The sequence below is a fragment of the Phytoactinopolyspora alkaliphila genome (genome assembly GCF_010550695.1).
Taxonomy (GTDB): Bacteria; Actinomycetota; Actinomycetes; order Jiangellales; family Jiangellaceae; genus Phytoactinopolyspora; species Phytoactinopolyspora alkaliphila.
In genome coordinates, this window is the sequence record NZ_JAAGOB010000014.1 from 1 (window position 1) to 115,343 (window position 115,343).

Annotated in this window: 100 protein-coding genes and 6 pseudogenes; 48 read left to right on the forward strand and 58 right to left on the reverse strand. The window is 65.6% G+C overall.

All coding sequences use genetic code 11. The features are described from left to right. From G1H11_RS25340 to G1H11_RS21060, 3 genes are all read left to right on the forward strand, one after another. Window positions 1–182 (forward strand): hypothetical protein (locus G1H11_RS25340; protein WP_216844000.1); only part of this gene is annotated, 182 nt, incomplete at its 5' end. 256 nt (window positions 183–438) lie between these two features. Continuing rightward, on the forward strand, window positions 439–2,004 hold the full coding sequence (locus G1H11_RS21055) for a hypothetical protein (RefSeq protein ID WP_163820586.1): 1,566 nt from the start codon (window positions 439–441) through the stop codon (window positions 2,002–2,004). Further along, complete coding sequence (locus G1H11_RS21060; protein ID WP_163820587.1) at window positions 2,001–2,639, forward strand: TetR/AcrR family transcriptional regulator; 639 nt, start codon at window positions 2,001–2,003, stop codon at window positions 2,637–2,639. The genes G1H11_RS21055 and G1H11_RS21060 overlap by 4 nt, the downstream gene beginning before the upstream one ends. A 149-nt stretch (window positions 2,640–2,788) precedes the next feature. Here the strand turns inward: G1H11_RS21060 and G1H11_RS21065 are convergent, their stop codons facing one another. After that, window positions 2,789–3,379, reverse strand: coding sequence for a dienelactone hydrolase family protein (locus G1H11_RS21065; RefSeq protein ID WP_163820588.1), 591 nt, complete (start codon window positions 3,377–3,379; stop codon window positions 2,789–2,791). 341 nt (window positions 3,380–3,720) lie between these two features. On the opposite strand from G1H11_RS21065, the pseudogene G1H11_RS21070 reads away from it, so the two are divergent. Next, a pseudogene (locus G1H11_RS21070) lies at window positions 3,721–4,137 on the forward strand (nucleotidyltransferase domain-containing protein); the annotation flags it as partial. Window positions 4,138–4,296: 159 nt separating this feature from the next. Here the strand turns inward: G1H11_RS21070 and G1H11_RS21075 are convergent. Further along, window positions 4,297–5,316, reverse strand: coding sequence for a substrate-binding domain-containing protein (locus G1H11_RS21075; RefSeq protein WP_163820590.1), 1,020 nt, complete (start codon window positions 5,314–5,316; stop codon window positions 4,297–4,299). Window positions 5,317–5,472: 156 nt separating this feature from the next. Between G1H11_RS21075 and G1H11_RS21080 the strand changes: the two genes are divergently transcribed. From G1H11_RS21080 to G1H11_RS21100, 5 genes are all read left to right on the forward strand, one after another. Further along, window positions 5,473–6,831, forward strand: coding sequence for an extracellular solute-binding protein (locus tag G1H11_RS21080; protein WP_163820591.1), 1,359 nt, complete (start codon window positions 5,473–5,475; stop codon window positions 6,829–6,831). Window positions 6,832–6,916: 85 nt separating this feature from the next. Beyond that, window positions 6,917–7,762 (forward strand): carbohydrate ABC transporter permease, encoded by an 846-nt coding sequence (locus G1H11_RS21085; RefSeq protein ID WP_163820592.1) that lies wholly within the window; start codon window positions 6,917–6,919, stop codon window positions 7,760–7,762. Then, window positions 7,755–8,591, forward strand: a complete 837-nt coding sequence (locus G1H11_RS21090; RefSeq protein ID WP_163820593.1) for a carbohydrate ABC transporter permease — start codon at window positions 7,755–7,757, stop codon at window positions 8,589–8,591. The genes G1H11_RS21085 and G1H11_RS21090 overlap by 8 nt, the downstream gene beginning before the upstream one ends. Next, window positions 8,588–10,207: an arylsulfatase gene (locus tag G1H11_RS21095; protein ID WP_163820594.1), complete on the forward strand. Its 1,620-nt coding sequence runs from the start codon at window positions 8,588–8,590 to the stop codon at window positions 10,205–10,207. Before G1H11_RS21090 ends, G1H11_RS21095 begins: the two co-directional genes overlap by 4 nt. A 105-nt stretch (window positions 10,208–10,312) precedes the next feature. Next, a complete protein-coding gene (locus G1H11_RS21100) occupies window positions 10,313–10,606 on the forward strand; it encodes a GYD domain-containing protein (RefSeq protein ID WP_163820595.1) in 294 nt (97 codons plus the stop codon). Between the two features lie 4 nt (window positions 10,607–10,610). On the opposite strand, the gene G1H11_RS21105 is transcribed toward G1H11_RS21100, so the two are convergent. The 9 genes and pseudogenes from G1H11_RS21105 to G1H11_RS21145 form a co-directional block, all read right to left on the reverse strand. Then, entirely contained in the window at window positions 10,611–11,015 is a 405-nt protein-coding gene (locus tag G1H11_RS21105; RefSeq protein WP_163820596.1) for a YybH family protein, read from the reverse strand. Between the two features lie 259 nt (window positions 11,016–11,274). Continuing rightward, a complete protein-coding gene (locus tag G1H11_RS21110; protein ID WP_343074896.1) occupies window positions 11,275–11,664 on the reverse strand; it encodes a TetR/AcrR family transcriptional regulator C-terminal domain-containing protein in 390 nt (129 codons plus the stop codon). Beyond that, window positions 11,621–12,038: pseudogene (locus G1H11_RS27245) on the reverse strand (carbohydrate ABC transporter permease); the annotation flags it as partial. The pseudogene G1H11_RS27245 and the gene G1H11_RS21110, both read right to left, overlap by 44 nt. 306 nt (window positions 12,039–12,344) lie before the next feature. Continuing rightward, entirely contained in the window at window positions 12,345–12,695 is a 351-nt protein-coding gene (locus G1H11_RS21120; protein WP_163820598.1) for a HepT-like ribonuclease domain-containing protein, read from the reverse strand. Continuing rightward, window positions 12,692–13,213, reverse strand: coding sequence for a helix-turn-helix domain-containing protein (locus G1H11_RS21125; RefSeq protein WP_174257864.1), 522 nt, complete (start codon window positions 13,211–13,213; stop codon window positions 12,692–12,694). The genes G1H11_RS21120 and G1H11_RS21125 overlap by 4 nt, the downstream gene beginning before the upstream one ends. Window positions 13,214–13,632: 419 nt before the next feature. Further along, a complete protein-coding gene (locus G1H11_RS21130; protein ID WP_163820599.1) occupies window positions 13,633–13,992 on the reverse strand; it encodes a VOC family protein in 360 nt (119 codons plus the stop codon). 90 nt (window positions 13,993–14,082) lie between these two features. Continuing rightward, window positions 14,083–14,349: a helix-turn-helix domain-containing protein gene (locus tag G1H11_RS21135; RefSeq protein WP_163820600.1), complete on the reverse strand. Its 267-nt coding sequence runs from the start codon at window positions 14,347–14,349 to the stop codon at window positions 14,083–14,085. Continuing rightward, on the reverse strand, window positions 14,349–14,846 hold the full coding sequence (locus G1H11_RS21140) for a DUF2975 domain-containing protein (protein ID WP_163820601.1): 498 nt from the start codon (window positions 14,844–14,846) through the stop codon (window positions 14,349–14,351). The genes G1H11_RS21135 and G1H11_RS21140 overlap by 1 nt, the downstream gene beginning before the upstream one ends. A gap of 165 nt (window positions 14,847–15,011) precedes the next feature. Beyond that, the gene (locus G1H11_RS21145) at window positions 15,012–15,458 is read right to left on the reverse strand and encodes a hypothetical protein (protein ID WP_163820602.1); all 447 of its coding nucleotides are present in this window, start codon (window positions 15,456–15,458) and stop codon (window positions 15,012–15,014) included. A 191-nt stretch (window positions 15,459–15,649) separates the two neighbouring features. On the opposite strand from G1H11_RS21145, the gene G1H11_RS21150 reads away from it, so the two are divergent. From G1H11_RS21150 to G1H11_RS21160, 3 genes are all read left to right on the forward strand, one after another. Continuing rightward, entirely contained in the window at window positions 15,650–16,198 is a 549-nt protein-coding gene (locus tag G1H11_RS21150) for a hypothetical protein (protein ID WP_163820603.1), read from the forward strand. A 116-nt stretch (window positions 16,199–16,314) separates the two neighbouring features. After that, window positions 16,315–16,668, forward strand: coding sequence for a PadR family transcriptional regulator (locus G1H11_RS21155; RefSeq protein WP_163820604.1), 354 nt, complete (start codon window positions 16,315–16,317; stop codon window positions 16,666–16,668). Further along, on the forward strand, window positions 16,661–17,392 hold the full coding sequence (locus G1H11_RS21160; RefSeq protein WP_163820605.1) for an HAAS signaling domain-containing protein: 732 nt from the start codon (window positions 16,661–16,663) through the stop codon (window positions 17,390–17,392). Before G1H11_RS21155 ends, G1H11_RS21160 begins: the two co-directional genes overlap by 8 nt. 47 nt (window positions 17,393–17,439) lie before the next feature. On the opposite strand, the gene G1H11_RS21165 is transcribed toward G1H11_RS21160, so the two are convergent. Beyond that, window positions 17,440–18,291, reverse strand: coding sequence for an SMP-30/gluconolactonase/LRE family protein (locus G1H11_RS21165; protein ID WP_163820606.1), 852 nt, complete (start codon window positions 18,289–18,291; stop codon window positions 17,440–17,442). Window positions 18,292–18,492: 201 nt separating this feature from the next. On the opposite strand from G1H11_RS21165, the gene G1H11_RS21170 reads away from it, so the two are divergent. Together G1H11_RS21170 and G1H11_RS21175 are read left to right on the forward strand one after the other, a co-directional pair. Continuing rightward, a complete protein-coding gene (locus G1H11_RS21170) occupies window positions 18,493–19,884 on the forward strand; it encodes a sulfatase family protein (RefSeq protein WP_343074897.1) in 1,392 nt (463 codons plus the stop codon). Further along, window positions 19,881–20,924, forward strand: a complete 1,044-nt coding sequence (locus G1H11_RS21175; RefSeq protein WP_163820608.1) for an alpha/beta hydrolase family protein — start codon at window positions 19,881–19,883, stop codon at window positions 20,922–20,924. The genes G1H11_RS21170 and G1H11_RS21175 overlap by 4 nt, the downstream gene beginning before the upstream one ends. Window positions 20,925–21,065: 141 nt before the next feature. Here G1H11_RS21175 and G1H11_RS21180 read toward each other — a convergent pair whose 3' ends face one another. Beyond that, window positions 21,066–21,545, reverse strand: coding sequence for an NUDIX hydrolase (locus G1H11_RS21180; RefSeq protein WP_174257865.1), 480 nt, complete (start codon window positions 21,543–21,545; stop codon window positions 21,066–21,068). Between the two features lie 223 nt (window positions 21,546–21,768). Between G1H11_RS21180 and G1H11_RS21185 the strand changes: the two genes are divergently transcribed. Genes G1H11_RS21185 through G1H11_RS21195 form a run of 3 tightly spaced genes read left to right on the forward strand, consistent with a single transcriptional unit; the run spans window position 21,769 to window position 23,056 of the window. After that, window positions 21,769–22,230 carry an SRPBCC family protein gene (locus tag G1H11_RS21185; RefSeq protein WP_163820609.1) on the forward strand — a complete coding sequence of 154 codons (462 nt, stop codon included), beginning with the start codon at window positions 21,769–21,771 and terminating at the stop codon, window positions 22,228–22,230. 8 nt (window positions 22,231–22,238) lie between these two features. Next, a complete protein-coding gene (locus tag G1H11_RS21190; protein ID WP_163820719.1) occupies window positions 22,239–22,604 on the forward strand; it encodes an ArsR/SmtB family transcription factor in 366 nt (121 codons plus the stop codon). Between the two features lie 2 nt (window positions 22,605–22,606). Further along, a complete protein-coding gene (locus G1H11_RS21195; protein ID WP_163820610.1) occupies window positions 22,607–23,056 on the forward strand; it encodes an SRPBCC family protein in 450 nt (149 codons plus the stop codon). A gap of 662 nt (window positions 23,057–23,718) precedes the next feature. Here G1H11_RS21195 and G1H11_RS21200 read toward each other — a convergent pair. Beyond that, entirely contained in the window at window positions 23,719–24,723 is a 1,005-nt protein-coding gene (locus tag G1H11_RS21200) for a Gfo/Idh/MocA family protein (protein WP_163820611.1), read from the reverse strand. 161 nt (window positions 24,724–24,884) lie between these two features. Between G1H11_RS21200 and G1H11_RS21205 the strand changes: the two genes are divergently transcribed. After that, complete coding sequence (locus G1H11_RS21205) at window positions 24,885–25,664, forward strand: SDR family oxidoreductase (RefSeq protein WP_163820612.1); 780 nt, start codon at window positions 24,885–24,887, stop codon at window positions 25,662–25,664. Between the two features lie 38 nt (window positions 25,665–25,702). On the opposite strand, the gene G1H11_RS21210 is transcribed toward G1H11_RS21205, so the two are convergent. Genes G1H11_RS21210 through G1H11_RS21230 form a run of 5 tightly spaced genes read right to left on the reverse strand, consistent with a single transcriptional unit; the run spans window position 25,703 to window position 31,247 of the window. After that, entirely contained in the window at window positions 25,703–26,755 is a 1,053-nt protein-coding gene (locus G1H11_RS21210; RefSeq protein WP_163820613.1) for an ABC transporter ATP-binding protein, read from the reverse strand. Continuing rightward, the gene (locus tag G1H11_RS21215; RefSeq protein ID WP_163820614.1) at window positions 26,707–27,714 is read right to left on the reverse strand and encodes an ABC transporter ATP-binding protein; all 1,008 of its coding nucleotides are present in this window, start codon (window positions 27,712–27,714) and stop codon (window positions 26,707–26,709) included. The genes G1H11_RS21210 and G1H11_RS21215 overlap by 49 nt, the downstream gene beginning before the upstream one ends. Beyond that, complete coding sequence (locus tag G1H11_RS21220) at window positions 27,711–28,562, reverse strand: ABC transporter permease (protein WP_163820615.1); 852 nt, start codon at window positions 28,560–28,562, stop codon at window positions 27,711–27,713. The genes G1H11_RS21215 and G1H11_RS21220 overlap by 4 nt, the downstream gene beginning before the upstream one ends. A 44-nt stretch (window positions 28,563–28,606) precedes the next feature. Beyond that, window positions 28,607–29,575 (reverse strand): ABC transporter permease, encoded by a 969-nt coding sequence (locus G1H11_RS21225; protein ID WP_343074899.1) that lies wholly within the window; start codon window positions 29,573–29,575, stop codon window positions 28,607–28,609. A gap of 43 nt (window positions 29,576–29,618) precedes the next feature. Then, window positions 29,619–31,247 (reverse strand): ABC transporter substrate-binding protein, encoded by a 1,629-nt coding sequence (locus tag G1H11_RS21230; protein WP_163820617.1) that lies wholly within the window; start codon window positions 31,245–31,247, stop codon window positions 29,619–29,621. Between the two features lie 412 nt (window positions 31,248–31,659). On the opposite strand from G1H11_RS21230, the gene G1H11_RS21235 reads away from it, so the two are divergent. The 4 genes from G1H11_RS21235 (at window position 31,660) to G1H11_RS21250 (ending at window position 36,429) form a co-directional block, all read left to right on the forward strand. Next, window positions 31,660–32,664, forward strand: a complete 1,005-nt coding sequence (locus tag G1H11_RS21235; RefSeq protein ID WP_216844003.1) for an alcohol dehydrogenase catalytic domain-containing protein — start codon at window positions 31,660–31,662, stop codon at window positions 32,662–32,664. Between the two features lie 86 nt (window positions 32,665–32,750). Continuing rightward, window positions 32,751–34,208 carry an aldehyde dehydrogenase family protein gene (locus tag G1H11_RS21240; protein WP_163820618.1) on the forward strand — a complete coding sequence of 486 codons (1,458 nt, stop codon included), beginning with the start codon at window positions 32,751–32,753 and terminating at the stop codon, window positions 34,206–34,208. 29 nt (window positions 34,209–34,237) lie between these two features. Beyond that, a complete protein-coding gene (gene phnA, locus G1H11_RS21245; RefSeq protein WP_163820619.1) occupies window positions 34,238–35,476 on the forward strand; it encodes a phosphonoacetate hydrolase in 1,239 nt (412 codons plus the stop codon). Between the two features lie 35 nt (window positions 35,477–35,511). Further along, window positions 35,512–36,429 carry a dihydrodipicolinate synthase family protein gene (locus G1H11_RS21250; RefSeq protein ID WP_163820620.1) on the forward strand — a complete coding sequence of 306 codons (918 nt, stop codon included), beginning with the start codon at window positions 35,512–35,514 and terminating at the stop codon, window positions 36,427–36,429. A gap of 25 nt (window positions 36,430–36,454) precedes the next feature. Here G1H11_RS21250 and G1H11_RS21255 read toward each other — a convergent pair whose 3' ends face one another. Next, window positions 36,455–39,850, reverse strand: a complete 3,396-nt coding sequence (locus tag G1H11_RS21255; RefSeq protein ID WP_163820621.1) for an exo-alpha-sialidase — start codon at window positions 39,848–39,850, stop codon at window positions 36,455–36,457. Between the two features lie 403 nt (window positions 39,851–40,253). Here G1H11_RS21255 and G1H11_RS27250 point away from each other — a divergent pair, with 403 nt between their 5' ends. The 5 genes from G1H11_RS27250 to G1H11_RS21280 all read left to right on the forward strand — a co-directional run bounded on the left by G1H11_RS27250 (window position 40,254) and on the right by G1H11_RS21280 (window position 47,721). Continuing rightward, window positions 40,254–43,049 carry an FG-GAP-like repeat-containing protein gene (locus G1H11_RS27250; protein WP_163820622.1) on the forward strand — a complete coding sequence of 932 codons (2,796 nt, stop codon included), beginning with the start codon at window positions 40,254–40,256 and terminating at the stop codon, window positions 43,047–43,049. Window positions 43,050–43,101: 52 nt separating this feature from the next. Continuing rightward, complete coding sequence (locus tag G1H11_RS21265) at window positions 43,102–43,992, forward strand: LysR substrate-binding domain-containing protein (RefSeq protein ID WP_163820623.1); 891 nt, start codon at window positions 43,102–43,104, stop codon at window positions 43,990–43,992. 221 nt (window positions 43,993–44,213) lie between these two features. Then, the gene (locus G1H11_RS21270) at window positions 44,214–45,299 is read left to right on the forward strand and encodes a pyridoxal-phosphate dependent enzyme (protein WP_163820624.1); all 1,086 of its coding nucleotides are present in this window, start codon (window positions 44,214–44,216) and stop codon (window positions 45,297–45,299) included. Further along, window positions 45,296–46,309: a succinylglutamate desuccinylase/aspartoacylase family protein gene (locus G1H11_RS21275; RefSeq protein WP_163820625.1), complete on the forward strand. Its 1,014-nt coding sequence runs from the start codon at window positions 45,296–45,298 to the stop codon at window positions 46,307–46,309. The genes G1H11_RS21270 and G1H11_RS21275 overlap by 4 nt, the downstream gene beginning before the upstream one ends. A 104-nt stretch (window positions 46,310–46,413) precedes the next feature. Next, a complete protein-coding gene (locus tag G1H11_RS21280; protein WP_163820626.1) occupies window positions 46,414–47,721 on the forward strand; it encodes an aspartate aminotransferase family protein in 1,308 nt (435 codons plus the stop codon). A 98-nt stretch (window positions 47,722–47,819) separates the two neighbouring features. Here the strand turns inward: G1H11_RS21280 and G1H11_RS21285 are convergent, their stop codons facing one another. The 3 genes from G1H11_RS21285 to G1H11_RS21295 all read right to left on the reverse strand — a co-directional run bounded on the left by G1H11_RS21285 (window position 47,820) and on the right by G1H11_RS21295 (window position 49,405). Next, window positions 47,820–48,155, reverse strand: coding sequence for a YnfA family protein (locus G1H11_RS21285; RefSeq protein WP_163820627.1), 336 nt, complete (start codon window positions 48,153–48,155; stop codon window positions 47,820–47,822). A gap of 435 nt (window positions 48,156–48,590) precedes the next feature. After that, the gene (locus tag G1H11_RS21290; protein ID WP_163820628.1) at window positions 48,591–49,043 is read right to left on the reverse strand and encodes a MerR family transcriptional regulator; all 453 of its coding nucleotides are present in this window, start codon (window positions 49,041–49,043) and stop codon (window positions 48,591–48,593) included. Further along, on the reverse strand, window positions 49,040–49,405 hold the full coding sequence (locus G1H11_RS21295; RefSeq protein ID WP_163820629.1) for a hypothetical protein: 366 nt from the start codon (window positions 49,403–49,405) through the stop codon (window positions 49,040–49,042). Before G1H11_RS21295 ends, G1H11_RS21290 begins: the two co-directional genes overlap by 4 nt. A gap of 158 nt (window positions 49,406–49,563) precedes the next feature. Here G1H11_RS21295 and G1H11_RS21300 point away from each other — a divergent pair, with 158 nt between their 5' ends. From G1H11_RS21300 to G1H11_RS21310, 3 genes are all read left to right on the forward strand, one after another. Beyond that, window positions 49,564–50,511, forward strand: a complete 948-nt coding sequence (locus tag G1H11_RS21300; RefSeq protein WP_163820630.1) for an ABC transporter ATP-binding protein — start codon at window positions 49,564–49,566, stop codon at window positions 50,509–50,511. Then, a complete protein-coding gene (locus G1H11_RS21305) occupies window positions 50,508–52,157 on the forward strand; it encodes an ABC transporter permease (RefSeq protein WP_163820631.1) in 1,650 nt (549 codons plus the stop codon). Before G1H11_RS21300 ends, G1H11_RS21305 begins: the two co-directional genes overlap by 4 nt. An 89-nt stretch (window positions 52,158–52,246) precedes the next feature. Next, window positions 52,247–53,170, forward strand: a complete 924-nt coding sequence (locus tag G1H11_RS21310; protein WP_163820632.1) for an RNA polymerase sigma-70 factor — start codon at window positions 52,247–52,249, stop codon at window positions 53,168–53,170. 25 nt (window positions 53,171–53,195) lie between these two features. On the opposite strand, the pseudogene G1H11_RS21315 reads toward G1H11_RS21310, so the two are convergent. After that, window positions 53,196–53,834: pseudogene (locus G1H11_RS21315) on the reverse strand (helix-turn-helix transcriptional regulator); the annotation flags it as partial. Between the two features lie 5 nt (window positions 53,835–53,839). On the opposite strand from G1H11_RS21315, the pseudogene G1H11_RS27255 reads away from it, so the two are divergent. Next, window positions 53,840–53,947 (forward strand): annotated as a pseudogene (locus G1H11_RS27255) (RidA family protein); the annotation flags it as partial. Between the two features lie 76 nt (window positions 53,948–54,023). Here the strand turns inward: G1H11_RS27255 and G1H11_RS21325 are convergent. The 15 genes from G1H11_RS21325 to G1H11_RS21395 all read right to left on the reverse strand — a co-directional run bounded on the left by G1H11_RS21325 (window position 54,024) and on the right by G1H11_RS21395 (window position 74,908). Further along, window positions 54,024–54,956, reverse strand: a complete 933-nt coding sequence (locus tag G1H11_RS21325) for an aldo/keto reductase (RefSeq protein ID WP_163820633.1) — start codon at window positions 54,954–54,956, stop codon at window positions 54,024–54,026. A 248-nt stretch (window positions 54,957–55,204) separates the two neighbouring features. Further along, window positions 55,205–55,600 (reverse strand): VOC family protein, encoded by a 396-nt coding sequence (locus G1H11_RS21330; RefSeq protein WP_163820634.1) that lies wholly within the window; start codon window positions 55,598–55,600, stop codon window positions 55,205–55,207. 242 nt (window positions 55,601–55,842) lie between these two features. Continuing rightward, window positions 55,843–59,757: a phosphodiester glycosidase family protein gene (locus tag G1H11_RS21335; protein WP_163820635.1), complete on the reverse strand. Its 3,915-nt coding sequence runs from the start codon at window positions 59,755–59,757 to the stop codon at window positions 55,843–55,845. A gap of 26 nt (window positions 59,758–59,783) precedes the next feature. Further along, window positions 59,784–60,665: a phosphatase gene (locus G1H11_RS21340; protein ID WP_163820636.1), complete on the reverse strand. Its 882-nt coding sequence runs from the start codon at window positions 60,663–60,665 to the stop codon at window positions 59,784–59,786. A gap of 158 nt (window positions 60,666–60,823) precedes the next feature. Next, the gene (locus tag G1H11_RS21345; protein WP_163820637.1) at window positions 60,824–61,606 is read right to left on the reverse strand and encodes a GntR family transcriptional regulator; all 783 of its coding nucleotides are present in this window, start codon (window positions 61,604–61,606) and stop codon (window positions 60,824–60,826) included. A gap of 137 nt (window positions 61,607–61,743) precedes the next feature. Then, the gene (locus tag G1H11_RS21350) at window positions 61,744–62,673 is read right to left on the reverse strand and encodes a carbohydrate ABC transporter permease (RefSeq protein WP_163820638.1); all 930 of its coding nucleotides are present in this window, start codon (window positions 62,671–62,673) and stop codon (window positions 61,744–61,746) included. A 2-nt stretch (window positions 62,674–62,675) separates the two neighbouring features. Continuing rightward, on the reverse strand, window positions 62,676–63,647 hold the full coding sequence (locus G1H11_RS21355) for a carbohydrate ABC transporter permease (protein WP_163820639.1): 972 nt from the start codon (window positions 63,645–63,647) through the stop codon (window positions 62,676–62,678). Then, entirely contained in the window at window positions 63,631–65,121 is a 1,491-nt protein-coding gene (ngcE, locus tag G1H11_RS21360; RefSeq protein ID WP_163820640.1) for an N-acetylglucosamine/diacetylchitobiose ABC transporter substrate-binding protein, read from the reverse strand. The genes G1H11_RS21355 and ngcE overlap by 17 nt, the downstream gene beginning before the upstream one ends. Window positions 65,122–65,239: 118 nt before the next feature. Next, window positions 65,240–66,328: an SGNH/GDSL hydrolase family protein gene (locus G1H11_RS21365; protein ID WP_163820641.1), complete on the reverse strand. Its 1,089-nt coding sequence runs from the start codon at window positions 66,326–66,328 to the stop codon at window positions 65,240–65,242. A 422-nt stretch (window positions 66,329–66,750) separates the two neighbouring features. Beyond that, window positions 66,751–66,921: a hypothetical protein gene (locus tag G1H11_RS21370; protein WP_163820642.1), complete on the reverse strand. Its 171-nt coding sequence runs from the start codon at window positions 66,919–66,921 to the stop codon at window positions 66,751–66,753. A 102-nt stretch (window positions 66,922–67,023) separates the two neighbouring features. After that, the gene (locus tag G1H11_RS21375) at window positions 67,024–68,769 is read right to left on the reverse strand and encodes a glycoside hydrolase family 127 protein (RefSeq protein WP_163820643.1); all 1,746 of its coding nucleotides are present in this window, start codon (window positions 68,767–68,769) and stop codon (window positions 67,024–67,026) included. After that, window positions 68,766–69,542, reverse strand: coding sequence for a carbohydrate ABC transporter permease (locus tag G1H11_RS21380; RefSeq protein WP_163820644.1), 777 nt, complete (start codon window positions 69,540–69,542; stop codon window positions 68,766–68,768). Before G1H11_RS21380 ends, G1H11_RS21375 begins: the two co-directional genes overlap by 4 nt. Continuing rightward, a complete protein-coding gene (locus G1H11_RS27260) occupies window positions 69,539–70,528 on the reverse strand; it encodes an ABC transporter permease subunit (RefSeq protein ID WP_163820645.1) in 990 nt (329 codons plus the stop codon). Before G1H11_RS27260 ends, G1H11_RS21380 begins: the two co-directional genes overlap by 4 nt. A gap of 7 nt (window positions 70,529–70,535) precedes the next feature. Continuing rightward, complete coding sequence (locus G1H11_RS21390; protein ID WP_163820646.1) at window positions 70,536–71,840, reverse strand: ABC transporter substrate-binding protein; 1,305 nt, start codon at window positions 71,838–71,840, stop codon at window positions 70,536–70,538. Next, window positions 71,837–74,908, reverse strand: a complete 3,072-nt coding sequence (locus G1H11_RS21395; RefSeq protein ID WP_163820647.1) for a hypothetical protein — start codon at window positions 74,906–74,908, stop codon at window positions 71,837–71,839. The genes G1H11_RS21390 and G1H11_RS21395 overlap by 4 nt, the downstream gene beginning before the upstream one ends. A 189-nt stretch (window positions 74,909–75,097) precedes the next feature. On the opposite strand from G1H11_RS21395, the gene G1H11_RS21400 reads away from it, so the two are divergent. Then, window positions 75,098–76,150, forward strand: a complete 1,053-nt coding sequence (locus G1H11_RS21400) for a LacI family DNA-binding transcriptional regulator (RefSeq protein ID WP_163820648.1) — start codon at window positions 75,098–75,100, stop codon at window positions 76,148–76,150. A 142-nt stretch (window positions 76,151–76,292) separates the two neighbouring features. Continuing rightward, window positions 76,293–76,751, forward strand: coding sequence for an SRPBCC family protein (locus tag G1H11_RS21405; RefSeq protein ID WP_163820649.1), 459 nt, complete (start codon window positions 76,293–76,295; stop codon window positions 76,749–76,751). Between the two features lie 117 nt (window positions 76,752–76,868). Here the strand turns inward: G1H11_RS21405 and G1H11_RS21410 are convergent, their stop codons facing one another. Together G1H11_RS21410 and G1H11_RS21415 are read right to left on the reverse strand one after the other, a co-directional pair. Beyond that, the gene (locus G1H11_RS21410) at window positions 76,869–77,792 is read right to left on the reverse strand and encodes a phytanoyl-CoA dioxygenase family protein (RefSeq protein ID WP_163820650.1); all 924 of its coding nucleotides are present in this window, start codon (window positions 77,790–77,792) and stop codon (window positions 76,869–76,871) included. A gap of 139 nt (window positions 77,793–77,931) precedes the next feature. Further along, a complete protein-coding gene (locus G1H11_RS21415; protein WP_163820651.1) occupies window positions 77,932–78,795 on the reverse strand; it encodes a helix-turn-helix domain-containing protein in 864 nt (287 codons plus the stop codon). A 124-nt stretch (window positions 78,796–78,919) separates the two neighbouring features. On the opposite strand from G1H11_RS21415, the gene G1H11_RS21420 reads away from it, so the two are divergent. Further along, complete coding sequence (locus G1H11_RS21420) at window positions 78,920–79,720, forward strand: phytanoyl-CoA dioxygenase family protein (protein WP_163820652.1); 801 nt, start codon at window positions 78,920–78,922, stop codon at window positions 79,718–79,720. 134 nt (window positions 79,721–79,854) lie between these two features. On the opposite strand, the gene G1H11_RS21425 is transcribed toward G1H11_RS21420, so the two are convergent. The 4 genes from G1H11_RS21425 to G1H11_RS21440 form a co-directional block, all read right to left on the reverse strand. Beyond that, window positions 79,855–80,775 carry a Gfo/Idh/MocA family oxidoreductase gene (locus G1H11_RS21425; protein WP_163820653.1) on the reverse strand — a complete coding sequence of 307 codons (921 nt, stop codon included), beginning with the start codon at window positions 80,773–80,775 and terminating at the stop codon, window positions 79,855–79,857. Then, complete coding sequence (locus G1H11_RS21430; RefSeq protein ID WP_163820654.1) at window positions 80,772–81,554, reverse strand: amidohydrolase family protein; 783 nt, start codon at window positions 81,552–81,554, stop codon at window positions 80,772–80,774. The genes G1H11_RS21425 and G1H11_RS21430 overlap by 4 nt, the downstream gene beginning before the upstream one ends. Continuing rightward, complete coding sequence (locus tag G1H11_RS21435; RefSeq protein WP_163820655.1) at window positions 81,551–82,429, reverse strand: NAD(P)-dependent oxidoreductase; 879 nt, start codon at window positions 82,427–82,429, stop codon at window positions 81,551–81,553. Before G1H11_RS21435 ends, G1H11_RS21430 begins: the two co-directional genes overlap by 4 nt. Window positions 82,430–82,505: 76 nt before the next feature. After that, window positions 82,506–82,874 carry a Gfo/Idh/MocA family oxidoreductase gene (locus G1H11_RS21440; RefSeq protein ID WP_163820656.1) on the reverse strand — a complete coding sequence of 123 codons (369 nt, stop codon included), beginning with the start codon at window positions 82,872–82,874 and terminating at the stop codon, window positions 82,506–82,508. A 485-nt stretch (window positions 82,875–83,359) separates the two neighbouring features. Here G1H11_RS21440 and G1H11_RS21445 point away from each other — a divergent pair, with 485 nt between their 5' ends. The 6 genes from G1H11_RS21445 (at window position 83,360) to G1H11_RS21470 (ending at window position 90,283) form a co-directional block, all read left to right on the forward strand. Further along, a complete protein-coding gene (locus tag G1H11_RS21445) occupies window positions 83,360–85,255 on the forward strand; it encodes a glycosyl hydrolase family 28-related protein (RefSeq protein ID WP_163820657.1) in 1,896 nt (631 codons plus the stop codon). A gap of 236 nt (window positions 85,256–85,491) precedes the next feature. Then, on the forward strand, window positions 85,492–86,667 hold the full coding sequence (locus G1H11_RS21450; RefSeq protein WP_163820658.1) for a mandelate racemase/muconate lactonizing enzyme family protein: 1,176 nt from the start codon (window positions 85,492–85,494) through the stop codon (window positions 86,665–86,667). After that, on the forward strand, window positions 86,664–87,557 hold the full coding sequence (locus G1H11_RS21455; protein WP_163820659.1) for a dihydrodipicolinate synthase family protein: 894 nt from the start codon (window positions 86,664–86,666) through the stop codon (window positions 87,555–87,557). Before G1H11_RS21450 ends, G1H11_RS21455 begins: the two co-directional genes overlap by 4 nt. 68 nt (window positions 87,558–87,625) lie before the next feature. Further along, window positions 87,626–88,912, forward strand: a complete 1,287-nt coding sequence (locus G1H11_RS21460; protein WP_216844005.1) for a mandelate racemase/muconate lactonizing enzyme family protein — start codon at window positions 87,626–87,628, stop codon at window positions 88,910–88,912. A 116-nt stretch (window positions 88,913–89,028) separates the two neighbouring features. After that, window positions 89,029–89,772 carry an FCD domain-containing protein gene (locus G1H11_RS21465; RefSeq protein WP_163820661.1) on the forward strand — a complete coding sequence of 248 codons (744 nt, stop codon included), beginning with the start codon at window positions 89,029–89,031 and terminating at the stop codon, window positions 89,770–89,772. Window positions 89,773–89,953: 181 nt separating this feature from the next. Further along, on the forward strand, window positions 89,954–90,283 hold the full coding sequence (locus tag G1H11_RS21470) for a hypothetical protein (protein WP_163820662.1): 330 nt from the start codon (window positions 89,954–89,956) through the stop codon (window positions 90,281–90,283). Between the two features lie 295 nt (window positions 90,284–90,578). On the opposite strand, the gene G1H11_RS21475 is transcribed toward G1H11_RS21470, so the two are convergent. Then, window positions 90,579–91,034, reverse strand: coding sequence for a Gfo/Idh/MocA family oxidoreductase (locus G1H11_RS21475; protein ID WP_163820663.1), 456 nt, complete (start codon window positions 91,032–91,034; stop codon window positions 90,579–90,581). Window positions 91,035–91,191: 157 nt separating this feature from the next. Here G1H11_RS21475 and G1H11_RS21480 point away from each other — a divergent pair, with 157 nt between their 5' ends. Beyond that, window positions 91,192–91,692 carry a hypothetical protein gene (locus tag G1H11_RS21480; protein WP_163820664.1) on the forward strand — a complete coding sequence of 167 codons (501 nt, stop codon included), beginning with the start codon at window positions 91,192–91,194 and terminating at the stop codon, window positions 91,690–91,692. A gap of 352 nt (window positions 91,693–92,044) precedes the next feature. Here the strand turns inward: G1H11_RS21480 and G1H11_RS21485 are convergent, their stop codons facing one another. Continuing rightward, entirely contained in the window at window positions 92,045–93,073 is a 1,029-nt protein-coding gene (locus G1H11_RS21485) for a Gfo/Idh/MocA family protein (RefSeq protein ID WP_163820665.1), read from the reverse strand. After that, window positions 93,070–93,951: a Gfo/Idh/MocA family oxidoreductase gene (locus tag G1H11_RS21490; protein ID WP_163820666.1), complete on the reverse strand. Its 882-nt coding sequence runs from the start codon at window positions 93,949–93,951 to the stop codon at window positions 93,070–93,072. The genes G1H11_RS21485 and G1H11_RS21490 overlap by 4 nt, the downstream gene beginning before the upstream one ends. Window positions 93,952–94,823: 872 nt before the next feature. On the opposite strand from G1H11_RS21490, the gene G1H11_RS21495 reads away from it, so the two are divergent. Both G1H11_RS21495 and G1H11_RS21500 read left to right on the forward strand, forming a co-directional pair. Next, window positions 94,824–97,352 (forward strand): DUF4838 domain-containing protein, encoded by a 2,529-nt coding sequence (locus G1H11_RS21495; RefSeq protein WP_163820667.1) that lies wholly within the window; start codon window positions 94,824–94,826, stop codon window positions 97,350–97,352. Window positions 97,353–97,393: 41 nt separating this feature from the next. After that, window positions 97,394–99,304 (forward strand): DUF2264 domain-containing protein, encoded by a 1,911-nt coding sequence (locus tag G1H11_RS21500; protein ID WP_163820668.1) that lies wholly within the window; start codon window positions 97,394–97,396, stop codon window positions 99,302–99,304. Window positions 99,305–99,398: 94 nt separating this feature from the next. On the opposite strand, the gene G1H11_RS21505 is transcribed toward G1H11_RS21500, so the two are convergent. From G1H11_RS21505 to G1H11_RS21550, 10 genes are all read right to left on the reverse strand, one after another. Continuing rightward, the gene (locus tag G1H11_RS21505; RefSeq protein ID WP_163820669.1) at window positions 99,399–100,466 is read right to left on the reverse strand and encodes an SGNH/GDSL hydrolase family protein; all 1,068 of its coding nucleotides are present in this window, start codon (window positions 100,464–100,466) and stop codon (window positions 99,399–99,401) included. 43 nt (window positions 100,467–100,509) lie between these two features. Then, a complete protein-coding gene (locus G1H11_RS21510) occupies window positions 100,510–101,550 on the reverse strand; it encodes a Gfo/Idh/MocA family oxidoreductase (RefSeq protein ID WP_163820670.1) in 1,041 nt (346 codons plus the stop codon). Window positions 101,551–101,609: 59 nt separating this feature from the next. Then, window positions 101,610–103,421, reverse strand: a complete 1,812-nt coding sequence (locus G1H11_RS21515) for a peptide ABC transporter substrate-binding protein (RefSeq protein ID WP_163820671.1) — start codon at window positions 103,419–103,421, stop codon at window positions 101,610–101,612. A gap of 98 nt (window positions 103,422–103,519) precedes the next feature. Continuing rightward, entirely contained in the window at window positions 103,520–105,337 is a 1,818-nt protein-coding gene (locus G1H11_RS21520; RefSeq protein ID WP_163820672.1) for a dipeptide ABC transporter ATP-binding protein, read from the reverse strand. 71 nt (window positions 105,338–105,408) lie between these two features. Continuing rightward, window positions 105,409–106,266, reverse strand: a complete 858-nt coding sequence (locus G1H11_RS21525; protein ID WP_163820673.1) for an ABC transporter permease — start codon at window positions 106,264–106,266, stop codon at window positions 105,409–105,411. A gap of 98 nt (window positions 106,267–106,364) precedes the next feature. Continuing rightward, window positions 106,365–107,456, reverse strand: coding sequence for an ABC transporter permease (locus G1H11_RS21530; RefSeq protein WP_163820674.1), 1,092 nt, complete (start codon window positions 107,454–107,456; stop codon window positions 106,365–106,367). A gap of 312 nt (window positions 107,457–107,768) precedes the next feature. Then, window positions 107,769–108,545: a creatininase family protein gene (locus G1H11_RS21535; RefSeq protein WP_163820675.1), complete on the reverse strand. Its 777-nt coding sequence runs from the start codon at window positions 108,543–108,545 to the stop codon at window positions 107,769–107,771. Then, on the reverse strand, window positions 108,526–109,506 hold the full coding sequence (locus G1H11_RS21540; RefSeq protein ID WP_163820676.1) for a DUF4432 family protein: 981 nt from the start codon (window positions 109,504–109,506) through the stop codon (window positions 108,526–108,528). Before G1H11_RS21540 ends, G1H11_RS21535 begins: the two co-directional genes overlap by 20 nt. After that, a complete protein-coding gene (locus tag G1H11_RS21545) occupies window positions 109,503–110,237 on the reverse strand; it encodes an NAD-dependent epimerase/dehydratase family protein (protein ID WP_163820677.1) in 735 nt (244 codons plus the stop codon). Before G1H11_RS21545 ends, G1H11_RS21540 begins: the two co-directional genes overlap by 4 nt. 50 nt (window positions 110,238–110,287) lie before the next feature. Then, on the reverse strand, window positions 110,288–111,382 hold the full coding sequence (locus G1H11_RS21550) for a lactonase family protein (RefSeq protein WP_163820678.1): 1,095 nt from the start codon (window positions 111,380–111,382) through the stop codon (window positions 110,288–110,290). A gap of 129 nt (window positions 111,383–111,511) precedes the next feature. Here G1H11_RS21550 and G1H11_RS21555 point away from each other — a divergent pair, with 129 nt between their 5' ends. From G1H11_RS21555 to G1H11_RS25350, 5 genes and pseudogenes are all read left to right on the forward strand, one after another. Continuing rightward, window positions 111,512–112,786, forward strand: a complete 1,275-nt coding sequence (locus tag G1H11_RS21555) for an aspartate aminotransferase family protein (protein ID WP_163820679.1) — start codon at window positions 111,512–111,514, stop codon at window positions 112,784–112,786. Window positions 112,787–112,812: 26 nt separating this feature from the next. Beyond that, window positions 112,813–113,730 (forward strand): SMP-30/gluconolactonase/LRE family protein, encoded by a 918-nt coding sequence (locus tag G1H11_RS21560; RefSeq protein WP_163820680.1) that lies wholly within the window; start codon window positions 112,813–112,815, stop codon window positions 113,728–113,730. Between the two features lie 68 nt (window positions 113,731–113,798). Continuing rightward, window positions 113,799–114,266 (forward strand): RidA family protein, encoded by a 468-nt coding sequence (locus G1H11_RS21565; protein ID WP_163820681.1) that lies wholly within the window; start codon window positions 113,799–113,801, stop codon window positions 114,264–114,266. Between the two features lie 86 nt (window positions 114,267–114,352). Then, window positions 114,353–114,697 (forward strand): annotated as a pseudogene (locus G1H11_RS27510) (M81 family metallopeptidase); the annotation flags it as partial. Between the two features lie 107 nt (window positions 114,698–114,804). Next, window positions 114,805–115,110 (forward strand): annotated as a pseudogene (locus G1H11_RS25350) (MlrC C-terminal domain-containing protein); the annotation flags it as partial. Window positions 115,111–115,343: the final 233 nt, after the last annotated feature.

Sequence of the window (115,343 nt, forward strand, 5' to 3'; positions counted from 1 at the left end):
CCGCGGCTGGGACGTCCATACAGGCGCGGACGGGCATCCAGACTTCCTGCCACCCCCATGGGTCGACCCCGAACGGACCCCCAGACGCAACACCCGACCCCGCCATGATCACCAACCCCCACCCCGAAGGCCGCAAGACCCATCTCGAAGGCCTCGCCGTCGGGATGAAGGCCATTGAGTAGACGCGGCATGCCGGCTGGTGATCATGGGTGGCGGCGGCCATGTCAGGAGTGACAGGCTGACCGCCCGGACCAGCGCGCCCAGGGCGCGCCCGGCGCGCGGAGTCCACCGCCATCCACGGAGCGGGGGTGACAGCTCCCGGCTCGCAGCACGCGAAAAGTGAGGGAACATCAGCCACCAATTGAGCAGCCGCTCACATGGGTCTATTGTTCTTGAGCGACTGCTCAATTCGAGCACGGAAGCGCTGGGAGCGCCGTGATGCCTGATTGGACGTATCAACCGCTGCGCGGAACCGTCGCCTTCCTCGCGGGTACCAGACGGTCTCAGCGCATGGCGCTACGCGCTTTGGCCACGGTCGGGTCGCTGCCGGGCGGCGGGCGCCTGATAGCTCGCGGCTTCGGACACCGCCATCCGCCGGAGCAACTTGTCGGCCGGATCGCGGGAATACCCATACGCAGTCGGCTCGGCGTGGTGGTGCCGCCACATCTGGCGCGGGACGCCGTCCGTGCGCTGCCGCCGGTGGGTGCTGGCGTCATCGAGATCGCGCCGGTCGGTCCGGACGATGTCGCCGCGGTCACGGAAGCCGCGCACGCCCGTCACGTACCGGTCATCGTGCGAGCGGTCGGTGACGACGCCGCAGCCGTCGCCAAGGCGCTATCACCGCATGTCGACGCTGTGCGTACCGGACCCGACCCGCACATCGCCTACGCGTCGTCGGCGTCGATAGCCGAGACCGTGCAAGTGCTCACGGCCGATGCCCGCGTGGTGGTGCTCGCGAAACCGTCGGTCCTCGTGGATGCGGGCCCTGGGTGGTTCGCCCGGATAGCGGAAGCCGCCACTCCCACCTCTCCGGCGCTCTCCTTGTACAAGCTCGGCCGAAACCCTCGGTGGTGGCCGGCCTGGTGGTGGGGGCTGTTGGTCGGGTTCGGCATGATCGGTGCTGGGCTGGGCGCCGCCGCCATCACGCTCGGGCCCGTGCTGCTCTGGTACGACCGCGATTACCTCGGGATGGGCGTCGAGCAGTTACATGCGATCGACCACCACCTGGTGCACTTTCTGCAGCACGACAGAATCACCATGGCCGGCACCATGGTGGCGATCGGGGTGCTTTACGTCGGGTTCGCCGTAGGCGGGATCCGTCGAGGATGGCCGTGGGCTCGCGACGCCTACCTGGCTTCCGGTCTGATCGGTTTTCCCAGCTTGCTCTACTTCTTGGGCACGGGCTTCATCGAGCCGCTACACACCGCGGTCACCGTGGTGCTGTTGCCCATGTTCGTCCTCGCTGTTCGGCGCACCCCCGAGAGGCCACGGTGGACGCTCATACCGGAGGGGCCAGAACGCCAGCGCCGGAAGGCCCTCGTTGGTCAGCTCCTGATGGTGGTCACCGGAATCGGACTGTTCATCGGTGGCGTGGTGGTGTCCGTCGTTGGCCTGAACGGGGTCTTCGTACCTAGCGACCTGGAGTTTCTGCACTCCGGCGCGGACGCGTTGCGGATGGCTAACCCTCGGCTGTTGCCGTTCGTCGCCCATGATCGAGCCGGTTTCGGCGGTGCATTGATGGCCGCCGCGGTAGCGATAACCCTGCTCAGCGCGTGGGGATGGCGGCGCGGCGAGTGGTGGGTCTGGTGGTCGCTCGCACTGGCGGCGGTCGCGGGATTCATTCCCGCAGTTCTCGTCCACGGCTCCATTCGATACACCGACATCGGCCATCTGGCTCCGGTATACCTAGGCATGGTCCTGGCCGCCGTCGCACTCTTCCTGGCCTACCCATACCTGTGCGCGCGCCCCGGCAAGCTCCACGAGCCCGCACACATACGACGATGAGCACAGCCGACACCCGAAAGCGTCTGATCGACGGCGCGATCGAGACGATCCGGGAGCAGGGCATCGCCGGGACGTCCGCACGGACGATCGCCCGTGCGGCGGGAACACATCAGTCCCTCGTCTTTTACCATTTCGGCAGCGTGCACGAACTGCTCGAAGAGGCGTGCCTCACGGCAACCCGCGCCCGGGTCGCTCCGTTCGTCAGGCATCTCGACCAGGTCACCAACCTGCGGCAGTTACTTGACCTCGGCCGGCGATTGCACGTCGAGGAACAATCGCTGGGAAATGTGACTGTGCTCGCCCAGCTTCTGGCCGGTGCCCAGGCCGACCCGAGGCTTGCCACGGCCACCGCGGCGGCGCTACAGCTGTGGATCGAGCCGATCGAGCGTACTCTTCACCGCGTGTTGTCCAGGTCCGTACTGGACGAGTTCCTCGATATCTCCGGGTTGGCCCGGGCCGTATGCGCGGGATTCATCGGCCTGGAACTGTTCGAGGGGATCGAACCGGCTGGAGCGAACTCCGCCCTGGAAGCTCTGAGTCGCCTGGCGTTGCTTCTCGACGTCGTCGAAGATCTGGGAGCAATCCAAACCCGTGCTTTACGTCACAAGCTCCGCGCATCGCGTGCGCAGGGGTGAGTCGCGGCCCCGACGCTCCGGTGATAGGCGCCTGGGTTGATGTGGGTGCGTGGCGTGCCGGAGGCTGTCATCAGCCGCCGGATCTGTCGCGCTAAACGGCATATCAAGGATCATCCGGGGCATGCGTTGTGCTGGACAGCACGTCCTGGTCAGCTCAGCCGATCGAGGAACTCCTGTGAACGTCGTATCACCAGCTCCGTCGCCTCCGCGTCGTAGGACGGCAGGGAGCTGTCGGTGAACAGATGCTGGTCACCCGGGTAGACGAACAGCTCGGCTAGGTCTGAGCCGACGGTATCGACCAGCTCGCGCGCAGCGTCGAGATCGCCCTCCAGCGCGAAGAAGGGGTCCTTGTCCATGCCGTGGATCTGTACCGGGACACCGTCCGGCCACGGCCCGATGGCCCACTCGCCGGTGATGGGAAAACAGGACTCGTAGAGCAATGCGCCGCGTGCGCCGGGGCGGCTCTGGGCGAGTCGCTGGGCCGTTCCGCCACCGAAGGAGAAACCGGCGTACACCACGTCTTCGGGCAAGTCGGCCACGGCGCGGTCCGCGCGCTCGCGGAGCACCTCGTCTCCGATCCGCTGGGTGAGCGCGATGCCGTCGTCGACGCTCGCCGGTAACTCGCCGTCGAACCGGTCAGGCGTATGCACGGTATGCCCGCCGGCGCGCAGCGCCTCGGCGAACGCACGCACCCCGTCGGTGAGTCCCTGCACATGGTGGAACAGAACTACTTCGGCCATTCTTACGCTCCTGTCGTAGGTTACGGCTCACTGTAGGGCCCCATCCGGACGTTCTGCGTCCAGATTGGGAGCCGATGGCGTCGGCGCTGAGAAGCGACCGCATCGTCTACACATCAGCTGAGAAGCGACCGCATCGTCTACGCATCCGCCATCGGTGGACAGAATTGCGGGTGTAAATTCTGAGCATAATGACGATGGAGAACGACAAGCTTGAGTCGTACGTCCGTGCGGCGATGCGGCTGGCCGAAGAAGCCGCGGCGAAAGGCAACAGCCCTTTCGATAAACCCGGCGGCGACCCTTAGGCGCTGGCTGGGGCGGCGTTGTCGATAACGTGGTCGCCCATGCGCGACGTTCAGTTTCTCGACTCCGTCGCGGATTCTCTCGCCGGGCTGCCGGCGGCCGAGACCGTCACGCTTGGTGGATCGCGGGCGCAGGAGACACACCGGCCGGATAGCGACTGGGACATGGCGGTCTACTACCGCGGTGAGTTCGATCCGCAGACGTTGAGGGATCTTGGCTGGGAGGGCGAGGTCTCCGAGATCGGCGGCTGGGGAGGCGGGGTGTTCAACGGCGGCGGGTGGCTGCGTAACGACGATCGTCAGGTCGACGTCCACTACCGCGACCTCGACGTTGTCGAGCACCAGCTCGCGGAGGCCGAGTCGGGTCGTTTCCACATCGAACCGTTGATGTTCCATTTGGCCGGCAAACCCAGCTATCTGGTGGTCGGTGAGCTCGCCATCAACCGCGTCCTTCGGGGTTCCATCGCCGACGTGCGGGCGCTCGGCCGCGAACTGCTCGACCAGAGATGACAGCTCCGCATGGCAGAGGGATCTCGGTATTGTCCTCGGTCCGCCACTGTCCATGGGGGGGTACGTGGCCAGGTTGCCGAGGTCGAGGGTGTCTACGCGGCCACCGTCTCAGGGCGGTGGCGCTGTGGTGTTGCGGCCGATCAATGTCGGAGTGAGCACTATGTGGCGAGGCGCCCCTTCCGCGCCGTCGATGCGTTCATTCAGGATGCGCGCGGCTTGCTCTCCCATGTCTGTGTGTGGCTGGTCGATGCTGCTGAGAGAGACATGCCGGGACGCGGCAGCGGAGGAGTTGTCGTAGCCGATCAATGAGATATCGCCGGGTACCCGCCGGCCGGTCTCCTCAATGGCGTTGAGCGCGCCCAGCGCTGAGTAGTCATTGGCGGCGAAAACCGCTGTGGGGTGTTCGGGTTTCGCCAGGATTCGGTGCATGGCCTGGTATCCGCCTTCGTCGGTGAAGTCACCTCGCACGATCTTCATCTTCCTGCGGAGGCCGGCGGTAGCCATCGCCTGCCGAAAGCCGTGTTCGCGTTCCGGCGACGCGGGCCCGTCGCCTCCGGTGATGTGAGCGATCCGCCGGTGGCCCAGAGCCGTCAGGTGTTCGACGGCCAGTGTTGCGCCGGCGACGTTGTCGGCGATCACGGTGTCGATGGCGGACTCGGCCACGTCGCTTCGGCCGGTCACGACCAGTGGCAATCGCCGCCTCAGGTGTTCCAGACGCCCGGCGGCGGTCTGAGGGCTCAGTAGGAGAACGCCGTCGACGGGAACGGCGATGAGTGAATCGAGGAGTTGCTCTTCCTGCTCGCCCCGACGACGTCCGGTGCCTAGCAGCACTTGCCTGCCGGCCTTGTCCATGTGTTCCAGCACGGCGTCGAGTACATCGGCGACGAACGGATTGTGCAGGTCGGAGACGATGACGCCGACGATCCCGGACCGGCGGGCGACGAGGCCTCGGGCCAGTCGATTCGGCTGGTAGTCCAGCGCAGCCATCGCCTCGTGGATCGCCTTCCGGCTGGCATCCCCGACCCTTGGCGAGCCTTGCAAGACCAGGGACACGAGTGACTTGGAAACTCCGGCGCGACGGGCGACGTCGTTGATAGTCGCTCGCTGCCTGTTTCGACTACCGGCCACGCCCGGCCTCCTCCCGGAAATGACTGTTGACACCGGACGACACTAGTGCAAGCGTATGTTGGAGCGTTCCAACACTGAGCATTCTAGAACCGATCCGGGCTGCGCGCGTGAGGGAGGACGTGTCGCCGCCCCAAACCCTCTAGGGAGGGATATGTGATGGGTGACGCTCATTATCAGGGCCGATCGCTGAACCGGCGCCGCTTCCTTCAGATGGGTCTCGGCGCCGCGGTGGTCGCCGCTGGCTGTGACGACAACGGCGGCGGCGGTCCGCTGGGCGAGGGAGATGAACGTGCCGCGACGGCACTGACGGTTCCCGCCAACGAGTCACCGTGGTTGCCTGCTTACCAGGATTCCGCCCAGGCATACGAGGCCGATGCCGGCGGCCGGATCACCATCCGCGAGTTTCCCTATGACGGGCTGCGCACCGCCATGGTCAACGCGATCCGCGGTGGCAACGTGCCGTTTGATCTGTTCCACATGGACGAGCCGTGGACGGGCGAGTTCTACGACAACGAGTGGGTGACGCCACTCACCGAGATCGACTCCGAATTTACTCTGGACGAGAACATCATCACCTACGACGCCCTGCCGACCTGGAACGCCGAACAGCGCCGGCATGCCGACGACGGCACAGTCATGGGGCTGCCGATCAACGGGAACATCAATATCTTCATCTACCGGCAAGACCTCTACGATCAGCTGGGCCTGTCGGTCCCCACCACGTTCGAGGAAGCGTATGAGAACGGCCGGATAGCGCAGGACAGTGGCGAGGTCCGTTACGGATACGTGGTGCGGGCACAGGGCACCGACAGCGGGCAGTCCATCTCGTACGACTACATGCCGGTGATGCGCAGCTATGGCGCCGATTGGTACACCGAAGACTGGCAAGCAGCTGTCAACTCGCCTGAGGGCGTGGCCGCGATGGAGATGTTCCGGCAGCTGGTCAGCCTCGGCCCGCCGCAACCGCAAACGGTCGGCCAGGCGGAGGTGATCGCGGCGATGCAGGGTGGGCAGGCATTGCAGATTCATGTGGTGGCCGCGGCCGCCCCGCAGCTGGAAGATCCGAGCGCCTCAAGAGTGGCCGGTCAGCTCGGGTACACGAAGTTGCTGGCCGCTGAGAGTACTGGACAGTCGGCGCCGACGAGCGGTGTGTGGTCGCTCGCCATTCCCCGTGAGCTTCCCGACGAGCGTGCCCGTGGCGCGTTCGAGTTCATCACCTGGCTACTGAGTGAAGAAGGGCAGCTCGAGTTCACCAGATCCGGCGGGATCCCCACGCGGCTCGAGCCTTACGAATCCGACGAGATTGTGGCCGACGCACCGTATCTGCCTGCGATCCGTGAATCGCTCGAAGACGTGCGTTCATCGGTCCGCTTCCCGTTCTCCGCGGACATGCTCCCGGTTGCCGAGCGCGCGCTCGAGGCGATCGCCGCCGGTGACGTCCCCGTTCAGGAGGGTCTGGATGACCTCGCCGATGAGCTCTCAACCATCGCGGGCAACGCCGGATTCGGCGGCTGACACCGCGGCCCCGGCAGAGCGGCGACGTTCACACGTGCCGGTCTGGCGGCGTGTTCTGCCGTTTCGGTTGGTAGCGCTCTTACCGTTGGCGATCTTTCTGCTCGTGTTCGCCGCGTATCCGATGGTGCAGCTGGTGCGCATGTCGCTGTCCGAGGTGGAGATCGCCGGAGGGGAGTTCGTGTGGAGTGGGGCAGGCTTGGCGAACTATGCGGAGTTTCCCGACGACGACATCGCCCGGTACTCGTTTCTGATCACCGTGGTGTTCATCGCGGTCACCGTGCCCGCTACCGTGATTCTCGGCACGGTTCTCGCGGTTTTGGTGCGTCGAGCGACGTTGCTGGCAGGGCTGGCGCGCAACGTGCTGCTCTGGCCGGCGTTGATCGCCCCGGTGGTGGTCAGTGTCATCTGGTGGTTGATCCTCAGCCCGAACTTCGGCACCCTCAACAAGGTCCTCGAGTCGCTCGGGCTGCCGCCCCAGGGTTGGCTGGGCAGCTCGTCCGGCGCCATCGTCTCGATCATCGTGGTGGACGTCTGGCACTGGGCGCCGCTGGTGTTCATCCTCATCTACGCCGCGCTGCAGGGCATCGAGCCTGATCTCATCGAGGCCGCGGAGGTGGACGGCGCCACTGAGTGGCAGGTTCACCGGCACGTCGTCCTTCCATTGCTAGTGCCCGCCATCGCGGCGGCCAGTCTCATTCGGCTCACCATGGGCGCGAAGGCGTTCGACGAGATGTACGTCCTGACCCAGGGCGGACCGGGCACGGCGACGACGCTGGTCAGCCTCTATATCCGAAACGTGTTCTTCGATCGGCTCGACCTCGGTTACGGCGCCGCCGTGTCTGTTCTCGTCATTCTCGCGATCGGTGCGGTGCTGGCTCTCGTGGCGATCGGGCGTGCCGTCGGGCCGGGGAAGGGGCCCGCCCATGCCTAGTGATTCCTCGCGGCGAATCCGCCTGGGTGCGGAGCTGCCACTCGCATTGGCCACTCTGCTGGTGTTCCTTCCCGTGGCGCTGATCCTGGTGCTGTCCGTGCAACCGGTGGTGAACATCATCACCGAGGGCTGGAGCTTCGGGTTCACGATGCAGAACTTCCGCGAAGTGTTCGCGCCTCGCCAGCCCTACCTGACGCAGCTCGGCAACAGCACCATCATCGTCGCCGGCACGGTTGCGCTGTGCCTGTCGGCCGGAAGCCTCGCCGGTTACAGCCTGTCCCGCCTGGGATGGTCGGCCCGGACCACGATTCTCGTCCTGGTCGCCGCGGGACTGGTGACGCTGATACCGCCGATGGCGCTGGTCCCGGGCCTGTACGTCACTCTGGACGCGCTCGGTCTGCTGGGTAGCCTGGCGGGCTTGGTCCTGCTCAACACGGTCTTCAACCTCCCGTTCGCGTCCGTGCTGATGAAGGTCTACTTCGACCGGGTCCCGCACGAGATCAGGGAGTCGGCGCTGATGGACGGCGCGTCGGAGCTGCGTACGTTCCTGCGGGTGATGTTGCCGCTGGCCGCGCCCGGCGCAGCCGCGGTGGCGATCTTCGTGGCCATCATGTCGTGGAACGAGTTCCTGTTCGGGCTCACCATGACCACCGGCGGGCGGACGTCGCCCATCACCGTCGGCATCGCCTCCCTTGTGCAGCCGTACCAGATCACCTTCGGCGAGATGGCCGCGCTCGGAACCGCCGTCGCCGTGCCGATCATCGTGCTGGCGATCGTCGCCAATCGGTGGATCGTCGCCGCTGTGACCCGGGGAGCGGTCAAAGGATGACACGGGCGACGAGCCGGCCCAACATCGTCATCGTCGTCGCCGACGACCTCGGCTTCTCCGATCTCGGTTGCTACGGCGGAGAGATCCGCACGCCCGCGCTGGACGGGCTTGCCGCGGACGGGGTGCGGTTCAGCCAGTTCTACAATACGGCGCGGTGCAGCCCGTCCCGGGCCTCCCTTCTCACCGGGTTGCATCCGCACCAGACCGGCGTCGGGATTCTGACCAACGACGACCGCCCGGTCGGTTACCAGGGTTCGCTGAACGACGGCTGTGTGACCATGGCCGAGCTCCTGGCCGACCGTGGCTATACCACGTTTCTTTCAGGCAAGTGGCACCTGTCGTCAGATGTGTGGAACCCGAACGCGTCGTGGCCCACCCGCAGAGGTTTCCACGGCTTCTACGGCACTCTGACCGGATGCGGAAGCTACTACTGGCCGGGAACGCTGATGCGCGGGGAGCAACCGGCCGAACACGAACCGCTGGGCCGGGATTTCTACTACACCGACGCCATCACCACGGAGGCGACAGAGTTTCTCCGCCGCCACACCCGTGATTCACCACACGAGCCGTTCTTTCTCTACGTCGCCTACACCGCCCCGCACTGGCCGCTGCACGCTCCGGAAGAGGACATCGAGCGCTACTCCGGCGCCTTTGACGCCGGTTGGGACGTGCTGCGGGAGCAGCGGATGAGCAGGCTTGTCAAGGCGGGGCTGATCCCGGAGCAGACACCGCTCAGCGGCCGTGATCCCACGCAGCCACCGTGGGCCGACGAGCCACACCAGGCATGGCAGCTGCGACGCATGCAGGCCTACGCCGCACAGGTGCATCGGATGGACCGCGGTATTGGGCACGTGCTCGACACCTTGCGTGCCACCGGCGCATACGACAACACCCTGCTTTTCTTCCTCTCGGACAACGGTGCGTCAAGTGAGGAACTGCCGAAAGGCGACATTGAGCAGTTCCGTCACCGTCGTGACATCCTCCGAGTCACGACGCGGGGGGGACTCCCGGTCCGGGTCGGCAACTCGCCCGCCATCCGTCCAGGCGCGGAGGACACCTACGCCAGCTATGGACAGGCGTGGGCCAATCTGTCCAACACACCGTTTCGCTACTACAAACGCTGGGTGCACGAGGGCGGCATCTCCACCCCGTTCATCATGCATTGGCCCGACGGCGACCTGCGCCGGGGGAGCGTCGTACACCAGCCGTTCCAGCTCATCGACGTCCTCCCGACCGTCCTGGCCGCCACCGGTGCCGCGTATCCGCGGGTGTTTCGAGGCAAGCCTGTTCCTCCGCTGGAAGGCCGCAGCCCGCTGTCGGCAGCGCGGGGTGAGCCGGTGGCCGAGGCGACGCTGTACTGGGAGCACACCGGCAACTGCGCCGTCCGGCGTGGCCGGTGGAAACTCGTGCGCGCCTACCCCGCGTCGTGGGAGCTGTACGACATGACGTCCGACCGGGCCGAGACCCGCGATCTGTCGGCCGATCACCCGGAAGAGGTCGCGGACCTTGCCGCTGCGTACGACGCTTGGGCCGCACGAGTGGGCGTCGTGCCATGGGGGGAGACGGTGGCGCTCTACCACCGCCAGGGCCTCTCGGAGGACGATGCCGCCGGTTGATCCCTGGAGCATTCCCAAAGCGAGGAAACCGTCGTAGCGTGTAAGCATCGCCGTTCTCTGAAACGACGATACCGCTTGTGGAGCAACCTCTCGGGGGTGAGGATGATGCCCACGTTCATCAGCTTGATCAACTGGACCAATGACGGGATCCGTAATTCCAAGGAGACTGTCGATCGCGCGAAAGCAGCCGCGAAACTGGCCGAGCGCATGGGCGGCAGTCTGAAGGACGTCTACTGGACCGTGGGGGAGTACGACATCGTCGCGATCGCCGACTTTCCCGATGACGAGACCGGGACGGCTTTTCTTCTGGCCATCGGTTCCCAGGGCAATCTCCGGTCCGCGACTCTTCGGGCGTTCACAGCGGAGGAGATGACCGGAGTCCTGGAGAAGCTCGGCTGACTGGCTACGGCTGCCTTTGCGGGTTCGCGTGGTCGGCGGTGATCGCCCGTGACGGCCAGAACGGCCACTCTTCGAAGGAACGGCAGCGTCCATCCTCAGCGAACCGGATGATCCATAGGTCGCGGTACTCCTGGTCGGCTGGTTCGCCGTAGTGCACCTCGACTCGTACCACGGCGGTGTCGCCATCGACCGCGACGATGGCGTGCGTCATCTGGAACGTCTCGTCTGGGCCGGTGCGCTCGTCCTCCCACATCTGAGCGATGGCGGGCAGACCGATGACGGGGCTGTGATACGGGCTCTGGAGATAGCTTGCGTCCTCGGTGAAGATCGACGCGAGCGCTTCGGTGCCTGGTGAGCGCCACGCGCGCTCGTAGGCCTGCACCCAGCGCGTCAGTTGTGTCCTGTCCATGTGTGTCAGCCTGCCCGATCTGCGGCCGACTATGCCGAGATGCCGTCAGGTACTGCTTTGGGCCACCGCGAGTGCCCGCCGTTTCGCGACCACGGAGGCGTCTCGTGGCCGTGGTGGCCCCTCAGCTGGATGACTGTTTCTGATCCCCGATCTCAGCTCTGATGACGCCGGCCAGGGCGGGCCAGCCGCCGACGAGTACGAATACCAGCACGACGATCAGTCTGCCCTAGACCGGCGTCAGCTTTCACGACCGGCTTCGCTACGCGCCGATACGGGCCTCGATCCCGTCGAGGATGAGGTCGAGCCCGAGCTGAAATGCGCCGTCGAAGTCGTCGTTCTCCAGCTCAGCGTGCCGCGTGAGTGTTGGGCACTGTCCTGATTGCCGGTCGAGATACTCTTGGGCCTGGCGTCGCATACCGGCCTCCGCGGCAGGATCGCGCTGGCTGGTGCGCCAGACGTTCTCTGTCGCGGTGTACCCCTGGACGTAGTAGGTCAGAGCTCCGACAGCGGCGGTGAGCCGAGACCCCTCCAATCCCGCCCGCTCGAGCAGCGAATAGACCAGCTCGGAACGCACGAGGGAGTGCGGGCCGAGTAAGGCGCGGGTGGATGGTCGGTGACACGGTGAGGGACTCGCTGAGCTGGTGCACACCGAGGGAGACTGTCCAGCGTGCCCGGTCGTCCACGAGGAAGAGCAAGGCGAACAGGAACTCGTTCCACGCGATCATGAACACGTACAGGGCGGTCGCGACGATGCCGGGCATGGCCATCGGCATGACCACCTTGCGGATGGTCTGCGTCCGGGTGCAGCCGTCGATCATCGCCGCCTCTTCGACCGAGCGCGGCACCGCGATGAAGTAGTTGTGCAGCATGTACAGCGCCATCGGCACCGTCTGCGCGAGGTAGATCATGACGAGGCTCATCAGGGACCGGCGCAGGCCCCATCCGGGAGAACATCACGAACAGGGGGACCGCGAGGACGATGGTCGGCACGAGGTAGACGGCGAGAAACACGGAGGCCACCTGCACGGATGAGCAGGAGCCGGATCTGCTTGGCGTGCCGGTCTACACGCCGGCGTTTCACTTCGAACGGACCACTCTGGATCCGGAGGGAACGGCGATCGTTCGTCTCGTCGATCTATCGAGGTGACCGATACCGCTTCGTCACGAAGTTCGGCTCGGGCGAGACACCCACCTCCATCACCGAGACGTACACCACCGGCGAGTAGCGGGGCGGGTGCGCCGGTGACGGGAATGCGTCAGCGTACCGACATTGTCCGGGCCATCGCCCCGGTAATGTCGGTATCTCGGGCCGTGTCCGGGCCGTGGCGGTCAAAGATTCGAATCGTCATCATCTGCGATATGCGCCTGGAGGCGCCGCACTGCAAGATCCAGTTCAGGTAGGTCATGCTGGACAGTGGCCTGAAGGATCGCGTGTGACGTATCGAAGTAGTGATGTGCCAGGCGATCCCGCATTGCGGCGACTTCTCTCCACGGGATGCCGGGCTCTCGTTCGAGCAGCGTGCTTGGAAGTGCCTTGACGGCCTCACCGATCTCGATGAGCCGCACGCGGACAGCGTCGAAGATCAATCCGTCGCTGAGTTCGCCCCTTGTCAGATGTTGGTGGATCACGTGGATGGCCGTTGTGATGTCGTCGAGTCGATGTTGATGGCGCCGGGTCACAGCGCTACCACGTCTCGCTCCACCTCGGCGCGTACCTTTGGCTTCAAATCACTTGCAGGAACGATGTCAACGCGAGCACCGAGGATGCTTTCGAGTTCTCGTTGCAATCTGGCCAGCGTAAACAGGCTAGGGCCATCCGAGAAATCGGCCATCAGGTCAACATCGCTATTCGCGGTGTCCTCGCCCCGGGCTACGCTACCGAACAAGCGTACGTTGGAAGCACCGTATTTGGCCGCTGCTCGTAGCAGCTCAGCACGGTGACGGTGCACCTTGCTGCCTAAGAGTCCACGCGGTTGATCGGACGACGTGGCGCGAGGACGAAGAACTACGTCGACATCTTGGCCAGTGGCCTCGACGAGACGAGCGAGCGTCGGTAAAGCCGGCTGGCGCCTACCGGACTCGTAGGCGCTCACCACGCTCTGTGTCACGCCAGCCAGACGAGCGAGCTCTACCTGTGACAGGCCCGCCTTCTGGCGAGCTTCCCGAAGGATGGTCCCGGCGAGTGGTGCGGTGTCCATGCGATCAACTATAGCGAATCGTCAATACCAGTGTGTGTCCACGAGGGGAACTCAGCGCGATCGGCAGATGAGCCTACGAGTGGGGAATGCCTCGCAGCGTGACGAACAGGAGCGGCGGAGACGGCTATTCGATATATCCCGTCTCGGGATCGGCTTGTGAAAGGAAGTTGCGGATAGCGGAGACGTGATCAGACGTGGTTGACGGGCGGCCGTCGGATGCTGCACTCGTGAAGCCATAGTCAGCGTTCGGGCCGGAGAGCCACCTGTAGTGGTGGTGGCCGGGACGGCCCGGCTGGGTCGCAATCTCGAACACCTCTCCGTCCACGGTGAGACGAATGGATGGCTCACGTGCTGGCAATTGTGGGCCCTCCGGACGGGTGACCTTGCGCGGGGGCGAGCATGTCGCCTGCTGCAGGCGGTCAGCGGGGCTCGTAGTACGTCTCTACCCGGAAACCATCCGGGTCCAAGCATTTGAACCCCACGTACGACGGCTCGTCAGCCTCTTCGATCACGTCAATGCCGTCCGCCTTCAGCCGGGCGAGCAGTGTTCGTACGGCGTCGGCGTCCTCGAGCCTGAAACCGAAGTGCAGGAACTCAGGCTGTTGCCCGACGTCGTCGCTGGGGTGTAGGGCGAGGTCGAAACCGTCACCGTTGCGGATGATGACCGTGCCGTCGTCGAACCGCTGGGCCGTCGCGGGGTCGAAGCCGAAATAGGTCTCGTAGAACCGGCGGCTGTTCCGCTCGTCGCTCACCGGCAAACCCAAATGCAGCAGCTGCATGGTCCATAGCGTGCCACGATCACTCGACGGCGAAAAGACCCTCGGTACGCACGTTGCTGATGAACAACCGCCGCGCTTCACAAGCGCCGGTTAGGCGTCCTCCGCGCCGGCCGCCATGGCCGAATCCGTGGTGCGTGGGCGACCGGTGTTGGAGTCGGGCTCCCAGCGCAGCAAGTCCCCAGGCTGGCACTCGAGCACCTCACACAAGGCGGAAAGCGTCGTGAAGCGTACTGCCTTGGCGCGACCGTTCTTGAGCACTGCCAGGTTGGCCGGCGTGATCCCGACGCGTTCCGCGAGCGTACCGACGGACATCTTGCGCTTGGCGAGCATCACGTCGATGTCGACGACGATCGGCATCAGATCACCTCGGCCAACTCGGCCTGCAGGTGGTGTGCCTCGGCGTCCAGGGCGACCGCCTGGGTGAGCAGCATCCGCAGCACGAGAACGATTAGCGCGATTCCGGCGCCGATCACCGCGGCGCCGCAGATCAGCAAGACGATCCCCGGGGCGACGGCCTCACCCGGTGCGAGTGTGACGGCGAGTCCGAACGTGAGAAGGGACGCCGCCGTGACGGCGCCGATCACGATGTCCACGTAGCGGAAGGCGGCGTGGGAGAACACCGTGCCTCGGCGCACCATGGTCAGCAGGCGCCACACGCACACCGTGGTGACCTGGACAGTCACGATGCCCAGGAGGGTGATGACGACGACCGGGACGCGGACGTCGGCGAGGGCTTGTCCAGCTTCTTCCAGATCGGCGCTCAGGAGGGGCACCATCACCGCCTGCACGAACAGCGAGCCCGCAAGCACCATGGCCATGACGATGCGCAGCGCCAGGATGGTCAGCTTGCCCACGAGGCCTCCTCAAATCGAATCACGATGGAAATATATCGATAATCGGGAGGTAAGGCAAGCGGCTGGGCGGCGGTACGAGTAGCGATGTCGCACAGTACCGCTGGTCTTGCGTTCCTGGCCGGGCTTTGGGCGGCGGTGAGGAGAGGGCGGCGGCGCGAGCTGCTGCTAACGACGGGAGGTCATGAACTGTTCGATCGCTTGGTCATACATATGGCGCTCGAACTCGAACTCCACGGGTTCGTAGTCGAAGGTGGGGCCTCGGAACCGGGAGAACTCAGACCAGGTCACTGCCGAGCGGTCGATCTGGATCGTGCAGACAAGCGGGCCGCAGCCGATCTCGGTGCACTGGCAGCCGAGCAGTGCTGTCCGGCCGCCGAAGCCCTCGGCATCTCCGGACCAGCGACCCGCGAGCAGCTCATCGACGTCGGTGCCGACTGGATGGCCAAGGTAGCCGTCGACGCCTCGATGCTCTGGTGGAGTCCACCGCTTCAACCACTCCTGAAGGTCCCGGCCGTCCAGCAGGAAGTCCACGGTGTCGTAACGCCTGCTCGAGTCCCAGGGCAGGTGTCCGGGACGGACGCGTAGCTCCAGCCGCTGGATCGTGATGGCCACACGCCCACCGTAGCTCTCTCTGGTAATCCCCTGAAGCCCCTGCGGTGATGCCGTGCCGACTCAGGTGACTAGGCATGGGAGACCGATGAACCGAGGTGCCGCGTCTACTACCCGCCGGAGAGCCGAATGGGGCGACCCCTCCTGGGGTATCTGGCCGGCAAGGACAATCCGATTCAAAGGGGGCGAGCGTCATGAGCGCTTCGGAGATCATCGAGGACTGGCCCGAAGAGTCCCGGGAAGCGGCTCAGCTGGTCATCGACACGTACGGTGAGCCGCACGAGGCCGGCCCGTCGCTGCTGATCTGGTACCGCGTGGGTCCGTGGAAGCGCATCGAGGCGTCGAAGGTCTTCCATGAGCACAATTTCCCTGTCCCGCATATCGACTCGGTGGAATCGGTCATCGACTACCACGTTGATCCACGAGTCGTGTCGTCGCTGGTGGAATTCGACGGCAGCGTCGTCGTCGAGCGAACTGCGGGGGAGGTGTCGGCCCGATGCCACGACGAGCAGGCCAACTTCCTCGCGCTGAACCTCATGCATGACATCGTCACCGGCAGGATGGACGTCGCGGAGGCGCGTGGCTACTACGCCAAGGAATTCCTCGATGTGCGCCGCGGCAATCCGACGCCTTACATGGAGGGCTTGCGTTTCCAGCCGGAGGATGGCTCGGCCGCGGACCCGGACCGCAGGATTGTCTCCGACGAAGAGCTCGAGGAGGCTGCGAGTCAGGGCGGTTCCTGACTCGTACGCACGAGGGGCCGAACCCGACCGTAAGGCTGTGGCGTGGTCTCTGTTGAGTCGAGGTGACGCGCCGCCCGGCCAGCGAGCGGCGCGCTGGGCATGCTATGTTGTCACGCATGGTACCTAGCGAGGCTCAGGTGATGACGAATCTCCGGCGTGGATCGCTGGAGTACTGCATCCTGGCTTTGCTCCGTGACGGTGAGCGATATGGGCTCGACATCGCCCGGGACCTAACAGACGGCGTTCTACTCGCAGGTGAGGGAACCTTGTATCCCTTGCTTTCCCGGCTCCGCAAGGGTGGACTTGTGACGACGACGTGGCGCGAATCCAGCACAGGACCACCACGGCGGTACTACAGCCTCACGGCCGATGGGCGTGCGGCGTTACGGGTCTTCGAATCGGCGTGGGTGCCCTTCCGCATGGCCGTCGATGCCGCGATTGGTGACCAGGCAGGAGGCAGTGATGGCTGAGGGTTCGGGTCAGGGATCGATGCGCAGTGCGATACAGGTCGAGAAGGTGCGGCGGTATCTGGACGAACTCGACGCGGCGCTGGCGGAGAGGGGCGTCGTCGACCGAGCGGAGATCGTCGCCTCCATCCGGGAGCACATCGAGTCCGACCTCGCCGAGCGCGAGCCCAGTGACGACGACGTCGACCGCGTCCTGGCGTCGCTCGGTGACCCGTTGACGATCGCGGCCGAGGCCTGTGGGAGCGCTGAGGCTGACGGCGCGGAGTCTCACGCCGCAGCGCACCGCGGCAGCCTCGATGAGCGCGGCCCTGGCATGCTGGCCGGCTCATGGGTGCCGGCGGCTGTAGTCGCGCTGGTGATGCTCAGTTCGGTCACGCTGTTCTTCTATCTCCCCGTCGTCACGTTTCTGATCGGGCTGGTGCTGCTGTGGGCCTCGACGCTCTGGACACCGTGGGAGAAGCTGCTGGGCACGTTCGTCTTGCCGCTTCCCGGCGTCGCGGTGTGGGTGGTGCTCGGCGGCCTGTTCCTGGCATCTACGGAGTGTGTGTCCGAGTCCAGCTCCGTGGAGGTCGGCTCTGGTGGTGTTCCCGAGGTCTCGACGGTCTGTACCGGAGGTCTGTCGGCGCTGGGCAGCATCATCGGCGCCGGCCTGCTGATCGCGGCGGTGACGGGCGGCATCGCGGCGGCTGTCGTCCTGTACCGGCGGGGCATGTCGCGAGTGCTGTGAGGGCATCGCGAGTGGTCGCCGACCGCCGGGCGCGGTCAGCTCGCCCGTCAGGGCCGCCCGGCGTGCGGTGCCGGAGCCTTCGCGGTGAGGACCCGGCCGGTGCGCGATCCCTCGGTCATCGCGGTGGGCCACTCGGCGGCCATGAGGTACAGCGTGCGGCCGTCTGGGCCGCCGAGCATGCAGCCGAAGCAGCCGCGGTCGACGTCGATGGTGTGCAGGACCTTCCCGCCTTCTTCGACACGTACACAGCGCCGATTCGGCACGTCGGCGTACCAGACGGCGCCCTCGGCGTCCAGGCAGATCCCGTCCGGTGAGCCGTCGCCCAGATCGGCCCACGTCCGCTGACCGGACAAGTCACCGTTCTGCTCGATGTCGAAGGCTGTCAGCTTGTTCCCGTAGGACTCGGCGACGATCAGGGTGGAACCGTCGGCGGTGATGGCCATGCCGTTGGGGAAGTGAAGCCGGTCCGCTACCTGCCGAGCCTGGCCGTCGGGGCTGACGACGGCGATGAGGCCACGATCGGAGTCCTCGTCGCGGTCCATGTCGAAGCCGATGCTGTTGACGTAGGCATTGCCGTTGGAGGCGACGACGATCTCGTTCCACGCTTTGTCGCTGATGGCCTTGAGATCGGCGTAGACCGACAGCGACGTGCGGCTCTCCAGGGAGAGGAGTGCATGGTCCGTGCCGGAGGAGATCAACATCCGGCCGTCCAGTAGCCAGTCGAAGGAGAAGGGGAACGAGTCCACCTGGGCCACCATGGTTCCCTCACCATCGTCGTCCACTGTCATGATCTCGTGCGTTCCCCAGTCTGCAAACCAGAGCCGGCCGTCGCGCCAGCGTGGCGACTCGCCGAACGCCAGGCCGGCCATAAGTACGTGGGGACCAGTGTGGGGGTTCATCGATGCCATCCTCCGTGTGCGGGAACCTTGTGCTCTCCGGTTACCCACTCGGCGCTGTGCATCCCGGCCGACTGCGCGGCGCCCGCACCGCCCCGTGGCGTTTCGGTGCACGGCGCAGCCCACGGGCGATGCGGTCGGCTCTGGACGCGCCGTGGTGCGGGCTGCCTATAGTGGGCGTGCCGCGCGCAGGAGGGTCTCAACGTGAGTCACCGGCCGAACATCCTGTTCATCATGTCTGACGACCATGCCGCACATGCCATTGGCGCGTATGGCAGCCGGATCAACACGACGCCGCACATCGACCGGATCGCGGCGGGTGGGATGCGATTCGGCAACACGTTCTGCACAAACTCGATCTGCACGCCGAGCCGGGCATCGATCCTGACCGGAACCTACAGTCACATCAACGGTGTGACGACGCTGCACACGCAGTTCGACGCACGGCTGCCTGTGTTCCCGGGGCTGTTGCGTGAGGCCGGCTACCAGACGGCGGTCTTCGGGAAGTGGCATCTGGGGCACGGCGAGTTGCATGATCCTCGTGGGTTCGACGAGTGGATGGTGCTGCCGGACCAGGGTGACTATCACGATCCGCAGATGATCTCGCTGGGCGGGCGGCAGGCACACGAGGGGTACGCCACCGACATCATCACCGACCTGTCGCTGGACTGGCTGGCGCGGCGGGACCGGGAACGTCCGTTCTGCCTGCTGGTGCACCACAAGGCGCCGCATCGGCCGTGGGAGCCGGATGACAAACACGCGACGATGTACGACGACGTGGACATTCCCGAGCCACCGACGCTGCGCGACGACTACAGCGGCCGGTCGGAAGCGGCCTCGGCGGCGGTCATGCGGCTCGCCCGTGACATGGACGCTACCGACCTCAAGGAACCCGTGCCGAGCGGGCTGTCCGACGATGAAGAGCTGGTGTGGAAGTACCAGCGCTACATCAAGGACTATCTGCGGTGTGTGGCCTCGGTCGACGACAATGTGGGCCGGCTGCTGGACTATCTGGACGCGGAGGGCGTGTCCGAGGATACGATGGTCGTTTACACCTCGGACCAGGGATTCTTTCTGGGGGATCACGGCTGGTACGACAAGCGGTTCATGTACGAGGAGTCACTGCGGATGCCGCTGCTGGCCCGCTACCCGAGTCTCATCCCGGCCGGGTCGAGCTGTGACGACCTCGTGCTCAACGTGGATTTCGCGCAGACGTTCCTGGAGCTTGGCGGCGTGCCGGAACTGCCCACGATGCAGGGCCGCAGCATCGTGCCGCTGCTGCGTGGTGAACGGCCGGATGACTGGCGGACGTCGATGTACTACCGGTACTGGATGCACGATGACCAGATCCACCGTATTCGTGCGCATTATGGCGTCCGCACCCACCGGTACAAGCTGATCTGCTACTACGGCGATGGATACGGCCTGGCCGGCAACTCCGATCGCATCTTCCCGACGGAATGGGAGCTGTTCGATCTCGAACGTGACCCGATGGAGCTGACCAGTGTCCACGACGATCCCGAGTACGCACAGGTCCGCAGGGAGCTTGAGACCGAACTGGACCGGCTCCAGCGCGAGGTAGGAGACCTGCCATGACGGTGAACAGGTTTGCGCCCGAGTCCGTGCACGAGCGGCTACTGGAGGCGGCGCGGCCCGAGCTCGCGTTCGACGGCGCGGCGGACCTTGATACCTGGCGCGATGCTCTAGGTAAGCGGCTGCGTGAGGTGGTCGGTGCGCTGCCGTCACCGGCGTCGCTGGATGTCCGGGTGGAGTGGCGCGTCGAGCGGGACGGCTTCACAGAGACGCGTTTCGTGTTCACGGCTGAGCCGGGCGCGGATGTGCCGTGCCATCTGCTGGTGCCGGCCGATGCTGCCGAACCGGTTCCGGTGGTGGTGTGCCTGCAGGGGCACACGTCCGGGATGCACAACTCGCTGGGGCGGGCGGACGGGTTCAGTCTGGAGCCGAAGACGCCCGAAGGTGACCGGGACTTCGCGGTCCAGGCCGTATCCCGCGGTTACGCCGCTCTCGCCATGGAACAGCGCTGCTTCGGCGAGAGGTCGGATCGTCGGCCGGCTGACCGGCGTCACGTCGACGGACCCTGTCACCACGCGTCGCACGTGGCGTCGTTGCTGGGCAGAACGATGGTGGGGGAGCGGGTGTGGGACGTCAGCCGTGCCATCGACGCGCTCACCGAGAGCTTCGGGGAGGTGCTGGACCTGTCCCGGATCGCGTGTCTGGGTAACAGCGGTGGTGGGACGGTGTCGTGGTACGCCGCCTGCCTTGATCCACGCATCTCCGCCGTGATGCCGTCGTGTTCCATCTGTACCTACCGGGCGTGCATCGGCAGCATCGACCACTGCAGTGACAACTACCTCCCTGGAGCGCTGCGGTACTTCGACATGCCGGACCTGGCCGGGCTGATCGCGCCGCGTCCCCTGGTGGTCGTGGCCGGCCGGGACGACCCACTCTTCCCGGTGGCCGGCGTCGAGGAGGCGTTCGTCACGATCCAAGCGGTCTACGACGCCGCTGGGGCACCGGATGCGTGTGAGCTGGTAATCGGCGATGGGGGGCACCGCTTCTACGCCGCTGACGCATGGCCGGTCTTCGCCCGGCTCGCGGGATGGACGGCGTCGTAGCGCGCGCCAACCCTCGTCCTGGCACTTTCCAGTCGTCCTGACTCCCTTTAATCGCGCCAAACCGCGGTTCTTGGCGCTTTGGCGCGACTGGAGGGCGTCAGGACGAATCAAAGGCGCCAGGACGAGGCGTAAGGCTGTAACTCAATCCCTGACCAGGCCGTCGACAGCTGTGGGCGGGACGTGTCCGTCGAGCGGCTGTGTGCTCACCAGCGCGAGGCCGGTGTCGACGAGCGCGGCCCGCTCCAAGGTCTTCACCTCTGATAGGGGAACCCATGCCGCGAGGTCGGTCGATCCGTCGATCTCATGGGTCAGCTCGCCACCGATGACCCGGGCTCGGTAGTAGATGCCGACGAGGTGCATGTCCGTCTCCGTGCCATCTCTCGTGACGCGACGTGAGCGGGAATCGACGCCCAGAAGCTGTTCGATTCGAGCGTCGTAGCCGGTCTCCTCGGCGACCTCGCGGACTACCGCGCGATAGGGATCCTCGTCGTGGTCGACTCCACCGCCGGGCAATGTCCAGTACTTCTCGGCTCGGTCGGGAGAGACGTAACGAGCCAGAAGGACCTGACCGTCGCTGATGCACACGGCGTAGGCCGCCACTCTGAGTTTCTTCTCGATCATCCCGATCCCTCCAGGGCGCCTTCCAGCTTAGGGGCTGTGGGCCGCGTCGGACGGCTATCGGCCGGTGCCTAGATCATGGGTGAGCAGCGACCGTACCAGGACATCATGGGGCCCGCGGCCGGGGAATGTAGGGGCGGCACGACTCCAACGCGAAACCAATGGTTGCACATCGTCGTGCGTTATGCGTAGACTGACGCGCAACCAAACGTTGCAGGAGGCTGACATGGAGTTCGGAACCATCGAGCGCGAGGTCTACGTCGACGCGTCACCAGAGATCGTCTTCGAGGTGGTAAGTAACCCCGACCACCTTAAGCAGTGGTGGCCGGACGATGCCCGGTACGAGCCGACGCCGGGATCCGTGGGGGAGATCGTGTTCAGCGGTGGGGACGCCGGCGGCACGGCCGTGCCGTTCACTGTCGTCGACGCCCGGCCGCCGCGAATGTTCTCGTTCCGCTGGTCGCATCCAGCCGACCAGGTTGCGGCCGAGGGCAACTCGTTCCTGGTTACCTTCGACCTGACACCATCAGGCAGCGGGACGCTGCTCAAGATGACCGAGACCGGATTCCGCGAGATGGGCTGGGAGGCCGCAGTCCTCGAGCAGCAGTACCAGGAGCATGTCGCCGGCTGGGACCACTTCTTGCCGCGGTTGGCGCCGTACGCCGCGACGCTGGAAACGCGGTCGTGAGCCTCGCGATGACCAACGACGTCGACGACGACCTCTGGTCCGCGATCGGGGACCCGACCCGCCGCCGCATGCTCGACATGCTGCTCATCGACGGCGGCGGTACCGCGACCACGCTCGGCCAGCAGCTACCGGTCACCCGGCAGGCGGTAGCCAAGCACCTCGGTGTCCTCGACCGCGTGGGCCTGGTGCGGGCTGCACCGGCGGGACGGGAGAGGCGGTATCGCGTGGACGAAGCGCAGCTCGCCCGTGCGGTGGCCCAGCTGTCGTCGGTGGGGTCGGCGTGGGACGCGCGCCTGCAACGGATCAAGCGGATCGCCGAGACGATCCAGAACACCCAGAACGCCCAACAGGGCGGAAAAGATCAAGGAGAGTAGAGATGGTGGACATTCTGCACAGGGTCGGGGCGAAGGCCACGGCACCGGAGAAGGTATACGAGGCGCTGACCACCGTCGAAGGTCTCGCCGGCTGGTGGACCGAGGACACGAACGGGAAAGGCGAGGTCGCCGGCGGCGTGCTCGAGTTCCGGTTCCCCCCGGTCGGTGGCTTCGACATGGAGGTGCTCGAGCTGCGGCCGGCCGAGCGGGTGGTGTGGAAAGTGGTAGACGGCCCCGCGGAATGGGTCGGCACGACAGTTCACTGGGACCTCCGCCAGGACGGCGACTTCACCATCGTGCTGTTCAAGCATCAGGGCTGGAAGGAGCCGGTGGAGTTCATGCACCACTGCAGCACCAAGTGGGCGTCGTATCTATTGAGCTTGAAATCGCTCGTGGAGACCGGCGAGGGCGCGCCGGCGCCGCGGGACGTGCAGATCAGCGACTGGCACTGAACCAGGAACGGCCGGCTCGCCACCACCGAGATGGCGGGACGGCACCGTGCCGTTCTCCACATCAGACCTCGCCGTCTGCGATGAGGTCATACGATGGCGTAGCGCGAGCGCGGTTCGCCGCGACGGGACTAGCGCGACGGTCTGGCCCGTCCAACTACCAGTCGTTGTCGTCGAAGAAGACCACGACCGCTGGTAGGCACTCGTGCGCGGCTCTTCGCAGTTCCCGAACGTGCTCTTTCGATGGCATCAGGCCCTGATTCGAATCGCACAGGCAACCGGTGATAGCGAGACAGTCCGACGCGCGGCGAGGACCGCGTTGGACCTAGCCGGCCGAGGCCCGGTCTTCCCGCATCACAGGGGCGTTGGCGTGGTGCGGACCGATGCCAAGACCCTGATGCGTCTGCGCAGGCTCGCCAGGTAGGGGCGCGACGTACGCATGATCCGGCTTCAGGACGGTTGCTGAGATGGTGTCTGGACGAGGAACCAGGGCCGCGGCTCAGTGCTTGATCAGGCCGTCGACAGCGACGCGCTCGACTCGACCTGCGCGTCGTAGGCGTCGACGACGATCATGTTGTCGGTTGCGGCAAGCTGTACGCGCGATCGCCTCGTAACCGAGGCGACAGCCCTGGCGCATCGTCATGCACGGCGGCCGCGAACTTGTGTCAACCATCCATGCTGTGTGGTGGACCAGGCTGCACCAAGCTGACCCAGTCGTCCGAGACGGCCGACGCGCGCAAGGCATCGGTGACCGCTAGGGCGGCCAGCCCGTCGTCCAGGCTTACGGCAGGGGTGACCGCGCCTCTGGCGACGTCGAGAAGGTGGCGGGCCTGGCGACCCAATGCCGCGGACGGTGCTTCCGGATAGGAGCGATGCTGGTCGAAGTCCTCTCCGGCGGCCCGGATGGTGAGGGTGCCGCGGCCGAAATCCGCGAGCAGAGACCCGCCCGTGCCGGCAACCTGGATGGTGCGTAGCCCGCGAGGTTCGACGTAGTCGATATGGAAAGCCCCCGTTACGCCGCTGGTGTGGACGAGCAATCCGTCGACGACGTTGGGCTGCTCGACGTGGGGCACGCCGAGGATGGTGCGGGCGACCGCCAGGCCCCGCCTGATGGGGCCGAAGAACCAGCGCAGGTAGTCCCACTCATGGGAGTAGTCGCGGTACAGCCGGTCGGCCTCGGCGGTGGCGAAGCGTGACACGGCCTTAGTGATGGTGGTGTAAGCGCCGAGCATCACCTGGAAGGACACCGGGGTACCGATCCGGCCGTCGTGAATCGCGGCATGTGCGGCCTGGACCACGGCTCGGTGTCGGAGCACGTAGCCGACCAGCACCGGTGTGCCGGTTGCACGGATCTCGTCCACCGCTGCCGCTGCGTCGGCCAGCGAAGGCGCGAGCGGCTTCTCGACCAGGGTGGGGATACCCCGCGCACTGGCGGCTTGAAGTTGCGGCAGGTGGAACTGGTCGGGCGCGGCGATCACCAGCGCGTCGGGATCGAGGTCGAGTAGCGCGTCGAAGTCGGTCACGATGAGTTCCACGCCCCGGCTCCGCGCCTGTTCGTGCAGTTCGATCGCCGGGTCGAAGGCGACGACGCGGACGTCGGCGAGGCCGGCGAGAGCGTCGATGTGCTGACGGCCGATCGAACCCAGCCCGCTGACGGCGACGGATCTCATGCGACCTCCGGGGTGCGGCGCGACGCCATGCGTTGGCGTCCGGGATGGGCCAGCGCGGTGCACGGAATTGACCAGTCCCACTGGTCGAAACAAGCGACATCATCTAATAGAACCGCTGATAGCATTCCGGAGAGTTGTTCACCGATACGAAGTGAGTGCCGATGAGTGTGCTGGACCAGTTCAGCCTGACTGGCAAGGTCGCCGTCGTGACGGGCGGCACCGGGCTCTACGGCACACCGTTCGCTACCGCGCTGGCTGAGGCCGGCGCCCACGTGATCGTAACCTCGCGGCATGCCGAGACCGCCCGGCAAGGCGCCGCTGAACTGCGCGAGCACGGCGGGTCGGCCAGCGGAGAGCAGCTGGATCTGGCCGATGAGGCGTCCATCAGTGCTTTCCATCAGACTGTCCTGGACGCGCATGGGCGGATAGACGTGCTGGTCAACAACGCGGTGCACCGGGCCGGAGGTACTTTGGCCGGCACCAGCGCGGCGGACTGGGACGCGACCTCGGCGGTCAACTCCCGCGGGCTCTTCCTGGTCACCCAGGCGGTCGCGGCGACGATGACCGAGCAGCGCGCCGGCTCTATCGTCAACATCGGTTCCATCTACGGCCTGGTGGGTCCGGACTTCCCGATGTACGAGGGCACCGACAAGACCTCGCCGCTGTTCTACGCCTACGACAAGGCCGGCATGGGGGGCTTCACCCGCTACCTGGCATCGGCTCTCGGCCGGCACGGCGTGCGAGTCAACTGCTTGTGCCCCGGCGGGCTGTACAGCGGTCAGAAGCAAACTTTCGTCGACGCGTACTCCGCCCGGGTACCGCTGGGCCGGATGGCCACGGAGTCCGACGTCACCGGCGCCCTGGTGTTCCTCGCCTCGGATGCGTCGGCCTACGTGACCGGGGTGGCGCTGCCGGTCGACGGCGGCTGGACGGCCCGCTGAGCACTCACCCGCCTGCCGGGGCGGCAAACATGCCGGGCTCATGTCCTTGACGACACCGAGTGAGTGGATGGTTCGGCGAAATGGCACGCCGACGAGCCGCTGTCAGCCACGCGCTGTTCGAGTCGGGGCCGCTCCGTCTCGCAGCGCTCCTGCGCCTTCCAGCACCGGGTACGGAACGGGCAGCCCGACGGCGGATCGGATGGATTCGGAAGGTCACCGTGCAGCACGATCCGGTGACCTCGGCCGCGCAGGTGTGGATCGGGATTCGGGACAGCGGACAGCAGGGCCTGGGTATACGGGTGAGTGGGACGGTTGAACACTTCGTCAGCGTCGCCGTACTCGACGATGTGGCCGAGGTACATAACCGCGACCCGGTGTGTGAGATGACGAACCACGGCGAGATCGTGTGAGATGAACAGATACGCGACGCTCAGCTCGCGCTGTAGCCGGTCGAGCAAGTTCACCACTTGGGCCTGGATCGACACATCGAGGGCGGAGACTGGTTCGTCGAGAATCAGCAACGTCGGTTCCAGAGCAAGTGCCCGCGCAATACCTACCCGCTGGCGTTGTCCACCGGAGAACTGGTGGGGATACCGGTTGAGTACCTCGGCTCCCAGGCCGACCACTTCGAGCAGTTCCCGGACTCGTTCTTTGCGGACCCGCCGATTGCCGATCCGATGGATCTCCAGCGGCTCTGCAATGATCTCGCCTACTGGCATTCGTGCCGGTAGGGACGCGTACGGATCCTGGAAGACGAACTGGACCTGTTTGCGTAGCGTCCTGATCTCCCGGGCGGACAGACCCGCCAGATCGGTACCGTTCAGCAGGACTCTTCCCGCAGTGGGCTGGTGGAACCGCATGATGCTTTTGGCGACGGTGGACTTGCCGCATCCCGACTCGCCGACCAGCGAAAGTGTCTCGCCGTGGTTGACCTCGAACGAAACGTTGTTGACCGCCTGAACGGTGCCGGTCTGGCGTTGTAGTACGCCGCTCCGTATCGGGAAATGCTTGACCAGGCCGTCCACGGTCAGAACCGCGTTCGTCACCGGCTTACCTCCTCTGATGCGGCCAGCTCGTGCGAGAAGTGGCATGCGCTGGCATGGCCGGGCGTCAACGCTGTCAGGTCTGGCTGTGTCCAGCACTCGACACGGTTCTGGGACTGCTCACACCGCACGCGGAAGGCACATCCGTCCGGTAGGAACATCGGGTTGGGTGGCTGACCCGGTATCGCGTACAACTCCGCGGCGGGCCTGTCCAGTCGCGGAAGGCTGGTCAGCAGTCCACGGGTGTAGGGATGCCCTGGCTTCCCAAATACGCTGCCGATCGGTCCGGTCTCCACGACGCGTCCGCCGTACATGACGACGACGCGGTCGGCGATCTCTGCTATGACGCCGAGGTCATGCGTGATCATGATCAATGCGGCGCCGGTCTCGGCCTGAACCTGCGCAATCAGGGCGAGAATCTGAGCTTGCACAGTGACATCGAGCGCCGTCGTCGGCTCATCGGCGATCAGGAGACGGGGCCGGTTGGCCATGGCCATCGCGATCATGGCGCGCTGGCGCATGCCGCCGGAGAACTCGTGCGGATATTGCCGTGCCCGCGCGGCCGGGTTTGGAATACCCACTTCGGCCAGCAGTTCGACGACCCTGGCACGTGCCGCAGAGCGGGACAGCCGCCGGTCGTGCCGGCGCAAACCCTCCGAGATCTGCCGACCGATCGTCATGACGGGGTTGAGCGCACTCATCGGGTCCTGGAAGATCAGGCCGATCTCCCGGCCTCGAATCCGTTGCAACTCCCGCTCACCTAGCGTGAACAGATCACGACCGGCGAAGACGGCCTGGCCGGACTCGACCGTGCCCGAGTGGGGCAGGAGGCCGAGTGCTGAGGTCACGGTCACGCTCTTACCGGATCCCGATTCGCCGACGACCCCGACCGTCTCTCCAGGCAGTACCGAATAGCTGACGCCGTTCACCGCCGGGACGCGCCCCATGTCGGTTCGGAATGTGGTGACGACGTCCCTCAGCGCGAGCAGCGGCTCCGCGGCCGTCATCGCGTCGTCCTCGGATCGACGGCATCCCGAAGTCCGTCCCCGACGAAGTTGACCGCCAGGACGGTCAGCGCGATGGCGAGGCCCGGAGGCAGCCACAGCCACGGCATCGACTCGAGAATCGACAGGGACTGGGCTTCGTTCAGCATGTTCCCCCAGCTCGCTGACGGTGGCGGTACGCCGAGGCCGAGAAAGGACAACGCGGCCTCAAGCATGATCGCCTGAGCGACCAGGATCGTGGCGACCACCGTCAGGGGCGCCACCACGGTCGGGACCACGTGCTTGCGGAGAATCCGCAACGGCCCGGCTCCCAACCCGATCACGCCGGTGATCGAGTCCTGCGCGCGCAGGGACATCGTCAGTCCCCTGACGACGCGGCACGCCGTCGGCCAGTCGAACAGGGCGATCGCCAGCACCAGCGTGGTCAGGCTCGGTCCGACGAATGCGACAACGATGATCACGACGATCAACGTGGGGAATGAGAGGACCACGTCGGTGAGCCTGCTGATCGTCGCGTCGACCCAACCGCCGAAATAGCCGGCCACCGCACCCAGCGTCATTCCGATGACCGTGGCGCCGAATGCGGCTATCAGCCCGACGAGCAAGGAGATCTGACCGCCGGCGATGAGCCGTGCCAGCACGTCCCGCCCGGCTGAGTCGGTGCCCAACGGATGTTCGGAACTCGGCGGCCGGCGGAATGCCGTCGGGTCGACGGCGTTAGGGTCGGTGGTGACGATCAACGGCAACACCAACGTCGCCAGCCCCATGAGTACGAGTACCACGAGGCCGACCACGGCTAGGCGGTGCCGCATGAAGCGTCTGACCGCCAGCCGCCCTGGTGGCACTGCCATCTCTGGCTGCTGTGTCGCCGACGGTGTGACTTCCTGAACGACGGTCATGCGCGCCCGCCAATCCTGATCCGAGGGTCGATGATGGCGTAGGCAAGGTCGGCCAGCAGATTGCAGACCACCACCAGAATCGCCACGGCCATGACGAAGCCGAGGAGTATCGGATAGTCCCGAGCCGAGATGGCCTCCAGCGCCATCCGGCCCATTCCCGGCCACGCGAAGATCTGCTCGATGACCACAGCGCCGGCGAAGAGCGAAGGGATCTGTATTGCGGCGACCGTCACCAAGGGGATCATCGCGTTGCGGAGCGCATGCCTGCCCACCACCTGGAGTCGCGACAGCCCCTTTGAACGAGCGGTGACGAGGAAGTCCTGGCCGAGGACTTCGAGCATGCTGGAGCGGGCGTAGCGCATATAGGGGCCGGCCAAGGCGAAGCCGAGAATCGACGCAGGAAGGATCAGATAGCGCAGCGAGTCCCACAGTCCTGTCCCGCCCGGTGAGTTCATCCCCGCTGTGGGCAGCCACCCCAGAGTCAACGCGAAAACGTAGATGCCGAGCAGAGCGACGAAGAAGCTCGGCACGGAGATGGCGAGAAGACTGACGAAGGACGCCGTGTAGTCGACGGCTGTGTTCCTGCGCAATGCGGCCACGATTCCCACCGGGATGCCGACGAGCACCGCGATCAGCATCGACGCCCCCATGAGCCGAATCGTCCCGCTGAGACGCGTGGTCATGACCTCGGACACAGCACGGCCGGAGGAAAAGGAGTATCCGAGGTTGCCCTGGAGGAGCTCCCCGAGCCACCGGAAGTACTGCACGACGACCGGCTGGTCGAGGCCGAGTTGTTCACGTCTTCGTGCAACTGCCTCCTCGCGGTTCCCGGCGAAGCTGAACGGATCGATCATCATCTCCGCCGGGTCGCCCGGCATGACTTGGAGCAGAACGAACAAGAGTATGCTCATCGCCGCTAGCACGACGCCCGAGATCATCAGACGCCGGACGAGGAACGCAATCACACGGCCCGCCCTTTCCTCAGGTCACGAACGGCGCGCACTCCGGTCAGCCGCCGACCGACCAGTCGGCAGCGTTCCAGAAGTGGTTGGACACCGATCCGGCGGTCTCGAAACCTTGTAACTGTGCACTCGTGCCCGCGAGGTTGTTCGGCGAGTAGAGCAGGATGATCGGCACTTCCTCATTCATGATCCGCTGCGCCTCGGCGTAGATCTGCTGACGTTCGTCCTGGTCAGCCGTCGCGATGCCCTGCTCAAGCAGTTCGTCGAGTTCCTCGTTGCAGTAGCCGCTGAGATTGCTGCCGCCGATCTGGTTGCACTTGACGCGCGCGTCCATCGCCGCGGGATCGATGTTGAACATCCCGTAGCCGGAGATCAGCAGATCGAAATCGCGTTCTCCGATGCGTTCAGCCATGACCGACGACTCCATCTCGGCGACAGTAGCGTCGATGCCGACGGCCTGAAGCTGGCCCGCGACGATCGTGACGATGGTGTCCCGGTCAGCTTGCCCAGGCGTGACCTCCAGCCGTACCGGCGTCTCCGAATCCCATCCAGCCTCATCCAGCAGGGCCTGCGCTCGTGCGGGATCGTAGTCATAGTGCGTCAGATCATCCGGCATGGCCCAGTCCGGGCCGTGGATGAGGGTGTCGACCACCTTGCCCTCGCCGTTCAAAACCTCGTCCACCAGAGAGTCCCTGTCGATGGCATGCAGGATCGCTTGGCGTACCCGGACATCGGCGAGCTTGCCGGAGTCATGCGCCGTGTGCAAAGCCATCACGCCCGGACCCTCGTCCCGGTGCAGCGTGACACCGTCGATTTGCTCCACTCTGGTGGCATCGGCGGCTGCTACCTGCGCGTAGTCGATCTCGCCGGTCTCCAGCTGAGCCATCGCGACGTCCGTGGTGAGGAACTGTGCGAAGACCCTGTCGAGGTGGAGCTCGTTCCGGTACTGCGGATTCGGGTGGAACTCGATCTGATCGTCGGTGACCCATCGCTGGAAGACGTACGGGCCGAGTCCTACGGTGGGCTCGCGAAAGAACTGGTGGTCAGTCAGCTCCTCGACCGGGAACTCGCCGACGACGTGCTCGGGCAGGATGAAGAGGATCGGCTGGATCAGGTCGATCAGGAACGCGGAGTTGGGCTCCGTCAGAGACACGACGAAAGTGTGGTCGTCCGGTGCGGTGAAACCGGCGATGCTATCCGCCTCACCGTCGGCGAACGCCGCGGCACCGTCCACCGAGGCGAACTTGCCGGCGTTGGCGCTCCCGGACGCGGGATCGGCATAGAGCTCGAAGCTGAACAGCACGTCATCTGCTGTGAACGGCTCGCCGTCACTCCAGGTGACGTCGTCGCGGAGGTCGAACGTCCAGGTCATACCGTCCTCGGAGACGCTCCAGCTTTCGGCCAGCCGTGACTCGTACTCGTTGTCCGGCCCTACGCTCACGAGGCCGTCCCAGTGCAGTTGGCTGATGAGGTGGTTGGGTCCGATCGACGCGATCAATGGATTGAAAGACGTCGGCGCCTGATACAGCTGGACGGAGACGTCCCGGCTGTCCTGTGCTGTGCCTTCGGTGCCCTCCGGCTCGCCTGGGGCAGGCTCGTCGCCGGTAGAGCAGGCCGCCAGGACGATCACCGCGGCGCCGATGCTCATTAGTGTGCTACGTATCCGCACGGTCACGCCTTCCTTCTCTGCCTCGGTAATGTGTCCGAGGATACTGATGGCGAAAAAGATCTTCCGCGAACATGGCTTACCATCGAATAAGAACGCGGTTTGCATTCGAATAAGAACACAGTTGCATTGAACATGCGTGAACGCCGGCCGTCAATACATCGATCCCGAGCTTAACCAAGCATTCACCTTAGCAGCTCAAGGCGGTAGAGGCCGGGATGTGAATCAGTTATGAGGGCATTGCTAATGTGACATTGCTAATATCCGGAGACCGTCGATATCCTGCTCTGGCGATTACATTGAATCCAGTCGAATTTGGGCAGAATGCAGCTCCGCGAGAGCTGCTGAACGGGAGTACGGATTGCTGAGAGCGGAATCAATCATCCGGCTTCGCCCGTCCATTACGGTGTTCGACCGCGGCGTGGTGAGTGTGGAGACCATCGATCTGCCGCCTCGCCGTCCCGGTGAGATCGACGTCTCCATCAGCACGGCGGCAATCTGCGGCTCGGATCTGCATACGGTGCTCGGCCACCGTAGTTCTCCGCACCGGACCGCGCTCGGCCACGAGGGCGTCGGACGCGTCACGGAGGCCGACGAAGCGGTTGTCGATCTGCGGGGAGAGCCGTTGCGCCAGGGGGATCGCATCGTCTTCGGGCTGTTCAACGCCTGCGGGGAGTGTGACCGCTGCGCGCGAGGCTTGTCGATGAAGTGCCGGTCGGTGATCAAATACGGTCACGAATCGGTGACGTCCCCGCCCTACGCGACGGGAACGCTGGCCAGCCATGTGCGGCTCCTGCCGGGTGTGCCGGTGCTGCGCATTCCGGACGACGTGACGGACATCGAGGTGGTGTCGGCAGGCTGTGCGGTCGCCACTGCGGCCGCCATCGTCTCGGCGGCTGCCATGACCGCGGCACCGGAGCGCATCCTGGTGCTCGGTGCGGGTGCGGTGGGGACCTACTGTGCCGCGATGCTCACCAGCGCCGGCCACACGGTGGAGGTGAAGGATCCTTCGGCGGATCGCGTCGCGCTCGCCCAGCGTTTCGGGGCACGCTCACCGCGTCTGGAAGCCGAGGCCTATCCAGTGGTCATCGAGGCGTCGGGGAGCGCCGACGCATTCGCGGAGGCACTCGGCGTCTGCGACATCGGCGGCCGGCTCATCGCCGCCGGCTCGGTGAGCCCGGGGGCCTCCACGGTGCCCGTCGACCCGGCGATCGTGGTCACTCGACGGCTCACTGTGATCGGCGTGCACAACTACACGGGCGATGACCTTCGGCACGGGGTGGATTGGCTGCTGGCACACGGTCGGTATCGCGATCTGGGTCGACTGGTCTCGCCTCCGTTGCCGTTGAGCTCCGTGCGCGAGGCATTCGATCTCATGCGAGAAGGCCGGTATGCCCGGGTCCTCGTCCGTCCCGATGCCGGTTAGACCCACGGCGTGACGATGCCGACGGACGCCGGTCTCTGTCGGCAGGACCATCGGCCGTACCTGCCCCATCCTGGAGGAACCCGCGGATGAGCCCGATCGACTTCAATCTGTTCTGCAACCTCATCGACGGGCGGTGGGTCCCGCCCGAGGGCGGGGCCCACCGCCGGAACACCAACCCTGCCGACCTCACCGATGTCATCGGAGATTTCCCCGACTCGGATTCCGCCGACGTCGATGCCGCGGTCGCGGCCGCGGCGCGGGCGCAAGAGGAGTGGCGAGAACGTGGGCCGATCCGTCGGGCCGGCATCCTGGCCCGGGTACAACGCATCCTCGCCGAGCGGGCGACCGAGGTCGCCGCGGTGATCACCCGTGAACAGGGCAAGTGCCTTTCAGAGGCACAAGGCGAGGTCAAACGGTCGTTGGAGATTCTCGACTTCACCCGTGGTGAAGCCCGCCGCCTCAACGGGATCACCACTCCGGCGGAGGACGCGCGGACCGTGGCGTTCACGTTCCGCCGACCGATTGGCGTAGTGGGCCTCATCTCGCCATGGAACTTTCCGTTGGCGATCCCTGTGTGGAAGGTGGCGCCGGCCCTGCTCGCGGGGTGTACTGCCGTACTCAAGCCCTCCCCGCTGACGCCGCTCACCTCGGCGTTGCTGGTCGGCATGTTCCAGGAGGCGGGCGTTCCGGAGGGCGTGCTCAACCTGGTGCAAGGCGACAGCGAGCCCGGCAAGGCTCTCGTGTCGGACCCTCGAGTAGCCGGCATCTCGTTCACCGGCTCGCCCGGCGTCGGACTGGCCATCCAGGAGTCCGGCGCCGGGCGGCTCCTCAAGACACAACTCGAGCTCGGCGGGAAGAACGCGCTGGTCGTGCTGCCCGACGCTGACCTCGACGCGGCGACCGAAGCGATCATCCTTGGTGCGTTCGGACAGGCCGGACAGCGTTGCAGCGCGACGAGCCGCGTCGTCGTCGACCGTGCCGTCCGCGACGACTTGCTGACACGGGTCGTGGCGCGGGTCTCGCGGCTCACCGTCGGCCCCGGGGATGATCTCGCCACGGACGTGTGTCCGGTGATTACTCAGCAGAGCATGGAAACCTGCCTGCGTGCCGTGGCCAGGGCACAAAGCGACGGTGCCACTGTCGTGGCCGGTGGCGGCGCCGCCGAGGTCGACGGCCGGGCCGGATTCTACGTGCAGCCAACCGTCCTTCGGGACGTACCGTGGGACAGCGAGATAGCTCAGGAGGAGATCTTCGGCCCCGTGCTTTCGGTCATCGACGCCGACGGCTTCGACGACGCGATCCGAATTGCCAACTCCGTCAAGTACGGCATGTCTGCCACCGTCTTCACGCGGGACCTCTCTAGCGCCCTGGAAGCAGTCCACCGGTTCGAGGCCGGGATGCTGCATGTGAACCGCCCGGGCGTCGGTGCCTACGCTCATCTTCCCCATGGCGGTACGAAACTGTCGCAGTACGGTCCCCCCGAGTGCTCGCCGGAGGTCTGGGACTTCTACACCGAGTGGCGTTCCGCCTGCGTGACCTATTGACCCAGCTCACCACCACATTGAGGAAGCAGATGTCGAGCCAATCCGAGATCCTGGTCAACGGACGGACCTACCGCTACCCGCGCCGGCCGGTGGTGGTGGTGTGTATCGACGGCAGCGAGCCGCACTATCACGAGAAGGCCATCGCCGCCGGCCGGATGCCGTTCTTGAGCGAGATGCTTGGCAAAGGCGCCGATTGGCGCGGCGACAGCGCCATGCCCTCGTTCACCAATCCGAACAACCTGTCGATCGCCACCGGGAGCCCGCCCGCCGTCCACGGCATCTGCGGGAACTACTTCTTCGACCGGGAGCAGGGCGTGGAAGTCATGATGAACGAGCCGCGGTTCCTGCGCGCCCGGACTATCTTCGCGGCGTTCGAAGAGGCCGGAGCGACGGTCGCGGTCGTCACCGCCAAGGACAAACTTCGCCGGCTCCTCGGTGACGGCCTGACCCGAGGAATCTGCTTCTCGGCGGAGAAGGCGGATACGGCTACCGTCGCCGAGCACGGCATCGATGGAGTTCTCGACCTGGTGGGGCTGCCCTTGCCTTCGGTATACAGCTCCGATCTCAGCGAGTTCGCCATGGCCGCCGGAGTGAAGATCCTCGAATCACGACGGCCTGACCTGACGTACATCTCGCTGACCGACTTCGTCCAGCACAAGTACGCGCCGGGCACCCCGGAAGCCGACGACTTCTACGGCATGTTGGACGGCTACTTCGCTCACCTGGACGCGCTCGGCGCGGTGCTCGTCGTCACCGCCGACCACGGAATGAACGCCAAGACCACGTCCTCAGGCGCTCCACAGGTCCTCTACCTACAGGAGCACCTGGACGTCTGGTTCGGAACCGGCCGCACCCGGGTGGTGCTGCCTATCACCGACCCGTACACGGTGCACCACGGAGCGCTCGGCTCGTTCGCTTTCGTATCCGTCGACGGCGCGCTGGACAGCACCGACGCCGGCCAGCGGCTAGCCGCTTTGGGCGGGGTCGACCTGGTGTTGAGCCGCCGCGAAGCGGCAGACCGGTTCGAACTTCCGGAGGATCGCATCGGTGACCTCACGGTCATCGCCGAGCGCGACGTGGCACTCGGAACAGCCGCGCACAGCCACGATCTCAGCCAGCTCGACCGTCCGCTGCGCTCGCACGGCGGCCTCACGGAGCAGCGGGTCCCAATCCTGGTCAACCGGCCGGCGGCGCTGCCGGAAGGACATCACCTCCGGAACTACGACGCCTACTGGATCGCGCTCAACCTGGTAGACCACCAGGCGTAATGACGTTTCGACCATTCCGACACAACGGAGAACCCGTGAATACCGCCTTGCCCGATGGCATTGTCACCCCACTCGTCACGTTCGTCACCGATGCCGGCACACCTGATGCCGAAGCCATGGCCGCGCTCGTGGACTACCAGATCGACGGCGGAGTACACGGTTTGCTGGCGCTGGGCTCCACCGGAGAGATCGGCAATCTCAGCGCCCCCAACCGGCTCGCCGTACTGCGAGCCGTCGTCGAGAGCACGGCGGGCCGGGTGCCGGTATGGGCGGGCGTCGCCGGCCTGGGAACTGCCGACGCGGTCGCTGCGGCGGCGTCGGCGGAGAGCTGTGGCGTCGACGCCCTGCTCGTGTTGCCGCCGATGTTCTTCGACGCCGGCGACGACGAACTCGCCGCCCACTTCCGGGCGGTCGCCGCCGCCGTCTCCGTGCCGCTCATCGCCTACGACGTGCCGCAGCGATCGCCTCGCAAGCTTCCTTTGCCGGTCATCCGGACCCTTGCCGAGGAAGGCACGCTGTCCGGGGTCAAGGACTCGTCCGGCGACCTCACGGCCGGGCGGCTGCTGTGCGCCGGTACTTCACAGGTCGCGACCTTCCGCGCCTATGTGGGCTCTGAGATCGTCATCGACAGCGCCCTCCATCTCGGCTTCCAGGGCGCGGTCCCGGGGCTGGCCAATATTCTTCCCGCCCCCGCGGTCGACACGTTCCACGCCATCCGGGAAGGCGACATTGACCGGGCGGCCCGTTCGCAACAGGTCTACATCGACCTCCTCGCCATCCTGGAGGTCCCCCTGCTCGGCGCGGGCGGGCCGGCTCGGGCGATCGGGGCCATCAAGACCGCGACTGCGCGGATGCTCGGCCTTCCGGCGCCCGCATTGACCGAGCCGTTCACTCAACCCACGGCGGATTTCACAGCCGCGATCGACGCCGTGCTGGCGTCGATCGCGGCCTGATCGTTCCGGGAGCCCGGTTCGGGTCCTATCGCGGGCCGGCGTCCCGGTGCGCGGCGGCCCGTATGATTGCCGCGCGCTCCCGGATCGAGAGCACACCGGCACCGCGGAGTTTGCCGCTCTGCTGCGTCACACGCCTGACGAACTCGCCGTGGTTGCGGAACTCGTCGTCGCCGATCAGCAGGTCCATCACGGTGCACCCTCCGTCGACCGCGTAGTTCTCCACGCCAGAGTCGGCATCGCCGGGTCCGAACCGCACCGTGGTCTCTGTGCTGGGTCCGGATTCACACTCGGAGGAGATCTCGACCGACACGTCGATCTCGGGGTTCTCCAGCACAAAGGTTCCGAGCGTGTCTTCGTGCCGCTGGTGAATCTTGAGGAAGCGGTCGGTGACGGTGAGGTCCTCGAAGCGGTGAATGACCCGGCCGTTCTCTACCCGGGTGGAGAACGTCCAGTCTCGCTCGGCTGACTCGGAAGACACTCGCAGCATGTCTGGCAGCCGGTTGGTGAAGGTGGGGCTCGTGTCGGTGTAGGGCTGTGTGATCTTGACGTACTGCGCGACGGCGTCGATTCCTTCGATGACGAACGAGCCACCGTTCTGGGTGATCTGGACGTCGGTGACTTCGTCCCAGTCGCCGTCGTTGTTCTGGCTGACGTAGACGGACAGATCTCCGGGCACGAGCCTGGTCGACGCGGCGGTCCCGGTCACGGTGACGCTGCTGATCAGCTGGGGTATGCGCAGATCGGCCCCGACGCTGCGCTTGTTGTAGTCGAAAGCCAGATCCTTGTAGTAGCCCAGGTGCGAGAGGTCCCCGTTCGCTGGATCCGTGTCGCCGTTGAGGTATCCGTAGAGGGGGGTTTCGTCGGTCACGACACGAAGCAAGTCTGGCAGTGCGTTGACGAACGTATATGCGGTGTCGGTGTACGGCTGGACGACCTTGACGAATTGGGTGACTTCGTCGATGCCGTCAATGACGAGATATCCGGGCTCCTGCGTCACCGCAGCTCCGGTAACCTGCTGCCAGTCCCCGTTGTTGGTGTCGCTGACCCATACCGAGATGTCCGCCGGTGTCAAACGCGTGCTCGTGTCCCGGTCGACCAGGACGATCCGCGAGACGAACTGCGGATACCGGAGGTCGACGCCGGCGCTGCGCTTGTTGTAGTCGAACGCGAAGTTGTTCGTGTATCCCAGGCTGCCGAGGTCGCCAGTGGCTGGGTCGGTGTCTCCGTTTCGGTATCCGAACCGTGGTTGCTGCTGCACCCCGCCGCCGTTGACCACCATGAGTTCCGGTAGTGCGTTGGCGAATGTGAAAGCAGTGTCGCCATAGGGCTGCACCACTTTGACGTACCGGGCGACGGTGTCGACTCCCGTAATGTGGAAACCCTCAGTGGTGGCGCTGATCTGCGCATTGCTGATCGGGGTCCAGTCGCCGTCGTTCGTGTCGCTCACCCAGACACTCAGGTCGGAAGCTTGCAGGCGGGTGGACGGATTACTGTTGACGAGATCGATCGTCGAGATCAGCTGGCGCTGCCGTAGGTCGACACCGGGACTGCGGTTCTCGTAGTCGAAGGCGAAGTTGTTGGTGTAGCCGATGCTGGACAGATTGCCCTGTGCCGGGTTGATGTCGTGGTGTGCCCAGCCATGCAGGTGGGTCTTGTCCTCGGCTTGCAGCCCTACAAAGGTCTCGTTGTCGTCACTGGTGAACAGCCGGTAATCGTTCGCATCGAGCCGGCTGCCGGCCGCCGAGGCGCGAAGCTCCACAGCGGTCACGCTCTGCCCGACCGGTAGATCGAGGTCGAGACCGAGCGCGCGACCTCGATAGTCCAGCGCCAACGGAGCATGGGCACACGTGTCGTTCCACCCGTAGAGCGGACGGGTCGCCGGCGCGACGTCCAGCTCGCTGAAACCGATCCGAAGCCCGGCTGGTGAGCTGTGGCCGAGGCGCAGAGTGGAGCCGTTCCACACGCCGGCTTCGGTGAGGGTGTCGGCAGGATCCAGCACGACGCCGTCAAGGGTGCTCAGCTCCAGCGCCGGGTCGTACGCGCACCCCACACGTTCCGCCTCCTCCTCGATCACGTTCGCCACGAGCGCCGTCGCAGGGTGGGACGTCACGCGACTGGCTTGTGGCCAAGGCCACTCGTCCCGGTCCGCACGCTCCACGAAGAACGTGGGCGTCGCTGCGGCGGCCGCGTTGGCGGCGTCTGCCTGAGCTTGGCATTGCGCCGCGCTTGTGGCGTCCTCGACGATGTTCGCGACGAGTTTGCGTGGATCGCCGCCGACCTCGGCGTGGAAGACGATGAGCAGTCTCCCACCGGGCAGGCGAAGCTGGGCAGGCTCGCCGGTACCGGCTCCGAGGTGTGCGGCGCCGCCGGGCTCCTCCAGGAATGTCTGACCGCCCCATGTGACACCCTCGTCGAATGACACGCTCAGGGCGGTGCGTCCGGTGCGATTCCCGTTCTCGTCCAGGTGACGATGCGCCATCAGCAGCTTGGCCTGATCTCCGGCAAGGTGATCTGTGCACGGGGCAAGCGTCAGATTGAGAGCTTCTGCCTGCGCTGCCGTTGCCACCGGATGAGTCCACGTCACTCCACCGTCGTCGGAGTGAGAGAGGTACACCTGTCCCTGGTTCGGGCCGACGCCGGTGGCGTATCGGATGACCGCCACGATCCTGCCGTCGGGCAGCTGCTGAAGCTCGGTCTCGTTCGCTCCGCTGATGTAGTTGGTTGCGTAGTACGGGGGAAACTCCGGCGGGTTGTGGGGGTCATAAGCGATAGTCGAGTACTGGGTCCAGGTCTGGCCGCCGTCGAATGAGCGCAGCACGCCGCTCCTCGACCGCATCGGATTGGTCTGCCAGTCGGGAACAAGCTCGTGGACTCCCCATACCGGCAGCAGGAGCGTGCCGTCGTCGAGCACCAGAATCTGGCCAGCGATCCACGCCTCGCGCATGGGGATGGGCAACGTGATCGGCTCGTCGGTGCCGGTCCATGTGTCCCCGCCGTCGGCCGACCGCGCCACGAAGACGACCGACTCCCGGCTGTTGTAGGCGACATGGTTGATGCCGTCGTTGTAGGCGAGCAAGAGCGTCCCGTCCGGCAGGGTGGCCTCTCCGCGCGCCGAGGTGATGGCACCCTGGCTGCCGTATTCGGTGGATTCGGCGATGACCCGCGAAGAACCCCACGTCTGGCCTCCATCCGAGGACCTGATCTGGCGCAACTCGCCGCCAGGCTTGGCGTCCGCCGTGGTCTGGAAGACAACGACGAGGTCTCCGTCGGGCGCCTGGAGCAGCGCGGGGTTCATGGCGGGCCGAAGCTCGCCATCCGGAAACGTGTGCGGGCCGGTGACGTCCCACGAGTCCACCACGTCCAGCGCGGGATCGCTCGCGGAAGGGCTTGCTGCTGACAGGGAAGTGCCGGCCGGAGCCACGACCAGTGTCGTCCAGGTGAAAATCGCGGCTACGAACGCCGCGAGGAGTGAAAGTCGACCATGACGAGAAATCACCACAGCAAAACCGCCTTTTGGGAAAGTTTCGGTGAATAATTGAATTCCGCGAACTCTGGCATGCTCGACGCTAGCAATTACTCGAAATGGCGGTCAACGTTTCTCCGTGCCCGCAGCGTGGTTGGGCGATGTTCATTATGCACATGGGTCCATAACTGACATCGCATGGCGTAATAGCGCAGCGACCTTCACAGACGCGGCGGCCGGAGTTAGTCTGAGTATTCCGGTTGCGGTCGATCGCTCAGCTGCTCGTCGCTCGTGCCGGGCGTCCTGACAGGTTATTCTCAACAACGCGGGAATCAGAGATGCGCGAAAGGTGGGCATTGTTGTGACTACGGGCGGCGTCCGGACAGTGCGCGACTCAGGTTTCGAGGATTTCTCCCGGGGAACTCTGGGGAATTCAGGACACAACCTCTACGTCTCCCGAGCCGGCGTGCTCCAGCGGATCCACTTTTCCGACGTCGACGGCGATGGGTATGTCGATCTTCCGTTCGCCAACTCGCATGACGACGACTGTCGGGTGCCACTTTTCCGCTACGTCGACCCTCTGCGCAGTGTGGACCGCGTCGAGATCCCGTCTGAAGGAGCCTTCGCGGGGGCCGCGGGGGACCTGACCGGAGACGGCTACGACGACATCGTGATCGCGAACCAGTTCGACGGCACGCACAACGAGCTGCACGCCCAAGTGTATTTCGGCGGCTCCGACGGCTACTCGCGAAAGCGCATGCTCGGGCTGTGGGCTCCATCCAGCAAAGATGTCGAGATCGGAAACTTCGACGGCGGCCCGAAGCCCGGCATTGTGTTTGTCAGCCGGGAGAAGATCAGGCTGTTCACCCAGGACGAGCACGGGTTCCGCTCCGACGGCTACATCGACATCGACCTGCCGGCGGACATCGAGTCCATCACCGTCGCTGACCTCGACGGCGACGGCATGGACGATCTCGTCGTGCGCTCGAGCGACCGGTCGGTCCGGGTGTACTGGGGTGGGCCGGGAGGCATCTCGGCGGAGCGGCACCTGCGTCTGGACGAGAAGCTCACCGGGACCGGCCAGATCGGCACCGGAATGGACACTGCGGCGATGGGAAGCGTGCAGGCGGCCGCAGTGACGTCCGGGAATGCTGCGAGCAGTCTCGGCGCGTCCGGCCGTTTCGTCTACAAGGTTCCTGCTCGGCCCCGGATCAAGGTGGTCTCCTTCAACGGCCGCGCGCACCTGTTCATCTGCCCTGGCGAGGGCGCGCTGTTCATCCCGTTCGGCGCCGATCGCCTGCCCGGTGCCCCGATCGAGTTCGACGAGCCCGGTGCGGTGTTCAGTGCGGCGGTCGGAGACATCCGCGGCACGGGCGACGACGACGTCGTCCTGGTGACGCGGCAGCCGGATGGAGATGGGCAGGAACTCTCCTGGGTCTACTGGGGTTCGGACGGCTATTCGCGGGCTCGCCGTACGCAGCTCGCCACCCGGTCAGCGAACGACGTTGTGATCGCCTCGTTGTCGGGCGGGCCGCAGCACGACGTCGTGGTGTGCCAGGACAAGACGGTTGAGTACTACAGCACTGAATCACTCGTCTTCCGGGCGACGAACGAGGGCGTGGAACCCGACCCGATCCGGTTGCCCACCGCGTGTGCGCTGGACATCCTGTTGGTCCGGCCACCCGGTGGCGGGCCGGTTCAGCCGGTCTTCGTCAATCACCTGTCCAACTCGGCGCGGGGTCACGTCGCGAGCTATGTCTATCTCGGCGGCCCGGATGGTTTCCACGCCGATCGCCGCCTGGAGGTGACTGGCTGGGCCGCGACCGAGATGAAGTTCGTCGACTTCACCGATAATGGCCGGCCGGATATATACCTGGCGAACGACAACGAGAACGACCTCGGAAACGTGCGGGGATCACACATCTACTGGCATCGCGATGATGGGCTCGATCTCGTACGGCCCACCGAGCTGCCGACCGACCACAACATGTCGGGCGTGGTGGCGGATTTCAATCGCGACGGTTATCTCGACCTGGTCACCTCTGGTTTCGGATACGCGGAGCTGGTGATGTTCTCCGGCTCGGACACGGGGTTCGGCGATGCGCAGCGGATCCCGTTGGTGATCGAGGGCAAGACCTACGACCAGCCCCGGTATATGAGCACAGCCGATCTTGACGGAGACGGGTGGCTCGACCTTGTGATACCCGACCTTGGCGCGCACGGCGGTGTGATCATTCTGTGGGGTGGGCCGGACGGCTTCAGCAACGAGCGGGCCACGGTGCTGCCATCAGGCAAAGCGGTCTCGACCCGTGTGGCCGATCTTGACGCGGACGGCTGGCCGGATCTCGTCGTTGGTGGCTTCAAGGGAGATGATCCCACCGACGATTACCGGACCTACGTCTACATCTACTGGGGCGGGCCGGACGGCTACTCGAACCACCGGCGCACGGAGCTTCCTGCGTACTTCCCGGTGGACGTCACCGTGGCCGACTTCGACAACGATGGCGTGCTGGACATCTTCGCGACGAACTATCACGGCAAACGAACCCGTGACATGGACTCCTATCTGTATTGGGGTGCTCCAGGTGGAAATTACTCCCCGGATCGGATGAGCCGGCTGTTCCACCATTCCGGCTGTGGTGCCCTGGCCGCAGACTTCGACGAAGACGGGTGGACCGACCTGGCGGTGGCGAACCACAAGACCCGGGGAAACCATCCAGGATTCTCCTACGTGTGGTGGAACGGCCCGAGCGGGTTCTCACCGGATCGCCGGACTGAGCTGCCGACAGCGGGACCGCACGGCCTGACGCACACGGATCTCGGAAACGTCATGGACCGCGGCGCGGAGGAACACTTCGAGTCGCGGGTACATGCTCTGCCCGCGCCCGTTCAGATCAACTCGGTCAGCTGGGATGCGACTGTTCCCGCCAAGACCTGGATACGCGCGCAGGTGCGCTGCGCCGACACGCTCGGCGAACTCGGCCGCGCGGCATGGATGGGCAGCGACGGACCGGGGAGCTGGTTGCTCGAGAATGAGCGAGTCCCGAGCACGCTCCGCGGCAGATACATCCAGTACCGCCTGGCGATCGGCGCGTTCAACAGCGTGAATACGCCGCGCATCACCGCAGTGCAAATCGACTACGAGGAGGTCGTGTGAACACGACGTTTCCCTCGACTGCCTCTCGGGGCGCGTTGGTAGAGTCATGGCCGTGAGCATCACGCTGCAACGGCTCGAGTTCTTTCGCGCCGTCGCGCGGCACCTCTCGTTCTCGGCCGCAGCCAAGGAGCTGTATACGTCGCAACCCTACGTGTCGAACCAGATCCGCAAGCTCGAGGATCATTTCGGTGCGCGGTTGTTCGTGCGCTCCCAGCCCAAAATCTCGCTCACCGAGGCCGGTGCGGCGCTGCACAAACGGATCGAGCAGATACTCAGCGACATTGAGCAACTCGACCACGTGGCCCGGCAGTTTCACGGCTTGCAACGGGGCACGGTACGGTTCGCGGCCACTGAGAGCATCGGCAACCACGTCATGCCCGAGCTCATCGCGCGGTTCCACCGCGAACACCCGTCCATGATCGTGCAGGGCCGAATCGGCAACACTGAAGAGGTCCTCGAGTGGCTGGACCTGCGCGAAGTGGAAATCGGGATCAGTCCTCAGATTCCCGAGGATCCAGCGGTCATCTCGGCTCCGTTCTACCGGGAGGCCCTGGTCGTGATCTATCCCACGAGCATGGACTTGCCGGATCCGCTGCCACTCGAGCGCTTCGCCGAGTTGCCGAAGATCGTGCGTGAAGGCGGATCGCTGACACGGGCCCGGATGTACGAGTTGCTGGATCCCGAGTCATTGGGCACGACGATCGTCGGCGAGCTGAGCGGGACCACCGCTGTCAACGAGGCTGTGGTGACCGGGCTGGCGGTTTCTCTGGTGCCTGAGCAGTCGGCGCGGACCTGGATCGAAGCCGGTCTGGTGCGCTCGTGCGCCTTGGCCGGAGTCACGCTCTCGCACGACTTCCACCTGCTACACACCGCTGAGCGAGACCTCACGCTGGCGGCGCGAGCCTTCATCGAGCATCTGCTCAGCTACCGCGAGCTTGGCTGAATCCAGCGGCCAAGAGCCGGTGAGCTCGTCAGTGCACCGACATGGTCCGCGGCATTGCACCGACGACGTCGGTTGTCATGTCGTGCGCCACCACAAGGAAGCGGGGTTCTCTTACATGGAAGCCGCGGTCTCAACTACGGAACCGATGGTGAACATGGGCGCGTGGCATCTCTCGCCTGGACCGGTGAATCGCCGCACCCGTGGCCAGACGGAGTCGTGACATGAGACACGGCATGTGGCGTTACGCTGACCGGCTGCCTGTGGTTTCCCCACGGAATATCGTCAGCCTGGGCGAGGGCGGTACGCCCGTGCTGGACCTCACCGGTGTTTTCGGCGGTGAGATCGGGGTGAGCTCGCTTGTGGCGAAGGCGGAGGACCGCAATCCCACCGGCTCGTTCAAAGCCCGCATCGCCTCGGTCGCGTACTCCCTGGTAAAGGAGCGCGGCCAGGCCGGCACTGTCGGGACGTCGTCAGGCAACGGCGGAGCCGCCGCGGCCGCGTACGCCGCCGCGGCCGGATCGAGGTCCATCCTGTTCACACTGGCCGACACCGTGCCGGCGAAGATGGCAGAGATCTTGGCCATGGGAGCCACGGCGTGCCGGGTGGACGGGGTCGGCCACGACGCCGTATCGACCCGGACCGTGGCCGACATGATTGCCGCCCATGGCGCGCAGCGGGGGCTCGCAGCCATGCTGACCGCATTTCACTACGCGCCGGAGGCCATGCTCGGCGTCTCGACGATCGCCTTCGAGCTAGCCGAGCAGGAGCCCGCGCTGACCGCTGTCTACGTGCCGGTGGGCGGCGGAGGGCTGCTTACCGGGATCCATCAGGGATACCTCGGAACGGGCGCGTCGCCGCGGCTGGTTGGCGTGCAGCCCACCGGCTCCGCGGCCCTCCAGCGGGCCCTCAGCGGGCATCCTGAGGGCATCGCCGGGACAGTGAAGACGACGGTGTCCGGCCTGCAGATGGCTGCCCTGTATGACGTCGACGGAGCGGTGAGTGCCATCCGGCGCTCCGGCGGGCATACCGTCGAAGTCAGCGACGCAGAGATCTGGGCGGCGCAGCGCCGGCTGGCCAGGTGCGGGCTGCTGGTCGAGCCGGCCGGTGCTACCGCGCTGGCCGGGCTCATCGCCGACGCGCGAACCGGTGCGCTCCGGCCCGAGGATCGAATTGCGATCTTGCTGACCGGCGCCGGATACAAGGACCGGGACGCGCTGCGACGGTTGTCACCAACTGACAACGCGCCAGTGATTTCCCCTGCTGAGATCCCGGTCCAGCTGGATGCGGCATTGAGGCGGAGCGGATGACGCCGGATTGGAGCCAGCGACGGATCGGTACTGGCTCAGGTGTCGATGGGCTGGGCGTGACGGTCCACGAGCTGGACAGCGGCGTGGCCGGACCTACCGTCCTGGTGCTCGGTGGCGTGCACGGCAATGAGGTCGGAGGGATCGTCGCTGCGGGTCAGCTTGCACAGACACGGTGGCCATTGCGTGCCGGCCGGTTGCGCGTGGTGCCGGTCACCTACGAAGCCGCCTACTACGCTGACAGCCGGGTCGGCCCGGGTGATGGGCTCAACCTGGCCAGGGTGTTTCCCGGCCGCCCGGGCGGGTCCACGACCGAGCGGCTGGCGCATCTGGTCGGCGAGGAACTGCTGCGTTCCGCCGACGTGCTGGTGGATCTGCACACGTCCAGCCCGGACACCGACATGCCCCTGTTCGCCGGATGCCTTGACGACGGCTCGGCGGCGGCGAACCGCGCGGTGGAGCTGGCGCTGGCGTTCGGCGCCCCCATGGTGTGGACCCACCCTCGTCTGGGCCCGGGCCGCACCTTGACCATGGCGCGTGACCTCGGCATCCCAGCCATATACGTGGAGTCGCCTGTGGGTGGTGTCCTCGACGCCGGGTACCTTCAGGCGTACGTGTCAGGCGTGCGCGGGGTACTGGTCGCACTGGCGATGCTCGACGACGCCCCAGTGGGCGAGACGTTGTCGCTGTGGGTGCACGGCGACGGCGACGCTGACGCGATCTCCCAGGTGACGATCGGGGGTATGTTCCGTGCTGACGTCGCGCTGCTGGACCGGGTCGAGGTTGGGCAGATAGTCGGCACCGTCGTCGACAGCCGGGCGCGGCCGTTGGAACAGGTCCACGCGGCGCACACGGGGCATGTCGTGATCCTGCGCCGTTTAGCTCGTGTGTCTCCGGGCACGCCGGTCGCCGGGATCGCCCCCGCTCGTCCCGAACTGCTCGGGCTGCCGTCCGACCGTCTCGTCCGCACGTCAGGAGCCTGCCGCTTGTCGGCGAAAGGGGGCGGAGCCTGAGCGGCTAGATAGGGACATGCCAATGACCCGCCCGTAGGAACAGTTGATTTCAATAGACGGAACGATTCAGGAATCGGCCCACCCGTTTCGCGGTGGCCGGTCACATGACCGCCGAGGAGGCAACGTTGTCCACTCTGCAGCGCTCCGCTGAGCTCCACGCTCGTGCGCGTGAGCTGACGCCGGGAGGCGTGCATTCGAATGTCCGGCTGAACGCACCATCCGTCTTCTTCGAGCGTGGTGCGGGCGCTTGGCTGTGGGACGTGGACGGCCGAGACTACGTCGACTATCTCCTGGGGCAGGGGCCGAACTTCCTCGGCCATGCCCCCACGCGGGTCAACGAGGCGGTGGCCGCGGAGGCTCGCCGTGGGTCCGTGTTTGGCGCTCAGCACGTGCTGGAGAACGAGGCCGGCGAGCTGTTCCTGGACACCATCGGATGGGCGGAGCGGGTACGTTTCGGTGCTACCGGAACCGAGTCGGACCAGGCTGCTCTGCGGCTGGCCCGGGCGGCCACTGGCCGGCAGAAGTTCGTCCGGTTCGCCGGAACCTATCACGGGTGGCTGGACAATGTGCTGGTGAAGACGGTCGACGGAGTCACTGGCCCGGGCAGTCGGGGGCAGCTGGCGCATCACGTCGCCGACTCGTATGTGCTGCCGTTCAACGACGTCGCCGCTCTCGATGCGACCCTGTCTGCCCATGACGATATCGCCGCCGTAATCGTCGAACCGGTGATGGTCAACAACGGTGTCATCCCGCCTGTCGACGGCTTCTTGAAACATGTGCGCCGCTTGTGCGACCGGCATGGCGTCGTCCTGATCTTCGACGAGGTGGTCACTGGCTTCAGGGTGGCACTCGGTGGTGCCGCCGAGCGCTACCGGGTGCGGCCCGACCTCGCCGTATACGGCAAGGCGATGGCCGGTGGCTGGCCGGTGTCCGCCGTGGCCGGCTCAGCTGAGCTGATGGACCTGTTCGCCGGCGACGTCGTGCATGCGGGCACGTTCAACGGCTCCGTTCCGGCGTGCGCTGCCGTCATCGCCACCCTGGGCATCTTGCGGGAGGACCCGCCCTATGCCCGGCTGGAGGAGTACGGCGCCACTCTGATGGAGACCATCGTTGAGGTCGGCAGGGCCCATGGCCTGCCATTGCGGGTGCAGGGCCTGCCGATGGCCTTCCATGTGTCCTTCGGCGACCCAGCGCTGGTGCGTGACTACACCGGCCTCGCCGTGCTCGATCTTGATCGCTACACACGGTTCTCACATACTCTGGCAGATCACGGCATCTGGGTGGCCGGTCGCGGTATTTGGTACGTCTCAGCCGCACACGGTGAAAAGGAGATGGCGGCGACGCGCGAACGGCTGTACTCCGCCGCAGCGGACGCGGCTGCTGACAAAGTCATCGCCAAGGCGTCGGTCTAATACGGCTGGCGTTCGTTGCGAAAGACGGACGGGTCCGGGTCACTGCCGCGGCGTCAGTTGGGCGAGTTCCAGAAGCGTTCCAGGTCGGGGAGCGGAGCTCACGAGCCCCGCGGGGCGTACATGATGATCGCCACTCCGAGCAGGCAGACGAGGGCGCCGATAACGTCGAACCGGTCGGGACGGAAGCCATCGAACACCATGCCCCACACCAGCGATCCCGCGACGAACACGCCGCCGTACGCGGCGAGGATCCGGCCGAAGTGCGGATCGGGCTGGAAGGTGGCGACGAAGCCGTACAGGCCGAGCGCGATGACTCCGGCGCCGACCCAGAGCAGGCCGCGGTGTTCGCGTATGCCTTGCCAGACCAGCCACGCTCCGCCGATCTCGGCGACGGCGGCCAGGATGTACAGCACGATCGAGCGGGTAACGGTCATGTCCGCACTCTAGGTAGGTGACGCGATTTCGGTGAAGGGAAGTGGGCAGTCCGGTGCTTCGGCACAGGGACCCGTTCACGACGACTTCCCACCCGACGACGGCTCTGTCGCGTATGCAGGCGCCATTGTCGACCGCGGCCACGCTCAGGCGCTTCCCGAGCGTTCGTCAGCATGCGGCTGCGACGTGCGGGAGCGACGTGCGGGTGCGGCGTGCGGGTGCGGCGTGCGGGTGCGGCGTGGCGGAAACGGCATGGTTGGGCGGCCCTTTGCAATGCGCACATATAGGCACCGCCACCGATGCGTATATGTGCGCATTGCAAAGGAGTTCGCAATGGGGTGGGGAGCCGGGTCTTCAGCCCTCTACATGCGGCCGGTCTCGGCGACGGCGGCCAGGATGTATAGCACGATCGAGCGGGTAACGGCCATGCCCGCACTCTAGGTAGCTGACGCGATCTCGGTGAAGGGCAACGGGCAGTCCGGTGCTTCGGCACAGGTGGCCAGGTCACGGCAGCCGGCGTCGAGCGCCGCCCGAAGCGTGTCCCTGATGATGGTCAGATCGGTGATGCGCGCCTCGGTCTCGGCGAGCTTGGCCGCGGCTTGCGACCGCAAATCCGGGTTGGCGTGCCGGTGGCCGCCGACGTCGATGAGTGCCGCCACCTCGTCGAGGGTGAAGCCCAGACGCTGGGCGGCCTTGATGATCTTCACCATGGTGACGGCCTCTGGCGGATACAGACGATGCCCGCCGAGGGTGCGTTCCGGCCGCGCGAGCAGGCCGCGCCGCTCGTAGTACCGCAACGTCTCCCGGCCGACGCCGGCGGCTGCAGCCAGAGCGCCACTGCGCAATCCGCCCGGCGCATCGACATGCGCGTCGACGCGCCCGCTGGTCATGCCGGCCCCGGGGAGCTCATCGACGACGACGCCAGCCGTTGCACTCCGTCGAGCACGGCGACGTGCACGTTGGGAACCGAGACCGACATCTCCAGCGACCTGCCCGGCGAAGCCTCACCGCGCGTGAACGAAAAGGTGAAGAACGAGCAGCACTGGCCTTCCCGCGCCGCCAGGTCACGCGTCACGTGTTCCACCCCGGGATCGGCGTCGAGTTCCAGCACCAGCTGGGTGGATGACGCTCGCCTGACCTCACGCAGGCTGGCGGCGAAGAGGGCCTGGAACTCGGCCACCCGCAGGGGCTGTTCCGCCGTGGGCAGTGTGCAAGAGTCCGGGACGAACGACGAACCAGCAGGGGTATCCATGGACACCACGGTAAACCTGTACCTAAGTACCGGATTCAAGTCCCCGTCATCGATCCGACCCGGTCACGGGCCGCACGGGGCGTGATCTCGGTCACAGCCTGTCATGGTACATCGGGCTGTCTCGTCTGTTGTTCGTGACAACAACGAACGGAGACGCCATGACTGCGGCTATCGCTACGTCTGGTTTGGTGAAGACCTATGGCCGGACTCGTGCGCTGGGCGGGCTCGACCTCACAGTGGAGACCGGTCAGGTGCATGGATTCCTGGGGCCGAACGGTGCCGGCAAGTCCACCACCATCCGGGTGCTGCTCGGATTGTTGCGGGCCGACTCCGGCCAGGTGGAGGTACTCGGCAGCGACCCCTGGCAGAACGCGGTCGCGCTGCACCGCCGAATGGCATACGTGCCAGGGGACGTTGAGCTCTGGCCGAACCTCACCGGCGGTGAGGCGATCGACCTGCTCGGACGGCTTCGAGGTGGGCTCAACAAGGCTCGCCGGGCCGAGCTGATCGAGCGATTCGACCTCGACCCCACAAAGAAGGGCCGCACCTACTCGAAGGGAAACCGGCAGAAGGTCGCGATCATCGCGGCGCTCGCGTCCGACGCGGAGCTGCTGTTGCTCGACGAGCCGACCGCGGGCCTGGATCCCCTGATGGAGGTGGTCTTCCAGGACGTGATCAACCAGGTGAAGAAGGAGGGCCGCACGGTGCTGCTCTCCAGCCACATCCTGGCCCAGGTGGAGGAGCTCGCCGACAAGGTCAGCATCATCCGCCACGGCGAGATAGTTCAATCCGGGACGCTCTCCGAGATGCGGCACCTGACCCGCACCACCATCGAAGCCGACACCCAGCAGCCGGTCACCGGACTGGAGGGGATGGCCGGCATCCATGATCTGGAGATTGCCGACGGCCGGGTGCGGTTCGCGGTGGACGGTCAGCACCTCAACGACGCGGTCCAGGCCCTGAGCCGGTTCGAGATTCGTAGCCTGACCAGCCATCCACCGACGCTGGAGGAGCTCATGCTGCGCCACTACGGCGACGAGCTCTCCGCCATCGGCAACGGTGGCAACGGCAAGGCGCCCGCCAACGCTCACGGAGGGAAGCGATGACCCTCACCGCCGTCCAGGAGCCGACTAGGGCACCCGCCAGTCACTCGGCGGGCAGCGTGCTCGCAGGAACCGGCACGCTGATCCGGTTCATCCTGCGCGTCGACCGGGTCAAACTGCCTGCGTGGCTTCTTGGCATCTCGTTGCTGCTGTTCCAGCTCGCAACGGCGGCGTCCAGTCTCATGGAGACCGAGCAACAGCGGGAGGATGTCAGCCGGTTCATGGAGGGCGCGGCGGGTGCCATCTTCGGCCCCGGCTACGGCCGCGACGACATCACGCCAGACCTGTACGTGGCCGGCGTGTACGGGCTGATGTTCTTCATTCTCGCCGCGATCATGAGTATGCAGCTGGTGGCCCGCCACACGCGAGTCGATGAGCAAAGCGGCCGGGCCGAGCTGCTCCGCTCGAACGTCGTGGGGCGGTACGCGCAGCTCACCGCCGTGCTGATCGTCGCGGTCGGCGCCAACGCGCTGCTGGCGCTGATGCTCGGCGGCGTCATGAGCGCCAAGGGCTTCGGCGGCGCCGATGGCCTCTTGTTCGGCGCCGGCGTCGCGGCGGTGGGATTGGTCTTCGCCGGGATCACCGCGCTCACGGTCCAGGTCACCGAGTACGCCCGGGCGGCCACGGCGATGGCAGGCGCGACCCTCGGCGGCGCATGGGCGGTGCGAGCCGCGGGCGACATGATGAACGATTACGGCAGCGCGCTGTCCTGGTTCTCCCCGCTGGCCTGGTCCAACCAGACCCGGCCCTACGTGGACGGCCGCTGGTGGCCGCTGCTGCTCTCGGTCGGATTCGCGGCCGTAGTCGCGGCGGTGGGGTACGCACTGTCGGGCCGCCGGGATGTCGGTGCGGGGTTGGTCGCGGCTCGCGTGGGAACACCGGTGGCGGCGCCCTGGCTCAGCTCACCGCTCGCGGTCGCATTCCGGCTGCAGCGGGCCAGCCTGTTCTGGTGGACGGCGGCGCTGGCGATATTCGGTTTCATGTTCGGCGGCCTCGCCGACCAGATCACCGACGCCGAGGGCATCAGCGAGGACCGGATCGAGATGTTCGGCGGCTCCCTCGACACGCTGGCCGACGGCTACCTCGGCGTGATCACGCTGTTCACAGCCTCTCTCGCCGGCATCATGGTCGTCCTCGGCGTGCAGGCGGCGCGGGCAGAGGAGACCCAGGGCCGGGCCGAACCGCTCCTGTCCACCGCGATCAGCCGCTCGGCGTGGTTCGGCGGCTACCTGGCGGTGCTGGCGATCGGCCTGATCGGGCTGCTGCTCGTGGTCGGATTCACGGCCGGGATCGGCGCGGCACTCTCCGTGGGCGACGCCTCCTACATCGGGGAGCTGACCCTGGCACATCTGGCGCATGTGCCAGCCGTGCTGGTGCTGCTCGGGCTCGCGGCGATGCTGTTCGGAGTCCTCCCGCGGGCCATCGGGGCGGTCTGGGTCGTCCTGAGCCTCGGCCTGTTCGTCGGGCTCTTCGGGACGCTCCTGGATGTTCCACAGTGGCTGCGCAATATGCTGCCCACGGAACACACAGGCCAACCTCCCTTGGACAGCATCTCCTGGCCGGCGATGGGGATTCTCCTGGTGATCGCCGCCGGGCTGATGGCAGCTGGGCTTGTCGCCTTCCGTCGCCGTGACCTGGAAACCAAGTAGGCCGATGCGCGCCGAGGAGGAGCTCTGGCGGACCAGCTGCCATACTTTGCCGGTGGGGGTTCCTCATCAAGAGAATGAGCTGACTAGAGATGTCCATCTCGGAGCTGTACGACGAGCTGCGCCCGCGAGCGTCGGCCATCGCCTACCAGATGCTCGGCAGCGTCAGCGAAGCCGAGGACGTGGTGCAGGAAGCATTCCTTCGGATGCATCAGGTCCTGCAGCGAGGCGAACAGGTCAGCTCGCCGCGGGCGTACATCGCCACGCTTGTCACCCGGCTGGCCATCGACCAGCTCCGCTCGGCGCGGGCGCGGAGGGAACGGTATGTCGGTGAGTGGTTGCCGGAGCCACTGACCACCGAGTCGTCACCGGCTGAGCAGGCCGAGACCTCCGACTCGCTCTCTCTCGCCTTTCTGGTCCTGCTGGAGAACCTGACGCCGCAGCAGCGAGCGGCGTTCCTGCTGCGCGAGGTGTTCGAATACTCGTACACGGAGGTCGCGGAGATCATCGGCACCGATGTGGACAGTGCGCGGCACCTCGCCGCCCGCGCCCGCAACCACGTGCGGGAGCGCCGGCCGCGGCATCACGCGTCGCGGCGGCAGCGGGACGAGCTGGCCCGGCGGTTCTTCGCCGCCGCCGAGCAGGGCGACCTCCCGGGCCTGGAGGATTTGCTGGCGGAGGACGTGGCAATGCACGCCGACGGCGGCGGCAAGGTACCGGCACAGACGCGGCCGATCTACGGCCGGCAGCGGGTGGCGAAGGCGCTGTCGCGTGGGATTCTCGCGCTCGCGGGCTGGGGGGTGCGCATCCAGCTCACCGAGGTCAACGGCCAGCCGGGTGCGGTGGCGATCGACGCGCACGACCGCGTGCTCGCCGTCATGGCGCTTGACATCGCCGACGGGCGGATCCAGTCGATCCACTCCATCGCCAATCCCGACAAGCTGCGGCACCTCGGTGAGGTCGGCGCCTTCGAAGATCTGCGGCGTACCGGCCGCCGAACCCGCGACGACGGCTGAACCACCGGCGCCGCGGGCACACGTCTCAGGAGGACTCTCGGTAGCAGGTGGCGATCGCGGCGGCGCGGCGGTGCAGGGAGGTACGCAACCACTGCGGGGCAAGGGCTTCCGCGTTTGTGGCGAGCTGCCACAGCGCCCATTCGGCGTGTCTCGAATCTTGGAAGGTCACCTCCAGCCGCAGCCAGCCGTCCGCGTCGGATTCTTCGGCGAGGACGGCCAGCGCGGTGCCCACCAGCTGCTCCCGCCGTGCCGGGTCCACCCGTACCAATACGGTGACCTGATCGCCACCGGTCCGAAACCGCGTGCTGCGGTCCTGCCATTCCCGGTCCAGATCGACCCGGTCTGCTCGCTGTGCGGGCTCGGCGAGTTCCTCTGCAGCCAAGATCCGGGACAACCGGTAGGTTCGGTCCGCGCCAGACCTTGTGGCCAGCAAGTAGCCCTGTTCACGTACGGTGACCAGGCCGATCGGGTCCACCGTGCGCCATTTCGGGGCCCGCTTCACAGCCTCGTAGTGGATGCGCAGCTTGTGTCCGGCGAATACCGCGCGCCGGACCTCGGCCACGACGGTGTCGGGCACCTCCTCAGCGACCTGCCGACGTGAGAGGAGGTCGATCTCCGGGTCGATGAGCAGTCGCTCGGCCACGCCGGCCGCGGTGTCCCGGTGGCCCCTCACGGTTGGGCGCCGTCCGAGTGGCACCGACCACCACGATGCTCGGGGTGACGCGGCTGGCAATCCCCGGCCAGATGGTCGAGCTCGAGGGGACCGCCGTCGCTTGATGCCAGCTCACTCCCGCTGCCGGCGGCCCTCACCCATGCCCGGATCGCCTTCAATCACCGTCCAGCGTCCTGACATCTAGGGCACGGTGTATCCGGCGTTGCGGAACAGCTCGTACCACTCGGCTCGGGTGAGTGGCAGTTCGGAACCCAACGCCGCGGCGGCGACACGTTCCGGGTTGGTAGTGCCGATGACCACCTGCATCTGGGCGGGATGCCGGGTGATCCAGGCGGTCGCGATCGCCACCGGGGGCACGTCATACTGCTTGGCGAGCCGGTCGACGGTGGCGTTGAGCTCTGGGTAGTGAGGGGAGCCGAGGAAGGTCCCGGTGAAGAATCCGGCCTGGAACGGCGACCATGCCTGCAGGGTGATGTCGTGCAGCCGGCTGTAGTCGAGCAGGCCGTCGTCGCGGCTGAGGGACTGATCCAGGCCCTGCATGTTGGCGGCGACGCCCTGCGCGATCAGGGCGGCATGGGTGATCGAGAGCTGCACCTGGTTCGCGACGAGCGGTTGGGCGACGTACTTGCGTAGGAGATCGATCTGCCTCGGTGTGTGGTTCGAGACGCCGAACGCCCGGACCTTTCCGGTGTCGGCGAGGTCGGTGAAGGCGCGTGCTACTTCTTCCGGCTCGACGAGGGCGTCGGGCCGGTGCAGTAGCAGGATGTCGAGGTAGTCGGTGTCCAGCGCCTGCAGGGACCCGTGCACCGACTGCATGATGTGGTCGTAGGAGAAGTCGAAGTACGGGCCGTCGCGGACGATGCCGGTCTTGGTCTGGATCACCAGCTGCTCGCGCTCGGACGGCGTGAGGCGCATCGCCTCGGCGAAGCGTCGTTCGCATCCGTGCAGTTCAGTGCCGTAGACGTCGGCATGGTCGAGGAACGTGATGCCCGCATCCATCGCGGTTTGCACCAGCGTGCGGACCTCCTCGTCGCTCTTCTCCTGGATGCGCATCAGCCCGAGCACGATGTTCGGTGCGGTGATCTCGGTACCGGGCAGGACGAAGGTCTTCATGTCTGGTTCCTCATCGTCGGACAGGGGAGTGGCGGCCGGCTCACCCGAGCATCGGGACATCAAGCTCGAACGGTGCGCGGGCGAGTCGTGCGCTCTCCTCTGCAGGGCTGGATGGAACGCGCCGTAGGCCCAAGGCCTCACGTAGCACTCACTTTAGGGAGTCGCTTGTCCAGCGGTCCAACAGCTTGTGGATGTGGAATTCAGAAGCACGGAAGATCAACGGTGTTCAGCGGCCGTGCGGACCGTGTTCAGGAGTCAGTGGCGACCTTCCACAGATGACCGTCCGGGTCGCTGAAGTAGCCGGAGTAGCCGCCCCACGTGGCGGCGGCCGCCTCCTGGACCACGGTGGCGCCGGCAGCTACCGCCGTGCGCATGACCTCGTCCACCTCTTCGCGGGAGTCGGTGAGGAAGTGGAACGACGAGCCACGGAACCCGAAGCCCTCCGCGGAGACTCCGGCGTCCTGCGCCACTGCTTCCCATTCGTAGAGTGCCAGCGACGACGATCCCTCGCCCAGGCTGCACCGGACGAAGCCGGGGAAGTCCTGCTCGATCTCACATCCCAGGCCGTCGACGTAGAACTCCTTGGCACGGGCCACGTCCTTCACGCCGAGCATGATGACGCTCACCTTCAGTTTGGTATCCATGGTGGTCACACTAGATCCGCACCGCCATGGCCGCTTCTCGATTCCTGATCGATAGCTGCGATACCCGCCAGTGGGAGAGCCGGGCGACTCGTCATCCATCTTCCCGACCGGGAAGGGGTGCGCCCTTGAGAAACGCCTCATACTCGGCCCGAACGTCGTCCTCCACGCTCGGCTGGATCAACAGTGTGTGGTGGCCCGGCGAGACCACCACACACCGCCGATCAAACTCCGGGGAGGACGGACTATTCGGTGAGTTCGATCTCCAGGTTTTCGGTCTGCGAGTTGACCGTGACGCCGAGCTTGATCGTCCCCACACCCAGCGCGGTCAGCGTTCCAGTCCTGGGATCGAATGCGGCCACGTGATCGCGGCCGGCATCCTTGGCCGATCCGATGTGGACCTTCTTCGAGCCAGACCACATCGCCGCCATCGGATAGCCGACGCCGACAGCCTCGTCTCCCTGTGTGATGACCGCCTCGACCGTTGCGGTGGAACCAACGGCGACGGTCGCCGGCGCGGTCACCGTCAGCGAATCGGCGCGTGGAACGAACTCAACTCTCATGCCGTCTCGCTTGATCTTGCGGCCGACCTCCCAGAGTGACCAGCCGGCGAAGCCGCCGTAGGCTGCGTCCGCCACGGCCGCGACAGAGCCCGCACCATTGGTGGCCTGCGGAACACCGTCGATACGCTGCGCACTGAACGCGCCGGCTGCACCTCCGATCAGCACCGCGCCCTTGCGCGATTGCTCACGGAACTCAGTGAGCCACCATTCCAGCGTCGCGGCCTCTTTGCGGTCGTCGAGCTGAACGTCGTAGGGAGGCACGACATCGCGTAGCGGCAGACTCTGCACGACGACAACCGACGCGATGTCCCGGTCATTTGAGGCGTCGGCGAGCTGGTCTCGAATCAACGGGAGCTGTGTCCAGTCACTCTTGCGGTATGACTCCTCGGTGGTGTCGAGCAACAAGAACCGGACGCCGCGATGGTCCACCACCTGCGGAATCGTTCCGAACTCGGCCTCGAACGCCGCCAGTGACCCTTCGCCACGCTCGGCCTCGCCCGGCACGTAGTAGTAGTCGACGCCTGTTAGCTCGTCGTCAAGCAGTCGCCTGGCGAACGCGAAGTTCGCAGCCGTGCCTTCGGCCACCAAGCCGCCGTTGACGATCACCAGGCCGGCGCCGCGATCGCGCATCTCTCCCAGGGTGCGTCGTGCTTCCTGGACGGCCGCGCCCTCGGGATCATCCGCGCTCACGCCGAGATCGGAGACCACGGCGAAGGTCCAGTCGCCCGGCTTGCCCTGCGTGCCATACTCGACGAGCGGATCGGTCACGGGCTCGCTCTGTTCCACCCCGGTCGGCTTGGGAGTCAAGGCGGTCAGCTCGTCGATCACCATCGTTCCGTGGTAGCTGGCAGTGGGATCGATCTCGTTGAAGTAGATCCGGCGAAGCTTGATCGGGTAGACCACGCTGTTGGGCACCTGATAGGTGAGCTCTTGCCATCCCGGTTCCTCGACGAAACCAGGCTGAACGGTTCTCAGCACGCCGAGCGCGTCGACGATCTCGATTCGCGCGCGAAGACCCGGTGGGTCGGCCTTCACCCGGAGCTGGAACTGCGTCGGCTTACCGGGCACGGCGAAATGGCCGTCGGCAGGCCACACCCCGATCCCGCGGGTCAGATCGCTTTGGGTGAAGTCGTACGTGAGCTGTCCGCCCGATCCGGCGAAGCCGTCCGTAGTACCGGACCACTCTCCGCTGGCCCGCAGGGTCCAGAGGTCCCAGCTCTCGGTGGACTCGAAGCTGTCGACGACGATCTCCTCGAGCTCGACCGGTTCTGGTTGCAGGGCGCTCAGCTCGTCGATCACCGTCGTTCCGTGGTAGCTGGCAGTGGGATCGATCTCGTTGAAGTAGATCCGGCGAAGCTTGATCGGGTAGACGACGTTGTCGGGCACCGCGTAGGTGATCTCTTGCCATCCCGTGGCTTCGATGAACCCCGGTTCGACGGTCCGCAACGTCCCATTCGCGTCGACGATCTCAAGCCGCGCACGCAAACCGGCCCGGTCAGAGTTCACCTTGAGCCTGAACGCCTCCGGTTCACCGGCTATCTCCAGAAGGTCGTCGACCGGCCACACGCCGGCGCCGCGAGTCTCGCCGCTCTGGGTGAAGTCGTAATCGAGCTGGCCGCCCGATCCGGCAAAACCGTTCGAGGTCACGCTGAACTCGCCACTTGCGCGCAGTGACCAGAAGTTCCAGCTGTCGGTGGTCTCGAAGTCGTCGACGACGACCTCCTCCAGCCCGAACGTGACCGGCACGGTGATGGTGAGGTCCTCGACCGCGAGCTCCACGAGCTCTGTCCCGGTGAACAGATCCCCGCTGATTTCGAACTCGCCCTTGTCGGTGACCTCAATGTCGAGGGCGGCCTCGTCATAGCTCAGCTGGACGTCCGCCGGTTCGATCGGAGCGGAGTAGCCCGCGTCGTCGAACCCGATCACGTCGAAGGTGGCGGTGGGGTCGCCGGCCTTGAGGTCGATCTGCTCGGACGACGCCTCGATGCGCGCGAGCTCGCCCAGCACCGTAATGCCGAACTCGCCCTCGGCGTTTCCGAGCGACGCCGTCACTGTCGTTTCGCCGGGAGCCTTCGCCGTGAAGACACCAGACCGGTCGACTCGGCCGACCCTTGGGTCGTCGCTCTTCCAGGACGGTCCGCTCTCCGCGGGCAATTCCGCCGGCGAGTACATCTCGTCGTAGGGGGTGGCGGTGATGGTGCGAGTCAGGCCGGGGAACACTCGATCGGTACGTAGCCGCGGAACGAAGGCCCCGCCCGTGGCCCGCTCGGGTTCGACGGCGGTTTCCAACCAGAATCCGGCAAGGTCTCCGCTTCCTTCGGGGACGAACAGCCCCAACCCGTCAGGCACCGGGCGCTGCGTGAGATTCCCGGACCTGACCTCGTCGTCGTCGATCTCCGACGGACGGTTCACCAACTCGACGACCTCGGCCCCGGGCTGGCGGGCGACCATCGTGGTGGAACCACCGCCGTCGAGGTTCAACGCGGTGTACGCACCAAGCTCGACCATCATCTCGGCGAGCTCATCGAGACTGACGCCGGTGGAGAACTCGGGCTGCCTGCCGTCCACAGTCAGCATGTACATGCGGCTGCCGTCCTCGGAGAACCCGATCGCGGTCCGGGGGTGCGGCTCCGGATCGGAGTCGGCGATCCTGGGCTTCAAGGGGACCCCGCCGGCCACCAGCATCTGCCGCCCGCTCGCGGCGGCCCTGATGCGCTGGTCGTCGGTCGACCGGACGTCGTACTCGATGCTCACCGCGTCGCCGACGGCCAGACTCGCCAGAGGCGTCACGCCCTCACCGCGTCCCACCAGCGCAAACGAGCCTTCCTCTAGCTGTCCTTGCCCTGGCTGCGCCGACACCGACGCGACGATGCCGTCGACCACCAGGACCTCGATCTTCTCGTCAGTGTCGTCCGTCGGCCGGTTTCGCGTGTATGTGCCCCACTCCGGCGTGAACGCCATGATCCCGCTAGGGATCTGAAGGTTGGGCTTGTTGATCGCGTCGAGCGGCACGGTGGAGCCGTCGGGCAGGCTGACCGTTCCCTCGAACACGATCTCGCCGATGGCGGCCATGCCGTCCTCGGTGACCACGACCGAGCATTCGGGGCACGAGCCTTTCGGATCGTCGATATGCGGCGATTGGAGGAGTTCGCCGTCTTGGATCGCGACACCCCACGGTGCTCCCGACTTCGCGATGTCGAAGTAGCTGGCGTTGACCGCGGCAACCGCGCCGGCTCGATTCGCCTGAGTGGAGAGCTCCTCGCGCTTGGCTACGCTGCCGGGGAAGACCCGCCCCAGCGTGACCTCCTGGGTGAGGTCGGCTGTCAGCAACGAGCCCTTCAGCCACGTCGCGTCGCCCGTGATCGCATCAGGGCCGTACTGCTCGAACGAGGTGAGCGTCGTCCCCGGCGCGACCGGACGCTCGTCGCGGAATGTCTCGAGACGAGCTGAATCGGCGAACAGGATGTCGGCATGCGGTGGGGGAGCGATGAACGTGCTGACTTCCGCACCGTGCGCGGTGCTGAACGACGACGCGATCAGTCCGGCGGACAGTACTGCGCCGAGCCGGCGCCGGCGTGATGAATCGCGATTGAGCACAGGATCCAACCTCCTTGGGATGACGATCAACCTCGGGGCTTGCCGGTGGCTTTCGCGAGAATGAACTCTGTCACCGGGGTGAACTGCGCGGGAGTGAAGTTGTCCTCGATGCACAGGATGTGCTCGTGCCGCCCACGCGTGTGGGCGAGGGAGAGCGCGGCGTCGTTGACGTCGGCGATAGACAGGGTCGGGATGCCCGCCTCGATCGCGGCTCCAGCCATGCCGTGATCGGCGATGACGAGGTCGATCCGCTGAGCGGACGCCGCGGCCTCCGCGAGAATGGCTTGCATGTAGTCGGGCAGATGCGTGTGCAGGATGGCCTCGTTGTCGAACGCGCACCCCACACCGCTGACGAAACGAATCCCTGATTCACCTGCCGCGTGCGTAGGCGTCGCACCTGGGAGGCGATGGTCGTCCAGGGGACGAAGAATCCGGTTACCAGCCGTGCGTAACGCGCTCGCAAGCTCGGCGTAGTGCTCCAGGAGCCCCGTTGGATGACCGGTGGCCAGCAGTATCGATGCTTCTCCGGATCGCACCAACGGCCGGATCACGGCCGCGTGCCGATACATGCCCTCGATGGCGCACTCGGGCGAGATGTAGCCCGTGTCCGCTTCGCCGTCGGTGACGAGATCGCCAGCGACCGCCTTGGTCGCGGCCGCGACCTCGTCGAACGTCGCCGTCTGCCAGTCGCTGAGCCCGAAGCTGTAGTTCGGGTCCCCGGTGAGGGTGCGTTCGATGTACGTGACCGACTGCTGCCTCGTCGTTCGTACGGTGCCGGCGAGTTGCCGCTCGACCAGGAGATCGCGGAGTGCGTCGTCGGCCGACGCGCCGTTCTTCACAGCGCCCATCGAGCCGCGGTGTCCGGATGCGGCTGGGTGGAACTCTGGCGGGCTGGCTGCCGCACCCATCCCCACACAAGACATGTGTGTGGTGACGTGCTGGGGGTGGGTGTGCTGTGCATCGTGGCCCGCCTTCTGTCGTTCGGCCGCTGACGCAATCAACACTAATCAGACATCCACAGATGTCAATACCTTTGATATACCAATTGCAGATGACTGGGTGGGCTCTACTCCAGAAGAGGTGCCCGCGCGCCCTGATCCAGATAGCTCAGGTCTTCATGTGGCGCGGCCGAGATGTCGAGGGTGGCGCTGATCATGTAGCGGTCGCCGCGGAAGACCGTCCTGGTGAACTCGACGACGACGCCGTCGGCGGTGTGCGTGGTGGTGCGGAACAGGAAGGCCGGCGCGTACGGCGGAACCTTCAACACGTCCGTCTCGGCCGGGTTCGTGACGGTCGGCTCGACGGTCTGGGTGCCCCCGGTGACCTTCAGCCCATAACGGTCCTCGATGACCTCGTACAGCGACCGCTGTTCCAGCTCGTCCGCCGGAAAGTCCGGGGTCAGCGACTCGGCGAGATGTGTGGTGGCCACGGCCACCGGCTCGTCGTCGGCCAAGCGCAGCCGCCGGATCACCATGACCTGCTCAGACGGCGAGACATGCAACCGCCAGCTCAACCTGGCGCCGGCTTCGCGGTGCTCGACACTCAGGACGCGTGTGGCCGGCGTCAGGCCGCGTTGCCGCATGCCGAGCGAGAACGACGCCGCCGTGGGCGCCTGGGTGATGGTGGGGCGGGCGACGTAGGTGCCACTTCCTTGCCGCCGCGTGAGGTACCCGTCGCGAACCAGATCGTCCACCGCCCGGCGAACCGTCAGCCGCGAGACATTGCAGTCCTCGGTGAGTACCCGCTCCGGGGGGATCGGATCGCCGACGTTGAGATCCTCGAGCAGACCCATGATCCGCTCGCGCACCATGCTGTACTTGTGGCCCCGTGCCCCATCCGCGGACTTCATCCCATCCTGCTTTCCAGCCGATCACCCGATCTCGATGATCCACCCTACGCCACGCCACTAGCTATTGGTCATACTTCAGAGCTCAACCCGGCCAAGTCATCAGGATCAATTCTCGGGATATGGCTGTCCTCGTAGGTTCATTTGAGAAGGCCGGCGGTGAGGCCCGACTGAACCTTCTTCTGGAACGCGATGTAGACGATCAGCACCGGCAGAAGCGCGATCACCAGGCCGGCGAACAGGGCCGTCCAATCCGCCCGGAAGCCCGTGGAAGTGGTGAGAAAGGCCAGGCCCTGGGCCAGGACGCGTTTGTCGTCTTCGGTCATGATCACCACGGGGAGAATGTACTGGTTCCAATGCCCGAGGAAGTTGAACAGCGCCAGGCTCACCAGGCCGGGTTTGGCCATCGGCAGCATGACCCGCCAGAACAGCGAGAAATGCGAGCAGCCATCCATGATTCCGGCCTCGGCGACGGTATCGGGAAGCGTGCGGAAGAACGCGGTCAGGAAGAACACCGTGAACGGCATCGAGAATGCTGTATAGACCAGGGCCAGACTGACGTGGCTGTTCAGCCCCATGAACTCGCCGATGACCGGCCAGTTCCCGGTGTCGCGCACCACGAAGAACAGCGGCACGAGAGCGAGGAACACCGGAAACATCAGCCCGGCGAGGAACACGTAATAGAGCACCTTGCTGCCGATGAACGTGTATCGCGCCAGCGCATAGGCAAGCATGGCGGAGAACACCATCGTCATGGCCAGCGACATCGTCACGACGATCACGCTGTTGACGAAGTACTGGCCGATGTTGGCCTCGTCCCAGGCCCGGGCGAAGTTGTCCCACGCCAGCCCGTCGGGCAGGCCCATCGGATCGACACGAAACTGCGCGTTCGTCTTGAACGCGCTGAGCATCGCCCACACCAGCGGAAGGGTGGTGATCAAACCCCAGACGAGCAGGAAGCCGCCGTTGATGAAGCTCACGATGCGATCTGCCCGGCGAGCGTGGCCCGGACGATACGGCGGTGCCGTCGAGGAATCCGGCCTCTGATCCAGCAGTTCTGTGGCAGTCATGACTAGGCGAGCTCCACTCGTTCGCGGCGAAGAATGCGCATGAAGATCAGCGAAACCGCCAGGGTCAGTAGGAGAAGCACGACGCCGATCGCGGCCGCATATCCGAAGTTGTTCGGCGGCGTGAAGGCTTCTCGATACACCTTCACGCCGAGCACGTCGCCGGCGCCCTCGACGCCCCCGCCGGTCCCGAGCATGACGCTCACCAAGGCGAACCCGTCCATCGCCTGAATGGCGAGATACACCCAGCCAACCTGGACCGTGTCCCACACCAGGGGCACGGTGATCTTGCGGAATGTCGTGAACCTGCTCGACCCGTCCAGCAGCGCTGCTTCGTAGATGTCGCGGGGGATCGACTGCATCGCCGCGGAGAACATGACGACGTAGAACCCGGCGAACGACCAGGTCATGACGATGACGACGACCCAGATGAGGTACTTCGGCTCCGCCAGCCACAGTTGCGCGAGCCTGCCGAGACCGATCGCCTCCAGGGCGTTGTTCAGCACTCCGCCGGCGTTGGCGGGAGCGAAGACGTACTTCCACACCACGGCGACGATGACCACCGACACCACTTGCGGAAAGAAGTACACGACCTTGTAGACAGACGAGCCGCGGACACCTGTCACCGCGCCGGCCCGTCCCCGGCCGCCGACGTTGATCATCGACGCCAGGAACAGACCCAGAGCGAGCGTCAGAACCGGCACGACGAGCAGGAGGATCAGGTTGTTCCGCAACGCCGTCAGCAGCTGCGGATCGGCGATCATCCTGCGGAAGTTGTCGAGCCCGACGAAGTTCATCGTGGCCGTGTAACCGCCCCAGTCGGTCAGCGAGATCCACATCGCCTGCAGGTACGGCGAGAACATGAAGTAGCCGTAGATGACGGCTCCTGGCACGGTCAGCGCCAAGAGGAACGGGTATTTGCCGCGCTGCAACGCCACCGACGACGTGCCTGCCGGCCGGCTACGCGTGCGTCTCATGCTGAATCGCGTCGTCCTCACGCCACTTCGTGGCCACGCCTTCGCACAAGTCCGCCCATTCCTCCGGGTTGACGTCGCCCTTGAGCAGCTTGAACGTGGCGCCACTGATGTCGTTGCCGGCGTCGCCGCTCTCCATCGACGGGTACCAGAGCGGATAGAGCCAGTTGACGACGTTCTCCCCGGCCGCGGTGAAGGCGTCCTTGGCCGAACTCAATCCGGGAGCGTCGAGCTCCACGCCGTCAGCCGCGCCGAGAACCGAGGTGAAGCTCTTCACCATGTTCGTGAAGCCCTGCGCGCCCTCCTTCGACAGCATCGCCCGCATGTACTCCATCCCGGCTTCGGGGTGCGCGGCGTCGGCCGGGACCACATACGGAGTGCTCGGCTTGGCTCGCAGCGTTTCGTACGGCAAGGCCGCTGATGCCTCGTCGATGATCGGTTCGTTCATGTAGGCGATCTGGAACTCGTCGCCCCGGGCGGTGATGAGGTCTACTTCCTCGTTCTCCAGCCAGGAACCTGCCGGGACGATCGCGGCTTCGCCTTGCACCCAGGCCGCCTGCGCGTCGCGGAACTCCATTCCTTCGGTGCCTTCCATGAAATAGCCGTTCTCGGCGAGCCGGTAGATGGCTTCCGCGGCCGCCAGCACCGACGGGTCCTTCCACGCGCCTTCCACCAGGTTGTCGATGTTCTTGAGCACCTCGACGCCGCCCTGCTTGGCGGCCATCGTCAACAGCGGCCAGTTCATGTAGTAGGGAGCGGTCAGGCCCTGGTAGGTCCACGGCGCGATACCGGCGGACTTGATCTCGGCGCAGAGATCCAGCATGTCGTCCCACGTGCGCGGCACGGTCCAGCCGTTGGTGTCGAAGAGCGCCTTGTTGTACCAGAGGCCGTACAGCGTGAACGCGTAGTTCAGCTCGTAACACACGCCGCCACGCGAGCCGACCTCCACGGTCCCGGGCACCAATGTCTCCCGGACGGTTTTGCCGGGGTCGTCCCAGCTCGGCGCGTCCAACAGTGGTCCGAGGTCCGCGAGCTGGCCGTTGGCGATCAACTGGGCGGTGTCGAGCTGGCCGTCGCCGGAGTTGTTGATGAAGTCCGGCGGGTCGCCCGCGACGAAACGTTGCTGCAGTTCAGCTCCGATGTCGACCGCCTTGTGGTGGTCGATCGTCAGATCTGGCCACCGCTGCTGGAGGAGCGGTTCATGGATCTCCACGGCGTAGGCATCGGTGAACCCGCCGTCGAAGATCCAGATCTCCACCTCGCCGTCCGTGGCGATACCCAGCGGGTTGTCGGCTGTGATCTCGCCGGCCGGCGATGCCGCGGCCTCGTCATCGGGCTCGTCAGTGCTTCCGCTGACACAGGATGCCAGAAGTGCGCTGCCCGGGCCTAGGGCGACGCCGGCCAGGCCGATCTGCTTCAGGAACCGGCGCCGCGTGGGCGCACCCGATGGCGTCGTGCGTTCGGTACTGCGAGACATGTCATCTCCTCTGGGCGTGTGAATGGCCGCGATATGTCGGGTGTTCGGTGCGCGCCGGAGTCGGCCCGCGTTCTGCTGGGGTCCTGCTGACGACGTCAGCGCCGGTGACTGGTGTGCCTCAGGTCGCTGGCTCGTGTGTGAGCCCGGCGTGCTCAAGTGCGGACCTGACGATCGGCTCAAGCCGCTGCAGCATGTGGTGTGCTCCGAGATCGGTCGGATGCGAACCGTCGACGGTGCCGTCGCCGTCTCGGCCGACCATGCCGTCATGGTCGAGGTAAAGCAGCCGGCGATCGCCCTGCTCGACCAGGCGCCGATAGACACTGCGCAGCTCAGCCCGTTTGGCGGCATGGTCGTCCATCGCGTCTGGCCGCCACCAGGCATCGGTTCGGGTGCGGTCTTCGACCAGAAGGATCGGCACGTCCGGACGACGCTCCCGTAGGTGACGGATAAAGGGTTCCGCCCGGTCGGCGACGTGCTTCGCAGTCATGTTGGGCAGGGCGTCGACGACGAACAGCGCGGCGTCGATCTCCGCGATGAGTACCGCCAGCGAGATCTCCATCTTCGCGCTGCCCGACAGGCCGAGATTGATCACCGGCCGGCCGATCCGCCGGCCGAGGATCGCGGGCACGCTCATGCCCGGCCGTGACGCCGCCGATCCTTGGACGATGGAGCTGCCGTAGTGGACCACCGGTGGTGCCGGATCCGGAGGCGACAGCTCGAGCCGAGCTCCAGGATCCACGCCGACAGCGACGTCGTCGGCGCGGTTGTACATCGGCAGGTACAGCCGGTATTCGCGTTTCGGCTTGTGTGCTATTCCGTCGATGAGCAGGCACGTCTGCTCGCCTGGCCGGTGGGGAAGGCCGGCGGCCGCGAACCTCAGCCGGCCGTGCTCGTCCTCAGTGTAAAGGTCGACGCCGCTGACGGACAACGCCGACATGTGCGGGCTCGCGATCGGACCCGCCGGAAGAGTCCACCGCACCCCGATCTCGCGTGCATCGGTCCGGAACCGGTAATACAGGCCACTGGCGTGGCGGCTCAGATTCCAGACCGGTTTCGGCACCATCCGCTCAGCCCGCGCGGGCAACCGGTCCGTCAGCCGTTCCGCCGCAGGGCATCGCCAGCCCCGGCCCTCGGGCTCACCGAACCGAACCCACCGCAGCCGGCCGGGTAAGGCCTGGCAAGCATCCCCAGCCTGGATGTTGCACATGTGCTACGCCTACTTTCGCCGCGTGTGAGCTACAGGGCCTACGAACCGCCGATCACCGACGCAAATCATCCTATTCAGACATCTACAGATGTCAATACCTTTCAAGTACCAATTACAGATGATTACTCGGCCCTCGTGGTGCTCGCGGGGGGCGTGGATGGGCGCCAAATTCGCAGTCCAGGGCGCCGCTGAGGCGGCCGATTCCGAAGGCCGCGCCGCCGTGCGAGATCACCATTGTCGAACGTCTTATGTTGGAAGATTCCTGGAAACAGGCCATTGGCATGAGTAGACGCCCTTGCCATACTGAGCCGCGTGAACGTTTCACAGGCGAGTAAGGCGCCAGGGCGGTGCGCTCATGGAACACCCTGGTCGCCGATGTCTAACTCGTCCGTTCGCCGGAACGGCCCGGAGGTCTCACTGGATCACAGCGGCGAGCCGATCGGCGCAACGGCGGTGGCCCGGTTCAGCGCCGGACGATCCGAGGCGCCCCGGCATTCACCAGCCCCGTCGCCGGCGCGGGCGCGGCCTACTACCTCGCCACGCTGCCCCACGACGACGGCATGCTGGCGGTCACCCGTTACGTGTTCACGCACGCAGGAGCTCCGTGCTGCCGGATGCGGACCCCGATGTGGAGCTGCTCCGTGCCGGCGAACACCTCGTCGTCTTTCCTGTCGGCTGATGACGCACGCCAGACACTAGTGCTCGTGCGGGTGCTGCTCATGGGGGTCGTGGACCGACTGCGGCGAGGTGACCAGAATGGGAAACGATATGCGCGTGGCCGCGTCGTTGCGTCCGCGATCCGTGGTAGCCAGCGGCTCGAGGGTCACATCGGTGCGGAACGTGTCGTATCCCCAGGCAGTCGCCCTCCAACGTCCGTCCTCGGCCTGCACGATGCCGTCGTGGAGCGAGATCTGAAGCGCGCGAATGCGCAGCAGGTCCTCGAGATCGTTCGTTGTCGACGATGCGGCGAGCAACCGCGGTCCCAGGTAGACCGCCCATGGCCCCTCGGTGAGATCGATGTCGGGCTCGGTCGAGTTGGCCATGGGGAGGAACGTGCGGGAGCCTCGGCCTTCGAACGACAGAGCGGCCTCGAGCTCGAAACGCACCGTGGCCTTTCCATCGGGAAGATCCACGACCACCCGGTCACCGTCGAACCGCGTCGCGACGGTCTCGCCGTCGCGGAGCACCTGGCGCAGGACGGAGGTCCGGGGGAGTCGCAGCCGCAGAATCGTGGGCAGATCACCCGTGGAACTCACTCGCACATCGACCGGACCGCTGTCGGGGTAGGCGCTTGTCACCTCCACGTCGATCGTGTGGTCTCCCAGATCGACGACCTGCCGGAACGAGACGGGCAGGGCGATGTCCACGGCGTCTGACGTAACCACGGCGGCCCTGGAGGCGACGTAGCCGATGGCTGCGACGCCGTGGAACGTGCAGCACCACCATGCCTGAGGGGCGTAGTCCGCATGGAGCATCGTCGCGTCGGGGTTTCGAGTCTCGCAGCCGAAGTGGCCTGAGGTGTGCTGGGCATGCAGGAGTGCGTTGAACAACGCCTGCTCGTACCGCGTCGCGTGGCGCGGGCCACGTCCGAGCTCAGCCAGTCGGGCACACAGCATGGCCCAGTCGGCGATGCCACATCCCTCGGTGTTGATGTCCCAGGGGGTCGTCGTGCTTTCGAGCACGCCACCGTGCGGGAGCAGGAAGCCGGTGGCGACCCGGTCGGCGGCCCGGAGCACGTATTCCGAGAGCTCGGCGTTCCCCGTCTCCACGCCCAGCTCCAGCATGCCGCGCAAGGCGAGGAGGTAGCCGTGCATGTGGACGCCCTCCAGCCGATCCGGAAGAGCGGCGGCCAGCCGGCCCGCGGTACGCAGTGCCGTCTCGTCACCCGACTGCCGGTAGTACTCGACCAGGGGGAGGACGCAGGAGTAGCAGTCGAGGAGAAACTTGCGACGCTGGTTCACTGGATCTGCCAGCCACTCGACCCAGTCGTCCGCGGAGTACGCGAACCAGCGCACCAGTGCGGGCACGGCGTCGCGGAGCCGATGAGCGTTCCGCTCGCCTGACCACGCCGCTGCCCGGAGCAGTCCGGCGAGCAGCCGGCCATGCCCCCAGGCACGACCATGGTCGAGCATGCCCGCCGCCCCGGGCCGGCCGAAGGAGCCGTCGGGATTCTGGGTGTTCAAGACGGTGGTCAGGATCCTCTGCGCCTTCTCGGTGTCGAACGGCAGCCCGAGTTCGAAGGCGACACCACAGGCGTCGATGTACCGGCCGGAGAGGTCTCCCGCGTAGTCCTCGAAGAGGCGTGGAGACTCCGGATCCCGGACCACGTCCTGTACGACGAGCCGTTCGGAGTAGGGCGTGTCCATCGATAGCTGCGCTACGGCCGCGGCGAGATGCTCACCCAGGATGCCGTTCAGCCGCACTGTGACCTGCTGATTCATTTGACCGCCCCCGCGACGATGCCTCGTTCGAACCTGCGCTGCATGAGGGCGTAGAGGGCGATGATGGGTAGTTGGATGAGGACGAGCGACGCGAAGATCTTGGGTACGTCGACGAAGAACTGAAGCTGGAAGCTGGTCGGAACCACGGTCACCGTTTTCATGTCGTCGGTTGCCATGAACATCAATGCGAGCAGGAACTCGTTCCACGAGCTGAGGAACGTCCAGAGCGCCACCATGATCACTGTGGGAATGGTGAGCGGGAAGAACACCTGCCAGAACACGCGTGCGTGGGAGGCGCCGTCCACAGCCGCCGCCTCGTGCAGCTCGTGCGGCAGTGCGTCGTAGGTGTTCTTGAGAAGCACGAGCCCGAACGGAAGGGCCAGCGCCGCGTAGGGCACGAACAGGCCCTGGTACGTGTTCGCCCAGCCCAGAAGGCTGTGAATCTGGGTGAGGGGAACCAGGACGGCGGCGGTGGGCAGCATCAGTCCACTGAGCAGAAGCACGTAGATCGCGGTCCGCCCGCGAAAGCGCAGGAGACTGAACGCGAACGCCGCTGCCGAGCCGAAGACCACCACGATCACGATGGCGCAAATCGTGACGATCGCGCTGTTGAGCACGTAACGGCCCAGGCCCTGGGTGGACAGGACCGTCGCATAGTTGTCCAGGCCCCCACGACTCAGGGACACCTGGCCTAGGTACAGCAATGGCAGCATCCACACGAAGGCGACACCTGCCGCGATGGTGAGCCCGACGGGCCGCGATCCGGTGGTCATGCGTCTCGCCTCCGTGAGTACAGCCACAACTGGACGAGCGTGACGATCATCGCCACGGCGAACACCACCGTGCCGATGGCTGCGGCGCGGCCGTCCCTGCCGTCCAGCAGTGTGCGGAGCAACAACGTGGTGGGCACCTCACTGGCATGGTCCGGGCCGCCCCGGGTGAGGACATAGACGAGGTCGAAGGTCTTCAGCGTGCCGATCACCCCTAAGATGATCAAGGCAAAGTGCGCCGGCCGGAGCAGCGGCGCGATGATGTGCATGGCTGTCTGCCTGCTGTTGGCACCGTCCACGACGCTGGCCTCCACCACCTCTTCCGGTATCCCGGCGAGCGCGGCGTGGTAGATGGCCATGCTGAACCCCGTCCATGTCCACACGTTCACGGCCGCCACCACCGCCAGTGCGGTGCGAGTGTCCGCCAGCCATTCGTGCGCGAGCGCGTCCAGGCCCAGCGATCGCAATGTGGTGTTGAGCAGGCCGTTGGTCGTCTCGAACACGTCCGCGAACAGGTAGCCGACGGCGACAGGAGTGAGCACCACCGGGAGGAACAGCAGGCTGCGGATGACTGTGCGCACTGCCCCGGACCCCCGGAGCATGATCGCAAGGGTGAGGCCGAGCAGCATCTGTACGGGTATCGTCATCGCGGCGAAGAGCGCCACATTGCGGAAGGCGAGCAGGGTGGCGCGGTTCTCGGCAATCCAGCGGTAGTTGTCGATGCCTGCGAACCGCAGGGTCGGGTCGATCTCGGTGTTGCCGTAGAACGAGAGTTGGACGTTGCGCAGAACAGGCCAGGCGACGAAGCCGATGAACAGGATCAGGGCGGGGACGACGAACAGGTAGGCGGACCAGCCGCCCCGCCAGGATCCTGCCCTTGGCCGGGTCGCACTCTCCGTGGGGGACGCGCGGCGACGCGTCCGTCTCTGCCCATCGGGCGAGATGTCGTCAGTCGATGCGCTCGCATCGACAGGGTCTTTACGGGTCACCGGCCGCTCATCCGGCGTCGTCGGCCGCGTCTTGAACCCGGGAGGCGGCCTCCTCGGGCTGGGTGGACCCGGCGGCCAGCGCCGTCAGAGCCTGTCCGAGAGCCTCGGACACAGCGGGGGAGGGAACCTGCCGATATCCGGCGAGGCTGTCGTTCGCCAGTTCCTCGATGGAGCTTCGTGCCGGGCCGGCCTGCTCCGGGAGGCGCTCGGGAACGATGTCCTCGGTCACCACCGGAAAGTCCAGGAAGGCGTCGGCCCAGACCTTGGCTCCGGCGCCCCGGCTCATGTACTCCGCAAGGCGGAACGCCGCAGCTTGGTTGTCGCTGTCCTTATTGACGACGATGATGCCCGTCACGTCGCCGGTGACCGGCGCGAGCTGATCCGTTCCGGGAACCGGGAACGGCACGACGTCGATCTCGAACGATCCGACCTCGTCCAGGGAGTTGACGAACATGTCCAGGTTCCAGCTACCGTTCGCGAAGAAGGCCGCCTGCCCGTTCGCGAACATGTCGTACGTCGTGTTGTAGGTGGTGGCCCCTGCGGCGCCGGCTTGGATGACGCCGTCGTCGAACATCCGCTGGAATCCGCTGAAGGCGTCGACGAGAGGTTCGCTCGTCCAGCTGCCCTCGCCCTCCAGCGCGGCATACAGAGCGTCGCTGTCGATGCCGTTGGCGATCGCCATGAAGTAGTCGATGTTCATCCACGCGTCTTGTGCGCCGAGCGCGATGGGCTGGTAGCCGGCGTCGACGATCTGTTCGGACGTTTCCACGAGGTCGTCGTACGAGCTGGGGGCATCGACACCCACGTCGTCGAGTATGGTCTGGTTCACCCAGAGGAAGCCGGCGATGCCGTAGCCGAGCGGCAAGCCGAACGTCGCGTCGTCGGCCCTGGCGCGGTCCAGCGCCTCGGGCCGGTAGCCGGCCGCCCAGTCGTCGCCGGAACTGGCTGTGGCGAACGCATCGATCGGCACTGTGTACTGGCGGAACTGATGGAACATGGCTCCTGGTTCGACGACGAATACGTCCGGGCCCTCACCAGCACGCAGCTGCGTCCGCAGAGCGGTCACGTGGTCCTCGTACGGAGCGAGCTGGACCTCGACGTTCACGTCGGGGTTCTCGGACTCGAACCCCTCGACTATCGTGTCCATCGTGTCCGCCGTCGGCGTCCAGGACTCGAAACGTAGCGACCCGGTAGCGGGACTTGCCGCGGCAGCCGCATCGACATCGTCGGGCTGGTCCGAGTTCTCGCCGCCACCGACGCATGCAGTGGTGGCGAGGGCGATCCCCGCGAGCAGGATTGCTGGCTTCTTCATGGTGTCACCTCGGTTTGGGTGGGCTCAACTGGATCGATATGCAGCGCGTCAACGTTCACCTGCGTGCCGTCGGCCCGCTCGTCGCTCTCGCCGAGAATGCGCAGAGTCACCGTGTGCTCCGCACGGTCGAGCCCGTCGACGCGGAAGACGGGCTGCATGTTGGCCGATTCGGTGGCGTAGAAGTCGGCGATGCCGGCTTCTTCTCCGTCGACGAGCACGAGTGCGCGGCCTTTGTCCCTGCCGACCGAGCCGAGCACGGTGGCAGCCGTGCCGTGGAACGTGACTGTGGCTTCGGCGCCCCGGTTGCTGGATCCGGTCAGGGTGTTTGCGACGTAGCCATGGCCGGAGACCTGCCACCACTCGCCGGCATAGGTCCAGAACCGGTCGTCGACGCGCAGGGGTCGCGCGGCGCCTTCGTCGGGAACCTCGTCGCCGCCCTCGATGGCGAAGGTGTGCACTCCGGCACCGACGGGCTCCGCCCAGGCGATACCGGACGCGTCCGCCGTCACGGTCGAGCGTTCACCATCGACGATGACGACGACGTCGGTTTCCGGCTCTCGGCGCCACCCGACACGCACGGGAACGCCACCGTCCGAAGTGACGGTGTAGGACTCGCGTTCCTGGTACCGGACCGTCACGTCGTGCTTGCCATGGACCTGGTAGGGGACTTCGCTGCCCACGAGATCGCTGTCGATGAACGGCACGAGGTTTAGGCGGTCGTGGGCGGGCTGGAATCCGAGGACGGTGTGATAGAGCGGCCAGACGCCCACCACGTTGTTGACCATGAAAGGCTCCTGCCAGATATCGCGGCGGGGTAGCAGCGTGTCCGGCTGGATGCTGCTCCACCCCCAGAAGCCGTCCGCGGAGTACCGCTTGAGCAGTTGCCGCGTGAAGCGGACCGTGCGGGCACGGTCTCCGTTCTCGACACCGATGACCGAGGCGGGCTGCTCCATGAGCAGGTGTGCGCCGCCATCGACGAAGAAGGGAAAGTACATCCGGGGAATGACCGTGCCGTCGTCGAGCTCGACGGTCTCTCCGGTCTGGCAGGTGCGTGGATTGGAACCGTGGAGCCGCCAGGCATAGCCGTCGTGGACCTGGCTGCCGTGGTCGTAGATGTGGCCCTCGTTCTCCAGCCGGTCATAGTCCAGCGCGAGGCTCGCGGCCACCGTGCGACGGCGATCCGGGTCGTCGACGATGTCGAACATCAGCGCGTAGCCGTTCGGGAACAGATGAGAGCAGTCCTTGACGATCTCGCCGGACTCGTCGCGCGTATAGGCGAAGGTGTCGGTCAGCGTCGACCAGAACCCGCCGTCCGAGGTGTCGGCGTTGTACTTCTCCTTGATGCCTGCCGCTAGGGCTTCGTAGTGCGCGGCGCGGTCGTGTTCGCCGAGGATGTCGCGTTCCAGCGCGGCCCAGCGCTCGAGCGCCGCGTACGCGAAGACGTTGTGATACGCGCTGACCTGGCCGATGTCGTACTGATCGTTCCACTCCGACCAGTCGGTGAAACAGTCCTCCCGAGGCTCCGGTGTGCCGCATAGGGCGTTGCCGATCAGGCCGGCTGTGGGGCCGCTGCGGATGAGCAGGTTTTCCTCGGCGTACTGGAAGGCCAGCCGTACTCCGTCGGAGATGTCACGCAGCCAGCCGGCATCCGGAGCGAGGTCGTACAGGAGCGTGGCCGCGAAGATCGGGTTGAGCAGATTGTCGGTCGTCGCGTACGTCGGATCGGAAACGTTGGCGTGGCCGTAGGGGTAGCAGCAGGTCAGCATGCCGTCTTCGCGCTGAAGCCCGCCCAGGCCGCCGTCGTCGCCGATGGGGGCGTTGACCGCGTCGGGGTCGCGGCGAGGTGCGGCGAACATGTCCCGGAACTGCTCACGCATCGACGCGAAGGCGCCCGCGTCCTGGAGGATCTCCAATGCGTAGACGTTCCACGGCGACGTGAACCCTGGCGCCTGGGCGGATCTGAACGAGCGCTCCGAGGAGGCCCCGATATCAGTGCCCTGGACGATGGTCCGGCCGAAGTCGTTGACCAGCCGGCCCAGCGCGGTCACGTCGAGGGTCTCGATCGAGCCGGCATCGTAGTACTGGTCCGTCGCCTCCGCGCGAAGGTCCAGGGTCACCTTGTCGTGTTGGTTGGAGCGTATGGCGATCTCGTCGAACAGTGGCTGGTCGAGGTCCTCGGAGAACCGTCCGGGTCCCCACCGCGGGTCGACATAGCCCTTCGGGTTGCCGTTGGCGTAGCCGAGTGGCTCCGCGGCGTGATACCAGTGCGCGACCAGGGAACCCGGCTCGTCCAGCGACCCCGTTCTCGCGAGACGACCACCTGAGTGGAGGTCGCTGTGGACGTCCACAGCGAGCGCGGCCGGCTCGTCGTGGGAGAGGAAGACGTAGTCTCCGGTATCGAAAACGGCCTGGTTGCCGCCTGCCTCCAACAGGATCCCGTTACGCCGGAGCCCGTCGATGGCACTGAACTCTTCGCTGGCCGCGCGTAGCTCGTCACCCCACACCGGGACATTGCCCCCGTCTTCGGGCCGGCGGATGTTGTGCCAGGCATCGCGGGCGAAGGTCAGCGCCGGGGAAGCGGCTGTCGAGAAGCGAGTCTCGGGCCCACGGTGGGTCCGGTCGATGGTCCAGCGGATGCCCTCCGCAGACGTGCCGAACGTCCACGACTCGTCCACCATGGTCCGGCCGCCTTGCATACGGAAGCTGATCCGCACGCCGTCGGCAGTAGTCTCCAGACGCGGCCTGCCCACGTTGTCGTCACTTCGCAGCGACGTGCCATCGGCGGTGACGAGCTCGGTGCCGCCCGGGAACTCGGCTTCGGTGTCCAAGACCTCGCGTCCAGCCACGGTGAACGAGCGCACCGTGACGCCCGACGAGTAGTCGATCTTCAGACTGAGCTCGCCGCCCTCGAGCGTGACCGTTCCACGGGGGTCGGCGGCCGCGGAGCCGACCTGTCCTGCCTGTCCCGTGGCGGAGACCTGCTGGCCGATGAGCGTGGTGACGGCCAAGGCGCCGATGGTGACGAGAGCGGCCCATCGGCGAGATCTTGTCGGCGTCGTTGCCCGCATCCAAACCACTCCCGCGTAGTGTCGGTTAAACCGTTTCAAGACGAAAGTTAGCGTCTAACGGGTGAGGCGTCAATGCGCCGTATCCTGTTTTCTGAAATCTAAAGGCCTGGTTGTTGGGGTTCAGCGCCGCAGGATGAGAAGATCAGATGTCCGTGGCGCGGTGGTCACGGGGGACCTGAAGGAGTGTGGATGAACCGGTTCAAGGACGGCGGCGGGGATGAGCGCAAGCTGACCGGAATCCGAGAGGTCGCGCGCATAGCCGGGGTCTCGGTCGGCACAGTCTCCAACGTCCTCAACCGCCCCGACGTCGTCGCGGAGGCGACGCGTCAGCGTGTTCACGCTGTCATCGAGCAACTGGAGTTCGTCCCGAATCGCGGCGCCGCCGATCTCCGGTCAGGTCGTAGCCGGATGATCGGGCTGGTGGTCCCCGACATCACGAATCCGTTCTTCGCGGAAGTCGCCCGCGGAGCCGTCAACGCCGCGAACGAAGACAACATCGCGGTGGTGTTGTGCAACAGTGACCACGCCGCATCCCAGGAAGATCGCTACCTCGACGTTCTCGAGCAGCACCGGGTGGCCGGGGTGCTGATCAACCCGTTGGGCAAGGTTCCGTCCCGGCTGGAGAGCTTGCGCGACCGAGGGTTGAAAGTGGTGTGCGTCGACCGCTCCGTCCGCAAGAGCGCCTACTGTTCGGTCTCGGTCGACGACGTGCGAGGGGGCGAGATCGCGGTCGAGCATTTGCTGGCGCCGGGCGCGCGACGGCTGGTGCTGGTCAACGGACCGGCGTCGTTGCGACCGTGTGCGGATCGCCGGCGGGGCGCATGGCGCGCGCTCGACAAGGCCGGCCTCTCACGAGACAGCTTGACCGAGGTCGTCTGCCGGTCCATGACCATTCGGGCAGGAGTGGAAGCCGGCGCCCGGATGCTCCAGCTACCCGAGCTGCCCGATGCCGTCTTCTGCACGAACGACCTGTTGGCGATCGGAGTGATGCGCGCGCTCGTCAACGCCGGTGTGGGCGTGCCAGGAGACGTCGCCATCGTCGGCTACGACGACATAGACCTGGCCGCCGACGCGGCTGTTCCGCTGACATCGGTCAGTCAGCCGAAGTTCGCACTGGGACGCAAGGCCATGCAGTTGCTCCTTGCCGAGATCGCGGAAGGATCGAGCCACGAACACGAACGGATCGCATTCCAGCCGGATCTGACCGTGCGCGATTCGTCCGCCGCGCCGAAGGCCGGGTGACGGAACGATGGCGCGTACCAGTGGGCTGCGCTGATAAGAGCGCGGGTTGGTGCGGGCGACGAAGCGGGCGAGCGGCTCAGGGGTCGTGCTGAATCCGAGCCGAATTTTCCACGAATCCCCCGAGTGATGTTCACATGGAGAAATGACCAGCGACGAGAACGTTCCGCGTGTCGTATCCGCCAGCCGCGAGATCGCAGCCGGTGGAGAACGCATCTTCGAGCTCATCGCGGACCCGATGCGGCAGTCGGACTGGGACGGCAACGACAACCTGGCTAGTGCACCCGGCGGGCAACGAATCCGCGCTGTCGGTGATGTGTTCACTATGACGCTCACAGGAGGCAGCGTTCGGGACAACCATGTGGTCGAGTTCGACGAGGGCCGCGTCGTCGCGTGGAAACCCGCCGAGCCCGGTCACACCCCGCCGGGTCACCTCTGGCGGTGGGTACTTGAGCCGGTCGACTCGTCGCGAACGCATGTCACCCATACCTACGACTGGTCTGAGCTGACCGACGAGACCCGCCTTGCGCGTGCCCGCGGGACCACCGCCGACATGCTTCAGGCGTCGCTGGAGCGTCTTGCAGCGATTGCGGAGCGGGAATGATCGGGTGACTGCAGAGCCACGACACCGCGCCGGGCGGGGGCACTATCGCGGCGGGTTTGCGCAGGTGAGTAGTGGTGGCTGCGGCGATGGCTATGCCGCGACGAGTCTGATTGCCGGTCAGGCGCCGGAGGGGGAGTACTGAGCCTCGCGCCACGGCCTGAGGTCTAGGTGAGGGTAGCGCTGCTGCATGCCGTCGAGCGTTTCCGCGGTCCAGAACTGGTGGCCGGGCGGTGGGAAACCGAAGAGTTCCAGTTGGCGTGGCGTGGCGCGGTGCACGAACCGGTACCACTCAGGCATGTGGCTTCGCGCCGCCCACGCCATCCGCTGGCCCCAGTCGACGTGGGCCGGGCGGTAGATGAGCTGCATGGAGTAGCGTGCCCCGCGAGGCTTGCTCAGGCCGGTGCCGCGGTGGAAGGTCCGGGTGTTGAAGGCGATGACTGTGCCCGCCGGGCCTGCGCCGGACTGCTCTGCGGCGTACAGGTTCGAATTGTCGGCGGTAGAGACGAACTCGCCGCTGCCGCCTCTCCTGGGATAGAAGTTCGGGTTCATCGGCAGGTGGTCGGTGTGGTCCCGCGAAACCAGGTGCGGCGGGCCGAGTTCCTCGGGGACGTCGACCAGGAAGACGAACAGCTCCAGGTGCTGGTATCGATCCTCTGTCGAAGGAACCAGGATCGTGTGAGTGAGATAGTCGCGGTGCAGCGCCTGCTCGTACGGCGTGGCGCCGGTGTACTTGGCCCACGCTTCGGCCGAGGAGATCCGCAGGTCAGTCTGTCCGAGCAGATTCTCCGCTAGCTGGACGATTCGGGGATGCACGGCCAGGAGGCTGAACTCGGTGCTGGAGAACGGGAACTTGTCGATCCCGTCGAACTCGTCCTCGACATAGCGGGTACGACGGGGATCGGTGCCGTCGTGAAAGCCGTTCGGTGTGGGGAACATCGTGTCCATCTCGCCGAGCGCGGGCGCCAGGTCGTCGGCGGAGAGGAAGCCAGGCAAAATCACAAACCCATCCGTGCGCCAGGCGTCTACGATGCCGTTCTCCATGCGCCCCCATGCTGATGGGCCGGGCGATCGATGCGCAACCGAGTTTAGCGGTGACACGAATCGGGTCCGCTGCTATGCGTCTCACCGGATGGGCCGCCCCGCAATAGACCGACCCTGCCTCGTTCGTGGACCCGGAGGGCTATATCGAGCCCTCGGTGATCATTCGGCGGTAATGACGGGGGTTGGTGTGTTTGAGGGCGCGGAAGCGGCGGTTGAAGTTGGACAGGTTGCTGTATCCGCATTGGGCTGCTATTTCGGTGATGGGCAGCTCTGTGTCGGTGAGCAGCTCGCAGGCGGCGCTGATCCGGAGCTCGTTCACGTAGTCGGTCATGGTTTGACCTAGGGCGCGGCGGAAGTGGCGGCTGAGCGCGGTAGGGCTCATGTGTGCCACGGCTGCGACCTCCTCCGAGCTGACCGGCCGCCTGAAGTGCTCGTGTAGGTAGGCGCAGATGTCGTTGATGCGCTGTCTGGCGGGTCCGCCCAGGACGGGGTGTCTGGTGCTTGTGCTCAGCGGCCTGGTCTCAGCCATGGTGAGCTGTATGACGATGTCGATGAGGGTCAGGGTTCGCGTCGCCGGTAGGAGGCCGGGCAGCGATGTCAGGGTATTGACCATTGCCGGTGTCGCCTCGATCGCCAGCCCTCGGCTGGCCTCGTTCAGTAGCCGGTCGGCGTGCATGAATTCGGGTCGGGTGAACAGATCGGCGCCGAGGAAATCACGGCGAAACTGTACGACGATCGCCTCATGCTCGTCGGCATCCTGTTGTGCGCCGGTGGAGGACGAGGCGTAGGTGTGCGGCACGTCGGCGCCGATCAGCGCTAGGTCGCCCGGACGGTAGTGCTCGATGCTGTCCCCAACGAAGCGGGCGCCGCTCCCGCGGGTGATCAAGGTCAGTTCAATCTCGGGATGAACGTGCCACCGGAAGCCGAACTGGCGCTCCCGGCGTGTGAAGTACGTCCAGGATATGTCTGACCCGCCGACGATGTGCTCACGTTCGGGTTGCATCAACACAAACGATACGTGAAGACCCCACCTGACTCGACCCTGGTGACCTCATAGGTCATACGAGTATCAGAAATGGTCATCCAGAGCGTAGTGCTTGTCAAAGCCAGCCGACGATGATGGCGGCATGGATATCGACACGCCCTACACCCTCGGCCCCGCCGCAGCCAAGCAGTTCGACGACGATGGCTACATTCGCCTACCCGGCGTGCTGGACGCGGACACCATCGCCGCCTTCGAACCCGAGATCACCTCCAAGGTCCTCGAGCTGAATACGCTGCACCTGCCCATGGCAGAGAGATCGACTTATCAGAAGGCATTTCTGCAAGTGGCGAACCTGTGGCGGCACAGCGAACTGGTCCGCCGGTTCGTGTTCTCCGCCCGACTGGCGCGGATCGCCGCCGAGCTGATGGGCGTCGACGGCGTCCGGCTCTATCACGACCAAGCCCTCTACAAAGAGACCAGCGGCGGGATCACACCCTGGCACGCCGACCAGTACTACTGGCCGCTGTCGACCGACCGAGCCTGCACCGTGTGGGTGCCATTGCAAGAGACGCCACACGAGATGGGGCCGCTGGAGTTCGCCGCTGGCAGCCACCGTTTCGAATACGGGCGTGACCTACCCATCGGTGACGAGTCAGAGTCTGCGTTGCAGACCGCGCTCGCCGAGCAGGGATTTCCGGTCTCCAGCGAGCCGTACGCGCTCGGTGACATCAGCTACCACCAGGGCTGGACCTTCCACCGCGCCGGACCCAACCAGACACCGACACCTCGACGGGTCATGACCATCATCTACATCGACGCCGACATGACCGTGTCCACACCGACTAACCATCACCAGGAGGTCGACCTCACCACCTGGATGCCGGGTGCCAGCCCAGGCGACGTGCCGAACACGGAACTCAACCCCACCCTCTACCACCACTGACTCTCTAACTACGGGGGGAACCACCAGGCAAAAGACACCGCTACGGAGGGGCGGAGGCATCAGGGTGACCATCGTCCAACCGCATCCGGCGGCTGGCACGGAGTGTCCCCATACGCATGTCTCTCCGGCACGACTCAAAGCTGCTCAAGTGCGCGCATAGTCGGCAAGACGTCGTTGACGGTGCACGTTGGTTGTCGTCCTCCGGCGACCGCGGCCACGAACTCTTCGTCTTGGCGAATCAGCCCGAGGCGCTCCATCTTCGCGGTGTTCCCACAGTCGACCACGATGCCGTCCGGGGAGAGCAGCTGGCCGCCGTCGATACGCAGGGTCGTATCTTCGGCGATGATGGTGAGCTCGCGAGCGGGTAGGCGCGCATGGTACGAGAGCGCGATCGTGGCGATCCCGCCACTCGGGGTAGTGAGGACGAGGCCGGCGTCCATCGTACGGCCGCTCCCTGGCCAGGCTGGTCCCGCGCCGCCAGACACGGCGGCAACCTCTGCTGCGAGAAGCCACAACGCGGCGTCGACAGTATGTGCGCCATGATGCCAGCGGACATCGTCGGTCCACGTCCGGGTTCGGCCCTCCAGCCCGACGTTGCGCTGGCGGTGCATAAGAGTCCGGGCGACGACGTGTCTCACGGTCAATTCGCCGGAGTCGACGAGGCCGCGCACCGCTCGGTACGGCTGGCAGAACCGGAGGGTGTGCGCCACTGCGACGTGGCGACTGGCGATCTTTGACGCCGCCGCAACTGCCTGCGCTTCTTTCAAGCTCATCCCTACCGGGATCTCGCACAGCACATGCAGCCCAGCCCGAAGCGCTGCGATCGTCTGGGGCGCGTGCATGTCGTTGGGTGAGGCGATCACAACGGCGTCGAGCCCGGGGTGCGCGAAAAGATCGTCTGCGTTCCGGTACGTAGCAGCCTCTTGGATGAGTCCTCCGGCGCGGACAGGGTCAGGGTCCGCGACCGCCGTCAGCTCCGCGCCTGCGCCGAGTAACGCCGTGACGTGCTGTTCAGCGATGGCACCGGCGCCGACCACGCCGATCTGGACGCTCACGAAGCCTCCACAGGCCAGCCGAACAGCTCGCGCGCTGCTCCTCCGAGGATCCATACCCGGTCCTCGTCCGACAGGTAGGAGCGGTCGGTCACGTGCCGGATCGCATCCGGGTAGGAACGGGCCAGGGGATCGGGCCGGTTCCAGTCGCCGCTCCAGGTGATCCGGCGTGCACCGTACGCCGCGACAATCTCGCGCAGGAACGGGTCCGCGTCCGGGTAGGGATACGCCGTGCCGCTGTTGGCGTAGAAGCCGGCCCACATGGTGTAGACGCGCGGCCGGGACGCGAGCGCCAGAAATCGGTCGAAGTCACGGCGGTCCACCGCCGCATCCGGGTATCGGGTGAAACCGGCGTGCTCCAGCCGCAGCCGCAATTCTGGTAGCTCGTCGACCACTTCCGCGAACGCCGGATGGGCGATGTCGGCGAGCGGACCGCGCACGCTCGCGACAAGCCCGTGGCCGGCGATGGCCCGCCACAGGGCGAGCGGATCCGACCCCGGAGAGCGGGTGGCCGCCCACAGCCGGACCCCAGTGAAGTGGCTCGTGGCGGCGAGTCTCGCGACATGGTCGATCGCGCCCGGGGTGTCATCCTCAACCATCGCGATCGCGGTAAACCGTGCCGGATCGGCGGCGACGCACTGGGAGAGGTAGCTGTTGTCCGCGTTGCCGACGAACTGGACCAGCACGGCGTGGCTGACGCCGGCCTCCAGCATGGCGGCCCGGTACTCATCTAGCGGCGGGTACTTCCACCGCCCGACGTGCACGTGCGAGTCCACGATCACGTTGGCCACTCCATCAGCGCGGTGACCAAGGCCTGCGTGCCACAGTCGCCACCGCGTTGATGCCGTACTTTGTCGACCAGCTCGGTGACGAGGGCCGTGCCTGGGAGTTCGACGTCGCCCGCGGCCTCGGCCACTAGGCCGAGGTCCTTGCGGAGATGATCGAGCCTGAATCCCGGTTCGAGGTCGCCCTCCCGGAGGCGCGACCACACGAAGTCGAACAGCGACGACCCGGCCACACCCGGCCGCACGGAGTCCGCCACCAGCTCCACGTCCAAGCCTCCCGTCCTCGCGAGGACGAACGCCTCGCAGGCCGCGAGGGTTATTCCCGCGACGAGTGTCTGATTGACCAGCTTTGCCAGTTGCCCGGAGCCGGCCAGGCCATGATGGACAACCTCACTGGCGAACGCATCGAGCACCGGCCGAACGCGCTGCAGGCCGTCGGCGTCGCCGCCGACCATGACCGAGAGTGCGCCGGCCTGAGCACCCGCCGGACCTCCGCTGACGGGCGCATCCAACACCGTGATACCGCGATCGGCACTTGCTTCGGTGATTCGGCGGGCAAGGTCCGGTGCGGACGTCGTCATGTCGACGGCTACGGTCCCGGCCGCCGCGTTCGCCAGCACGCCGTCCTCGCCCAGGTAGATCTGCTCGACATCGGCGGGCGCCGATACGATCGTCACGACGACGTCGGCCCCGCGAACGGCATCGGCGACGGTGCGAGCGGCCCCGGCGCCAGCCTGAACCAGGGGTGCGGCCCGCGCGGGAGTGCGGGCGAACACGGTGACGTCGTGGCCGGCGGCCAGGACGTGGCGAGCCATCGGGAGTCCCATGAGGCCGGATCCGATCCACCCGACGCGGAACGACTGCGCGGTCATCGCGTGCTCTCCTTATCGATGAGTTCCGGTGGCAAGCGACTACCACTGTAGTCCGCCACAAGGTCTCTTTCTTAGACTAAAGACCTAGGACATTTAAGCTTGTGAGGCCGCCAGAGGAGATGGCCTGGTGCAGGACTGGTTCTGGGCGGCGAAGTGCCGCTGACTGAGGCCCGACGCGATCTCGCCGGAGCGTTTCCCGGCGTCGAGCGCGGACTGCGACATCGGCGTGCAATCCCGAAGGCACAGCGACGACGACGGCATCGATGTCGTCGCGGTCGAGGAGGTGCTCGACGGACGACGCCGCGTCGACGCCGAATTCGGCGGCGGCCGTCCGCGCAGCGTCCTGCGACACATCTGCCATTGCAACGAGGTCGGCGGGGGAGACGGTCGAGTACAGCCGCGTTATGTAGCCGCGGCCGATGACACCGACGTCGACGACGCCCATAGGGAGTCGGGTAGAAGCGGAGGTCATAGTGTTCCTTTCACTTGAAGATGGCGTCGACCTTGGTGCGCATGACGGCGACGGGGGAGCAGATGGGTGACACGATCGTGTCACTCCCATGTGTCCGAAGCAGGCGGGTAGGCCACTGTGGCCCGCAAGGCGTGCACGTCAAGGCCACGCTGCCGGCTATGCGGTGACATGACCTAGGTCTTAAGATAGCACCTTCTATAGATCGGAGCGGGCCATGGCCGACCTAATGTGTCCGATTCCTCCCGCAGGTCATCGCCGGCCGGCTGATGCGTCCACCGTAAAGCGCGACTCGGCCCGATGAAATGGCGTATGGCCCCTGAGCTGCCACATCGCCGGAAACTCCAAGGTACATCGGCGATGTAGAAATCTAAGCTACTTAGGCCCTAGGTCTTGACACGGGTTGGACGTGCCCATCATCGTTGGGGCACCACACTCGCATCAGCTCGAAGGAGACTCCCGTGACGCAGACCTCCAACAAGCCGACGATGCTGAGTCGCCGCCAGGCCGCTCTTGCCGCGATTGCGGGAGGCGCTGCCCTGGGCACCGTCGCTCTCCCGGCCAATGCGGCTCCGCCCTTGCGCCGACCAACGCGGTACGCCGGCGCCGTCCGTGATGTCCGTGACCATGGGGCGATCGGGGATGGTGTCACCGATGACACCGCAGCAATCCAAGCTGCTCTCGACGCCCTCGATGACGGCGAGGGACTGTACTTTCCAGCCGGCACCTTCGTGGTCAGTCCCTCCACCACCACCGACTTCATTCTTCGGATCAAGACCAAGAACGTCTCGATCTTCGGCGAGTCGCGGGAGACGTCCATCATCAGGATCAAGGATGGATCAGGACCTTACTGGGGAATTCTCGGGTCGCTAACTGCGGCGGAACACTGGGAGATCAGGAATCTCGGGTTCGATCACAATCAGCAGAACAATCCGCTCGCGACCGATGCCGAGTACTGGCGGCCAACGCTCCGCTACACGGTTGCGTGTTATCCCGGTGACTCGGACACGATCTGTGTGGACACCATCGATGTGCTCAATTGTGACTCGGTCGTCAGTCTCTACTTCCCGTCCAGCGGGCCACGTAGCCGGAGCGTCACCGTGTCGAACTCGCGGTGGCTGGCGTGCGATTCGCAGTCCTCTGCCTCGTACTCGTACGACCAGTCCTTGATCAACGTCGCGGGTGAGTCGATTATCATCACTGGCTGCACCTTTCAAGGCGCCAGATGGGAGAAGGCGCCGGCGACGGCTATGGAACTGCACGGCACCACGGTCAGCGTGATCGGCAATACGATCACCGGCTTCCAGACTGGTGTGAACCTCACCGGTATCAGCCGCGGCGGCACTGATTACGGTCTCACCTGCATCGGTAACTCCGTGGAGGCGTCGCGATTTGGCATCACGATCTGGTCTGGACAATTCAGCGGCCAGGAGGAGATCCCGCCGATCGGCTTGGCCGGTGTCCTCGTTGCGGGTAACAGCATCACCATGCGCACCGACCTCTATCCCGAGGCGTACACGTCACCCCGCGGTGCGGCCGTGACCTTCTTTCCGTACTCCTTGTCCCTAGACCTGGCTTCTGTGAGCATCGTCGACAACATGATCAGCTATGGCGATGGAGTGACGATACCCGCCCTACGGCAAGGCACTCCCGGCATCTACGCCGCCGCCATCAGCGTGCCGACCTCGGGATCGTCCGCGGCGAAGCCCTTGCTTGCCCAGCTGGAAATCTCCGGCAATACCGTGCGTCATGCGCCATTTGCTGCCCTCGCGGTCACCTGCGCTCCGCTCATGGGATTCCACGCCAGTGGGAACAACTTCCTGGACTGCGGTGTCAGTTCCGGAGCGCCGGGAACGCCTTTTGGGCATGTCGTGATCTTGGACGGCGAGTTCCTCGACGATCCCGTGATGACCGGCGGCAAGATAGCCATCCACGCAGACACCACCTGCTCGTCGGTGATCTACTATCGGGATCGCACTGAAGACCCAAAGCCATTGGTACTTAGCACCATGATCGACATCCGTAGTGCCGACTCCTCGAGTTGCGGGGACTATGTGAGCGTCTATCCCGGCAGTTCGGTGCAGATCGCAAGTCACGTCGGCGGCGTCGTGAAGCGCATGCCGCCGTTGGCAACCCCAGGTTCGCGGGTCACCACCGACGGGCAGCTTGTCCACGAGTTCGTCGGCGGTGGGTGGGTCACTCGGGGCGCCGGCACCGCGGCGCCGACCAGCGGGACGCACACCCGCGGATCGACGGTCACCAACGAGGCGCCCGCTCCCGGGGGCGTGACTGGCTGGATCTGCGTCGAAAGCGGCGATCCGGGAGTCTGGAAGGGATTCGGCAGTATCGAGTCGTGAGCAGTCGACAATGACTGTGTCCAGGTGACGGCTCGCTGCGACTCGACGGCGTCTCCTCCGGCGACCCTGGGTCGTCCGTCGTCCGTCGTCCGTCGTCCGTCGTCCGTCGGGCTCGCGCTCGGGGCGGTAGGGCTACATCGATGATGCGTTGCTGGCACTGACCCTATCGTCGAAACGAAACCTAGGTCCTAGGTCTGATAAACTGAACCACTCAGTCTCCTGGAGAAGGGCTCCGAATGCGTGTCACTGCTGTCCGGAAGTGGGTCGCCGAGTTCGGGTACTACAACGCGATCTATGTCCGGATCGAGACCGACGAGGGCGTGGTGGGCGAGTCTGAGGTGGCCATGCGCCGGCGGACGCGCACGGTCTCCGCACTCATCGACGAGCTGGGCGAGTACCTGGTAGGCAAGGATCCCACCCGGATCGAACAGCACTTCGAGCGTATGTACCGTGACTCATTTCTCGGCGGCACACTCCTGACGATCGGCATCTCGGCACTGGACATCGCTCTGTGGGATCTGAATGCCCGAGCGCTTGGCGTCCCTGTCCACCGGTTGCTTGGCGGCAAGTTCCGGGACAGCGTGCCGGTCTACACACACGCCCGGGCCACCGAGACGCCGGAGCTCTTCGCCAAGGAGGTCGCGGACCGGCTCCAGCGCGGCTTCACCGCGATCAAGACCACGCTGCCGGGCTTCTACACCAAGGTTTCGAGCGTGCACCATGAGACACCTGCTGCCATCCCGGCCCGGCAGACCGAGACGGAGCTGCTTCCCAACTGGATCTGGCGGTTGATCGCGGAGTATTTCGACGCCGCGCGGGAGACCGCCGGGCCGGACGTCCACCTGATGCTGGATTGTCACGGACGGCTCAACGTCGCCAACTCGGTGCGCTTGGCCGAAACGGTGGAGCCGTACCGCTTGACCTTTATCGAGGAGCCGACCCCGCCGGAGCGGCCGGACTGGCTGGTCGAGGTGGCCCGGCGCTCGTCGACGCCGATCGCCGCGGGAGAGCGCTGGGCCAATCACTACGGCGCGGCGCCGTTCCTCGAGCAGCCGGCGGTGGCGATCGCGCAACCCGACGTGATGTTCTGCGGTGGCATCACAGCGGCGAAGCGTATCGCCACGCTGGCCGAGACTCATGGCGTCTCGATCGCCTTCCACAACCCGTTCGGCCCGATGGCCAGCGCGGCAACCTGGCAGCTGGCGGCCACGCTACCGAACTTCCTCATCTCCGAATCGATGATCACCCCGCAGCAGATGGCGTACTGGGACCGGTACACCGAGAACCCGCCGCGAGTGTCAGAGGGGGAGTGGAAAGTGACGGACGAACCGGGGCTCGGGCCGCGTTTGCGGGTGGAGGAGATCGTCAAGCACCCGTTCAAGCCCGAGTACGACCAAGGCGGGACCCGATGAGCGCACCATTGGCAGGCGTCTGGCCGGCGCCGCTGACCATGTTCGACGCGGATGGCGGTCTTGACGAGGACGCCATGGCGGCACACCTGGACTGGCTCATCACGGCCGGCGTGCACGGGCTGGTGATCAACGGGACCAGCGGGGAGTTCATCGCCCTGACGGACGCGGAGCGCCGCCGTGTGCTCGAGATCGCGGTTCGCACAAGCGGCGGCCGAGTACCGGTGCTGGCCGGGACCGGCAGCTATACGACCGCGGACAGTATTCGACTGACCAGGCACGCCGCTCAGGCTGGGGCAGAGGCGGCTCTCGTGGTGTTGCCGTACTTTCAGCGCCCGTCCCGGGCTGAGGTACTTGACCACTATCGGGCTATCGCGGCGGCAGTGGAGATCCCGCTCTTCGTGTACAACATCCCGGCCAACGCGGCGACTGCGGCCGTGACCGTGCCGGACCTGGCCACCCTGTATGCCGAGGGCGTGGTGTGCGGTGTGAAGAACACGGGCCCTGCCGTGCACGTGGTCAACCAACTGCGCACCAGACTCGACGACGGGTTCCGGATCTTCTATGGCGGGACCACCGCTCCGGTGGAGGCCATGGCCGGGGGTGCACACGGCTGGGTCAGCGGCCTGCTCAACGTCATTCCGGCCGCGGCGGTGAGTCTGTGGACGGCGATGGTCGATGGCGATCTTGAAGGCGCCCGGCGCGATTGGGGCAGGTTGTGGATCTATCGGGAGTTGCTGGCCGAGCCGCTGTTCCCCGACGCCAGCGACCTGGCCATTTATCGTGGTCTGTTGCGGGTGTGGGGACGCCCTGCAGGCTACTGCCGGCCACCGCTGCGGGACTTGGACAGTCACCAGCTGACCGAACTGGAGAAGAAGCTCGCGACAGCGTAGTCCGCCGGGAGTCGCGGTGGGGGAGACCATCGGGGATGCGGGGCGCACCGAACATTGGAGGCAAGAGGATGACGCTTCGCGTCACCGACATCGAGCGTTTCGTGATCAACGTCCCGTTCCGGCATCGCGTGCGGCCGTGGAACGAGCTCCTGGTGGCCAAGTGGGGCGTCATCGAGATCATCAAGGTCACCACCAGTTCACGTGACATCGTCGGCTACGGCGAGACATTGGTGCACTACACGTGGCAGCAGGTCGCCGATGAGACCGTGGGGCGCGTCATCGGCACCAATCCAGCCGAACACCTCGCCGATGATTCACTGGGTGCGGGTTTGCAGATGGCGCTGTACGACGTCGTGGGTCAGGCGCTCGGCGTGCCGATGTACCGGCTGCTGAGCGAACGCAAGGTGCGTGACTGGTGCCCGATCTCCTGGTGGAACACCAAGATGCCGGCCGACCTGCTGGCCGAGGAGGCGCGCGATGCGCTCGCCGAGGGCTATTTGGCCCACAAGATCAAGGTACGTCCGTGGTTCGACGTGCGGGAGCAGGTCCAGGCGATCAGCGATGTCACGCCTGAGTCCTACCTCATCGATCTGGACTGGAACGGGATGCTGCGCACGCCGGGGGAGGCGTTGCCGGTGCTGCGAGAACTTGACGCGTGGTCGCGGGTCGGTCTGTTCGAGAGCCCCATCCGCCAGGACGACGTCATCGGGCACGCCCATCTGCGCGGCCGCTTGCCCCGTCCGCTGGCTGAACACTTCCGGAAGGACCTGTTCCCGGTCTGGATGCGGGACGATTCACTCGACGCATTCGTGGTGTTCGGTGCCGGTGTCAGTGGCCTGATGCGGCAAGGCCAGCTCGCCGCGAGCTTCAACAAGGAGTTTTGGCTCCAGGTGGTCGGGACGGGGCTGACCACTGCTTTTACCCTGCATATGGGTGCTGTGCTGAGCCACGCCACGTGGCCGATGGTGACCGGGATGAACACGCTGGCCGATGACCTGATCGTCGAGCCTATCGAGATTCAGCACGGGCTGGCCCGCACTCCAGAGAGGCCGGGCCTCGGCGTCACAGTTGATCAGGAGGCCATCGAGAAGTACCGGGTAGACACCTCCGACGTGCCAGAGACACCGCTGCGCATCCTAAGATTCGACCTCGGTGACGGCCGGCGTCGCTACTATGCGGACATGCTTCAGCTATGGCGAGACTGCCGCGAAGACCGGAACATGCCCGTGCAGCCTCGGAACGCCAGTCTGAGCTTTCATGACGACGACGGGACGCAGGAATTCGCCGAGACCCATCGGCGGCTGCGTTCCGCCCCGTTGTGGGACATGGATCTTGCCCCGGCGGCGTGGACCTGACATCGCCAGGCAGCCAGAAGCGGCGATGCCCCGTCGCTTATTGCGAATCGTGTGGACTAGAGCCCTAAGACTCTTCTTGCGATACGATGTCCCAGGATCGATGAAGGGTGACGGGCGTGGCGTCGGAGCAGGTTGGCCCGGAGAAGACGGGCACGGATGAGAGCGCGGGCGGTGGCCGGCGTGTCCTGATGGGCGCTAGCGTCGCTGGCAAGATCGCTGAGTACATCCGACGGGAATCGCTTGTCGAAGGAGACCCGCTGCCGTCGGAGGCCGTCCTTGCCGACGAGTACAACGTCAGCCAGCGGGTTGTGCGTGACGCGCTGAGAGCGTTGAGCCAGCAGGGGGTGATCCGCACCCGGCAGGGCAAACGTGCGGTTGTGAGCAGCCTGCGTCCAGTCGCCGTCCGCGGGTACTTCCAGCATGCGGTGGCGGGCGATTCGTCCGCTATTCATGAGCTGCTAGAGCTGCGCCAAGCGATCGAGACGCGGGCGGCCGGCAGCGCGGCACTGCATCTGACCGCCGATGAGTTGGCGAATCTCGCCGCGGTCCTCGACGAAGCCGAAGCCGAGGATCTGACCACCGCACGGCGGGTTGAGCTAGATCTCGCGTTTCATCGGGCGATCGTGCGCCATTCCGGCAACCGGTTCTTCGACGGGATCCTCGAAGTTCTCACCGACACGCTCACCGAGGAACGGCGACGCGGGAAGCAACTCACCGAACATGCCGGCGGTACGCACGAGACCAGCGACCGCGAGCATCGCTCGATTCTGCGTGCGCTCGAGGCGCGTGACAGCTTCTTAGCCGAGCAGGCCATGCGGGCTCACCTGGAACGGGTCCGGCAAACCTTTCGGGCCATGTAGTACAGAGTTCTCAGCTACGTCTTTTGGGCCCGCACTGGAGATAGCTCGAAGTGCCTGATATTTCTCAGTTTGCGCCGAGGTCGATCGATCGGTGTTCGTACATGGATAGGTCTGCGGCGAAACCCAGTAGATGGCCTGTAGTGGAGTCATCGAGGGTCGTGGCGGAGATCGAGGGTTTGTAGTGTCGGACGATGTTGACGAAGTCTTCGACAAGCCGAAGGTCCCCACCGCCGTGCATCTCGCCTTTGATGTTGAGATTGATGTGTTCCTCGGCGTATTCGTGCCCAGGGCGCGTGTCGAAGGTGCGCACGACGAAGTGGCCGTCTTCGAGGGCTCCCGCGATCTCGCGGTGGTGCCAACGATCTTTATTGATCGGCATGATTTGGCGGCGTTGCCGACGACATTCAGGGTGGGGGTGGCGCCGTCGGTGAATTCGGCCATGACGGATTGGTGGTCGACGACGGTGTTGTCGGATGCCACACGTAGCGGCCGTGTGGATTATCAGTCTTGAGGGATTAGAGCTTCTCCTCAAGGGTCGGTTCACGGTCGGCCCGCTCGATGTTGTGACAGGCCGCTCGATGTTGTGCCAGGCGTAGACGCCCCATAGATCTTGGTCGATATAGTTCTTGCGGGCCGAATAGGGCAGCTATTTTCGATCGAACAGTCTACGAGGCAGCGGATGCCAGCACCCGGGGGCGCTTTATCTGGCGCGAAGTGGGTGAGGTTGCCGAAGCTGGTCACTCGGTGCGGAGCGATACCGCTTTTGAGCCATACCAAGAGGTCAAGGTCGTGGCATGCTTTAGCCATCAGCATCGCCGAGCCGCTGGCCTTCTCATTTGCTCATTTACCGCGGACGAAGGCCGTTGCCATGTGGTGTAGCTGACATGCTTGGTAAGCTGGAGATTGAGGGTTCCGCCGATATCGCCGTCGGCGAGGCGTTCCTTGATCTTCCGGTAGAACGGGGCGTGGCGGAGGACGTGGCAAATCAGGACTGTTCGGCCATGCCGGGTAGCTTCGCGATGGAGTGTCAGGACGTTGTCGGCCGTCGTGCTGATCGGCTTTTCTAGCAGTAGATCGTAGCCGCTGCGCAGCAGCGGTATGGCGGTGTCGAGGTGCAGGTCGTCCATCGTGGCATTGATCGCGACGTCGGCGATCTTGCCGTATGCGATGAGTTCGTTGACTGAGTTGAACCGGTGAGTCGGTAGGACAGTGAAGCGCTCGGCGGTCACGGAAAACAGATCATTGTTGATTGCTTCGTCCATGGACCAATCAGACACGAGCACGGCGGCCCTGAGATGAAGAAGGCACCAATTGCGTTTTATCTGCATTGACACCTAACGGCCGGCCAGTTAACGGGCATAGGATTCTTGACAGAAGTGCGCATTCACTCACATACTCATGCGGCCCGCACGCGACGAGGTGTACCTGGAGCAGTGGAGAGAGTGGAAATACACGCTTCATCGCCAGAGCATCTGCTATCGACTCGATATTGAGACTGACGCATTTGACCCCAGCCACGTGATCGGCGGATACGCACGACCGTTCAGCGGTCCGCAGATGTGGGTGTCAGATTTGGTCGCCCGGGACGACCCATGGGTGGAACTGAACTGGAAGGATCCAGTCACCTTCAATGAGGTCGCGTTGATTTTCGACGATGACGTCCAGGAGGACCTGATCAACCTTCGTGCGTTCCGAACTCCGTATGAGGTCCTGGCAACGCTGGTCCGGGACTACAAGATCGAGGCGGAGATCGAGGGCGGATGGACGCTCGCATCGGAACGGGACCACCGCCGACGGCATCGCGTGCATCAGCTACGTAGAACTGTAACCAGCAACCGGCTGCGTATTGTGATGACGTCAACCAACGGCGCTCCGCGGGCTCATCTGATCGCCACGCGAGTGTACCGCGAGCCCCGCTGACAGGCAGGGCTCCACGGAGAGCGCACATCACACGAATTACAAACGAAGGCCGCCGCGGGAATCCCGCGGCGGCCTTCGTCAGGCGTAACATTCGATTGTCACGACGACGGCACCTGGTACACCACGATGTCATCAATGTGGAGGAATCCAAGATCGTGTTCAAACCCATCCAGTATGAGGATGTACTGCGCAAACTTCACGGGTGTGCCGTCGATCTCGTCCGGAACAGCTGACCTTACAGCCATAGTGGTGGTGGCTGTCGGAACATGATCCGCGGATAATTCCTAGGCCGATGTCGCCTGATCTTGAACATCCTACTTCCCGGGCCGAGCAGGGCCGTGACCTTTCCCTATCAGCCGCCGAGTACCACGGCCCCTCCGCCGGCTTGGGCTGATGCGTAGGCGGCGTCTAGAACCCGCATCACTGCTTGGGCGTCGGTGATCGTGTTGTCACTAACATGCCCGGACCGAACTGCAGTCAGGAAACTGTGAGCCTGCCCATGGTAGCGATCTCCGGCTGCTGACCGTGTCTCAGATTGCTGTTCACCGTGACGCCATTGTTGCTTCGTTCCAATCCGATAACGCAGTGCTGGCTGGCCATACTCGATCACCGCTTGGCCTTTTGTACCGTAGATGTCCACCATGGCCGATCCTGGTGGCGTGGCCCAGGACGCCTGCATCGTCGCAACCGTTCCGGAGTCCGTTTGCAGCGACACGACCGCTGAGTCTTCAACCCGAATACCTGGAATCGCGGTGTGTGTGAAGGCGGAAACCGCGCGGGGCTCGCCCACAAGGACGCGGACAATGCTGACGCTGTGCACCAGAGTATCGAGCATGATCCCGCCGCCGGCGATCTCCGGATCGGCGAACCAACTGTCTTGGAGACCGTCGAAACGGTGAGCGAACCGCACATTGAGGTGTACCACGTCGCCGAGCCGACCGGACGTAAGCAGATCGTTCGCTTGTTGCACCCCTGGGTGAAAGACGTGACACATACCAAACTGCAGCATTGGGTCTGGCCCGATTCGAGCGGCCAGCGTGTCCAGTTCGGCCCCGGTACGCGTGGGCGGCTTCTCGCAAAGCACAGCGACCCCTCGCTCCAGCGCGGAGGCGGCAGCCGTCGCGTGATCATTGGGCGGGGTACACACGCTGATGGCGTCCAGCTTCTCCGCTGCCAGAAGGGAGCCGAGATCGGCGTACACTTTGGGCCGTGCGCCGGTCCGCTCGGCGACGTCATCGGCAAGTGCCTCGGCCGTTGTCGTCGTGGGATCGCAGACCGCAACGACTAGGCAGCCGCCGACGTCGGCATAGCGGCGAGCATGCGTGCGACCCATGCTGCCAGCACCGATGATGCCGATCTGTAGTTCGTCCTGGCCGGTCATCGCGATTCCTCCACGTCATAGTTGGGTCGTCCGATTTCGATCCACTCACCGCCAGACGCCAACGAGGCCTGGGAAGCTGCGAGAACGGAAGCGAGCCTGGCTAGTTCCTCTGGAGTCGACTCCGCTGCGCCGTCGGCGAAGAAGTCCAGATAGTGCCGCAAGAGGTTGGTGTAGAACATTTCGGCATCGGTGACGGTGGCAGTACGCCAGGAGCCATCGACCTTGACCCCACAGGTCCAACCGAGAGCCTCCGCCGCATTTCTACCGGTACGGCAGTCGACGAGGGTGCGTCTGTCGCCGTGGTCGAGGACGAGAGCGCGGCTATCGTCGACCCCACATTCGCGGACCCGACGGATCCGATGGCCGCCGAGTCGGACAGCAAGCGACAAGGTGTGGATCCCGTAGTGGTCCCAGCGCCCATAGCCGCGGGCGAACGCGTCCTGCACATCGTCGGAGCCGACATCGGCGAGTAACTCCTCGACCTCGGCGGCGTAGCGCAGGCCAGAGCCGCTGAAGATGGCGGCCTCGTGCCGCTCCGCGAGCTCGACGATCTGCCAGGCCTCTGTGGGGTTCGGTGCAAGCAACTTGTCGAATACGACACGTCTACCCGAGGGCAGCAGCTGCTGAGCGAAAGCACGATGAGTGTCGAGATTGTCGGGTGCAAGCACCAGCACGGCATCGGCAGCACGGATAGCGTCGGCTGCCGACTCCGCGCGAGGCACCCCATGCTCGGCGCACCAGTCGGTGCCGGGGACCGGATCCGTTTCGAAGGCGGCGACCAGCTCGATATCGCGGTCAGCGAAGGTCGTGGTAATCAACCGATGGAAGACATCGGCGTGGTAATTGGCCAGGTGGTGGTCGAGGAAGGCAAGGCGCACCTGATTCTCCGTTTCAGTTCGAAAGGAAGGCCCACGTTGATAGCGCTCTCAGTTCATTGGCTGTCTGGGTCGAGTGCCTAGGTCCTAAGTGTAGGTCATTGGTTGCGGGGGTGAGCACGTAGGTGGACCTTTAAACATTGGAATGCCGCGGACCAGCTTCTCCATGAGCTCAAGGCCTCGATATGTCCTAGGACTCTAGACTGTCGACTAGGCCTCTGCGATACGCAAGGTCGGTATGGGCGATGCCCATCATCGACGTAGGGCCGCATCGTGAGAATCAGAGGTCACCATCGGTCACCCGCTGCCGGGTGTGAACTGAGTCCCCGATGCGGCCGAGGAGCGCTACCACGGCAACCAGCAGTCCGGCACAGGCAGGCGTCTAGGTGGGATGCGAACTCGTCGATCTGCGCTTCACCCATGAGGCAGGCGTATGAATCAAAGCCCAGGTGGCGCGTGGCCAGCCGGTTTTCTGCTACTTAGCCGCCTCGCACTGCATGGCCTGTGGGTGCCTCCAGAGAGATAGTTCGTGGGCGTCCTCAATCCATGGTTGGGGACACCTTGACGACGGCGCGCGCTGCGGGGCGGGATGGTGGAGCGTCCTCATGCCACGAGTTCCAGGCCGAGTCGCGCCTAACTCTTGACGACTTATGATCCAGCCGACTAAAGTCTCGCTATCAGTCCTAGGTCCTAGGTTATTTGTCGAATTCAACCCTGCGGCGACAGCGTGTTCCCTTCACGCTAACTGCCGTGATCCCGCTATCGACCGTGCGGGCGGCAGAAGAGCAAGACGGGCGGTTGCGAACTGGCCGGTCCGCCTGTGCGGCCGGCCGGTTGTTCACCGTCACGCACATCCCAATACCCGGAGGCGCCCGATGTCCTTAGACCCGGAAATCCACTCCCGCGATTTCACGCGCCGGCAGGCACTCACCGTAGGTGGCGCCGCCGGAGCCGCCGCGATCATCACCGGCACGGCGCTCGGAGCCGGTGCGGCCGTGGCATCGACGAGGAGCGCTCCGGCCGGTGCCATACCGGTTGTCTACGACGGCACAGCCCAGGCGGTCGTCGTCACGGAAGACGACGCAAGCGACGCGGTGCGGCACGCGGCCGCGGAACTCGTCACCTTCGTCGCCAAGTCGACGGGCGTCACGCTGCCCACCACCTCGCTACCGTCGAACCCGCCGACGGGGGACGTGACGGCCATATACGTGGGCTTCACTGGGCCGACCAGCCATCCGGTGCTGCCACGAATCCTGAACCGTTCGGCTGACGATGGATTTGTCATCACGCCATACAACGGCAGTATCACGATCACGGGCTCCACCGAGTGGGGCACACTTAACGGCGTCTACGAGTTCCTAGAGCGCTACGTCGGCGTCGCGTGGCTCATGCCGACGACTATCGGGGAGGACGTTCCCCAGCGATCATCCCTTGCGGTACCGCGTCGGATCGTGCGTTCCGCACCCGCATTCGACCAGCGCTCAATCAGCCCGCTCCTGATCGAGCCGGGAACGGGTGGACCGTATCCGGACCAGTACGTATGGGCGCAACGCAACAGGCTGCAGGGCAACTACAACAGACCCGTCGAGTTCCATCACAATCTCCACACCTTTTTCCCGGTGTCGGAGTACGGAGACCGGCCCGAGTTGTACGCGAACGGCGTCGTACCTGCACCGGGGGTCCTCATCGGATGGCAGCCCGCGTTCAGCAACCCGGAGACAGTCGATATCGTCGTGGCCGACATCCTGGCGATGCTTGCGGCGGATCCCTCCCTCACATCTGTATCTCTGGGTGTGAACGACGGGGCATATCCCAGCTACGAGACCGGGCTGCCGATCCCAGAAACCTACTACGGCTGGGTGAACGAGGTCGCATCGCAGGTCACAGCGGTCCATCCGGACATGAGGTTCGGCCTTCTCGCCTACCACGACCTCGAGGTTCCGCCGCCGTTCGACCTGCACCCCTCCGTGATTCCCTTTCTCACCGAGGACCGCTACGCCTGGATCGACCCCGCGACGCGCCAGCACCGCGAGGACCAACTACTCGAATGGTCGCAGTGCGCGACCGAGCTTGGTACCTACGACTACCTCTATGGGGCTCCCTACGCCGTGCCGCGCATGTACCTGTCGCTGCTGGCCGACGTGTACCGAACGACGTACGACCTCGGAGTGCGCTACCACTACGCGGAGCTGTACCCGAATTGGGGTGAAGGCCCCAAGCCCTGGGTGATCTCGCGACTGCTCTGGGATCCCGACGCCGAGGTGTCTGACTTGATTGAGGAATGGTGCCGCCGGGCAGTGGGTAGTCAGGCCGCCGATTCGCTCGCGGACTATTACCAACTCTGGGAGGACGTATGGACGACCGACATCGCCCAGAGCCCGTGGTTCATCAGCCACCGGACGTATCAGCCGTTCGACTCGCCGAGCTACCTGGCTGCCGTCGACGCGACGGTCCTGGATGAGGCCGAGGCGCTGATGAACGCCGTGGTCGCAACCGCGGAGACCGCGACGCCGGAACAGCGGGAGCGCGCCCTCACTCTCGCGAGCGCACATGAGTACTACGACGCCACGGCTCGGCTGTTCCCACGCGCGGTCCCGGTCCCTGATACGACGGATGCCGCGCTCGAAGTCGCCCAGTCTCTCCTCGCCAACCTGCCGACCCGCGAGGCGCTCATGACCCGCCGTGCGGACTGGCTCGCGGAGGCCGCGACCGACCCGATCCTCGTACAGCCGCTCGACCCCACCCGCGGCGGGCTCACCGGGCTGTCGGTGTACAACCATTATCCGATATGGGCATTGATCGAGTTTCTACGCGCCCACGAACCGTCCGGAGGCGAGGTCACCCAGTGGCTCGCCGATCACCGTAACGATCACCCCTTGTTCGCGCGCGCCGCGGACGTGATCACGGCGGCGCTCACGCCGAGCGTCAGCATCTTCACGAACTCCGGGTTCGAGGACGGCATGGCCGGCTGGTCGAGCTGGGTGACCTCGAGAGGCGTGCACAGCATCTCCACGGCGGAGGCACGCTCCGGAAGCCAATCGTTGGAGGCATTGTCCGTCGACCGTGGAGGTCCCATTCAGGTGCTCGACGCCGGTCCGGGGATCCTGGCATCGCAGGTCTGGGTGAAGGCCAGTGCGGACATCGGCGAGGCGACCATCCAGTTCGCCTTGAACCTCTATAACAGTGCCGGGCAGCAAGTCGGCACGGTCCGTGGCGAGTCCCTGCGGCTGCAGGCGTACGTAGGCGAGTGGCGGTCGCTCACGAGCGTGGAGGAGTTCGTCGCTCCGGCGGACCCGGCACGGGCGGTGGCCACCGCTCAGTACATTCCTATCCTGACCGGTCTCCCCGAGGGTGCCCGTGTGTGGTTCGATGACGCCGAGGCGTATTTCGTTCCCTACGCCTGAGCGGAACCGTGGCACCAACCCCCGTCGTTCTCGGAGGAAGCATGAACAGCTCGCGGCCTCCGTTCGATCAACGGGAGGCTCTCGATCTCTGGTCATGGCTGGTCGCGGGTTGGGCAGGATCACTGGACCAGTCCGGTTCCAGGACCCTCACGGACGGCATCCACTGCCCGTACGACGAAGGGGGCAGCTTCGAGGGTGTCACCCGCATGATGTGGGGGCTCGGTGGTTGGCTGACACGCTCGGACCGCCCGTCGTCGGTGCACTGGCGAGGGGTCGACTACGACATCACGCACCTCGCCCGACAGGCGCTGCTCCATGGCACCGACCCCGGCTCACCCGGCTACTGGGGCGAGTCGGCCTGTCCGGGCAGCGCCGACATCTGGATGGTCGAAGCCGGCCACGTCGCATTCGCGCTCTGGCAGTCGCGCGAGCGGATCTGGGACCAGCTCCTGCCGGCCGAGCAGGCTCAGATCGTCCGCTGGCTGGAGGCGTGCGGTCACCATCCCGGCCGCTTCGGCAGCAACTTCGCGCTGTTCTGGGGTCTCAACCACGCATCCCGCAAAGCCCTCGGCCAGCGTTACGACCAGCGGGTCATCTCCGACGTGCTCGACTACTGCGATCGCATCTACGCCGGTGACGGCTGGTTCGACGACGGTCCCGAACGCGGCACGGACCACTTCGACGACTACAACTACTGGGCCTTCACCTCGCATTTGCTGGCGATCATGGAGGTCGAGGGCGATAACGCCCGGGAGTGGCGCGATAGGAGCCGCGATCGCGTCCGCCTGCAGATGGAGTCCTTTCCCCACTTCTTCTCGGTGGACGGCGCCTACGCCGAGCATGGACGCAGCCTCGCCTACAAGTTCGCGCGTCTGGGCGCGCCGATCTGGGCGCATCACCACGGGTGCTGGCCGCATAGTCCCGGAATGCTACGACGACTCGTCGGCAGGCACCTACGGTGGTACATCGATCGAGGCGCCGTGCGGGCCGACGGATCGCTACGTCAGGCGCTGACCAGTCAAGGCACACAGGACATCCGGGAACGGTACATCTCAACCGGCTCCGCGTACTGGTCTATGCAGGCGTTCGGGGGACTCTGGTCCCTTGCCGCCGACGATCCGTTCTGGACGAGCCCGGAGGAGGACCTCCCGGTAGAGACCGGTGACTTCATCCGGGTCATGCCGACAACCGGTTGGGTGCTCGCAGGGCACCGCCGATCGGGTCACGTGCAGCGGTTCTCCGCCAAGGGCGGCGATCATCCCGCCAAGTACGGCAAGTACCACTACTCGACGCTCGCACCTTTCAATGCAGGACTCGTCGACGGTCTTCCGGCGATCGACGGCATGTTGTCACTGCGTTCCGGCGACGAAACCGGTCACCGATGCCGTTCCTCGGTGTCGGCCGTCGGCGAGCCCGGATGGTTGCGCTTCCAGTACCGGCAGACCCTCGGAGGCGACGATCACGAACTCGAGACGGTCGTCCTCGTGCTCGGCAACAGCCATCTCCGAGTGCACCGGATCCGGCCCGCGGGCGACGAGCGGGCTCTCGATGCGGTCGAGGGTGCTGCACCGCTCGCCTATGCGCCCGGTGAGCAGATCGAATGCGGTGTCGACTGCGGCGGGACACGGTCGTGGGCCCTCGTGCGCGAACGGTCTCGATCCAGATTTGTCGCTATTCAAGCGATCCGCGGATACAGCCGCGCGAAACAACCACGGGCGTGGCGTCACGGCCATCACATCAACAGCGTCTACGGCCGCAACGTCATCCCCCGCCTCGTCGTCGACCGTGTCGATCCGTCGCAGGTCTACGTGTCCCTGGTGACGATAGGCACTGAGGACGACCGGCGGCCAGCGGCAGAGTCCGTCCAGGTCGACTGGCGGAGCGACGATATCGTGGAGATCGACTGGCCACCTCATGGACGCGTGAACGTACCCCCGCTGGGTCTCGGCTGACACCGGGGGCGGGCGGCGGGGGAGTGCTGACGATGAAGGTCCCGCCGCAGATGCTTCGCCGTGGCATCTTGACGAGGCCGAGGCCTCTTGTCCCCTATCTCTGAGTGGCCGCCCGTGTCGATGCATCAAGACTCGGCGGCAAGACAGTCCGCAGTCTAGCGAGGATCGACCGGCCGAGTGCGACGTATCCCTCCGGACCGGGGTGCAGCCCATCGTGCAGGAGGGCTGCCCGCTCGAGACCGAACACGTCGAGGCCGGAGATCAGATGGATGTCGCCGTCATCCTCGCTCAACAGACGTGCCGCCTCTTCAACGGCGGACCTGACCTCGTGCAAGGTCATGCCGGTGGGGCCGACGGCGGTCTCCCGTTCCGGGCTGATGATGGGAGACAGCACGACGATCGGCTTCCCGGGGTGGCCATCGCGAACCGTGCTCAGGAACCCCAGGATGGCCGGCAGAAACGACCGCTCGGTGAAGGTGCCCGAGCCGTAGACGTTGATCCCGAGGCACGTGATGATGACGTCAGCGGGCCGGTCCCGGATCAGCCGGGCGATCATCGGATCCAGGTGGCATTCGCTGCCGAAGCCCAGACAGGTCAGGTCCATGCCCAGATCCGCCGCCACCAGCGCCGGCCATGTCCTCGAAGGCGAGGCCGCAGCCCGGCATTGGGTGATCGAGCTACCGTAGGTGACAAGATGGGGACGGACCGCGCCGGACGCGGGCCGGACGTCGGCGCCGACGTTCACCGCCAGAGACGTGAGCCGGACGTCCCCGTACTGCGGCAGCCACAGCTCCACCGTCTTCATGCCAGCGGGTAGCGCATGGAAGGCGAAGGAACCATCCCCGATGATGGAGGACGACGCCACGTAGGAACCGTCAATGACCAGGTCAATCAACGGCGTGCGCGGCTGCTCATCGACCATTGCGGTCCCGCTGATCGTCGTAGCGTCAGCGCGGAACTCCAGGCGGATTCCCGCTTGCATCGCCGCTCGACTGCGAAGCTGCTCGCCGGGGAAGAGGTGGATCTGGCTGACCGGCAGCCGCCATCCTCGCGACCATCCGCTCGCGTGCTCGACCTCGACAGCGCCGCCCCAGGTTACTCGGTCGTCTCGAAGGTCGACATCATGGACCGCTGCTCCATTGGATTCTCCGGTGGCGCTCATGTGGATCTGTCCGTCCCGTCTCATCACCGTGTTTGACGGATCTCTAGAGAAGGCCAGTCTGCTGACGCGCGCGTTCGATGATGTCGATCTGGCGGCGGACGCTGTCCGGTGTGACGTACAGGTCGGCGCCGTGGCGGATGGTTCGCGCGAGGTGTTCGTAGTAGAGCAAGGTGCGTTTGCCGGTGGCAGGTTCGGGGGTGATGGTCTCTTCGTGCCAGTCGATGTGTTCCCCGGTGCCGTAGGCTCGGCCAGGTGCTGCGCCTTCCGCGGGTTGGAGTTCGTCGACGCTGGTGGGGTCGTACCACTTCACGTGCAGTCCGTCGGTTGTGCTGGTGAGGGTGCCGGTGGTGCCGGCGACGAACCAGGCGGGTTGTGGCATTGCCACCACGTTGCTGGATTCGAGGTCGACCAGCGGGCCGCTCTTGGGTTTGAGCACCAGTTTGGCGTGGTCTTCGGCGTCGCCGGCGGAGACTGTGCGCCTTAGGTCGGCGAGCAGCTCGATGGGTCCGTCGTCGATGAGCAGGAGAAGCTGGTCGAGGAAGTGCGAGGCGGTGTTCGGTAGTTCGCCTCCGCCGAACTTGCGCAGGGTCTGCCAGTCCGCGCGTCGAGCGTACCGGTGTATCGCGCGGCGGATCAGCACCAGTTCACCGAGTCGGCCGGAGTCGATGACGTCGCGGATGGCCAGGAACGTCGGTTCGAAGCGGTTGTTCTGAAAGCACGTGAGCACGCGCCCGGCCTTCTCGGCGGCCGCGGTCAACGTGTCGACCTCGGCCGCGGTCTGTGCCAGCGGTTTCTCTACGACGACGTGCTTGCCGGCGGCGAGCGCGGCGAGGCCGAGCGGGACATGCGTGTGCGAGGGTGTGGCCACGATGGCGAGTTCGACGTCGGCGTTGGCGAGGAAGGCTTCGGGGTCGGTGTAGCTGGTGCAGCCAAATCGGGTTTCTGCTTCGGTGCGGCGGTCGGGGTCGGGGTCGGCGGCGGCGACGACCTGGTATTGGTCGAGTTCGGCGAGTCCGGCGGCATGGATGTTCCATCCGCTGCGGCCCAGGCCCATGAGGCCTACCCGGATCGGTGCTTCGGTCACGGTGCGTGCTCTCCTCTTGTCTGCCGCTGTGGGCCGGTGACAGTCACGTGCAGGGGACGCTAGCCGTCAATGGTGACTCCCTTGGTGGTGAAGATGGTGGGATAGATCCACGGCTTGAGGTTCTGCACCCGTGGTTTGACCAGGAGGTTGTAGCCGCCCCAGAGCACGGGGATGAGCGTGTATGTCTCGTTCCACGCAGTCGATGCCTGGATCAGCAGGTCGTTCTGCGTCGCCTCATCTCGCTCCCCAATGGCTTCCCGGAGCAGGGTGACGCATTCCTCTAGCTCGGGGTGACGGTTGCCTTCGATCATCGCGTACACGTCGGCCGGCGCGGTGCCGTTCTCTTGGGCAGCCAGCACGTCCTCGCCGATCTCGGGCGGTACCAGGTTCGTGCCGTTGATGGTCGGCGCGCCGGGAATCGCGGACTGGGCGGTAGCGAGGAATGTGGGTGGGTTGATCGCTCCGTTCTGGATGTAGAAGCCGGTGTAGTCCTCCGGGTGCACCGCGTCGCGTTTCTCGACGTAGACGCCGATCTCGACGATGTCGAGTTCAACGTTAATGTTGAGGTTCTCGCGCCACATCTGGGCGATTGCTTCCACCCACGGGCTTTGCTGAAAGTCCAGCAGGCTAACGGTCGGCATGCCCTCGCCGTCGGCATAACCGGCATCTTGCAGCAGGCTCTGGGCTTGGTCCACGTTGTATTCGATGCCGGGAACTTGGTCGTATTCCGGGACCGCGGACGGAACGAGCGAATTTCCGGCAACGGCCGGCTTGGCCACGCCTGCCAGCGCCTCACGGTCGATGGACATGGCCAGCGCCTGGCGGACGCGTACATCATGAAGAGCCGGGTTCTTGCTGTTCATGACGATGAGCCGGCGGACCTGGTTGGTGGGTGAGGTCATGAGTTCGTCGGCGACGTCGGAGGTGGTGACGGCTTCGAGGTCGTCCTCGATGCGGCCGGTGATGTCGATCTCGCCTTGCTGGTAGGCGAGCAGGTCGGCTGTGGTGCCGCCGTCGTTGAACGTCACCTCCCACCGATCCAGGTAGTAGCTGTCTGCGTCCCAGTAGTGTTCGTTGGGCAGCAGAACGGCGCCTTGATTGACCCGGAATGAGTCAAGCACATACGCGCCATTGCTGACCCAGTTCTCCGGGTCCAGCCACGCCTCGCCGAGTTCCTCTACGGTGGCTGGGTGAAGCGGCAGCGCCCAGTATCCGGCGAGATGGATGAGGAAGTCGGGGTTGGGCTCTTCAAGGGTGAGCTCGAAGGTGGCGTCGTCGAGGGCGGTCACGCCGACGGTAGTGAAGTCGGTAGTCTCGCCGTTCATGTAGGCGCCTGCGCCGACGATACGGGTGGTTGAGGCATTGAACGACGGCGCTCCTTCGCCGGCGATGCCAGGGGTGAGGATGCGCTTCCAGTTCCACTCGAAATCGCTGACGGTGACAGGGTCGCCGTTGGACCACGTCGCGTCGGAGCGCAGGTGGAAGGTGTAGGTGAGGCCGTCGTTGGAGATGTCCCAGGACTCCGCCACACCGGGAAGCACCTGGGAGGGATCGTCGGCGTCGATGACGACGAGGCCTTCCCAGAGCCCGATCATCATGATCTGCCCGAATGACGAATTGCCCGACACTGCCGGGTCGAGGTGGGTGACCGGGATCATGGATTGCCGTAGTGTGCCGCCGCGCTGCGGCTCGCTTCCGCCACCACTATTGTTGGCGTCGTCCTCGTCGCTGGTGTTGTTGTCACTGCCGTCGTCGCCGAACCCGCACGCTGCGGAGGCTGCCGCGGCTGCGGCGATGGTGGCGGCGAGAAACGTCCGTCGACCGATGAGTTGTGGCACGTTGTCGACTATGTTGCGGGTAGCGCGTGTCATCGCTGGAACTCCTTCACTGAAGCTATGACGACTTGACCCGGCCGGATACTGGCGGGTTGTGTGTCTCGGACCGCGCCCGTGCGCGGGTGTTTGTTGTTCTAGGTGCTGTTTGCACCGGTCGTTGCTGCGGACCGGGTAGCGCGTGCGCCGTGGGCTGTGGTGCGGACCCAGTGGCGTGGGCTGGATTCGATCAGCTGGCCGGTGGTGTCTATTGGGGGGGTGTCGCGGCTGGTTGTGCCGGGGGTGGGTGCTGGCTGGCGGTGGATGGGCAGGACCGCGGCGAGGAGAGCTTGGGTGTAGGGGTGCTCGGGGTGGGTGAAGAGTTCCTGGGTGGGGGCGGCTTCAACGATGTGTCCGTTGGCCATGACGATGATGCGGTCGCACAGTTGCTGGGCCACGGCGAGGTTATGGGTGATGAACAGCATTGACAGCCCGAGCCGGTTCTTGAGGTCTTGGAGAAGATCGAGGACTTGGGCTTGGATGGACACGTCGAGTGCGGAGGTGGGTTCGTCACACACGAGCAGGTCGGGTTCCAGCGCGAGGGCGCGGGCGATGGCGACGCGTTGTTGCTGTCCGCCGGAGAACTGCCTCGGGTATTGATCGACCCGCTCCTGCGGGATCCCGACGAGGTCGAGAAGTTCGATCGCGCGGGCGCGGCGGCTCGTGGTGGTGCCGACCTTGTGCACCCTTAGGGGCTCAGCGACGTTCGCTGCGATGGTCTGGTGCGGGAGCAGAGAGGCGTAGGGGTTCTGGAACACCATCTGCACCCGTCGTCGCCATGCTTTCAACGGCGCACCGGTGAGGGTGAGCACGTCGGTGCCGTCGAAGGCGACACTGCCGGCCGTGGGGTCAATGAGGCGAGTGAGCAGCCGGGCCAGGGTCGATTTCCCACTGCCGGATTCGCCGACCACGCCGACGGTCTCACCCTTGGTGATGGTCAGGTCCACGTCTGTGACGGCGGGAACGTCGCCTCCGCGGCCGTGGAACACCTTCGCCAGATCCCGCACCAGCACCAGATCCCGCCCACCGCCAGCTGACTCGGTCCTGGCGGCACGCGGCTGAATGCCGATGGATTCACTGCCAGTCGCGGTGGTTTCGCCGGCGGTGTCAGTAGAGGTGTCGCCGCCGTTGCCGTTGTTGTCGGTGGTGGTGTCGAGGGCGGCGTTGAGGAGTTGCTGGGAGTATGCGTGTTGGGGTGTGGTGATGAAGGAGCGCAGGGGTGCTGTTTCGACGACGTGGCCGTGGCGCATGACGATAATGTCGTCGCAGAGGTATTTCGCGACGCCGAGGTCGTGGGTGATCATCACCAGTGCGAGTCCGTCTTCGCGGCGCAGGTCTTTGAGGAGGTCGAGGACTTGGCGTTGAACGGTGACGTCCAGGGCGGTGGTGGGCTCGTCCGCGATCAGCAACTGCGGCCTTGCGGCGATGGCCATGGCGATCATGGCACGTTGGCGCTGCCCGCCGGAGAGCTGGAACGGATACATCCGGATCCGCCGGTGTGGTTCCGGGATCCCGACCCTCTCCAGCGCCTCGACCGCGAGGTTCAGTGCTTGCTTGCGGTTGGTGGTGCCGTGCCAGCGCAGATGCTCGGTCAACTGCACCTTGAGCGTGCGGGTGGGGTTGAGCGCGGACATGGCGTTCTGGAACACCATCCCGATCCGGGCGCCACGCACTCGCCGCAACTGTGTCTCGGGCATGCCGATGAGGTCCTGCCCGTCGAAGACGGCCTGACCGGTGACGTGTGCCGTCTCCGGGAGCACCCCGAGTATCGCCCGCATCGACACCGTCTTCCCAGACCCGGATTCCCCGACGATCGCAACCGACCCGCCGGCTGGGATCTGCATCGACAACCCGTCCACGACGGTGGACCCCGGTCCCGTTCGGGGCCGGGTGAACGTTACCCGCAGATCGGTCACGGACAACACCGTCCCGCCTGAGGTATGCGATGTCGTCGCACGCCCATCTGCGGTTGTGCTCGAGTTCGTGCTCATGCGTGGTCCTCCTCGCTGGAGTCGAACGCATCGCGGAGACCGTCGCCCATCCAGGTGAACGCGAGCATGGTGAGGCTGAACAGTGCTAGGGGCGCGGCGATCAGGTGCGGGTTGGCCAGCACATAGGTGTATCCGTCGATGATCATCCCGCCCCAGCTGGGTGTGGGCGGAGCGACCCCCAGACCGAGCAGCGCTAGCCCGGACTCGGCGATGATCGCCCCCGGGATCGCGAAACTCGTGGTGACCAGCAGCGGGCCGACCGCGTTCGGCAGAATGTGGCGCACGGTGATCGCCACCCCGCCGGTGCCGATCGACCGAGCCGCCTCGACATACTCAAAGTTCTTGATCTTCAATACCTGTGCGCGGACCAGGCGGGCCTGGGTGACCCAGCCGGCGATCCCGATCGCCAGGATGATCGCGAACACCGAGCGTCCCATGATCACCACCAGCAGCACCGAGAACAGGTAGCTCGGGAACGCATACATCACATCGGTGAACGACATCAGCAGTGACTCGGCCTTGCCGCCGCGCCAGCCTGCCCACAGCCCCACTCCGAGCGCCACGATGAGCGCGACCAGCTCGGCGGCGAATCCGATCATCAACGCCGTGCGCAGGGAGTACAGCAGCCGGGAGAACACGTCGCGGCCCAACTGGTCCGTGCCTAGCAGATGACCATCGGCCAGCGGCGGCAACAACCGCGCGGTCAGGTCCTGCTCGGTGTACGAGTACGGCGCAAGCACCGGCGCCGCTACGGCGACCATCACCAGCACTCCGACAAAGATCAGACTGCCCAACGCAAGCCGGTTGCGTTTGAACCGGACCCAACCTCGCCCCAGCTCGCTCTGCGCCCGCATCCGGTCACCGGAACCACCACCATGACCAGGACCATCGCTAGTGTCGTTAGCCGATGCAGGAGCCGCGGCGATGCCCTGCCTGATCTGCTCAAGACTGCTCATCCCCGCGCCCCCATACTCGTCGCCGCGTCCGGCGATCCCGCAGCAGGTGACCCGCCACCACCGCCGTCGTGATCGGTGTTGTTGCCGAGAACCGGCGAGCCCCGCAACATCCTGGGGCGTTTCGGCCGGCGCCACCTACTGTCGGCGCGTTGCTGATGCCGGATCCTCGGATCGAGCAAGCCATAGGCGAGATCCACAATCAAATTCATCACCATCAACACCAACGCGAAGAACAACGTGGTGCCCATCAGCAGCGGCATATCCCGTGTCCTCGCCGCCAGCGTGAACAATCGCCCCAAACCCGGAATCCCCAGGAGGACTTCCACAAAGACGGTCCCGGTCGCCAGGGCGGCGAAGATCGGGCCAACCACCGTGACCAGCGGGATCAACGAGTTCCTCAGTACATGGCGCACCAACACCACACGTTTGGTGCCGCCTTTCGCCAACGCCGCCACCACATATTCATCCCGCAGCGCCTCCAGCATCGATGAGCGCACATATCGCGCCAGCATCGCCGTGGGCTGCACCGCCAAGGCCACCACTGGAATGATCATGTATTCGGGACCATTCCACCCCCGCACCGGCAACCAGCCGAATCCCACCGAGAAGATCAACACCAGCACCAACGCGAACAGATACCCCGGCAGCGCCTGGATCGTGGTCAGCGTGAAAATCGACCCGTAGTCGGCAAGCTTGTCCTTCTTCACCGCCGCCAGCATCCCGATCGGAATCGCGACCAGCAGCGTCAGCAACGTCGCCGGCACCGCCAACGACAGCGACACCGGGAACGCCTCACCGATCAACTCCTCCACCGTGGTCTGCGGGTACTTATATGTCGGCCCCATGTCCCAGGTCGCCAAGCCCCGCATGAACGTCGCGTACTGCTCCCACGCCGGCACCTCGTCGCCATACCGACCGGCCAAACCACCGTCATCTGACGACGCCTGATCACCCAACGCCGTCGAACCGACATCGGCCAGATCCGAGAACGACCCCGGAACCAGTTGCAACAGCCCAAAGGTGATGATCGACACCACGACGAGCGACAGCGTCAACCGCACCAACCGACGAGCCATGAATCTCAACATGGTTCACGCTCCTCTCGCGGCGTCGCTGTTCTTCATACGTCCGGTGGCGCAACCAGGGAGTTGTGCACCGCTTGGATAATGCGGGGAGGCGGAACTCACTATCGGGAAACCTCCAAGGTGCCCGGTAGCGGGCATTGCGGCCGTCCGGTACGCGCGCTGCCAGAATCATGGCACCACTCAGGTCCTAGGTCAAGAGTTTGCTTATGTTGCGGCAAGGGTTTCTGCGCTGGACATCACACGTCGGCAGGCACGGGCTATCCTCGCTGACCGATGCGAGCGACAGGTCGCATCGGGCGAGCCTGTCCGATGAGATTACGCAGTGACCTGGCTGGACCGATGGAAATCGACGATGAAGCGGGCCACGGCATCGCTGATGTTCTCCAGAGCCTTCTCACCGGTATCAGCGTTGGCCCGGCTGGAGTCGTCGGTCCGACCGTCGCTGAGCTGCCAGATGCCAGGCTGGCGTATCACGGCTTCGCGCGCTCCGAGGCGTACCAGCGGCTGAACCGATTCCTCGGCCGGAGGGAACTGGTCGGAGCGGACTCGATCCGGATGGAGAGCTAACAAGCACGAGGTTTCGAACCCGCCCGCATGCCCGGGCACCGGGCCGACATCCAGGTTCATGTCGCGCAGGGCATCTGCCGCACAGGTCCAGTACGAGGTGCCTGCGACATGCATGTCGAGACCGTTCTCGACGACGAGCCGGTCACCTACGGCGCGGACGGCCGCGTCATTGCCGCCATGCCCGTTGATGAAGATCAGCCGCCTGAACCCGGACGCGTGCAGGCTGGTGCCGATGTCCGTGAGCACCTGAAGGTAGGTGAGCATGCCGATGCTGACGGTCCCGCCGAATGGCAGGTGGTGATGAGCGAATCCGAACGGCAAGGTCGGTGCGACGACCACCGGGACGTCGAGCGCCGCCTGGGTGGCCGCGCGTTCTGCTATGTCGGTGACGATCGCGGAGTCCGCGCAGACGGGCAGGTGCGGGCCGTGCTGCTCGGTGGAGCCGAGGGGCACCAACACCGTGGCCCGCGGCGCGAGCCGGGCCAGCTCGTCGCGCGTCAGGTGATCAAGTCTCGCGGTGGTCATGCGCCTCAGCTTTCGTTGGTAGCGATGTGTGGTGGAGCCTGACGCGAAGCCACGCGTCACGGGTGGCCCCGGGTTGCAGAACGGGGGCGGCTCCGGTGGCGGCGGCCTCGGCCAGGGTGGGAACAGCACTGGCTTGTGGTTCTAATGCGCAGGCAACGAGCTCGGGCTTACCGGGGGTGGCGCGGTTGGTGGCCCAGATCCACAGGGCCGGGAACGCCTGACCGTCCCAAGTGACGGTGACTCCCGCCCCGAGATCTTCGGACCACACGTCGTACCAGTACTCCGGCAGGGCGTCGGCGAAGAGCATGGCGGCGAACGGCTGGGCTGGAAACCGGGTCAGGTCGACGGTGCCGCCACCACGGGCAGGAAGCGCGTCGAGGCGGCCCCGAGCGCCGGGCGCGTAAGGGCTGCTCGGTCGGTCGACGCCATCGCGGGCGAACACCTCGGTATCAGGCAGGCTGATGCGGGACGCGGCTGCCATGAACGCTTCACCGAAGGTGATGTGGTGTCCCCACAGGTAGGGGAGCGGGCGATCGGAGACATTGGTGATGGTCTCGCTGACGTGCACGATGGTGTCTTCGAAGCGCAGCCGGATGGTCTTGGTGACGTCAAAGGGCAAATCCTGACTCCGGGTGCGGAAGGCGACCTCGACGGTCTCGGGCGTGGCGGTCTGGACTTCGTATTGCCAGGGTTGGTGCTGGATGTCACCGTGCTTGGACATCTGATGCCCGTCGAGGGAGCAGGCGTTGCCGGCGTTGGGGAACAGCTCGTACCAGCCGCCCACGGTGTAGTGGCGTGGGCCTTTCGGGTCCTGGTAGAGCAGGTTGGTTCCGCTACGCAGGTCGGTGAACTCATAGATGTGGGTGCCGTAGTCCGCGTTGATCGCGACGCGGATCTCGGCGGACTCCAGAATCAGGCAGCGGTCGCCGTCGACGCGCGCTTCGCGGAGTGTGGCGCTCACCCAGACCCCACTTCCTGGGTTCGGTCGGCCCGTGGTTCCCAGCCCAGCACGTCCAGGGTGCGGTCCCAGGAGACGTAGCGCTGCTCGCGATCGCCGCAGACAACGAGTGCTTCAAAGCCGCGCACCGGGCGCTCCAAAGCGGCGACGAACGCGGATGCCACATCGCTGCCGGCGGTCCGGATCTCGGGCATTGGGCCGTCGTAGGCCGCGTACTCCTCGTCCGGTAGCGGTCCACATAGCCGCAGTGAGACGACGTCGATGCCGTGCTCGCGTACGGCTGCCTCGCATACCTGCTCGCCGAGTCGTTTGGTCAGGCCGTAGGCGTCGGTGGCGTCTGGCGCGCGCTCGTCCAGTTCGTGACCGTGGTCGAGGTAGGAATGAAAGATCGATAGTGAGCTTGCGTATACGACTCGGTGCGCGCCGGCCGCGACTGCTGCCTGAATGGAGAGGTAGAGACCTTTCACGTTGACGTCGAAGTGGCTTTCTGCCCAACCGCCGGTAGAACCCCACCCGTCCTGGCGACCCATGGCCACATAGACCAGAGCGTCCTGATCTTTTGCCGCACGATGCAGGGAGCTGATGTCGGTGACGTTGACGGCGACTGACTCGGCGGCGCCTGGGATCAGTTGTCCCTCGTGCAGATCCGCGCCCCGCACAGAATGCCGTTTGCCCAGCTCACCGACGATCATCGCGCCCACGCGGCCGGCTGCACCGATGACGAGAATCTTCACGCTGAATGCTCACTTTCCTTCGGACTTGATGACGGCGTGTCGGCCCGGCGTCATATCAGGCCGTCACGCGTACTGGCTACTTCGGAACGACCCGCCGGCAGGGCCTGCGGGCTGGGCACGCCGATCGGGAGGATGCAGACAGGGCACGGTACGTCGATCGACGTGTCCGTGATCTGTGGAACGCCGCTACGTGGATCCACGTAGAAGACGCTGAGCGTGCTGGAGCGTTGGTTCACGACATAGAGGTGATCGTCGTGGATGGTTGCATCCCATGGGTAATCTCCGCCGGAATCCACGGTCGCGATCAACGAGAGGTCAGGTCCGTCGACGGTGAACGTGGCGACGGTGTTCGGCCCACGGTTGAGGACGTAACAAAACCTACCGTCTGGGGAGAACCGGATGGCCGAGGGGTAGCAGGGGCCGGCGCCGACGGTCGCGTGCGAAAGCACTGTGGTGAGAACCGTAGGCGGCGACGTGTTGAGGTCCAGGACGGTAACGGTGGAGCCGAGTTCGCCGACGACGTACGCGTAGTCGCCGTGGACGGCGAGGTGGCGTGGTCCCGTGCCCAGCGGCAGCGTGACAAGGTCGGCTTCGTCGAGGTGGCCGGTAGAGGTGTCGAGGCGGTAGCGATAGATCGTGTCCGTGCCGAGGTCGACGGCGAGAAAGTGCCCGCGTCCAGGCCGGTCGGAAGGGTCAGCGGTGATCATGTGCGGGTGTGAGCCGCCTTGTCGCCGGCCGCGGGTCCCCACGCCGGGATGCTGGATGACATCGCTGGCGTCGCCCAGGGTCCCGTCGTCGTTGATGGTATGCACGGCGATGGTGCCGCTGGCGTAGTTGGTGGTGAGCAGGTGCCGACCACGGGGATCCACACTGAGATGGCACGCCACCCCGCCGCCGGTGTGGCGGGTAGGTCCGAGCTGGGTCAGCACGGCGCCCCGCACCATCCAAGCGCTGACCTGTCCGTCCGCCGTGGCATGCGCCGCATAGAGGACCGCCTGATCGGCGGACGTTGCGAAGTACATGGGATTGGTCGCGCTCCCGGCGGTGGAGCCGGCGACTCGTGTGCGCGGACCGTCGAGGTCGACGACGGTGATCCCGCGCGCGGGATCGTCTTGGCTGGCCATGGTGCCGATGTACGCGTACATGGGTGGCCTCCGGGGCTCCGGACGCGCGCGGCGGCGGTCAACGCTGCGCGAACGACGTGCTGTAGCGTAATCTACATTACTCGGTAGGACTTAGGTCCTAGCAGCGCCGGATATGAGGAGGCAAATGTGATGTCGGTGCGGGTGCGGGATCGGTCGGCCGAGTTGGGGGCACGGGCTGTTGGTATCACTCCGGGTGGTGTGCATTCGAATGTGCGTTTGGCGGGGCCGGGGGTGTTCTTTGAGCGGGGTGAGGGCGCGTGGTTGTTTGATGCGGACGGCAACGATTACGTCGACTACCTCCTCGGTCAGGGCCCCAACTTCTTGGGGCACGCCCCTGCGGTGGTGAACAACGCGGTGGCGGGGGCGGCACGGCGGGGGTCGGTGTTCGGGGCACAGCATTCGCTGGAGAACGAGGCCGGTGAGTTGTTCCTGGATTCGGTCGGCTGGGCGGAGCGGGTCCGGTTCGGCGTGACCGGGACGGAGGTTGATCAGGCGGCGTTGCGGCTGGCGCGGGCGGCCACGGGCCGGTCGAAGTTCGTCCGGTTCGAGGGCACGTATCACGGCTGGTTGGACAACATGCTCGTCACGACGGTGGACGGGGTGACCGGGCCGGCGAGTGCGGGGCAGTTGGCACATCATCTGGATGACACGTATTTCTTGCCGTATAACGACATCGCGGCGTTGTCGGCGACGCTGGCCGAGCGTGATGATGTGGCGGCGGTGATTGCGGAGCCGGTGATGTGCAACAGCGGCGCGATCGTGCCCCGTGATGGGTATCTGCAGCAGGTGCGGCAGTTGTGTGACCGTCATGGCGTGGTGCTGATCTTCGACGAAGTCATCACGGGGTTCCGGCTCGCGTTGGGTGGTGCGGCCGAGCGGTTCGGTGTGACGCCTGATCTGGGGGTGTATGGCAAGGCGATGGCTGGGGGGTGGCCGGTGGCGGCGCTGGCGGGCAAAGCCGAGCTGATGGATATGTTCGCCGGCGGTGTGAATCATTCGGGGACGTTCAACTCGTCGGTTCCAGCGTGCGCGGCGGTGACGGCGGCGTTGACGGCGCTGCGGGAGGATCCGCCGTACAAGCGGGTCGAGGACCATGGCGCGAAGCTGATGGCCGGTATCCGTGAGCTGGGAGCCTCTCATGGGGTGCCGGTGCGGGTGCAGGGGTTGCCGATGGCATTTCACGTCTCGTTCGGTGACCCAGACCAGGTCTGGGACTACGCGGGCATGGCCCGCCTCGACCAGGTCCGCTACGCACGCTTCGCCGAGGTGCTGGTGGATCACGGCGTGTGGGTCGCCCCAAGGGGGATCTGGTATGTCTCGGCCGCGCATAGTGAGCGTGAGCTCGAGGTGGTGCTGCAGCGGTTCGAGGCCGCGCTCGGTGACTTCGTGGCGGGCGGCACGTGATGGACCATACGGTACGTGCGGGCTTTGTGGCTGCTGTGCTGGTCGAGGAGGCGGTGGGGCCGCGGACCTGGCTGGGGGAGAGCCCGCGCTGGGACGGTGTGGCGTGGTGGTGGGTGGATGCGTCGGTGGGAGACGTGTGGACCCGTACACTCGGGGAGGACGCGGTTTGCGTGTGGCGCACTGGGCGGCGGACGTCTTTGGTGCAGCCGGAGGCGTCCGGCGGGGTGGTGGTGGCGGTCGGGCAGGAACTGTATGTGCTCGGCCGGCGCGATGACGGGGCGTGGGGGCAGGGCCGGCGGTGGTGTGGGCTCGGGCTGGGTGATGGCTGGCTGGTCAACGATGGGGTCGCGGACTCGCGGGGCCGGTTGTGGATCGGGTCGATCGCGCCGGATCGCCGCCCGCTGGACGGTGGGTTGTTGCGGGTCGAGCCGGACGGCACCGTGGGGCAGGCGGCGTCGGGGTTCACGTTGACGAACGGGATGGCGTTCAGCGCGGATGAGCAGTACCTGTTCCATGTGGACACCTTCGAGCGCGCCATCTGGGCGCACCGAGTCGATCTCGATATCGGTGAGGTGTTCGGGCGGGAGGCGTTCGTGGATTTCACCGCCGACGATGGGATGCCGGACGGTCTGGCGATCGATGCCGATGGTGGGGTGTGGGTGGCGATGTACGGCTCGGGCGAGGCCCGCCGCTACACCCCCACCGGGAGCCTCGACTTCGTCGTGGTGGTGGATCCGGCGCAGTGCACCAGCATCGCCCTGGGCGGCCCGGACTCCCGCGATGTGTTGATCACCACGGCGCGAGAGGGCTACGGCGAAGAACGCAGCACTGCCGAGCCGCTGGCCGGACGGCTATACCAAGCCCGCAGCCCGTACCCTGGCCTGGCCACGGCCACCGTCGCGGTTCAGAAGGACGTGGCCGTCGAGAAGAAGCGGCGCATGTGAACGGTTGGCGTTGAGATCGTCGGTTGTTGTCGGTTGGTGAAGGATCCATCGAGTGAAGAGTGAGGAACATGATGAGCACAGCTGAGGATCGTCTTGCTGAGGCGTTGGCGGTGGCTCCGGCACCGGTGGGTGCCAAGGCGTTGATCGACCCGGTGGTGGTGGCTGACGGGGTGGCGTATGTATCGGGTCAGGTCGCCTTCGTCGGTGCGGAGGGGCCGCTGCTGGGTAAGGTCGGCGCGGGTGTCACGGTGGAGCGGGCCGCCGAGGAGGCGGGTAAGGCGGTGGCGAACGGGCTGTACCGGCTGATCGAGGCCGTCGGTTCGTTGGACGCGGTGGAGCGGGTGCTCAAGTTGACGGTCTTCGTCAACGCCGTCGATGACCTGATCGAGCAGCCGGAGGTGGCCAATGGTGCTAGCCGGGTGCTGCTCGAGGTGCTGGGGGATCGGGGCCGGCACGCCCGTTCCGCCGTGGGCGTGGCGAGTCTGCCCCTGGGCGTTCCGGTGGAGGTCGAGCTGGTCGTGAAGGTGCGGTCCTGATGAGGCTGGCCACGCTCGGCTTCAGCCACGAGGCGAACACGTTCGCTCCGGCGAAGGCGACGTTGGCGGCGTGACAGGCCGCGGGCATTGTTGAGGGTGAGGCGATCCGGGTCGAGTACGCGACGTCGGAATCGATTCTGGCCGGGTTCTTCGCCTACGAGGCGGAGCAGTCCGACGTCGAGGTGGTGCCGTTGGTGTTCAGCTGGATCACACCTACTGGGGCCAGCACTACCGAGGCGTTCGAGCACCTGACGGATCGCATGATCGGCGCGCTCGAAAAGCATGGTCCGTTCGATGGGGTGTCGGTCAGCGTGGTCGAAGGTTTCCCCTACGCCGACATCGCCGAGATGGGTCTGAGCGTCGTCGTGGTCACCGACGATGATGCCGGCCTCGCGGAGGACGTCGCAGGGACGATCGTTGAGGCGGCGTGGGGGATGCGCGAGGAGATGATCGGTGACGCGCCGAGTGTCGACGACGCGCTGCGTGCGGCGGCTGCTGAACCGGAGGGGCCGGTGGTGGTGCTGCCACCCACGGCGGTGCCCGGTTCTTCGACCTCGGCGCCTCAGCCGGGGTCCGCACCGACGACGGTTTCCTGCTGGCCGTCCACGCCCGGCCCACCGGTACGTCGAGTCAGGTCCAGTTCCGTATGGTCGGCATTGAACCCACGACGGTCGCGATTATCGCGGCCAAAGGCGTGCACTCGCCGCGGGCGGCATTCGAACCGATCGCCACCAAGCTGATCTGGGCCAACACCCCCGGCGCCACCAGCGCCGACCTCTTCACCCTCACCTACCGGCATCGCCGCAGCCCCATGTTTCCATTCGAAACTGAAGCAAGCAGGTGATCTCACCGAGTCGAGCTAATCACGTCAACGACGCGCAGGCGATGTGCGGAACCGGTGGAGTGCAGGTCAGCTCGTCTGTGTTGCCGGCCATGTCGAGTAGCCCGTATGCGCTATCGACCGGTCGAGTACGGCGCAGTATCTACGGACGAGACGGTTATGCGCTGGTGCGAGGAGTGCCGAAGCGAGCGTCCGCCACGGCGCGAGGTCTCATTGAGGTTGCTTCGGTTGGTCGT

Coding starts and splice junctions, on each gene's coding strand:
- G1H11_RS21055 (WP_163820586.1), top strand. CDS start 439: ATGCCTGATTGGACGTATCAACCGCTGCGCGGAACCGTCGCCTTCCTC.
- G1H11_RS21060 (WP_163820587.1), top strand. CDS start 2,001: ATGAGCACAGCCGACACCCGAAAGCGTCTGATCGACGGCGCGATCGAG.
- G1H11_RS21065 (WP_163820588.1), bottom strand. CDS start 3,379: ATGGCCGAAGTAGTTCTGTTCCACCATGTGCAGGGACTCACCGACGGG.
- G1H11_RS21080 (WP_163820591.1), top strand. CDS start 5,473: ATGGGTGACGCTCATTATCAGGGCCGATCGCTGAACCGGCGCCGCTTC.
- G1H11_RS21090 (WP_163820593.1), top strand. CDS start 7,755: ATGCCTAGTGATTCCTCGCGGCGAATCCGCCTGGGTGCGGAGCTGCCA.
- G1H11_RS21095 (WP_163820594.1), top strand. CDS start 8,588: ATGACACGGGCGACGAGCCGGCCCAACATCGTCATCGTCGTCGCCGAC.
- G1H11_RS21100 (WP_163820595.1), top strand. CDS start 10,313: ATGCCCACGTTCATCAGCTTGATCAACTGGACCAATGACGGGATCCGT.
- G1H11_RS21105 (WP_163820596.1), bottom strand. CDS start 11,015: ATGGACAGGACACAACTGACGCGCTGGGTGCAGGCCTACGAGCGCGCG.
- G1H11_RS21125 (WP_174257864.1), bottom strand. CDS start 13,213: ATGGACACCGCACCACTCGCCGGGACCATCCTTCGGGAAGCTCGCCAG.
- G1H11_RS21130 (WP_163820599.1), bottom strand. CDS start 13,992: ATGCAGCTGCTGCATTTGGGTTTGCCGGTGAGCGACGAGCGGAACAGC.
- G1H11_RS21135 (WP_163820600.1), bottom strand. CDS start 14,349: ATGCCGATCGTCGTCGACATCGACGTGATGCTCGCCAAGCGCAAGATG.
- G1H11_RS21150 (WP_163820603.1), top strand. CDS start 15,650: ATGAGCGCTTCGGAGATCATCGAGGACTGGCCCGAAGAGTCCCGGGAA.
- G1H11_RS21155 (WP_163820604.1), top strand. CDS start 16,315: ATGGTACCTAGCGAGGCTCAGGTGATGACGAATCTCCGGCGTGGATCG.
- G1H11_RS21160 (WP_163820605.1), top strand. CDS start 16,661: ATGGCTGAGGGTTCGGGTCAGGGATCGATGCGCAGTGCGATACAGGTC.
- G1H11_RS21165 (WP_163820606.1), bottom strand. CDS start 18,291: ATGAACCCCCACACTGGTCCCCACGTACTTATGGCCGGCCTGGCGTTC.
- G1H11_RS21175 (WP_163820608.1), top strand. CDS start 19,881: ATGACGGTGAACAGGTTTGCGCCCGAGTCCGTGCACGAGCGGCTACTG.
- G1H11_RS21180 (WP_174257865.1), bottom strand. CDS start 21,545: ATGATCGAGAAGAAACTCAGAGTGGCGGCCTACGCCGTGTGCATCAGC.
- G1H11_RS21185 (WP_163820609.1), top strand. CDS start 21,769: ATGGAGTTCGGAACCATCGAGCGCGAGGTCTACGTCGACGCGTCACCA.
- G1H11_RS21190 (WP_163820719.1), top strand. CDS start 22,239: ATGACCAACGACGTCGACGACGACCTCTGGTCCGCGATCGGGGACCCG.
- G1H11_RS21195 (WP_163820610.1), top strand. CDS start 22,607: ATGGTGGACATTCTGCACAGGGTCGGGGCGAAGGCCACGGCACCGGAG.
- G1H11_RS21200 (WP_163820611.1), bottom strand. CDS start 24,723: ATGAGATCCGTCGCCGTCAGCGGGCTGGGTTCGATCGGCCGTCAGCAC.
- G1H11_RS21205 (WP_163820612.1), top strand. CDS start 24,885: ATGAGTGTGCTGGACCAGTTCAGCCTGACTGGCAAGGTCGCCGTCGTG.
- G1H11_RS21210 (WP_163820613.1), bottom strand. CDS start 26,755: ATGCCACTTCTCGCACGAGCTGGCCGCATCAGAGGAGGTAAGCCGGTG.
- G1H11_RS21215 (WP_163820614.1), bottom strand. CDS start 27,714: ATGACGGCCGCGGAGCCGCTGCTCGCGCTGAGGGACGTCGTCACCACA.
- G1H11_RS21220 (WP_163820615.1), bottom strand. CDS start 28,562: ATGGCAGTGCCACCAGGGCGGCTGGCGGTCAGACGCTTCATGCGGCAC.
- G1H11_RS21240 (WP_163820618.1), top strand. CDS start 32,751: ATGAGCCCGATCGACTTCAATCTGTTCTGCAACCTCATCGACGGGCGG.
- phnA (WP_163820619.1), top strand. CDS start 34,238: ATGTCGAGCCAATCCGAGATCCTGGTCAACGGACGGACCTACCGCTAC.
- G1H11_RS21270 (WP_163820624.1), top strand. CDS start 44,214: ATGAGACACGGCATGTGGCGTTACGCTGACCGGCTGCCTGTGGTTTCC.
- G1H11_RS21275 (WP_163820625.1), top strand. CDS start 45,296: ATGACGCCGGATTGGAGCCAGCGACGGATCGGTACTGGCTCAGGTGTC.
- G1H11_RS21280 (WP_163820626.1), top strand. CDS start 46,414: ATGACCGCCGAGGAGGCAACGTTGTCCACTCTGCAGCGCTCCGCTGAG.
- G1H11_RS21285 (WP_163820627.1), bottom strand. CDS start 48,155: ATGACCGTTACCCGCTCGATCGTGCTGTACATCCTGGCCGCCGTCGCC.
- G1H11_RS21290 (WP_163820628.1), bottom strand. CDS start 49,043: ATGACCAGCGGGCGCGTCGACGCGCATGTCGATGCGCCGGGCGGATTG.
- G1H11_RS21295 (WP_163820629.1), bottom strand. CDS start 49,405: ATGGATACCCCTGCTGGTTCGTCGTTCGTCCCGGACTCTTGCACACTG.
- G1H11_RS21300 (WP_163820630.1), top strand. CDS start 49,564: ATGACTGCGGCTATCGCTACGTCTGGTTTGGTGAAGACCTATGGCCGG.
- G1H11_RS21305 (WP_163820631.1), top strand. CDS start 50,508: ATGACCCTCACCGCCGTCCAGGAGCCGACTAGGGCACCCGCCAGTCAC.
- G1H11_RS21310 (WP_163820632.1), top strand. CDS start 52,247: ATGTCCATCTCGGAGCTGTACGACGAGCTGCGCCCGCGAGCGTCGGCC.
- G1H11_RS21325 (WP_163820633.1), bottom strand. CDS start 54,956: ATGAAGACCTTCGTCCTGCCCGGTACCGAGATCACCGCACCGAACATC.
- G1H11_RS21330 (WP_163820634.1), bottom strand. CDS start 55,600: ATGGATACCAAACTGAAGGTGAGCGTCATCATGCTCGGCGTGAAGGAC.
- G1H11_RS21340 (WP_163820636.1), bottom strand. CDS start 60,665: ATGGGTGCGGCAGCCAGCCCGCCAGAGTTCCACCCAGCCGCATCCGGA.
- G1H11_RS21345 (WP_163820637.1), bottom strand. CDS start 61,606: ATGAAGTCCGCGGATGGGGCACGGGGCCACAAGTACAGCATGGTGCGC.
- G1H11_RS21350 (WP_163820638.1), bottom strand. CDS start 62,673: ATGACTGCCACAGAACTGCTGGATCAGAGGCCGGATTCCTCGACGGCA.
- G1H11_RS21355 (WP_163820639.1), bottom strand. CDS start 63,647: ATGAGACGCACGCGTAGCCGGCCGGCAGGCACGTCGTCGGTGGCGTTG.
- ngcE (WP_163820640.1), bottom strand. CDS start 65,121: ATGTCTCGCAGTACCGAACGCACGACGCCATCGGGTGCGCCCACGCGG.
- G1H11_RS21365 (WP_163820641.1), bottom strand. CDS start 66,328: ATGTGCAACATCCAGGCTGGGGATGCTTGCCAGGCCTTACCCGGCCGG.
- G1H11_RS21375 (WP_163820643.1), bottom strand. CDS start 68,769: ATGAATCAGCAGGTCACAGTGCGGCTGAACGGCATCCTGGGTGAGCAT.
- G1H11_RS21380 (WP_163820644.1), bottom strand. CDS start 69,542: ATGACCACCGGATCGCGGCCCGTCGGGCTCACCATCGCGGCAGGTGTC.
- G1H11_RS21390 (WP_163820646.1), bottom strand. CDS start 71,840: ATGAAGAAGCCAGCAATCCTGCTCGCGGGGATCGCCCTCGCCACCACT.
- G1H11_RS21395 (WP_163820647.1), bottom strand. CDS start 74,908: ATGCGGGCAACGACGCCGACAAGATCTCGCCGATGGGCCGCTCTCGTC.
- G1H11_RS21400 (WP_163820648.1), top strand. CDS start 75,098: ATGAACCGGTTCAAGGACGGCGGCGGGGATGAGCGCAAGCTGACCGGA.
- G1H11_RS21405 (WP_163820649.1), top strand. CDS start 76,293: ATGACCAGCGACGAGAACGTTCCGCGTGTCGTATCCGCCAGCCGCGAG.
- G1H11_RS21410 (WP_163820650.1), bottom strand. CDS start 77,792: ATGGAGAACGGCATCGTAGACGCCTGGCGCACGGATGGGTTTGTGATT.
- G1H11_RS21415 (WP_163820651.1), bottom strand. CDS start 78,795: ATGCAACCCGAACGTGAGCACATCGTCGGCGGGTCAGACATATCCTGG.
- G1H11_RS21420 (WP_163820652.1), top strand. CDS start 78,920: ATGGATATCGACACGCCCTACACCCTCGGCCCCGCCGCAGCCAAGCAG.
- G1H11_RS21435 (WP_163820655.1), bottom strand. CDS start 82,429: ATGACCGCGCAGTCGTTCCGCGTCGGGTGGATCGGATCCGGCCTCATG.
- G1H11_RS21440 (WP_163820656.1), bottom strand. CDS start 82,874: ATGGGCGTCGTCGACGTCGGTGTCATCGGCCGCGGCTACATAACGCGG.
- G1H11_RS21450 (WP_163820658.1), top strand. CDS start 85,492: ATGCGTGTCACTGCTGTCCGGAAGTGGGTCGCCGAGTTCGGGTACTAC.
- G1H11_RS21455 (WP_163820659.1), top strand. CDS start 86,664: ATGAGCGCACCATTGGCAGGCGTCTGGCCGGCGCCGCTGACCATGTTC.
- G1H11_RS21460 (WP_216844005.1), top strand. CDS start 87,626: ATGACGCTTCGCGTCACCGACATCGAGCGTTTCGTGATCAACGTCCCG.
- G1H11_RS21475 (WP_163820663.1), bottom strand. CDS start 91,034: ATGGACGAAGCAATCAACAATGATCTGTTTTCCGTGACCGCCGAGCGC.
- G1H11_RS21485 (WP_163820665.1), bottom strand. CDS start 93,073: ATGACCGGCCAGGACGAACTACAGATCGGCATCATCGGTGCTGGCAGC.
- G1H11_RS21495 (WP_163820667.1), top strand. CDS start 94,824: ATGTCCTTAGACCCGGAAATCCACTCCCGCGATTTCACGCGCCGGCAG.
- G1H11_RS21500 (WP_163820668.1), top strand. CDS start 97,394: ATGAACAGCTCGCGGCCTCCGTTCGATCAACGGGAGGCTCTCGATCTC.
- G1H11_RS21505 (WP_163820669.1), bottom strand. CDS start 100,466: ATGAGCGCCACCGGAGAATCCAATGGAGCAGCGGTCCATGATGTCGAC.
- G1H11_RS21515 (WP_163820671.1), bottom strand. CDS start 103,421: ATGACACGCGCTACCCGCAACATAGTCGACAACGTGCCACAACTCATC.
- G1H11_RS21525 (WP_163820673.1), bottom strand. CDS start 106,266: ATGCGGGCGCAGAGCGAGCTGGGGCGAGGTTGGGTCCGGTTCAAACGC.
- G1H11_RS21530 (WP_163820674.1), bottom strand. CDS start 107,456: ATGTTGAGATTCATGGCTCGTCGGTTGGTGCGGTTGACGCTGTCGCTC.
- G1H11_RS21535 (WP_163820675.1), bottom strand. CDS start 108,545: ATGACCACCGCGAGACTTGATCACCTGACGCGCGACGAGCTGGCCCGG.
- G1H11_RS21550 (WP_163820678.1), bottom strand. CDS start 111,382: ATGTACGCGTACATCGGCACCATGGCCAGCCAAGACGATCCCGCGCGC.
- G1H11_RS21555 (WP_163820679.1), top strand. CDS start 111,512: ATGTCGGTGCGGGTGCGGGATCGGTCGGCCGAGTTGGGGGCACGGGCT.
- G1H11_RS21565 (WP_163820681.1), top strand. CDS start 113,799: ATGATGAGCACAGCTGAGGATCGTCTTGCTGAGGCGTTGGCGGTGGCT.